Genomic DNA, 112,429 nt, shown 5'->3' on the forward strand with positions numbered 1-112,429 from the left:
TGATGGTCCCCCTGCCGGAGGGGTCGCACTCCCTGCCCGCGTACGCGATCCGGCGCGCCCCCGGGGAGACGGCCAGCTGCTCCGGGCCCTCCCCCATCCGCTGCCGCAGGTCGGCGCCGCGCAGCTCGGTCGGCGCCCCGCTCGGGCGGCCGTCCGCCCCGAGGACGAGCCGGTGGAAGCGGACGCGGCAGGCCCGCGGGTCGGCGGTGGTGAGGACGAACGTCCGGTGGTCCCCCGAGTCGGCGGAGTTGCGGAAACCGCCCGACCCGGCGGGGGCGGGGACCGTCGCGACCTGCCGGCCGGTGTCGGCCTTGCGCACCGTCACCGACGCCGCGCCCGGAGGCCACGCCCCTTCGAGGACGTAGTCGACGCCCGTGTAGGCCGCCAGGGAGAGGCCGGGATGCCGCGACCACGGCGCGGCGACCAGGAGGGCCACGACGGTCACGGCGACCGCCGCGGCCAGGCCGCCGAACGGCACCAGGCGCGGGCGGCGCGGCGGGGGCGCGGCGGGCAGCGGCCGCAGGTCCTCGTCGCGGACGGTGGCGGCGGCGTCGCGCAGGGCGGATCGCAGCAGTTCGTCGGAGAGCCCGGTCATCGCTCCTCCTCGTACCGGTCGCGGAGCGCGTCCAGGCCCCGGGAGATGGTGGACTTGACGGTGCCGGGCCGCACGCCCATGGCCGCGGCGATCTCGGCCTCGGAGAGGTCGAGGTAGTAGCGCAGGACGATCGCCTCCCGCTGCCGGGCGGGCAGCCGGGTCAGGGCCTGGAGCACCCGCCGGCGGTCGTCGGCGACCAGCGCGTCGTTCTCCGCCGACCACACCGGCTGCGGGGCCTGGAACAGCCGGTGCGCCAGGGACCGGCGGCGCGCCAGCGTCCGGCAGGCGTTCAGCACGGCGGCGCGGGTGTAGGCGAGCAGCTCCGGCGGCGTCGCGGGCAGGCCGCCCCCTCTGCCGCGTCCGCGGCGCTGCTGGAGGCGGGCGTACACGTCCTGGACGACGTCCTCCGCGGTGCCCTGGTCGCCCACCAGCAGCAGCGCGAGCCGCACCAGCGCCCCGTGGTGGGCCTGGAACAACCCCGCCAGCCCGCCGTCGCCCTTCTCGGGTTCCGGTGGTGTCTCCGCGTTCCCGCCGGGATCCTCCGTGCCGTCGCGGGCGGCGCCGCCCACGGCCGGTCCTTGATACGACCTCATGCTCTGAGAACCAACGAACGCGCGGAAGGTTGCTTCCTCCCTCCGTCCTACTCGTCCCGCTCGTCCCGCTCGTCGAGGCGCTCGGAGGCGTACCAGAGCATCTCGCGCATGTGGTCGGTGGTCCCGGGGTCGTTCCAGATGCGGTCCAGGGCCTCGCGGCAGCGGGCGTCCCGGTGCAGGGCCAGGCCCTGGACCGCCTCGTAGGCGGCGTGGAGGTACGGGTCGTCCAGATGGGCGGCCAGGACGTCGAGGAGCCGCGGGGCGTCCAGGTCGCTGTGGACGAGCGTCGCCAGGGCGGCCCGGCGGACGTCGCCGTCGGGGTCGTCGGCCAGGGCGGTCACGGCGCGCTGGACGTGCGGGCGGGGTTCGTTCCGGAGGGTGACCGAGGCGGCCACGTGGCAGCGGACCCCGGGGTCGGGGTGGCCGGCGTGGCGCAGGATCTCGGTGTTCGCCCCGGCGCCGTCCGAGAACTCGGCGAACGCCGCGACCAGCGAGCCGAGCGCGCGAGGGTCGCGTTCCGCGCGGCAGCGCCGCCGGGCCAGTTCGCGGGCTTCCTCGACATGCGGCCACCCGTCCTCGGCGTAGATCTGGAGGCTCAGCATGCGCAGGGTGTCGGCGGCGAAGCGGCGGCGGTCCACCGACGGGTCCTCGGCCAGCGCGGCGAGGCGGCGCAGCGTGTGGTGGTCGCGGCGCGAGCTGAGCGTGGCGGTCGACTCGTACCAGTCGCTGGATCCGGGGCGGGCGTGGAACAGGGCGCGGTCCACCAGTTCGTCGAACGGCACCGGCACGCCGAGCAGCCGTTCGAGGAAGGTAACGATGCCCCGGTGCCCGGTGCACGCCTCGGCGCCGCGGCCGTCGGCGGTGGTCACGCGGACGCGGACGGACGTCGCCTGGCCGAACTCGTCGAGGACGTCGGAGCGTTCGACGGTGGCCGTGCCATCGTCGCCGAGACGGCGGCGCAGTTCGGTCTCGACGTCGACGGTGAACCAGCGGCGGGCGACGGGCAGGACGCGGCGTTCCCAGCCGGGCGCGCTCGCCGGGGTGAGCAGCGCCCGGAACATCTCCCCGTCGCCGCGGTCGACCGCCCAGGTCAGCGCGTCGGTGCCGTCCGCCCAGGGGCGGGAGGGGTCGGCTCCCAGCTCGACCAGGGCCTCGGCCGTGGCCCCGTCCCCGGCGAGCAGGGCGGCGCGCAGCAGCGCGGCGCCCTCGTCGCCGGAGAGGTCCTCGGCGGGCAGCCGCCACAGGGCCGCGACGTCCCCGGTGCGCGCCGCCGTCGTGAACGCCTCGTCCATGACCCCATTGTGGGGGTCAGGAATAATGTGATCATGATGTTCGTGACCGACCCGGAACGGCTCGGGACGACGCGGCTCCCGGACGGGCGGGCCCTCGCCTGGGCCGAGTGGGGGCCGCGTGACGGGTTCCCGGTGGTGTTCTGTCCGGGGGCCGGGTGGAGCCGGTGGCTGGGGTTCGGGCCGGACGCGGTCCACGCGCTGGGCGTCCGGCTGGTCTCGGTGGACCGGCCGGGGCTGGGCGGGTCCGACCCGTCGCCGGGGCGGACGCTGCCGGACTGGGCCGAGGACGTGCGGGCGCTCGGGCTGGACCGGCCCGCGGTCGTGGGGTTCTCGCAGGGCGCGCCGTTCGCGCTGGCGTGCGCGGCGGCGGGGGTCGCGTCGGCGGTGGCGGTCGTGTCGGGCGGGGACGAGCTGGCGCATCCGGCGTTCGCGGACGCGCTCGTGCCCGACGTGCGGCGGCTGGTGGACCTCGTCGCGGCCGACCCGGCGGGCGCGGAGGCGGACTTCGCGGCGTTCGGGAACGCCGACTCGATGTTCCGGATGAGCGTCGACGGCGGCCCCGACGTGGACCGGGAGGTCTACCTGCGGCCCGAGTTCGAGAAGGCGTTCCGGCGGGCGCTGGAGGAGGGCTTCGCGCGGGGCGGGGCGGGCTACGCGCGCGACACCGTGCTGCACCTGGCGCGGTGGCCGTTCCGGGTGGAGGACGTCGCGGTGCCGGTGGACCTCTGGTACGGCGGGCGGGACGCGAACCCGACCCACTCCCCCGACCTCGGCGCGACGCTGGAGCGGCGGCTGCCCGACGCCCGCCGCCACCTGCTTCCGGAGGCGGGCGGCGGGCTGCTGTGGACGCGCGCCGGGGACGTCCTGCGGGAGCTCACCAGTCGCGCCAGGCGTCGGTGATCTCGGCGGCGTCGATGCCGCGCCGGGCGGCCAGCGCCTCGACGTCGATCCCCCACTCGACGAGCGTCTCCACGATGTACTCGCACAACTGCTCGCGTTCGATCGTCTCGAAGGCGCCGTGCCTGCCGTCGATCTCGTTGAGGTCGAGCACGACCTGCTCGACCTCGGCGAAGACCTCGGCGTCGGAGGGGCGGCGCAGCGCGTCCAGGCGCTTCTCGAACGCCGCCAGCGCCGCGTCGGTCTCGCCGATCAGCCGGTCGGGGTAGAGCTCGGCGGAGGTGGCGTCGGCGTGGTTCAGCGTTCCGGCGGCGACCTGGCGTGCCTCGTCGGCGATCCAGTCGCGCCACAGGGTCGGGGGGCGAACGGCCATGGCTCGGCACCGTAGCCCCCGGGTCCGACAGTTCTCAGGCACGGCCGGTGTGGGTGATCTGGTCGACGCGCCGGATCCGGCCGTCCTCGGCCAGCTCGCCGAACATCAGGACGTGGATCTCCAGCGTCCCGCCCTTCCGGGTCGTGGGCCGCGTCGTGTAGCGGGCGGCGAAGCGCGGGCCGTCCAGCAGCATCTCGTGGATCTCGGTCTCGACGTCGAGGGTGTTGCGGCGGGCGGGCCGGGCCTGGCCGAGCATCCGCCGCCGGTCCACCGGGACCCCGTAGTTGCGGAAGACGAAGTCCGGCGCGAGGTAGCGGTCCAGGATCGCCTCGGGGTCCTCGTCGGTGAGGCCCATCTCGCGCGGGTAGTCCCGGATGAACGCGGTGAGGAGGCGTTCGCCGGTCACTGGTTCGCCGGTCACTGTCATGTCGGCCCCTTTCCCGGAGGGGCGCCGCCGCGTTCGCCGCGCGGCCGGCGCCGGTGAGCGTTCACCCCGATCGTGTCCGGCGCGCGGGCCGTTCCTCCTCGGCTCGAAGGCCGCACTTCGGGTACCGCGCCCGGGGGAGGGGCCCGGGACGTACTTCGCGCGCAGTACGCGTGGTTCGTCCATCAAGCGGACTCGCCGGGCGATCAAGCCTGGTTAGGGTGCGTTCATGGGATCTGTCAGGGTCGTGCTCGTCGACTGGGTGCCGGCCGTCGGGACGGCGGCGATGCTGCTGGGGGCCGGGCTGGCGGCGGGGGGCGGCGCGTGGGGCGCGGTGCCGCTGGCGACGGCCGGGCTGGCGCTGGGGCTGCGGCGGCGGTGGCCGCTGGCCATGCTGCTCGCCGTCGCGGTGTCCACGCTGGCCTACCTCGCGGCCGGGGCGCAGGTCCCGCCGGCGGCGTTCCTGGTCGCGGTGTTCGCGGCGACGCGGGCGGGGCTGCGGGTCGCGGCGGCCGTGGTGACGCCGTCGCTGCTGGTGGGGGTGCTGCTCGCCTGGACGCCGCTGTCCGTGCCCGAGGTCGCCAACGCGCTGCTCGCGCTGGGCTGGGTCGTGGCGGCCGGGGTGGCGGGCGAGGCGCTGCGGCAGGCCGAGGGGCGGGCGCGCGAGGCCGAGCGCACCCGCGAGGAGGCCGCGCTGCGCCGCGCCAGCGAGGAGCGCCTGCACATCGCGCGGGAGCTGCACGACTCCCTCACCCACCAGATCTCCGTCATCAAGGTGCAGGCCGGGGTCGCCGTCCACCTGGCGCGCAAGCGCGGGGAGGAGCCGCCCGAGGCGCTGCTGGCCATCGAGAACGCCGGGCGCGAGGCCGCCCGCGAGCTGCGCGCGACGCTGGCGGCGCTGCGCGGGGCCGAGGAGCCCGCGCACGGCCTGGACGCCCTTCCCGGCCTGCTGGAAAGCGCCCGCGCGGCGGGGGTCGGCGCGACGCTGACGGTGCCCGACCGGCTGCCGGACCTGCCCGACGCGGTGGGCCGGGCCGCCTACCGGATCGTTCAGGAGTCGCTCACCAACGTGGCCCGGCACGCCGGTCCCGCGACCGCCTCGGTCCGGATCGAGCACGGCCCCGGACGGCTCACCGTCCACGTGGAGGACGACGGCCGGCCCGGATCCGGCGGCCCGTCCGGGTCCGGCGTCGGGCTGGTCGGGATGCGGGAGCGCGTCACCGCCCTCGGCGGCACCCTGGACGCGGGCCCCCGCCACGGCGGCGGGTTCGCCGTGCGCGCCGAGCTGCCGGTGGAGCGCACCCCGTGATCCGGGTGCTGCTGGTGGACGACCAGGCGCTGATCCGGGGCGGGTTCCGGGCGCTGCTGGACGCCGAGGACGACATCGCGGTGGTGGGCGAGGCCGCCGACGGGCGGGAGGGCGTGGCGCTGGCGCGGGCGCACCTGCCCGACGTCGCGCTGGTGGACGTGCAGATGCCGGAGATGGACGGGATCGAGGCGACCCGGCGGATCGCCGCCGACCCCGGGCTGGCGGACGTCCACGTGGTGATCCTGACGAACTACGGCTTCGACGAGTACGTGTTCGACGCGCTGCGGGCGGGCGCGACGGGGTTCCTGGTGAAGGACGTCGAGCCCGCCGACCTGCTGCACGCGGTGCGGGTCGCGGCGCGCGGCGACGCGCTGCTGGCCCCGGCGATCACCCGGCGGCTGATCGCCTCGTTCATGACGCACCCGCCGCGCCCCGGGCCGGTCGCGGACGGGGCGGAGCTGACCGGCCGGGAACGCGAGGTCGTCGCGCTGGTCGCGCGGGGCCTGTCCAACAACGAGATCGCCGACCGGCTGGTGATCAGCCCGCTGACCGCCAAGACCCATGTCAGCCGGGCGCTGGCCAAGCTCGGGCTGCGCGACCGCGTCCAGCTCGTGGTGTTCGCCTACGAGACGGGGCTGGTCGCGCCGGGCGGCTGATCACATCCCGGCGGGGTCCACCGCGAACCGCCCGAACCCGATCGGCGCGAACGGCACCGGCCCCAGGCAGTCGGCGACGTCCGACCATCCCCACTGCCCGCCCGCGTAGCCGATCCGGTTGGCCGAGCCGTTGCCGACGACGGTGAACGCCACCCGCGGGTCCTTGGGCACCGTCCCGACCACCGCCCTGGTGATCCTCCCGGTGACGGTCGCGTGGTCGCCGGACGCCAGCAGGCAGGTGACGCGTCCGGTGAACTCCGCGCCGGTCCGGCCGTCCTTGGTGAAGTGCCAGACGTGGAAGGTGCCGGACGACTTCACGCCGTCGGGCTTGAAGACGTTGCGGGCGTCGAACCGGAACTGGATCCGGTCACCGGGGTAGCCGCTCTCCGGCGGAGAGACGTACCCGGCGGTGCCGCGCACCGACTGCCGGATCTGCGGCGCGTCCTGTCCCTGGTGCGCGGCCCGCGGGATGGCCGGTCCCGGGTCCCGCGCGAGGGCCGGGGCCAGCGCCATCAGCACCGCGAGCGCCGTCAGCGCCGCCGGGACCGTGGTGTGGGGTCGTGTGGGTGGTCAGGGGTGGGTGAAGGTCAGGGTTCTCGCGTGGGCGCGGAAGCCCAGGGACGCGTAGGTCGCGCGGGCGGACGGGTGGCCGTCGTCGCCTCGCGCGGTCACGCGGGCCGTCGTCGCGCCCAGGTCGCGGGCGGCGCGCAGCGCGGCCAGGATCGCGGCGCTCGCCAGGCCGCGCCGCCGGTGGGCGGGATCGGTGCCGACCGGTTCCAGGACGGCCGCGCCGCCGTCCAGCCAGACCAGGCAGAACGCGGCGGGCGTCCCGTCCGGGGCCTCCACCAGCCAGTCCAGCCCGGCGCGGTACGGCCACGCCCGCATCACCTGCCGGTAGCTCTCGGCGGTGACCCGCGAGGGCGGGTGGCCCGGCAGGGAGAACGCCGCCCGGTGCACCGCCGCCCGCGCCCCGGCGTCCTCCTCGCCCCGCACGGGACGGAGCGTGTAGCCGTCCGGCGCCTTCGGGGCGGCGAGGTCCGCCAGGTCGAGCCGCATGGACACGAAGAACGGGCCGTCCCGGCGTTCCCGGTAGCCGTGCCGCCGCAGCGCCTCGATCAGCGGCGTCTCGGTGTCCAGCGCGGTCACCTCGCGTTCCCCGCCGGGCATGACCTGGTCGGACCAGCGCAGGACCGCGTCGGCCAGCTCCGGGCGCGCGGGGTCGTACTGGAGGTCCAGTTGGCCGGGCCGCGCCCAGCCCCACGCGACCACCCGGCCGTCCTCCTCCCAGAGGGCGGTGCGCCATTCGGGTTCGCGGCCGAGGTGCTGGAAGCGGGACCAGGCGAGTTCGCCGGGATGGAGCCGGGGGTCGGGGAGGCGGCGCGCGAGTTCCTGCATGGCCCGCAGGTCGGCGGGGCCCGTGTACGGCCTCACCGTCGCGTCCGGCGGACCGGCCGGCCCTGCTCGTCGGAGGTCACCCAGGAGCCGTCCCCCGGGAGTTCGAGGTCGTAGGGCGTGCGCGCGTGCGTTTCGAGGCGTTCGACGACCCCGCCCGTACGCAGGTCGACCAGGTAGTGGTGGTGCCGCCCCTCCTCGTCCTCGCTGATGGTGACGATCGCGGTGCCGGCGTCGAGGAAGCCGCCGCTCCACTCCACGGACGCCTCGTCCGGGTCGTGCCCGAAGACCTCGACGGCCAGCTCCAGCGTCTGCTTCCCATCGGGGCCGTCGTGGAAGGCGGCGTCGGCCCGGCCGTGGTCGACCGTCATGAAGCGCCGCCCGTCCGGGGACAGGTCGATGAGGCTGCGGTGGTCCCACGGGTAGGCGGTCGTCTCCAGCCGGCCGTCGACGAGGGACCCCCGGTAGACGCGCACCCCGTCCTGCCCCTCCCCGACGTCGAGCAGCACGTGGACGCCGTCGGGATGCCGGAGCTGGACACCGCCGTGCCCGGCGCAGTCCAGCTCGACCCCGTCGATCTCCGCGCCGGTGGCGGCGTCGAGCACGACCCAGCGGTCGGGGCCGCCGCGCCCCGCGTAGGCGTCGGGCCGGTACAGCCACACCACCGCGCCGTCGCGGGAGAACGCGCAGTCCGGGCTGTGCCCGTACCGCTCGGTCGAGCGGGGCAGCAGGTCGTACCGCCACCGCTCGGTTCCGTCGCGGCCGACGCAGACGACCTCGTGCCGCGTCGCGTAGACGGCGTGCTCCAGGTCGGGGGCGGCGTCGTGCCCGCACGGCTCCGCGCCCGGCGCCACCGGGAAGACCGCCACCGGCTCCAGCGGCCCCTCACCCTCGGGGAGGTAGGCGCATACTCGGCCGTCCAGGAAGCGAGTGAGGATCCGGGTCATAGCGGGAGGTTAGCGGTTGCCTACCGCTCCAGGGGCGCGAAACGGATGTCGTGCTCGTCGTCGGGCGCGGTGAACGCCAGCAGCCGCGCCCCCTCCGCCTCGGCCTCCGAGGTGTCGCGGAGGGGTTCGAAGAGCTCGACGCGCAGGGTGGACCGGGCGGCCTTCCGGTCGCGCTCGACCCGCCAGACGCCGCGCACCCGCCCGTCCACCAGCATCGTCGCCTTCACCCACGCCCCGACGCAGATGACCTTGCGCTGCTCGACGGTCATCACGCGGGTGCGGTCGTGGTAGGCCAGCAGCAGGTTGTCCAGGTCGGGCAGGAACCGCACCGGCGCCGGGACGCCGGGGTCGGGCAGCTCGGCGTCCGGCAGGTCGAACAGCTCGACGCCGTTCCCGTCCCGGTAGGTCCGCAGCTCGCCGCGCATCCGGTCGAAGTCGCCGTCCATCCGGCGCATGCCCGACCACGCCTGGAAGTCCTTCACCGAGCCCGGCCCGAACGCCGCCAGGTAGCGCCGGATCAGCTCGTCGGGCCGCGGACCGGAGGCCAGGGGGCGGCCCGTCCACTCCTCGACCAGGGCGAACGGCGTCGCGCCCCGGGTGTTCCACGTCCCGCTGGGCGGCGGGTGGACGACCGGGACGAGGGCCTGCACCGACCAGCCGAGGGCCTGGAGGTCGCGGTCGGGCCAGCGTTCGGCGAGCGCGCGGGCGACCTGGGGGCGGGTCAGCGTCCGTCCGGTCAGCGCCTCGCGCGCGGCGGCGGCCAGCTCGTCCAGGTCCCAGTCGGCGGTGACCCGCCCGAACGCCGCCTGCCGACCGCGCAGGACGGCGGGCTGCACGAGCGGCCGCATCCGCAGGAAGTCGTCGGTGGTGGCGATGTGCTGGGTGGCGCGCAGGAACGAGGACCGCACGATGGACCGGTCGTAGAGCAGCGCGGTCAGGTCCTCCTGCCGGAAACCCGCCAGCCGGGTCCAGAGGCAGTGGTAGGGGACGTTCGGGTCCTGGGCCTGGACGCCGACGAGGCGCGCGACGGCGTCCAGGGCGGGCATGTCCGAACGCGTGAGCAGCAGCTGCCGGTCGAGGGCGGCCCGGTTGAGCGTCCGCCGGTCGAGCACGTCCATCCCGCCTCCAATGCAGAACAAATCGTTCCGTTCCAGGTTAGCAGAACGGAACGCTTCATTCCACGAATGTTCAGGGCTTGCGGGCCACCCCGCAGAACGAGTCGACCTCGCGGGGCCGCTCGCCCGGGGAGGGGTCGGGCCGCCACAGCGTCGTGGACACCACGCCCGGCTCGACCAGCTCCAGGCCCTCGAAGTGACGGGCGATGAACTCGGGGCTGCGCGGGACGTAGGGCACCGCCCCCGACTGCGCGTACAGCCGCAGCGCCGCGGCCCGGGCGGTCTCGTCGGCCGAGGCCGCCGGCCGCGCGCCGAGGACGTTGGTGCCGTCGTTGACCACCAGGAAGCTGCCGGGGGCCAGCGCCGCGACCAGCTCCCGCACGATGCCCTGCGGATCCTCCTCGTCGGCGACGTGCCCGATGACGCCGAGCAGCATCAACGCCACGGGCTCGGCGAGGTCCAGGGTCCGGGCGGCCGACTCCAGGATGGACGCGGGGTCGCGGACGTCGGCGTCGATGTGCTCGGTGGCCCCCTCGGGGGTGCTGGTCAGCAGGGCGCGGGCGTGGGCCAGCACCATCGGGTCGTTGTCCACGTAGACGACGCGGGTCTCGGGGGCGATGCGCTGGGCGACCTGGTGGGTGTTGTCGGCGGTGGGGAGCCCGGTGCCGATGTCGAGGATCTGCCGGATGCCCCGCTCGCCGACCAGGTGGCGGGTCGCCCGGCCGAGGAAGGCCCGGGCCGCGCGGGCGATGTCGGCCATCTCCGGGAAGAGGGCGAGCATCTGGCCGCCGACGGTCCGGTCGACGGGGTAGTTGTCCCGGCCTCCCAGCCAGTAGTTCCAGATACGCGCCGAATGCGGGTGCTGGATGTCGAAATCGACGCTGTGCGGCATTTCCACGACAGCCTCTCTACACAGAACACGACCGGATGCCGCCAACCGTAACCAGCCAGGGGTTCCGGTCAACACTCATGTAACAGAACTGAATGCCCCGATATCAACCCAGGTCAGCGGAGTGTCCCCCCTCGGTCACCGACCGCCACGGCCCGGCGTCAGGCGGGCAGGGACCGGGCCACCAGTTCCATGCCCCGCCGCATCGCGTCCCGCACCTCGGCGGGGCCGTCGCCGCGTTCCAGCGCTGCCGTGGCGGCGGCGCCGACCGCGCCCACCATCGCGCCGACCAGGGCCGACGCGGTGACCTCGTCGAGCTCGTCCGGGAACGCCTCGCGCAGCGCCCGCGCCAGCTCGGCCCGCGCGCCGAGGTAGCGCTGGAGCAGCCGCGCCTGGAGCGCCGGCACCGAGGCCGCCAGCCGCACCCGCAGCGCCGCGAGCCCGCCGGACAGGTCGCCGCCGTCCCAGGCTTCGAGGATCATCCGTTCGGTCGCGCGCAGCAGGACGTCGGCCGGGCGCTCCCCGGGGCCGCGTTCGGCGATCGCCGCCACCGCCAGGTCGACGCGCACGTCCGCGTGGGCGAACAGCACGTCCTCCTTCGCCTGGAAGTGGAGGAAGAAGGTGCGGGTGGACACCTCGGCGGCCGCGGCGATCTCGGCCACGGTGACGCCCTCGTACCCCTTGCGCTCGAACAGGCGCACGGCCGCCTCGACCAGCGCCTGCCGGGTGCGCCGCTTCTTGAGCTCCCGCAAACCGGGGGTCTCCGCCATGCCCGGCATCCTATTGCCCTCCGCACTCACTTCATGCAATGTATTAATACATCAAGTGAAGCGAGTGGGAGGGTGTGATCGGTATGGGCAGCCTGGACGGGCGCGTCGTCCTCGTCACCGGGGCGGGGCGCGGCATCGGCCGGGAGGAGGCGCTGTTCTTCGCCGCCGAGGGCGCGCGGGTCGTCGTCAACGACCCCGGCGTGGCCATCGACGGCAGCGGCGGCGACACCGGGATCGCGGCCTCGGTCGTGGCGGAGATCGTCGCGCGGGGCGGGCAGGCCGTCGCCAACACCGACAGCGTCACCGACTGGGACGGGGCCCGCGCCATGGTCGACACGGCCCTGGACGCCTTCGGGGACCTGCACGTCGTGGTCAACAACGCGGCCATCGAACGGAACCGGGGCCTGGCCGACCTGTCGGAACGCGACTTCGACGACGTGCTCGCCGTCAAGCTCAAGGGGACGTTCGCGGTGACGCGCTGGGCGGCCCGCCACTGGCGCGACCGCCACCGCGAGGGCGTGCGCGCCGACCGGGCCGTCGTCACCACCTCCTCGGGCTCCGGCCTGCTCAACCCGCTGCCCACGCAGGCCTCCTACGCGGCGGGCAACGCGGGCGTCGCGGCGCTGACGACCGTGGCGGCCCTGGAACTCGGCCGGTACGGCGTGCGGGTCAACTGCCTCTCGCCCTCCATGGCCCGCACCCGCCTCACCGTCGGCGTCCCCGGGATGGAGCGGAAGCCCGCGGCGGGGTTCGACCCCCTGGCCCCGGCCGCCTGCGCGCCCGTGGCCGCCTACCTGGCGAGCGCGGAGTGCCCGCTCACCGGCCAGGTGCTGTCGGTGCGGGGCGGCTCGGTCGTCCTCAACCACGGGTGGTCGCGAGGGCCCGGCGTCCACAAGGACGGGCTGTGGGAGGTGGGGGAACTCGCGGAGAAGCTGGCGGAGATCGCGGTGGAGGACCCGTTCGACAGGCTCGCCGAGGCGCTGGGCGGGGCGCTCGGCACGATGGGCCGCGCCCGCCTCCAGGAGATGATCGACACCCTGCTCGACCGGGGAACGCCGCCGGAGCCGGACGGGGCGCGCCCCTGACCCGGAACGCCGCCTACCGCCCCGCCGCGCCCCGGTAGGCGTGCACGGCGAACCGCAACCGGGCCTCGACCAGCATCTCCTCGTCGGCCGGACAGTCCAGCATCCGCCGCGCCGTCTCGATGATCTGCTCGTCGCTCAGCGCGGGCCCCGCCTCACCGATCCGCCGCGCCAGCTCGACGAGGTCGTCCCGCCGGTAGAACGCGATCGACTGCCCCCGCCGCACGAACCCCTCCCCCGCGGCCCCCGGCCCAGAACGTGCGGGCGCAGCGCCTTCGGGCGCAGCGCCTTCGGGCGCCGCACGTTCCGACACCGCACGTTCCGGACCGGAATGCCTCGGCCGGGAAGAACCCGACGCGGCACGCTCCGGCGTCGCACGCTCCGGAGAACTACGTCCCGGGGCAGCGTTTTCCGGCACGCCACGCTCCGGCGTCGCACGCTCAGGCACGCCACGCTCAGGGGCGGCGCGTTCCGGGGCGGCGCGTTCCGGGGCGGCGTGTCGTGGGTTGGGGGGAGCTGGTGGGTTGCGTTCGGGGTCGGGGGTGGGCTGCTCTGGTGGGAGGCGGCGGGGTGCGGCGTGTTTTCGGGGGGAACGTTCGGGTTCCGTGTCGGGGTGGTCGCGCGTGGCGTGACGTGGTGCGGGGTGTTCGACGCGGCCGGGGAAGGCGTGCTCCCGGGCGGGGCGCTCCGCTTCCGCGTGGCGGGGGACGGTGGGTTCCGGCGCGGCGCGTTGTTGTGGCACGTTCACCGGTTCGACGTTCGCGGGGGCGGGCCGGTCCGGCGGGGTGAAGCGGGCGTTCAGGAGGGTGAACAGGGAGGTCGTCGGGGTGACCACCCCGCGCAGGTCCTCGGGCAGAGCGTCCGCCGGGACCGGGGTGTCGGGGGCCGGGAGGTCGGTGGACTCCGGGCCCACCAGGATCAGGCGGGGGGCCAGCCACAGCAGGAACAGCGCCTCGGCCCCGGTGTCCTCGTCACCGTCCACGATCACCACGTCGAACGTCTCCCCCGGCGCCACCGTCCCCGGCACCCGCCACAGCGGGACCAGGCGGGCGGGGGACGCGGCCTTCTCCAGGTGCGCGTTCCACGCCCGGGCCGCGACCAGGTCGCGGTGCCGGGACTCCGCCTCCGCCAGCGCCCGGCGCAGGTGCGCCTCGGTGGGGGAACGCGACATCGCCGCCAGCCTGCCCGCCGCGTGCGCCCACGCCCACGCCTCGTCCCAGTGCTCCGCCCGGGACGGCCACTCCGGCGACGGCACCGCCAGCGCGTCGGCCAGCTCGGGGTGGACGGCGGCCAGCCGTTCCAGGTGGTCCGCCCGGCGCAGCTGGGCGGCGCGCGTGCGGCGGGCCTCCGCCAGGTCGATGAGCGCGTCGCCGTAGGCCTCCGCGTCGCGGGCCTCGACGGCCGCCAGCGCGCGGTGCAGCTCGGGCGGGTCGTCGGGGGTCGCGCCGATGGAGTCCCGCAGGGCCGCCAGGTCGGCCGCCGCCCGGCTCACGCCCTGGGCCAGCAGCACGTTCTCCAGCGCCGCCGTGTAGGCGTGCCACTGCAACGGGTGCGTCAGCGCGATGTTCAGGCCCGCCTCGCGCAGCAGCTCGGTCGACTCCTCGATCGCGGGCAGCACGTCGCGGACGCGCGCCAGCCTCGCGTGCGCCCGCGCGAACCGCGTCACCCGGTCCGGCAGCGGCACGTCCGCCGGGAACGACACCCCCGCCGCCTCCCACACGTACTGCAACTCCTGGCAGGCCATCCGCACCAACAGGTGCGTGCGGACCGCCTCCAGGCGTTCGGGGGTGGTCGGCGGTTCGCCGTTCACGGTGACCGAGGTGAGCAGGGTCTCCGCGTTCCGCTGCACGGTGGGCCGCAGCGGGCCGCGTTTCAGGGTGCCGCCTCCCAGCAGGTAGGCGCGCAGTTCCTGGGCGGAGGCCACCAGGTGCCGCAGGTGCGTTTCGTCCGGGGGGATCTCGACGTGACGGTCGCCGAGGGAGGCCATGGCGCGTTCGGCCCACTCCGCCTGGGGGGCCAGCTCGGCGACGCGCGCCCACACGGCGGGGCGGCGGTGGGCCAGGGCGTCGGTGAACGCGCGGGCGGCGTGGTCCGCGTCGTCCCATCCGCCCGGATGGCCCGCCAGCCCCAGGTCGCGCAGCGCGCTGCGCACGGTCGTCGCCCGCACGTCCAGGCGCGCCAGCAGCGCCACGTCGCAGCGGCGCAGCCGCCGCGACAGGTCGGTCTCGTTGCGTTCCGCCTCGGCGGCGGCGGCCGCCTCCGCCTCGATCAGCGTCCGCACGTAGGGCGCGCCGGGCAGCGCGCGCGGGTCCACGTCGCGGTGGCGGGTGCGGTCCTCGCCGGTGTCGGCCATCAGGCGCACGAGCTCGGCGGCCTCGGCGGCGGTCAGCGGCGGCGTGGTCGGCAGGTCGGGGCGGGGCGGCAGCCAGTCGAAGCGGTCGGCCTCGGCGGCGATGCGGCGGGCCAGCGCGGCCCGGTCGCCCCGGTAGCCGGGGCCGAGGTCGCAGTCGCCGGTGTCCTCGGTGAGGCGCAGCCGCTCCTTCAGCTCGGCGACGACCTGCGCGGCCTCCCCCTCCCGGCGGACCAGCGCGTCCACCGGCTCCGGCTCGCCCCGCAGCGGGAACGCCCCCGGATCGCACAGCACCGCCACCCGGGGGTGCAGCGCGTCCCCCAGGTCGGCGTCGGTCGCCACCAGCACCCGCAGTCCCCGTGCCAGCAGGCCCGCCAGCAGGTCCGCGACGACCTGCGGGGTCCGTTCGGGAACGTGCAGCACCGGCGGGCGCGCCCCCGGCTCCAGGAACGCCGCGACCCCCGGCGGCGTCTCCCGCTCCGCCGCCAGGCCCGCGTAGTGGTCGGCCAGCGTCCCCGGCCGCACCACCAGGGCGGGCGCCAGCCGGAGCAGCGGCGCGGACGGCGGCGGGCCCACCGGGGCCGTCCAGTCCTCCCGGAACGCCACCGTCTGGTCCCGGAACGCCACCGCGCACCACTTGCGCAGCACGTCCGACGCCGACGCGCGCAGCCCGAACCCCTGCCCGTCGCGCACCGCGTCCCACACCCAGTCGGTGCGCGCGGGCCGGAACCCGGGCAGGCCCGCCAGCAGTTCGCGGTCGCGCAGCCGGGTGGGGCCGTCCAGGACGACGTCGAGGCGTCCGGACCGCGCGTCGGCGACGACCCGGACGGGCGTGGTCAGCAGGTGCCCGCGCACCGCGGGCCCCTCGTCGGGCCGCCACGCCAGCAGCCCGGTCGCCAGTTCCGCCGCGCCGCCCCGGGCGGCCAGTTCCGACAGCGGGCCGCGCCAGGGGCCCGCCGGGACGGCGAACAGCGTCTCGCCCGGCCCGGCGTCGTCGTTCACGCGCACGTCGCCGGGCAGGTCGGCCAGCCAGTACACCTGCGGCTCGGTTCCCGGCCCGGCACGGTCGCGCCGGGCCCGGGCCAGGTCGCGCAGGAATCGGAGCAGCCGGGAGTCGGCGGGGTCGGGCACGTCCGCTCCTTCCCTGCGATAGAGACTGCCTCGCCCGATCTAAGTACCTATGGGGAAGCCTGTCACCTGATCATCCAGAGAACAGTCAAACCGGAACATCCGTCGAGGCGTCGCCCGATCCCGCCGCCCCCCGCGCGCACCCTCCCGTTGGTGCGAACCGCGGCCCGCCCGACGCCAGGCCGCGATCATCGATCGCAGAGCCTCGAACCTCGTCGAGCGCGAAGCGCCCCTGCCCCGCCTCTTCAGTTGGATCCACCGACGCCGCAAAGCGTCAACGCACGACCGTGCCCCCGTGTCCGGCCCGTCGGGCCGGACCCGGGGGCCACCCGGAGGGAGCCCCCGGTTCGCCGCGGTGTCGCGTCGGTCAGTGCGTGCGGGCGTGGTGGCGGTCCTGGCTCGGGAGCATGACCCACAGGACCGCGTAGACGATGAACTGGGGGCCGGGCAGCAGGCAGGACAGCAGGAACAGGATGCGGACCACGGTGGCCGACATGCCGAACCGGCGGGCCAGGCCGGCGCACACCCCTGCGATCATGCGTCCGTCGCGCGGGCGGTAGAGGCCGTTCATGTTCACTCCGATTCGTGTCGGGTCGATGTCTCTTCGGTGTCTCGTCGACGTCTTCCACGCTACGGAGCACCTACCCGCCACGAATCGGCCTAACGGCTGGTTCGCCCCCACTACCTGGGAATTAAGGGATGTCCCCTAGTGGTCGGTCCGGGGAGTTGTAGGCGGCGACCAGGTCCGGGAGACCGGTCAGGTCGTCCAGGACGAACGTCGCCTCCGCCAGCGCCCCGGGGTCCTCCTGGATGTGGCCCCACGGGCCGCGCCGCAGGAACGCCGCGTGCATCCCGAACCGCAGCGCCGGGCGCAGGTCGTTGTCGATGCGGTCGCCGACGTACAGGACGTGGTCGGGCAGCACGTCGGCGAGCTGGGCGCAGCGTTCGAAGAACTCCGGGGACGGCTTCTCCACGCCCCACACGTCGGAGATGCCGAGCACGTCGTAGGGCAGGCCGAGCGCGGCGAACTGCGCCTCGGCCCCGACGGGCTGGTTGCCCGCCACGCCCACGAACAGGCCCTGCCCGCGGAGCCCGGCCAGGCAGTCGTGGGCGTCGGGGTACAGGTCGGCGGGGCCGAACCCGTTGGGCACCCCGGCGGCGGCGCGCTTGGCCTCCTCCTCGGCCAGGTCGAAGCCCGGCTTGAAGTACTCGAACAGGTCCAGGTGGGTGCCGCCGGTCGCCAGCAGCGCGCCGAGCTTGGTCAGGAACGTGTGCCGGGGCACGCCCAGCCAGTCCGCCCACCGGCCGTAGATCTCGCCCTCGTTGACGAGGGTCTCGCCGATGTCGAAGAAGACGGCCTGGATGGGGCGGTTCGCCGTGGCGGGGAACCCGTCGGGGAAGGTCTCGGTCACGCGGCGCCCAGCTCCACCGACTCGCCGGGGGCCAGCCGCCGGAACTCCCGGCCGATGCGCTCGCCCGCCGCGCCGACGTGGGTGTTCATGACGTTCAGGCCGATGTCGTTGAGCAGGCCGTCGTGGATGACGAACGCGCGCTCGGGGTTCACCTCGGCGCTGTAGTCGTACAGTTCGGGGATCTTCATCCAGGGGGCGTTGCCGGGCAGGCACAGGGTGCGGACCGGCTCGTCGGGGACGGTCAGCGCGTCGCCGGGGTGGAAGACCTCGCCGTCGACCAGGAAGCCGGTGTTGGGGATCGGCGGGACGTCGGGGCGCAGGATCTCGTGCTCGCGGCCGTAGACGTGGATCTCGAAGCCCGCGACGGTGACGGCGTCGCCGTGCCCGACCTGGTGGACGCGTCCGCCGAGGTCGGCGAGGTTCTCGGCGACGACGCGGGAGGTCCACACCTCCAGCGCGGGGTCCTCGGCCATGGCCTTGCGGAGCGCGTCGGCGTCGAAGTGGTCGAAGTGCTCGTGCGTGATCAGGACGGCGTCGGCGGCGGCGAGGGCCTCGGCCGCCCCGCTGAACGCGCCGGGGTCGATGACCAGGGTCCGGTCGTCCTTCTGGAGCCGCACGCAGGCGTGTCCGAGCTTGGTGAGACGCATACGCGGAATCTTCGCACGCCGGCGTCGCGGCGCAGGTCACGGCCCACCGCCGAATCATGCCGAAACGGTCGGCGGGCGCCGGGTCCGTTATAGGCGCAGCTCGGGCGGGCGGCGGCCGGATCGGGCCGTTGACCGGGCCCCCGCCCGTTGATAGAACACGTTCTACTTTCAGGTGTGGTGGCGAGGAGGCCGCGCATGCCCGTTCCCGACCAACGCGATCCCGAGGTCACCCGCGCGATCCTGACCCGGTGGCTGGACCGGCACCTGCCGGGGGTGTCCATCCCCATGATCGAGACGCCGCAGACCAGCGGCTTCTCCAGCGAGACGCTGATGTTCGACGCGGCCTGGACCGATCCGGACGGCACCGGGCGCCACGAGCCGTTCGTGGCGCGGGTCGCCCCGGCCCGGTACCAGATCTTCCCCGAGCCGCGCTTCGCCGACGAGTACCGGCTGATGCGGATCCTGGACGAGCGCACCGACGTGCCCGTCCCGCCGATCCGCTGGTACGAGCCGTCCCCCGAGCCGCTGGGCGCGCCGTTCTTCGTGATGGGGCGGCTGGAGGGGCGGGTCCCCACCGACATGCCGCCCTACCACTCCGGTGGTTGGGTCACCGAGGTCCCGCCGGAGGAGCGGGCCGCGATGTGGTGGTCCACCCTGGAGATCGTCGCGCGGATCCACCGGCTCGACGTCGGGGCGCTCGGCCTGCGCTTCCTCGACCGGCCGGAGTGGGGCGCGACCGGGCTGGAGCAGCGCCTCAACTACTACGAGCACTACCTGCGCTGGGCCTACGGCGGCCCGCAGGAGGTCGCGGCGCGCGCGCTGGAGTGGCTGCGCGCGCACCGGCCGGGCGAGCCCGACCCGCCGGTCCTGCTGTGGAACGACGCCCGCATCGGCAACGTGATCTTCCAGAAGGGCGTGCCGGTCGCCGTCCTGGACTGGGAGACGGCCGTGCTGGGCGCGCCGGAGGAGGACCTGGCCTGGTTCCTGTTCCTGGACCGGCACCACTCCGAGGGCATCGGCTTCCCCCGGCTGGAGGGCTTCCCCTCGCACGCCGAGACCGTCGAGCGCTACGAGGCGCTGCTCGGCCGCCCGGTGCGGGACCTCGGCTACTACGAGGTCCTGTCGGGCTTCAAGTTCTCCTGCATCATGGCGCGGATCGGCCAGGCGATGATCGACTTCGGGTGGATCGAGCCGGGCGACGCGTTCCCGCACGACAACAACTGCACCCGGCTGCTGGCCCGCATCCTGGAGGACGCCCCGTGACGCTGTCCCCGCTCGACGACTACCCGATCCACCAGGCCCCCGAGGTGATGCGGCACGTCGCCACCTCCGACCGCAACTTCTACGACCGCTACTACTTCAACGTCCACCCCTGCTCCGACGACCTCATGCTGATCATCGGGATGGGGCAGTACCCGAACCTCGGCGTCACCGACGCCTACGCCCTGCTGCGGCGCGGCCCGCTCCACCGGGTGGTGCGCGCCTCCCGCGAGCTGGGCCTCGACCGGATGGACACGACCGTGGGGCCGTTCCGGGTCGAGGTCCTGGAGGGCCTGCGGCGGCTGCGGGTCACGCTGGACGACGACGAGCACGGGCTGGCGTTCGACCTGACGTGGGAGGGCTCGATCCCCGCCCAGCTCGAACCGCCGCACTACGTGCGCTGGCAGGAGCGCGTCATGTTCGACTCGCGCCGCCTCGCCCAGACCGGCCGCTGGTCCGGCCACCTCACCGTCGACGGCGAGCGGATCGAGGTCACCCCCGACCGCTGGTGGGGCTCGCGCGACCGCTCCTGGGGCATCCGCCCGGTCGGCGAGCCGGAGCCGCCGGGCATCCAGGTCAGGAACGCCGGGACGTTCTACTGGCTCTACACGCCGATCCAGTTCGCCGACCACTCCGTCCTGGCGATCATCCAGGAGGACGAGAAGGGCCGCCGCGTGCTGGAGGAGGCGGTCCGGGTGTGGCCGCAGGAGGGCCGCGACCCCGAGTACCTGGGCCGCCCCGAGTACCACCCGGTCTACGCCGAGGGCACGCGCGACGTGGTGGAGGCGACGATCGCGTTCGGTCCCCCGGGCGGCAAGCCGTTCGAGATCCGCGCGACGCCGATCCTGCCGGTCCACATGATGCTCGGCACCGGCTACGGCCTGGAACCGGACTGGAAGCACGGCATGTACCAGGGGCCGGAGCCGAAGGTGCAGGGCGTCGCCTACGACGCCCGCAAGCCCGACGACGCGGCGCGGATGTGGGGAATGATCGACGCGGTGGCCCGGTACGAGTACGTCGACGGCGGCGGCCCCACGGCCGAGACGACGGGCTACGGCCTCTACGAGTACTGGGCGCTCGGCCCGCACCCGTCGTTCCCGGACTGAGCCGGGCCGGAACGCGCGGCGCCGGCGCGGACGCGCCGGCGCCGCGCTTCACGCCGTTCGGGCTTCCTGGTCGAACGGGGAACGGACCAGGGGCGCCGGAACGGCGCTACCGCGGGCGGTGCCGGCCCCCGTCAGACCGCGTCACCCCCGGCGATGGTGAACTCCACCTCGCCCTGCTGGTCGACCTGGGCGTCGAGGGTCTTGTCGTCGAGCAGCTGCGCCACCTCGGGTTCGAGGTAGACGCGCGCGCCCTCCTCCTCGACGATCTGGTCGCCCGCCTCCGGCGCGGCGGCCACCGACAGGCGCAGCGCGTCGGAGCCGTTGACGCCGGGTTCGATGCGGATGCCGGTCTCGGGGGGAAGCTCGGGGTTGGCGGTCACGGTGCGGATCACCTGGACGGCACCGTCGGTCAACGTGAGCATGGTCTGCTCCCTCATGTCTTCCGTCGTTCGGGGTCGGACGCGCGCTGCCCTGCCCCGCCCGTCCCACCCCTAAACCTCGGCCTCAGGAGGGGCCGGGGAGGCGTTGTGCCAGCCAGGCGTACGCGCGGGGCAACATGTCCCGCCATACCCGGACGTTGTGACCGCCGGTCGGGACGATGTACGTGAACGCCCGTGTGGGCGGCCTCACACGCGGCAGCAGCGCGTCGATGGCGGTGACCGTGCCGGGGTCCTCGCGGCTGCCCGCCAGCAGCAGGTCCACGGCGGGACGGGAGGCCAGCAGCTCGACGGGGCTGTTGGCGCGGGCCAGCGCCGGGGATCGCCGCAGGTCCGGGGAGGTGGGCCGGAAGTAGCCCGCCAGGCTGACGGCCGCCCGGTACCGGTCCGGGTGCCGGGCGGCGAGCTTGGCCGCGCAGAACCCGCCGGTGGAGTAGCCCATCGCCGCCCACGCGGAGGCGTCGGGCAGGGCGCGGAAGTGCCCGGTGACGATGCGGTGGATGTCCTCGGTCAGCCAGGTGGCGACCTTGGGGCCGCCCGGGATGTCGCTGCACTCGGTGTCGCGGCCCGGCTGCACGGTGATCGTCGGGGCGACCAGGATCGCGGGCCGGGCCTGCCCGCGGCGCAGCGCCTCGGCGAGCCGGTCCGCCCCGCGCATCGCGCCGAACCACGTCCACGACGAGCCCGGGAAGCCGGGGAACAGCTCGATGACCGGGAACCGCCGGCCCGCGTGGGCGGGGTCGGAGTACTCCTTCGGCAGCCACACCCGCACCTCGGCGCGGACGCCCGACGCCGCCCCGACGGGGCGCGCGACATAGGTGCGGCTGCGCCGGTCGTACCGGAACGGCCCGAACCCGCGCCGCGTCCCGCCGCCCTGCGGCCCGACCGCCTGGATCTCGCCGCCGGCCGTCGCGCCGGAGCCGAGCAGGTCGTCCCAGGAGGCGTACAGGTGCAGGCCGCGGTTGATCAGCGTCCCGGCCAGCAGCAGCGCCGTGACCTGGCACGTCGCGATCAGCCCGAGCCGGGCGGCGGCGCGCGCGGCGCGCGGCCCGGGCAGCCGGTTCCACGCCAGCAGGCACCCGGCCGGGGCCGCGACCGCCAGCGCCACCAGCAGGACCAGCAGCGGCCAGCCCAGAAGCCCCATCCCCCGCCCCCAGTCGTCCCGTGCCGCCCGCGGGCGGTGGAACGACGGTAGGGATCCCCGGTGACCCTTCCGTGAACGCCGATTGAAGATCGTTTTGTCAGGAGGGGGCGGGAAGGCGCTCGGCCAGCCAGGAGTAGGCCTTGGGCAGCATGCGCTGCCAGACCTGGATGTTGTGGCCGCCGGTCGGGACGATGTAGGTGAACGCCCTGGTCGGCTGCTTCACCTTGGGCAGCAGCTCCTGGATGGCGGCGACCGTGCCGGGATCCTCGCGGCTGCCCGCCAGCAGCAGTTCCACGGCCGGGTGCCTGCCGACCAGCGTCAGGGGGCTGTTGGCGCGTTCGGTCTTCGGGTCGCGCAGCAGGTCGGGGGCGGTGGGCCGGAAGTAGCCCGCCATGCTGACCGCCGCGCGGTACCTGCCCGGGTGCTGGGTGGCGAGCTTGGCCGCGCAGAACCCGCCGGTGGAGTAGCCCATCGCCGCCCACGCGGGGCCGTCGGTCCGCACCCGGAAGTGCCGGGCGACGATCTCGCGGACGTCGTCGGTCAGCCAGGTGGCGACCTTGGGGCCCTTGGGAATGTCGCTGCACTCGGTGTCGCGGCCCGGCTGGACGGTCATCATCGGCGCGACCAGGACCGCCGGCCGGCCCCGGCCCCGCTTCACCGCCTCGGCGAGCTGGTCGCCGCCGCGCATGCCGATGAACCAGGTGGACGGCGTGCCGGGGAAGCCGGGGAACAGCTCCACCACCGGGAACCTCCGGTGCGCGTGGGCCGGGTCGGCGTACTCCTTGGGCAGCCACACGCGGATCTCGCCGGTGACGCCCGACTTCGGCCCCTTCACGATCGCCCGGTAGGTGCGGGTGCGGCGGTCCATGCGGAACGGCCCGGTCCCCTGCCTGCCGCCGCCGACGCTGCCGCCGTCGTGCGGGCCCCGGTCGGGCGGGCCCATGGCCTGGATCTCGCCGTCCCGGGCGCCGGTGCCGAGCAGGTCGTCCCAGGAGGCGTAGAGCTGGAGGTTGCGGTTGATGACCACGCCGACCAGCAGCAGCGCGGTGGTCTGGCAGACCGCGATCAGCCCGAGGCGCCCGAGCAGCCGCACGGCCCGGGGGCCCCGCAGCCGTCCCCACGCCAGCAGGCAGCCCGCGGGGGCCGCGACCGCCAGCACCACCAGCAGGACCAGCAGCGGCCAGCCGAGAAGAGTCATCATCCGCCCCCGTCGTTCGCGTCGCGCACCGGGACGCCGGGATCTGGTGATCACCGGCGTCCGGCAGATCAGACGCCACGGGAAGATCGAAAGTTGTCGGCAGCCGCCCTTTTTCTCCCTTTTGCGGGGTACCAATCGGCGGTCCGGCCGGTACCCCGCGGGAGCCGGAGGGTCAGTCCGCGTTCGGGGCCAGCGCGCGCACGGCCTCGGCCGGGGACAGGTTCCCGCCCGGGACGACCGCCAGCACCGGGGTGGTCAGGCCGCTGTCCACGTACTCGCGGACGCGGGCCCGGCACGCCTCCGGGGAGCCGTGCACGACCAGGTCGTCCACCACCTCGTCGGGGATGGCCTCCAGGGCCTTCCTGCGGTCCCCGGCGGCCCACGCCTCGTTCATCGGGCGCAGCGCCTCGCCCCGGCCCAGCCACTCGTGGAACGCCCGGTAGACCGGCACCGTCATGTAGGCGGCGATCATCCAGCGGCCGATCGCGCGGGCCTCCTCGGCGTCGTCGGTCGGGCACACGAACAGCCGGGCGATCAGCTCCTTGTCGTCGCCGAGCTCGCCGCGCACGGTGCGCACGTCCTTGGGCGCGAGCCAGTTGGTGATCGCGCCGTCGGCCTCGCGGGCGGCCAGCCGCAGCATGCCGGGGCGCAGCGCGGCCAGCACGATCGGCGGCGGGGAGGCGGGCGGGGTCTCCAGCTTGAAGCCCTTGACCGAGAAGGTGTCGTAGTCCTCCTTCACCTTCTCCCCCGCCAGCGCCCGGCGCAGGAAGCGCAGGGTGTCGCGGACGCGCCGGTACGGCTCGTCGAACGGGATGCCGTTCCAGCGCTGCACGATCGTGTCGGAGGAGGTGCCGATGCCCATCACGAACCGGCCGGGGGCCAGGTCGGCGAGGGTGGCGGCCTGCTGCGCCAGCAGCGCCGGGCCGCGCGTGTAGACCGGCACGATCGCCGGGCCGAGGCGCAGCTCGGGGGCCCACTGCGAGGCCAGGGCCAGCGGGGTGAACGCGTCGGTGCCGTTGGTCTCGGCCGACCAGGCGTCGGTGTAGCCGAGGCCGGGCAGGCTCTCGACGATCTCGCGGTGCCCGGCCAGCGGCAGGCCGGTCATCGGAACGGTCAGTCCCCAGCGTGACATGGCGGTCTCCTCGGTCTCAGGCGATCGACGGCCGGATGACGGACCCGCCGTCCACCACCATGGTCTGCCCGGTCATCCAGGACGAGGCGTCCCCGGCCAGGAAGACGGCGGCGTTGGCGATGTCCTCGGGCTCGCCGAGGCGGCCGAGCGGCATGTACCCGGCGATCTGCTCCTCGTTGGCCTCCCACAGCGCGCGGGCCAGGTCGGTCTTGACCAGGCCGGGCGCGATGCAGTTCACCCGCACCTTCGGGGCCAGCTCCATGGCGAACTGGCGGGTGATGTGGATGACGGCGGCCTTGGTGGCGTTGTAGTAGCCGATGCCGTGCTCGGTGACCATGCCGCCGACCGACGCGACGTTGATGACCGCGCCGCCGTTGTCCTTCATCGACCTGTTCCAGGCGAGCTGGGTCCACTGCACGACCGCGAACTGGTTGACCTCGACGGTCTTGGCGGCGGCGGCCGGGGTGATCTCGGTCATCGGGCCGAAGTGCGGGCTGGTGCCCGCGTTGTTGACCAGGACGTCGAGCGCCCCGAACTCGGCGACCGCGGCGTCCACGCACGCCTCGGCCTGCTCGGCGCTGCCCACGTGGGCGGCCTTCGCCAGCACGCCCGCGTCCGGGTGGGCGGCGCGGATCTCGGCGGCCACCTTGTCCAGGGCCTCCTGCTTGCGCGAGGACAGCACGACGTTGGCGCCCTCGGCGGCCAGCGCGAACGCCGTCGCCCTTCCGATGCCCCGGGACGCCCCGGTGATCAACGCGGTCTTCCCCTGCAGTCCGGTCCGCATGCGCACTCCTTAGAGATGTGGCGTCGCCACGACAGAATCGGGCTCGGTTGCACTGTACCGAAGTGACTTACGAGTCAGTTACCTGGCGGGGCAGGTTCGGCCCGGCGATGACGAAGCGGCGGAACCGCTCGGCCGCCGGGCGCAGGGTCCGCCCGTCCGCCCAGGTCAGGCCGATCTCACGGAACGCGTCCGGCTCGGCCAGCGCGAGGTGCCGCACGCCGTGCGCGTCGGGTTCGCCGGGCTCGCCGGGCTCGGGCGGCGGCAGGACCGCCAGGCCGAGACCGGCCGCGACCAGGCCCCGCATGGTCATGACCTCCTGCCCCTCGAAGGCGATGCGCGGCCGGAACCCGGCGTGCGCGCACATCCGTTCGAAGATCGGCCGCAGTCCCGCGTCGGACCGGAACGCCACGAACGGCTCGTCCGCGACCTCGCGCAGCCGCACCCGGGCGCGGCGGGCGAGCCGGTGGTCGGCGGGCACCGCGAGCAGGAGCGGCTCGGTGACCAGCGGGTGCCAGGCCAGCGCCGGGCCGTCCGGGCGGGGGCTGGTGATGCCGAGGTCGGCGGCGCCCCCGGCGACGGCGGCGGTGATCGGCCCGGCGCGGTCCTGGCTGAGCCGGAACGTCACGCCGGGGTGGTCGCGCCGGAACCGGCGGATCAGGTCGGGCACGAACGACGGCCCCTGCGTGTGCAGGAACGCCAGCGACACCTCGCCGCGCCCGGGGTCGGCGGCCTCGGCGAGGGCGCGGCGGGCGGCCTCCTCCTCGGCGACCAGGCGGCGCGCGTGCCCGGCGAACACCCTGCCGTAGGGGCTGAGCGCGACGCCGCGGCCCACCCGGTCGAACAGCGGGTACCCGAGCTCCCGTTCCAGGCGGGCGAGGGCGCGCGACAGGCCGGGCTGGGAGACGCGCAGCTCGGCGGCGGCGTTCGTCACGTGCCCCAGCTCGGCGACCGCCAGGAACCAGCGCACGGTCTGCAGGTCCATACCGTCATGCATATCGCGCATCGGTTTCCGAGGAAAGAATCATTGGACGCATCAGGGCAGGCGGGCGGAGGCTGGCTGCCATGTCCGTCGCCTCCCCCGTCCCCGCCGTCGGCGTCCCTCGCTCCTCCGCCGATCCGCGGCGGATCGACCTCGCGCTGTTCGCGGCGGGGCTGACCACGTTCATGTCGCTGTACTGCACCCAGGCGCTGCTGCCGGAGCTGTCGGGCGCGTTCGCGGTGTCGCCCGCGCGGGCCAGCCTGCTGGTGTCGCTGGCGACCGGTGCGGTCGCGCTCGCGGTGATCCCGGTCAGCTCGCTGTCGGAGCGGTACGGGCGCACCCGCGTGATGCTGTGGTCGTCGGCGGCGTCGGTGCTGGTCGGGCTGCTGATCCCGCTGTGCTCGACGTTCGGGGCGCTGGCGGCGGCGCGGGCCGCGCAGGGGGTCGCGCTGGCCGGGGTGCCCGCCGTGGCGATGGCGTACCTGGCCGACGAGGTGCCCCGGGAGCGGCTCGGCGGCGCGATGGGGCGGTACGTGGCGGGCACCGGGATCGGCGGGGTGCTGGGGCGGCTCGTGCCGGGCGTGACGACCGACTTCGCGGGCTGGCGGTGGGCGCTGGCGGTGACGGCGCTGGTCGCGCTGGCGTTCACGGTGGCGTTCTGGGTGCTGCTGCCGCCGTCGCGGGGCTTCCGGCCCTCGCGCGTGGACTACCGGCCGCTGCTGGCGCACCTGCGGGACCCGGGGCTGCGGCGGCTGTACGTGGTCGCGCTGATGGCGATGGCGGGCTTCGTGACCGTCTACAACTTCCTGTCCTACCGGCTGCTGGAGGCCCCGTTCCACCTGCCGCAGGCGGTGGTCGGCCTGATCGCGGTGACGAACCTGGCGGGCTCGGTGGCCTCGGCGCGGGCGGGCGTGCTGGCCGACCGGGCCGGGCGGCGGCCGGTGCTGCTGGGCGCGGTCGGGCTGGCGGCGGCGGGCCTGCTGCTGACGCTGCCGCCGTGGCTGCCGGCGGTGGCGCTCGGGCTGCTGCTGTTCACCTGCGGGTTCTTCGCGACGCACGCGGTGGCCAGCGGCTGGGTCGGGCTGCGGGCGCGCACGGCGCGGGCCCAGGCGTCGGCGCTGTACCTGTTCGCGTACTACCTGGGCAGCAGCGTCGGCGGGTCGGCGGGCGGCGTGGCGTTCGAGGGCGGGGCCTGGACCGGGACGGGCCTGTACGTCCTGGCGACGCTGGCGGTCGCGGCGGTGGCCGCCGCCGGGGTGCGCCCGCGGGTCCGCCGGTCACCCGGACCGGGGGAGCCCGGGTGACCGGCGGAGTCCGAGGGCGCTCAGGAACGCTGCGGGCCGGGCCGCTCGCCGTCGCCGCGCCAGTGCCCGTGGCCGCGCCGGTCGCCCTTCTTGCGGTCGCCGTCGGCGGGCGGCTTGCCGACGAACGCGGCGGTGCGGGTCTCGCCGCTGCGGGTGCCGGCGACCCGGACGGTGTCGCCCGCCTTGAGCGAGGTGATCTTCTCGTTGCGGGCGACGCGGGTGTCGCCGTTGACGGTCCACGTCCAGGTGGTGCCGTCCTCGCTCCTGACCGTCAGCGAGGTCTCCGACACCGCGGTGACCTGGCCGCGCTGCACGTCGCGCAGGACGTACCTGCCGTCCTTGTCCTTGACGGTGAACTCGCCGTGCAGCGCGCCGAACGCGCCCCGGCCCGGCCGTTCGGCGTGCGGGCGTTCGGTGTGCGGGCGTTCGGCCGATCGCGTCGGGGACGGGGCGGGGTCGGCGGCCAGCGCCGGGACCCCGGCGATGATCCCTCCGGCGATCCCGGCGGCCGTCGCGCCGACGGCGACCCCGGTGATGAACTTCCTGCCCATGGTCTCTCCCTCGGGTTCGCGGTGTCCCCATGGCAGGGATCCCAGATGAGAAATCCATGAGAGAGCGGTGAGAGGCGGTTGAGAAGACCCGCACTGGACTTGAGCGTACGCTTGGTTGGTAAGCTGCGCCGGTAGGCCCCCTCCCTCCCCCTGGAGGCTGCGTGAGCACCACTCCCCCGACAGACGTCCCGGCAGGCGGGCGGCGGCGCCCGGCCGTCGACGGCTGGTTCACCACCGCCGACGGCGAGGTGCGGCTGCTGGGCACCCGCTGCGCCGCCTGCGGCACCCCCTACTTCCCCCGCAACGAGCTGGCCTGCCGCAACCCCGGCTGCACCGGCCCCAGGGACGGCTCCGAGCTGGGGGAACACGCCCTCTCCCCCCGGGGCCGGATCTGGTCCTACGCCGACTCCCGGTACAAGCCGCCGCCCCCGTACGTGTCGCCCGAGCCGTTCCGGCCGTACACGGTCGCGGCCGTGGAGCTGGAGGCCGAACGGATGGTCGTGCTCGGGCAGGTCGTCCCGGGCGTCGGGGTGGAGGACCTGGAGGTCGGCATGGAGATGGAGCTGACCGAGGGCGTGCTCTACGCCGACGACGAGGCCGAGTACACGGTGTGGATGTGGAGGCCGGCCCGTGGTGGGAGGAACAGTGGGTGAGGTCGCCGTCCTCGGCGCGGGCATGCACCCGTGGGGCAAGTGGGGCCGCAACTTCGTGGAGTACGGGCTCGTGGCGGCGCGGGCGGCGCTCGCCGACGCCGGGCTGGACTGGACCGACGTGCAGTACGTCGCGGGCGCGGACACCATCCGCAACGGCTACCCGGGGTTCGTGGCGGGCGCGACGTTCGCGCAGGCGCTCGGCTGGTCGGGCGCGCGGGTGTCGAGCTGCTACGCGGCGTGCGCCTCCGGCGCGCAGGCGATCGACCACGCGCGGGCGCGGATCCTGGCGGGCCTGTGCGACGTGGCGCTGGTCGTCGGCGCGGACGCGGTCCCCAAGGGGTTCTTCAAGCCGGTCGGCGGGGACCGGCCCGACGACCCCGACTGGCTGCGGTTCCGGCTGCTGGGCGCGACGAACCCGATCTACTTCGCGCTGTACGCGCGGCGGCGCATGGCCGTGCACGGCGCGACGCCCGACGACTTCGCGGCCGTGAAGGTGAAGAACGCCCGGCACGGCCTGGCCAACCCCAACGCCCGCTACCGCAAGGAGGTGACGCCGGAGGACGTGCGGGAGTCGGCGGTGGTCGCCGACCCGCTGCGGCTGCTGGACATCTGCGCGACCAGCGACGGCGGCGCGGCTCTGGTGCTGGCGTCGGTGGAGTTCGCGCGGCGGCACGGCGCCGCCGACCCGGTGCGGATCCCGGCGCTGTCCACGGTCACGCCGACGTTCCCCAAGACGGTGCTGGACCTGCCGGACTTCGCGACCGACTCGGCGGCGGCGGTCGCGCCGCCGGAGCGGCCGTTCCGCGCGTCCCTCGCGCACGCCGCCTACGAGGAGGCCGGGCTCGGGCCGGAGGACCTGTCGCTGGCCGAGGTGTACGACCTGTCCACCGCCCTCGAACTCGACTGGTACGAGGACATCGGCCTGTGCGAGCCCGGCGGCGCGGAGGAGCTGCTGCGCTCCGGCGCGACGGCGCTCGGCGGGCGCGTCCCGGTGAACCCCTCGGGCGGGCTGGCCTCGTTCGGGGAGGCGATCCCGGCGCAGGCCATCGCGCAGGTGTGCGAGCTGACCTGGCAGCTGCGCGGTCGGGCCGAGGGCCGCCAGGTCGAGGGCGCGCGCGCCGGCATCGCCGTCAACCAGGGCCTGTTCGGCCACGGCTCGGCGATCATCGCGGTGCGTTAGCGGGCGTCGCGCGCGACCTTCAGGGCCCAGGCGACCAGCGGGGCCTGCAGCGGCAGCCGCCCGTAGGCGACGGCCTTCAGCGGCAGCGGGCGGCGCCGCCAGTCGTAGGCCATCTTCACGTTCGCCGGGAACACCGCGGCGAACAGGCCGGCCGCCGCCAGCGCGCCCTTCTTCCGCGTGCGCGGGTGCGCGACGGCGGCGGCCACCGCCAGCTCGGCGACGCCGCTCAGGTACGTCCAGGTCCGTGCCCTGCCGGGCAGCCGCGCGGGGACGATCGTGTCGAACGGGCGGGGCGCGAGGAAGTGCGCGGTCCCCATGGTGGCCAGGAGCGCGGACAGGCCGCGGGCCGGGCGGGACGGGTCGCTCATGCCGGAGATTCTGGCAGAGCGGGTCATTCCAGGACGAGGCCGTCCCCGATCTCGGCGCGCAGCGCGGGGCGCTCCCCGGCGCGCAGGTCGGCGGCGACGCCCAGCGCGCCGAGCGGGGCGCGGACGCGTGCGGGCTCCGGGTCGACGATCCGGAACGTCCGCAGCGGCACCACCGGCAGCGCCGCCGCCGGGTGCTCGGTCCGGCCCCAGTCGATGAGGAACGGCACGGCCCCGGTGCGCACCGGCGTCAGCCGCCACTCCAGCAGCACGCCGTCGGGCCGCCGCCGCGCCATCGGGACCGCGTCGCCGGGGTCGAACCCGGCCGCGCGGGCGCGGGCGACGCGTCCGTCGATGTCCTCGACCGCCACGGCCCAGGCGACCAGCGCGGGCGCGGCCAGGTCGTCGATCCCGAACGGCCGGGGCCGCTCGGGCGCGGGCTGCCCGGGGTCGGGTCCGACGATCTCCAGGTAGGCCCGGCCGCCGAGCCCCAGCAGGTGGTTGCGGGTGCCGAGCCCGACGTGCGGCCCGCCCTCGACGGGCGCGACACCGGTCCGTCCGGCGATCTCCGCCACGCTCGCCGCGAGGTCGGGCGTCGCGTAGACGAGATGGTCCAGCCCCGGATCGATCACCATGCCCCTCCCAAGATCACCACCAGGCTACCCGGGGCCCCTCCGGCGCGGCGCGTACCGCTCGCGCAGCTCCTCCAGTCGGGCCAGCTCGCGTTCGGCCGCCGCCAGATGCCCCGCGTCCAGCGCCATCGAGACGCGGCCGTAGAGGTAGAAGACGTCCTCCCGGACCTGGCGTGGCAGGTCCGCCCCGGCCAGGGCGCGGAGACCGACGTTCATGAACAGGGTGATCCGACCGACCCGGTCGCGCTGCCTGACGGAGAGCCGCTCGGGATAGGCGTCCTTGGCGTAGTCGCGGATCTGGCGGTCGGCCTCGTCGGGGCGGGGCTCGGCCGGGCGGTGCGGGTGGTCCGCCCACCGGTCGGCCCAGTCGACCAGATCGTCCAGCCCTGCCCGGGCGGTGTCGAGGTCGTTCTCGGTGAGCGCCCAGCGCGCGACGGCCACGACGCGGTCCAGTTCCCGGCGCTCCTCGGTGCCCGGGGCCCAGCGTGAGGCCAGGAATCCCGCCAGGACGTCGAGGCGCTTGGCGATCGCGGATCGCTCCCAGATGTCGTACAGGTCTCCTCCTCTTTCAACGGAGGCGTGACGGTACCGCGCACGGGGTGACGGAGCTTACGTGGGGGACGTCACGCGGTCGCGAGGGTGTGGCGGGGGCCGTCCGGGGCTAAATTTGTACTGACCGGTCAGTTTAAAGAGTGTGCGAGGGGACCGTGATGAATCCGGAACCGGCCGACACCACGCCACCGGTCACCACGACACCGGCGGCGGACGGGACGATCGGGGGGATCGCGCCGTCCGCCGCCGGGCCGGCCGCCGGTCCCGGAGCGGATGGGGGCCGCTCCGGGACCGGCGCCGACGAGCACGCCTCCCCCGCCCTGCGCGTCGCCGCCGAGGGGCTGACGCTGCGCGGGGCGCGCGGCCCGGTGTTCCAGGACGTGTCGTTCTCCGTCCCGGCCGGGGAGCTCGCCGTGATCAGCGGGGTCGCCGGCACCGGCCGCACCTCCCTCCTCCTCACCCTCGGCGGCCGCATGAAACCCACGTCGGGCACCGCGACCGTGGGCGACCTCGAACTTCCGGGGCGGCTGCGCGCCGTGCAGCGCGTCACCTCGCTCGGCGTCGTCGCGAACGTCACCGACCTGGACCCCACGCTGACCGTCCGGGAGCACCTCAGCGAGGCCCTCGACCTGCGGGAGGGGCTGTTCGGCCGGTGGCGCGGGCGCGGCGACCGCATCCGCCGCGCGCTGGAGCGCGTCGGCCTCGACGTCGCCCCCGGGACCTTCGCCCAGGACCTGCTGCCCGACGAGACCCAGCTGCTCGGCGCGGCGATCGGCCTGACCGGCGCGCCCGGCGTGCTGCTGCTCGACGACGTGGACGAGGGCCTTCCCCCGGCCCGCCAGCGCGCGCTGTGGGAGCGGCTGCGCGCCGTCGCCGACTCCGGCGCCACCGTGCTGGCCACCTGCCACGATCCGGAGCCCGCCGAGGGCCTGGCCCGGCACGTCCTCATCCTCCCCGACCCCCGTGACGCCCTTCTGGAGGAGACCTCCCGATGAGACTTCCCGCACTGTCGACGGGCGGGCTGGAGCTGCGCCGCTTCCGGCGGAACCGGCTGACGGCGATCGGCCTGGTCGGGCTGGTCATGCTGCCGCTGCTGTACGCGGGGCTGTACCTGTGGTCGTTCTGGGACCCCTACGGCCGCCTGTCGCACCTCCCGGTCGCGCTGGTCGTGGAGGACAGGCCCGCCAAGGCGGACGGCAAGCAGGTGCACGCGGGCGCGGACCTGGCCGAGGAGCTGGAGAAGCGCCGCATCTTCGCGTGGAAGAGGGTGGACGCCGCCACCGCCGACCGGGGCGTGCGCAAGGGCGACTACTACATGTCGCTGACGATCCCGCCGGACTTCAGCACCCGCCTGGCCTCCCCGTCCGGCGACGGGACCCCGGCCCCGGCCGGGCTGCGGCTCCAGCTCAACGACTCCAACAACTACGTCGTCGGGACCGTCGCGCAGGCCGCGTTCAAGGAGGTCAGCGCCGCCGCGCGGGAGAAGGCGATCCGGGGCTACTTCGACCAGATCCTCGTGTCGTTCGGCACCCTGCACGGCGAGCTGGACAAGGCCGCCAAGGGCGCCGACAAGCTCGCCGACGGCTCGGGCAAGGCCCACGAGGGCGCGGGCAAGCTGAGCAAGGGGCTGGGCGACGCGCGCACCGGCGCGGGGAAGCTGCACGCGAGCTCGGGGAGGCTCACCAACGGCCTCGGCGCGCTCCGCGACGGCGCCCAGCAGGTCGCCGCCGGAAACCAGCGCCTGGCCGCGATGGTCAACCAGGCGAGCGACGCCGTGCTGCCGTTGCTGCGCGAGAACGCCCCTGAGATCCGCGACGCGGCCCTGCTCGTCGCGCGGGGCGCCGACGCGCTCGCCGACGGCGCGAACCGGCTGCCCGCCCAGACCCGGCAGGCCGTCCGCGACGCCGAGGCCGCGCGCGCGGAGCTGCGGACCTACCTCGCCGCCCATCCCGAGATCCCCGACCGGATCCGGCAGGACCTGCTCCGGGTCTCCGGCCGGGTCGTGCAGGTCGCCCGCCAGGTGGACGGCTACGTCCGCGCGCACACCGCCGAGCTGCGCAAGATCGCCGCCGACGCCCGCCAGGTCCAGCGGCTCGCGAACGAGGTCGCGAAGAACGCCCCGACGCTGGCCGCCAGGGTGGAGAGGGCCCGGCGCGACGTCAACCGCCTCAGCTCCGGCGCCCGGCAGGTCAGCGCGGGCGCCGGCAAGCTGATGAACGGGTCGGCGCGGCTCACCACCGGCCTCGGCACGTTGCAGAACGGGCTCGGCAGGCTCGCCGACGGGTCGGTGACCCTCTCGACCGCGCTGCTCCAGATCTCCGACGGCAGCGGCAAGCTCGCCACCGGCCTGCACCAGGGCACCGACAAGGTCCCCGACTACGGCGAGGACGAGCGCGCCGGCCGCGCCGACATGATGAGCGACCCGGTCCGGCTGGCCAGCGACACCGACAACAAGGTGCCCAACTACGGCACGGGGTTCGCGCCGTTCTTCGTCCCGCTGGCGCTGTGGGTCGGCGCGATGCTGATCTACATGATGCTGCGGCCGGTCAACCAGCGGGCGCAGGCCAGCAACGCGCCCGGCTGGCGGGTCGCCCTCGCCGGGTGGCTGCCCGCCGTGGCGATCGGGATCGGGCAGGTGCTGATCGTCCTGGCCGTGCTGCGGTTCGCGCTCGGCCTGGAGGCGGCGAACTGGCCGGGGCTGATCGCGCTGCTGGCGCTGGCGTCGGCGTCGTTCCTGGCCGTGGTGCAGTGGGTGAACGTCAAGTTCGGGCCGATCGGCCGGGTGGTCGCGCTGGCGCTGCTGATGCTCCAGCTCACCTCCGCCGCCGGGACGTACCCGATCGAGACCTCGCCGGGCTTCTTCCAGGCGATCCGGCCGTTCCTGCCGATGCCGTGGACGGTGGACGCGGCCCGCCGCCTGATCAGCGGCGGCGACCTGACGCCGGTGTGGCAGGGTGGTGCCGTGCTGGTCGCGTTCCTGGTCGGCGGGCTGCTGCTGTCCGCCCTGGCCGTCCGGCGCAACCGGGTGTGGACGATGAAGCGTCTGCACCCCGTGCTGAAACTCTAGAGGGGCCAGACGTGAGCCGGACTGCGGCGACCCGCGAGCGGTTGTTCACCGCGGCGATCGAGCTGATCGCCGAACGCGGGTTCGCCACCACCACGGTCGACCAGATCGCCGAGCGCGCCGGGGTCGCCAAGGGCACGGTGTACTACAACTTCGGCAGCAAGGCCGCGCTGTTCTCGGCGCTGCTGGAGTACGGCATCGAGCGCTTCGCGCAGACCCTCCGCGAGGCCGCCGACGGCCGGGAGCCCATGGCCGCCCTGGAGGCGGTGGTGGGGGCGGAGCTGCGCTTCATCGGCGAGCACGAGTCGTTCGCCCGCCTGCTGATCGCCGAGGCGTGGCGGTCGCGCGGCGACTGGCAGTACGCGGCCCAGCTCATCCGCGAACGCGCGATCGGCGTGATCGGCGACGTGCTGCGCGCCGCCGTGGCCGGCGGCCGCCTCCGCCCCGACCTGGACGTGGACATGGCGGCCTCGGCGGTCTTCGGCATGGTCCTGACGGTGGCCCTGGACTGGCGCACGCTCCAGCCGGACCGCGACGTGACCGAGGTCCACGCGACGCTGATGGACCTGCTACGCGGCCGCCTGGTGACCTGAGCACCCCTGCCCCTGCCCCTGCCTTCGCGACTCTCCGTCGGCGTGGAGGAACGCCTGTCGTCCCGGACCCCGTGGCCTAGTCTTACGGACAGGACGACCGAAGGGCGGCCACGGTGACACATGCGTTCGACTGGTCTTCGCCGATCACCTACACCCAGGAGATCGACCTCGACACCTATCTGGAGATGCCGGAAGACGTGTCGCGCAGGGTGGAGATCAAGGATGGGTTCGTGGTCGTCTGCGAATCACCGTCCCCGAACCACAACGCGATCGCCGACAACATCAAGACGGCCCTTCGGGAGGCGTTGCCCGACCGCTCCACCGGAGCGCCGTGTCTGCGGATCAACGGTGACATCGACCTCCTGGTGTCGGAGGTGCCTTTCCATTACAAACGACCCGACGCCATCGTCTACCGGTGCATCACCGAGGACCGCCCTCGCTGGAAGCGCAAGCCGACCATCGCCGACACCCTGATCGTGGTGGAGATCGTCTCACCCGGAACGGTCACCGCCGACCTGATCGACAAGCGCGCCGAGTACGCCCGCTTCGGCGTTCCGCAGTACTGGATCGTGCGCATGGCCAACGACGACGGCCCCGCGGTCATGATCGAAATGCTCCGGCTGGCATCCGACGGGGCCTACACCACTCACCGCGTCGCGCACCGTGCCGACTCCTTCGACACGGCGATCGAGATGATCGACCCCTTCAAGGTGACGATCACCTGGGATCGGCTCGACGAAGGAGTCGACTGAGCACTACCGCTCCCGGGCCGACTCCGCCGCGATCTTCTTGGCCCAGCGGTAGTCGGCCTTGCCCGCCGGGGAGCGTTTCATCTCCTTCACGAACGCGTAGGCGCGCGGCACCTTGTAGCCCGACAGTTCCTTGCGGCAGTGGGCGTCCAGGTCCTCCGGGGACGGTGGGGCCCCCACCGGCTGGACCACCGCCGCCACCCGGTTCCCCCAGCGTTCGTCGGGGATGCCGGTGACCACCGCGTCGTAGACGTCCGGGTGGCCCTTCAGGACCGCCTCCACCTCCTCGGGGAAGACCTTCTCGCCGCCGGTGTTGATGGCCTGGGAGCCCCGGCCGTAGACCGCGATCGAGCCGTCCTGCTCGACCGTCGCGATGTCGCCGGTGAGCAGCCAGCGACGGCCGTCCACCTCGGGGAACGTGCGGGCCGTCTTCTCCGGGTCGTTGTAGTAGCCGCGCGCGATGTGGCCGCTGCGCGCCACCTGGCCGATCACGCCCGAGCCCGGCCGGACCGGACGGAGGGCGTCGTCCAGGACCGTCACGTCCGCCACGTCGGGGGCGAAGCGCAGGCCCTTCTCGGGGGTCGAGCCCGCCACCGCCTCGGCGGTCGAGCCCGACTCGGTGGAGCCGAAGCGGTCCATGATGATCGTGTTGGGCAGGAGTTCCTGGACGCGGTCGCGGACCGTGCCGGTCAGGATCGCCCCCGTGGACACGAACGCCAGCAGGGACGAGGTGTCGTAGTCGCCGCGGGCCAGTTCCTCGGCCATGGGGATCGCCATCGCGTCGCCCGTGATCGTCAGGGAGTTGACCTTCTCGCGCCCGATCGTGCGCCAGACCTCGGCGGCGTCGAACCGGCGCGTGTAGACGACCGTCGCGCCCATCCACCAGCTGATGAACGTCGCCATCTGCGCCGCCCCGTGCATCAGCGGCGCGACCGGCATCATCACCATCGGGCCCGAGTTCCGCGCCATCTCCACGACGTCCTCGGGGGTCTTCGGGCGGGGGAACGTCGGGTTCCAGAACGCGAACAGCAGTTGCTCGACGTCCCACATCACCCCCTTGGGCATCCCCGTGGTGCCGCCCGTGTAGATGATGTAGGTGTCGCCGCCGGACCGGGGCGGGAAGTCCCGGGTGTCCGGGGAGTTCGCGAGGGCCTCCGCGTAGGGCACCGCGTCCGGGATCGCCGGGTCGCCGCCCACCGCGACCAGGTGGCGCAGCGTGGAGGCCCGGGGAAGCGTGTTCGCGACGCGCTCCTCGAACTCCACGTCGTACAGCAGCGCCACGCTGTCGGAGTCGTCGTAGACGTACAGCAGCTCGTTCTCGACGTACCGGTAGTTGACGTTGATCGGCACGGCGCGGAGTTTCAGGGCGGCCAGCATCGCGGCGGCGTACTCGACGCCGTTGTAGAGCTGGACCGCCACGTGGTCGCCCGGACCCACGCCCGCCGCGGCCAGATGGTGGGCCAGGCGGTTGGCGTGGGCGTCGAGCCCGGCGTAGGTGAGGCGCTGGTCACCGCAGACGAGCGCGACGCGGTCCCCGATCGCGTCGGCGACGCCCTCGAACAGATCGGCGTGGTTGAACTCCATCGGGGGCCTCCCGGAGGGGGTTATGGTTTCTCGCTGCCGACGATCCACATCGCGAAGAACTGGGCCCCGCCGCCGTAGGCGTGGCCGAGGGCGCGGCGGGCGCCGTCCACCTGGTGCTCGCCCGCCAGGCCGCGGACCTGGAGCGCCGCCTCGGCGAAGCGGATCATCCCGGACGCGCCGATCGGGTTGGACGACAGCACGCCGCCGGAGGCGTTCCACGGGATGTCGCCGTCCAGCGCGGTCGCGCCGGACTCGGTGAGCTTCCAGCCCTCGCCCTCGCCGCAAAACCCGAGGTTCTCCAGCCACATCGGCTCGTACCAGGAGAACGGCACGTACACCTCGGCGACGTCGATCTCGCGGCGCGGGTCGCTGATCCCGGCCTGGCGGTAGACGTCGGCGGCGCAGTCCCGGCCCCCCTGCGGGTCCACGGTGTCGCGGCCCGCGAAGAAGATCGGTTCCGAGCGCATCGCGGTGCCGTGCACCCAGGCCGGCGGGTGGGGGGCCTCGCGGGCGGCGTCCTCGGAGGCCAGCACCATCGCGCAGGCCCCGTCGGAGGACGGGCAGGTCTCCAGGTAGCGGATCGGCTCCCACAGCATCGGCGTGGACTCGACCATCTCGCGCGTGATGCCGGGGATCCTCAGGTGGGCGTAGGGGTTCTTGAGGGCGTTCCGCCGGTCCTTGACCGCGACGAGCGTGCCGATGTGCGGGGGCGCGCCGGAACGCCGCATGTACGCGCGGATGTGCGGGGCGAAGTAGCCTCCCGCGCCGACGACCAGGGACGTCGAGTACGGCGTGTTCACCGTGAGCGCCCAGGTCGCGTTCGACTCCGACTGCTTCTCCCACGCGACGGTCAGGACGCGCCGGTGCACGCCGCTCTGGATTAGGCTCGCCGCGACGATCGCCGTGGACCCGCCGACCGACCCGGCGGTGTGCACCCGCATGATCGGCTTCCCGGCGGCCCCGAGGGCGTCGGCCAGGTACGCTTCCGGCGCCATCACGCCCTCGAACAGGTCGGGGGCCTTGCCGATGACGACCGCGTCGATGTCCTTCCAGGTCAGCCCGGCGTCGTCGAGCGCGCGCCGGGCGGCCTCGCGCAGCAGGCCCGCGACCGACACGTCCAGGCGCTTGGTCTTGTAGGCCGTTTGCCCCACGCCGATGACGGCGCACGCGTTACCCATTGGTGGCTCCCGAGAGGACGCAGACGAGGTTCTGCTGGAGGCACGGCCCGGACGCGGCGTGGCCCAGCGCGCGGGCGGCGGTGCCGTCGTGGATCCGGGCGGCGGCCTCGCCGATGCGGATCAGGCCGGTCGCCATGATCGGGTCGGCCGACAGCGGGCCGCCGGACGGGTTGACGGTGACCTCCTCGCCCAGGCCGAGGGCCTCGCGCAGGATGAGCTCCTCGTGGCTGTAGCGGGTGTGGAGTTCGGCGACCTCGACGCCGGCCGCGCCCGCGCGTTCGCCCGCCAGCCGCGCCGACTCCGACCGCGACAGGTCGCGCACGCCCGGCAGGTGCGGTTCGGCGCGGTGGTCGATCCCGGTGATCCAGGCGGGGCGTTCGCACAACTCGCGGGCCCGGTCCCCGGCGGCCAGCACGACCGCGGCGGCCCCGTCGGTGACCGGCGCGACGTCGTGGGCGCGCAGCGGCGCGACGGTGTGGTCGCCGTCCTCGGGGTCGGGCAGGTGCAGCGCGAACGGGTTGTCGCGCCCGGCCGCGCGGGACCGCGCCACGACCGCCCGCAGGTCGTCCTCCTTCGCGCCGGAGCGTTCGAGGTGCGCGCGGGCCTGGAGGGCGGCCATCGAGTCGGCGTCCACGCCGAGCGGCGTCAGGTAGTAGGGGTCGTAGCCCACGGTGGCGATCTCCGCCCAGTCCCCCTGCGACGCCTTGCCGAACCCGTAGACCAGCGCCGTGTCGATCTCGCCGTGCCGGAGCTTCACCCACGCCTCGTACAGCGCCCACGCGGCGTCCATCTCCACGTGGCTCTCGGAGATCGGCGGCCACGCCCCGACCGCGTCCAGCGCCGCGACGAACGAGAACGGCGCGCCGGCCAGGTAGTCGTTGGACCCCGAGCAGGTGAACCCGAACCTCGTGATCCCGGTCCGCTGCTTGATCTCGGTGATGACGGGGGCGAGCAGCTCGGTCTCGGAGAGCCCGGTGTCCTCGCCCGTGTGGTGCGTCTGAACGAACGCGACAACGGCGATGTCTCTCACAGGTAGTCCTTGATCGCGTCGAAGGGGACGTCGGGCTCGTCGAGCGGCTCGAACCACCGGATGTTGGCCATGGTCTTGCCCCACTCCTCGCGCGGCCTCCACTTCGCCTTCACCCGCATGCCCATGCGGACCTGGTCGGCGGGGATGCCCGCGACCAGCGAGAGCATCGTCAGGCCCGCGCCGTCCAGCAGGATGTAGGCCGACACGAACGGCACCTCGGGGGCGCGCGGGTCGGGCAGGTTGTTGACGGCGAACGTGGTGACGGTGCCGGTGTCGGGGAGCTCGACCTCCTGCGCGGTGGGCACGCCGTCCTTGGGGCACAGGCCCTTCATCGGGACGATGACCTGCCCGCACACGTCGCAGCGGTGGCCGATGATCTTCCCCTGGGAGACGCCCTCCAGGAAGCGGTCCAGGGCCCGGCCGCTGCGCAGGCGGTACTCCAGCCGCGTGGGGGCGGTGATCATGGTGACCTCGGGCTGGAAGCACTCGATGTCGCCGATCGCGCCGGAGCGTTCGACGCGCCAGCGGGGCCGCACCCGCATCCCGGTCTTCAGGAACTTCGGCGGCGCGGCGCCCTCGTCGAACACGCCCAGGTCGAGCGCGTGCAGCAGGGCGGTGTCGGCGCCGTCCATCCGGACCAGCGCCCACGCGAACGGCCGGTCCAGCGGGTGGTCCTTGCGGGGGCGCGCCACCCACGACCAGGTCGTCACCGTGCCGACCGGCCCGACCGGGACGAACTCGTCGGTCACGTCCTCGCCGGTGTCGGGGTCGTACTCGGTCGGGGGGACCAGCACCCGCCCGTCCCGCGTCCGCACGCCGACCAGCCGCCCGTCGCGCAGCTCGCTGAGGAACCGTCCGATGACCGGGCCGACCGACCGCGTGTACCCGCCGGGGAACTCCAGGATGTGGTTCGGGTCAGATGGCACTGTCGCGGTCCTTCCAGTAAGGGTCCCGCAGCTTGCGCTTGAGGAGCTTGCCGTTGGGCTCGCGCGGCATGGTCGCGATGAAGTCGATGGTCTTCGGCCACTTCATCTTCGCCAGCCGGCCCTCCAGGGACGCCAGGATCTCGGCGGCCAGTTCCGGCCCCGGGTCCACGCCGGCGGCGGGTTCGACCACGGCCTTGATCTGCTCGCCCCACTCGTCGTCGGGGATGCCGAACACGGCCACGTCGGCGACCTTGGGATGCAGGACGATCTCGTTCTCGATCTCGGCCGGGTAGATGTTGGCCCCGCCCGAGATGATCATGTCGGCCTTGCGGTCGGACAGGAACAGGAACCCGTCCTCGGTGAGGTAGCCGATGTCGCCGACCGTGAAGTGGTCCTTGAGCCGGTTCTTCTCGGTCTTCTCCCGGTCGCCCTTGTACTCGAACTCGGTCCCGGCCATCTTCATGTAGATCGTGCCGGGGCTGCCGGCGGGGACCTCGTCGCCCTCGTCGTCGACGATCAGCAGCTCGCTGATCGGCCAGGCCTTGCCGACCGTTCCGGGGTGGGCGCGCCAGTCCTGCGGGGAGGCGATCGTCCCACCGCCCTCGGTGGCCGCGTAGTACTCCCAGACGCAGTCGCCCCACCAGTCGAGCATCCGCTGCTTGATCGGGACGGGGCACGGCGCGGCGGCGTGGATCGCCCATCGCATCGAGGACACGTCGTAGCGCTTCCGCACCTCGTCGGGCAGTGACAGCAGCCGTTTGAAGTGGGTCGGCACCATGTGCGTGTTGGTGATCCGGTAGTCCTGGATGAGCCGCAGGCACTCCTCGGCGTCCCACCGGTCGACGTAGACGAGGGTGTGGCCCATCTGGAGCGCGGTCCCGCCGAACTGGGTGACGGCCGTGTGGTAGTTCGGCGAGGTGACCAGGTGCGCCTGGGGCTCGTTGCCCGCGGGCCGTCCCGGCGGGATGCCGAACATCGCCAGCAGGAACGTCATCAGCTCCGCGCTGTCGTCGGGGTCGATCCCGGCGAGGCGGCGCCGGACGCCCTTGGGCCGTCCGGTCGTCCCGGACGTGTAGTGCATGGTCGCGCCGTTGCTGCGGTCGTCCGGGAGCGTGGCGGGCTGGTCGTCGACGAGCTCGCCGTAGGGCCGGAAGCCCTCGACCTCCCCGAACGCGAAGCAGCGGTGCCGCTCGATCCCGGACTCCCGCGCGGCCCGCGCGCCCTCGGCGCCGTGGCGTTCGTGGACGAAGAACGCCCTGGCCTCGCTGTCGGCGACGATGTAGCCGATCTCCGGGCCGGTGAGGTGCCAGTTGATCGGCGTGTAGTACCAGCCCGCCTGGAGCGCGGCCAGGTAGAGCACCAGGCCCTCGGATCCGTTCGGGACCAGCCCGCAGATCCCGTCGCCCTTGGTCAGGCCCAGCCCGCGCAGGCCGTGGACGAGGCGGTTCGCCCGGGCCAGCAGATCACCCGCGGTGTGCTCGGTCCCGTCCGGATCGACGGCGGCGACCCACTCCGGATCGGCCTGCGCCAGCCGCCAGAAGCCCAACGATCCCATCGGATCTCCTCCTCGGTGACCGCGTGGTCGGTGGGCGCCGTTCCAGGACGACGCCCGGCGCCCAAAGTAGATCACGTTCTCGTTTTTCCAATCAACCCCTGTTGGGTCGGGTTCGGCTTAACTAGAATCCGTTCCTGTTTTCACTTCCCGACTCCGGAGGGACCGATGGCGGAACGGCTGCCGATCAGCACCGAGCACTGCATCGTCGAGCAGGACGGCCCCGTCGTGACCGTCACGATGAACCGTCCCGAGGCCCGCAACGCGCTCAGCTCGGCCATGCTCGTCGGCCTCGCCGACGCCTGGCGGTACATGTCGGAGACGCCGGAGGTGCGGGTCGGCATCCTGACCGGGGCCGACGGCCAGTTCTGCGCGGGCGCGGACCTGAAGGCGATGGGCACGCCCCCGTCGGATCCGGAGGTCCAGGAGCGGATGCGGCGGATCCCTGACTTCCACTGGAAGGGGCTGCTGCGCGACGGCCGCCCGACCAAGCCGCTCATCTGCGCGATCGAGGGCTACGCGGTCGCGGGCGGAACGGAGCTGCTGGTCGGCACGGACCTGCGCGTGGTGGCCGAGGACGCGACGCTCGGCCTGTACGAGGCGAAGCGGGGCCTGTTCCCGATGGGCGGCTGCGCGATCCGCCTGCCCCGGCAGATCGGCTACGCGAACGCGATGGACATCCTGCTGACGGCCCGTTCGGTCACGCCGCGGGAGGCCCTGGCGATGGGCCTGGTCAACCAGGTGGTGCCGGCCGGGACGGCGCTGGCGGCGGCCCGCGAGCTGGCCGACCGGATCGCCGCCAACGGGCCGCTGGCCGTCCAGGCGATCCTGCGCGTCTACCGGGAGACCGAGCACCTGCCGGAGGAGGACGCCCTGAAGATCTCCGACGAGATCGGCTGGCCGGTGATCGGCTCGCAGGACGCGAAGGAGGGGTCCCGGGCGTTCAAGGAGAAGCGCCCGCCGGTCTTCGAGGGGAAGTAGCCCGGCGGGGGCGGCCCCGGACGCGCCGGGGCCGCCCGGGGCGGTCAGCCCATGGCGTTGAGCAGCGGGACCAGCTGCTCCTCCTCGTAGTCGAGGTGGGCCTCCAGTTCGGCCGCCAGGCGGTCGAACTCCGGCAGCAGGGCCGCCGGGTCCGTGTCCTCCGACGCGACCAGGGCCTGGATCTCCGTCACGAGGTCCCGGACCCTCTCGTGCTCGCGGCCGAGCCGGGCCAGGGTGCCGGCCAGTTCCGGGTGCCGGGCGGCGACGCCCGGGAACAGCATCGCGTCCTCGCCCATGTGGTGGTCGCCGAGGCCCGCGCACATCGTCAGGCAGTTGACGCGCAACTGCGCGCCGAGGCGCGGACCCGCCTGCGCGAGCTCGGTGCGGATGATCCCCAGTTCGTGGCGGAAGCCGTCGTGAACGGCCTTGAGGCCGTCGCCCATGCCGCGGGCGCCGAGGTTCGGCGGTCCGGGGACGGGGACGAGCGCCACCACCGGGATCGTCCGGGCCGTCTTCTCCTGGTAGGCGGCCCAGCCGGGATCGCTCTCCACGGCGCGGGCCCAGGCGGCGTCGCGTTCCGCGCCGTCCAGGACGACCGCGTCGGCCTCGTAGGTGAACGCCCCGGCCTCGACGGTGACGCGGGGGTGGGCGCGCAGGTTGTGGAACCAGGCGGGGTGCCGGGGCGCTCCCCCGGCCGAGGCGATGACCAGGACGCGTTCGCCGTCCGGCAGGTAGCCGACCGGAGCGGTGTGGCGCCTGCCGGTGCGGGCTCCGGTGGTGGTGAGCAGGAGCAGGCGGCCGCCTTCGAACATGCCGCCGACCACGCCGTTGTTGGCGCGGAACTCCTCGATGACCTGCTGGTTGAAGTCGTTGGGCATTCTCTTCCCGTGGATGTGTGAATCCGCGCAGGGCGCGGTGAGGTGGAAAGACGGACGGGGGTGGGCGCGGTGGGCCCACGGCGCGTCACGCCCTGCGCGGGGGAAGGGTCTCGGGAGGCGCGTCGACGACGGGCCGGTGGGGAGACGAGAGCGACGCGAACGCGTCGCGGGTGCGCGGGGATGACGCGCGGGACGCGATGCGTCAGGCGATACCGATGGTCGACATGGACATCATCCCCTGCGAGTACGGTGTCGGCCACTTCTCCGCCGTACGCTTCAGCGTGAGAGCGCTTCACGACACGCCCGCAATTAGATCCCGGCCCGCGCGGCAGGGTCAACCCCCAAGATCTTCTTATTTTCGGACGAACTGAAACACGCCACTCAAGCGTCCGGAAAACGGCGGGCGTTTGCGGCCGGCTCCTCGCGGCATATCCGCCCGCGACCGCAGGAGGAGTGACAGACCATGGCCGTACATCTCAGGCGCAGGCACCGCGACCCCGCCGACACCAGGGTCGCGCCCGTCGCGGGAGCCGACCGCGCGCCTGCCGAACGCACCGTCGTCGCACCCGCCCGCCCGGCCCGCCGCTGGCGCCACCGCCCCAACCCCGTCAGCCGGCTGCTGCTGGGACTGGGCTGGGCCGCCGCGCTGATCCTGCTGCTCGGGATGCTGCTCACGCTGAGCGGGGCCAACCCCGGCAACGCGCTCGTGGACGCGACCCTCGACGCGGGCGCCTGGCTGGCGACGCCGTTCCACGACCTGTTCACCCGCCCGAACCCCGACCACCAGCTCTACCTCAACTGGGGCATCGCCGCCGCCGTCTACTACCTGCTCGGCCGCGCCCTGTCCTGGCTGACCCGGTTCTGACCCGGTTCTGACCAGGGCCCGGACCCCGCCCCGGCACGCGGCCGGGGCGGGCCGGGTCACTCGGCCTCGGTGAGGGAGCTCAGCCGCTCGACGGCCTCGACGTACTCCTCGATGAGGTCGTAGACCACCTGGGCGGCGGGCTTGACCTGGTTCATCGACCCGACGATCTGCCCGACCGGGAACGTCACCAGCTCGCCGTCGCCGGACCGGGCGATGCGCGGCAGCGCGTCGGCCACCAGCATGAACTGCATCGGCATCGGCAGCGTGCCCGGCGACTTCTCGCCCTCCCACGCGTCGGTCCACGCCGTCTTGAGGAACCGGGCGGGCTTGCCCGTCCAGGCGCGGGACCGGACGGTGTCGCGCGAGGTGGCCTTCAGCAGCTTGGGCATGGCGCGTTCGGGGGTGTCGGCCTCGTCGACCGTCAGCCAGATCGAGCCGGTCCACACGCCCTCCGCGCCGAGCGCGAGGCCCGCCGCGACCTGGCGGCCCCGGCCGATGCCGCCGGCCGCCAGCACGACGGTGTCGGCGCCGACGGCGTCCACGACCTCGGGGATCAGGACCATCGTGGAGACCTCGCCGGTGTGGCCGCCCGCCTCGGTGCCCTGCGCGACGATGATGTCCACCCCGGCCGTGACCTGCTTCTGCGCGTGCCGCGCGGTGGAGGCCAGGCCCGCGACCTTCACGCCGTGCCCGTGCGCCAGCTCCACCACGTCGGCGGGCGGCGGGCCGAGGGCGCTGGCCAGCAGCGCGATCGGATGCCGCAGCGCGACCTCGACCTGGGGCCGCGCGGTCTGGTCGGTCCAGCCCAGCAGCGCCCGGTTGGCCTGCTCCGACGGCGGCTCGACGCCGTGCTCGGCGAGCAGGTCCTCCAGGAACCTCCGGTGCCCCTCGGGGATCATCCCCTGGAGGCGGCCGAGCAGCTCCTCGGCGTCACCGGCGTCGGCGCCCTCGTACCTGGCGGGCATGACCACGTCCACGCCGTAGGGCTTGCCGCCGACGTGCTCGTCGATCCATTTGAGTTCGAGTTCGAGTTCCTCGGGGGTGAAGTACAGCGCGCCGAGCACGCCCATGCCGCCGGCGCGGCTCACCGCGGCGACGACGTCGCGGCAGTGACTGAACGCGAAGATCGGGTATTCGATCCCGAACATTTCGGTGACTCGTGTCCGCACGCCCTCGACCCTAGGCGCGCGGCCCGAAAACTGCAACATGTTCTACTTGCATTTCTTGCCCCATGCTGCGGGTTCGGACCCGGACGAGACTAGAACACGTAACACCTTGTCCCGGGATGGCCGATCATGGACGTTGACACCCCGTCAGGGACCGTGTTGGCCTGGACGCGCCTCCCGCCGCACCTGTCCCTCCGGTCACCGCCGGAACACCCTTTGGAGCGTCATGCGCATCATCCTGGGCACCGTCGTCGCCCTGGCCTCCTTCGCCGTCGTCCCGGTCGCCACGGCGACCTCCGCCGAGGCCGCCCCCGCCTGGAAGACCGGTAACAACCTCGGATGCGTCGCCGGGAAGGGCACCTACCGGCGCACCGCGCGCGGCCAGGTGGTCCTCGACGTGCGGATCAGCGACTCCTGCCGGGGCGGCGAGTACGCGGCCATCGTGTTCAAGGCCACCGGCGCGCGCGGCAAGGTCTCCTACTCCGGCTTCTACAGCCCGGTCGCGCGGCGGCACAACGTCAGGAACCTCAAGGTCCCCTTCGCCATGCCGGTCAGGCGCGACGGCCGTCTGGACAACTGGCGCGTCCAGCACCTGTACGTCAAGGAGTGCACGGTCGTGTTCAAGGACCGGGCCAAGAAGAAGATCAAGACCTTCCGGCACTGCGGCCCGGCGGGCTACAAGAAGATCTTCTAGTTCCCGGAGCGGCGGCCGGTCCCGCCCTCCGGCCGTTCCGGCACCGGCGTGTAGGTGAGCGGAACGGCGGGCGGGGCCTCCTCCGGCGCGACGCCGCCGAACTTGCCGTCCGTCCGGCGCGGCGCCGGCGGCGGAACGGTCCGGGCGGCGGCGGCCCTCCCCGGAACGGGCTCGGGCGCGGGCGCGGGGCCGGTGTCGCCGAACTTGCCGTCGGGGCGGCGCGGCGCGGGCGGCGCGGGCACGGCCTTCCCGCGCCTCCCCCGGTTCAGCAGGCCCGCGATCCCGCCGAGCAGCAGCAGCGCCAGTCCCGCGAGCACACCGCCGTAGGGGACGTAGGACCGCACCATCGCGATCTTGAAGGCGTTCTCGTCGGACAGTTTCACCAGGCTCGCCACGCTCGCCTCGGTCATCCTGAGGTCGGCGGAGGCGATGGTCATCCGGCCGCGCCCGTCCGGGGTGCGCACGAACTGGTCGACCTTCTGGTCCACCCGCACCGGGACGCCGGTGCGCGGGTCCACCCACTGCGTGATCGTCGCCGACGCGTAGCGGTCCACCTTCTGCGGCTTGACGTCCCTCCCCAGGCCGAGCAGGTCGCCGGGGACCTTCGCCTCCACGGCCCCGGTCCGGGTGACCGGCACCTGCTGCACGAACCGGTAGGCGTCGATCCCGCCGATCTCCTCCTCGCCCTGGAACCGCATCGGCACGGTCTGCCTGGTGATCAGGTCGAAGAACGGGTAGTCGCGCTTGCCGACGTTCGCCAGCGGATACAGCAGCCCGTACCCCGACATCCTCACCTTGGGGTCGCCGCCGACGTGCGAGCCGCAGCATTCGGTCAGCTCCGAGGTGCGCCGGTCGAACGCGATCCGGAACGACTGGATGTCCACCTGCCGGTCGGGGAACGCCTTGTCGTAGATGATGCTGGAGGAGTCCCAGACGGCGAGGGAGTCGTTGCCGCCGTTGGCGCGGGTGTCGCCGCGCACGGTGTTCTCGGCGACCAGCGTGACGCCCTTGCGCATCCTGAACGTCGCCATGTCGAAGTACTGCGCGTTGGTGGCGACGAGCTGGCTGCGCTGGTAGCGGTTGAGCGGCGCGAGCACGGTCCGCTCGGCGACGTAGAACTTCACCAGGGGGGCGAGGGTCAGGCAGAAGGCGCCGAGTGCGATCAGGATCAGGCTGAGCGGTCGCCGCATGTCCAACTCCCCAGGCTGCCGTCGTGACCCGCGTGCGGTACATATCCCACTTACTGACGGGTTCGGTTACCCTACAGGACCCCCTCCGCACCAAAAGTCCCCGCAGCCCCCCTGTTCGGAGGACCATTCGATGGGCGTGCCCGCATGAGGCCCGGCCGGCGCTGGCCGGCGCTGGCGGCGGCGCTGCTGGCCACGTTCATGGACCTGGTGGACGTCACGATCGTGAACGTGGCGCTGCCCAGCATCCAGCGGGACCTCGGCGCGGACGCGGCGGCCGGGCAGTGGGCGGCGTCGGTGTACGCGCTGGGCTACGGCCTGTTCCTGATCACCGGGGGGCGGCTGGGCGACGTGTGGGGCCGCCGCCGGGTGCTGCTGGCCGGGATCGTCGGGTTCGTCGCGGCGTCGGTCGCCGCCGGGGCGGCCGGGTCGGCGGAGGCGCTGGTCGCGGCGCGGGCGGCGCAGGGCGCGTGCGCGGGCCTGATGGTGCCGCAGGCCCTGTCGGTGATCACGGTGCAGTTCCCGCCGGGGCGGCAGCGGACGCTGGCGTTCACCCTGTACGGGCTGGTGCTGGGGGTCGCGCAGGTCGGCGGGCCGGTGCTGGGCGGGCTGCTCACCCAGTACGGGTGGGCGGGCCTCGGCTGGCGGACGATCTTCTATGTGAACGTGCCGGTCGGCCTGGTCGCGCTGCTGGGCGCGTGGCGCTGGATGGACGACTCGCGGGCGCGCCCGGCGCCCCGGCTCGATCCGGCCGGGATGCTGCTGGCGGGCGCGGCGACGCTGCTGGTGACGTTCCCGCTGGTGGAGGGCCGCGAGCGCGGCTGGCCGCTGTGGAGCCTGGCGATGCTGGCGGGCGCGCCGGTCGTGGCGGGGGTGTTCTGGCGGCACCAGCGCGGCCGGGAGCGGCGCGGCGCGAGCCCGCTGGTCCCGCCGGAGCTGTTGCGGCGCCGGTCGTTCGGCGCGGGGCTGGTGCTGACGCTGGCGCTGTTCGCGGGGGTGTCGGCGTGCTTCATCGCGCTGACGTGGGGGCTCCAGTTCGCGCTGGGCTGGTCGCCGATGCGGGTGGCGCTGGCCGGGCTGGCGTGGCCCGCCGGGGTCGCCTGCACCGCGCAGCTCACCCACCGGTACGGGCATCTGCGGGCGCGGCTGCTGGTGCGGACCGGGTCGGCGGTGATGGCGGCGGGCATGACCGCCGTGGCGGCCACGACGGCGCTGGAGGGGCGCGGGCTGACGCCGTGGGCGCTGGCACCGGGCCTGGCGGTGTGCGGGATCGGGATGGGCCTGGTGCTGCCGGTCCTGGCCAACGCGGTGATCAGCGAGGTCCCGGCGGGCGGGTCGGGCGCGGCGTCGGGGGTGTTCAACTCGGTGACGCAGCTCGCCGGGGTGCTCGGCGTCGCGGCGGCGGGCGTGCTGTTCTTCGGGCGCGGCGCCGATCCGGGCGCGGCGGACCCGGCGGGGACGGCGCGGGCCCTGGCGTTCGCGGCCGTCGCGTTCGCCGTGGCCGCCGCGCTGGCCGGGCTGCTGCCGCGCCGCCTCCCGTACGGCGAGGCGCGGGAGGGGACGGGCGTCTCTCCCGTCCCGGTGTGATCCCGGCTAATCTGCTTCGACCCCTCACCCTGGAGGCCACGCTGACGACGACGCCGGTGACCGTCGTGGTCCCGACCCGGAACTCGGCCCGCACCCTGGAACGGTGCCTGGCCTCGGTCCGCGCGCAGACCCACCCGGTCGAGCTGGTCGTCGTGGACAACGCCTCCACCGACGCCACCCGGAGGATCGCCGCCGGGTTCGCCGACCTGGTGCTGGAGCGCGGCCCCGAACGCAGCGCCCAGCGCAACCACGGCTGGCGGGCCGGGTCCGGCGAGGTGGTGGCGTTCGTGGACTCGGACATGGTGCTGGAGCCGCGGGTGGTCGAGCAGGCCGTGGCGGCGCTGGCGGCCGACGCCGCGCTGGGCGGGCTGGTGATCCCGGAGCTGTCGTTCGGGGAGGGGTTCTGGTCGCGCTGCCGCGCCGTGGAGAAACGCTCCTACCTGGGTGATCCGGCGGTGGAGGCGGCGCGGGTCTTCCGGCGTCCCGCGCTGGCGGAGGCCGGCGGGTACGACGAGGCGCTGAGCGCGTTCGAGGACTGGGACCTGGCCGACCGGGTGGCCGCCGCCGGGTACCGGATCGGGCGGGTGGCGGCGACGGTCTGGCACGACGAGGGGCGGATCACGCTGCGGTCGGCGTTCCGCAAGCGCCGCTACTACGGGCGCTGGCTGCCGGTGTACCGGGCGAAGGCGTCGGCGCGGTCGTTCGGGCGCCCCCGGTCGCTGCGGCGGCTGGCGCGGCTGGGCCCGCCGCCGCGGACGGCGGGCGTGGCGCTGCTGAAGGCGGTGGAGGCGGCGGGCCTGTTCGCCGGGGCGCGCGACGCGGGCCGGGAGGGACGGCGTTGACCATCGCTCCGGAACGGGCCGGGCGGCTCCCGCGGGTCGCCGGTCACCACGACGCGCTGGACGGCGTGCGCGCGGTCGCCGCGCTCGCCGTGCTGGTGTTCCACGTCGCCGCCACGGTCGGGTGGTTCAGCCCGCAGGAGGGGGCGGTGTCGTGGCTGCTGTCGCGGGGGGAGATCGGCGTCACGCTGTTCTTCGTGCTGTCGGGGTTCCTGCTCTACCGGCCGTGGGCCGCCGCCTCCCTGGACGGCCGCCCGCGCCCCCGCGTCCTGCCCTACCTGCGTAAACGCGCCTTCCGGGTGCTGCCCGCGTACTGGCTGCTGGTGCTGGTCGTGGTGCCGGTGCTGCTGTCCTCGCACCTCGGGGACGCCTGGACGTGGACGTCGCTGCTGACGCTGACGTTCGTCTACGATCCCGGGCCCTGGTGGAACAGGCACCTCGGGCCGGACGGGCTCGGGCAGATCTGGAGCCTGTGCGTCGAGGTCGCGTTCTACCTGACGCTGCCGCTGGTCGCCGGGGTGCTGGACCGGTACGCGCGGCGGCGGGGCGACCGTGACGGGCGGGCGCGGGCGCTGCTGCGCGGCCTGGCGGTCTACGCGGCGCTGTCGGCCGTCTACACCGTCGGGATGTTCGCGAGCGGTGACCAGGCGTTCTTCGGGACCTGGCTGCCGCGCTACTGCGCGTGGTTCGCGGCGGGCATGGCGTTGACGGTGCTGGCGACGTGGGCGCGCGGGTCGGGGACGGCGGCGCGGCTGTGCCGGACGGTCACCGTGTCGTGGGGCTCCTGCTGGCTGGCGGCGGCGCTGCTGTACTGCGCCGCCGCGACCCCGCTGACCGGGATCTCCCGGCTGTACGTGGGCGATGTGTGGGTGTCGCTGTTCAACCTCGTGCTGTACGGGGCGGCGGCGGTCCTGTTCGTCGCGCCGGTCGCGCTCGCGCCCGGCGCCCACCCGGTGTTCGACGCGGTGCTGGGCAACCGGGTGATGCGCTACCTGGGCCGGATCTCCTACGGGATCTTCCTGTGGCAGTTCGTGGCGATCCACTTCTGGTTCGGCTGGACCGGCCGCCGGGCCTCCGAGGGCGGCCTGCCGGTCGACCTACCGGGGTGCCTGCTGCTGACGGTCGTCGCCGCCGCGCTCACCCACCACCTGGTCGAGGAGCCCGTCCGGCGGCTGGGGGCCCGGCTGGGGCGGTGACGCCGGGACGGGCGTCCAGCGCAGCTCCCCGCCGCCCGCCAGCCAGGTGTCGGGCTCGCGCGGGGCCGCCAGCAGCGCCGTCAGCAGGCCGACGACCACCAGGCCCGCGATCTGCGGGACGGTGTCGCGCAGCGGTTCGGTCCACGCCTCGGCGACGCCCCGCCGCGCCAGCCACGCCCCGGTCGCCGCCGCCAGGCCGCCGAGCAGCAGCGCCGCGCCCACCGGCCACGCCGACCGCGCCTCCCGCGCCGGCCGCGAGGCCCGCCGCCGCGCCCAGCACGGCACCGCCGCCGCCAGCGGCGTGACCGCCAGCCCCACGAACCCCGCCAGCCAGAAGCCCAGCACGGCCGCCAGGACCAGGACCGGCGGCGTCGGCCAGCGCCCCCGCGGCGCCTCCGCCGGAGGGGCGGGCGCGGCGCGGGCCGGGCGCGCCGCCACGGTCAGCAGCCCCAGCAGCAGGACCAGCCCGGCCAGCAGCGACAGCCGGTAGACCAGGTCGGGCCCGTAGCCGATCGTGATGAGGCCGGTCGTTCCGGCGGGGACCTCCCACGCCTGCCGCCAGCCGTCCAGGCGCACCGGGCGCAGCTCGCGGCCGGTGGCGGTGCGGGCGCGCCAGCCCGCGTTGAAGTTCTCGTTGACGACCAGGTAGGACCGGCGGTCGGCGGTCACCTCGACCTTCCGCGAGCCCCTGCCCCACGACTCGATCCGCACGGCCTCGGCGGACCTGGCGGGGGCCCCGCCGAGCCGCCCGCCGGGGTCCACCAGCAGCGAGTCCACCTGGTGGCGGTCGCCGCCCGCCGAGATCCGGTTGTCGCCCGCCACCACCGGCACCGGCCCGCAGGACCGGAACGGCATCGCGCGCCCCTGCACCAGGTCGTCGACGGTGACGGTCATCCTCGTGCGGATCCGCGCGCCGTTGACCTCCAGGACCGGCCCGTCCCCGCAGCGCGTGACGGCCTTCTCGAACCCCGATCCCGTCAGGGCCGGGACGCCGGGGATCCGCACCTCGCCGACCTGGACGGGCGTCCGCTGCGCGTCGAACCGCAACGTCAGCCGGTCGGTCCGCAGGGGCTCGAACCGCAGCCTGCCGCTCTTGTCCACCAGGCCCTCGCGGGCCTCGCCGCGCGCGCCGGTGACGGTGAGCCGCAGCCCCTCGCCCGCGCCCGGCGGGCGGACCACGGTGACCTCGCCGACCGGCAGCTCGCTCCCCCAGGCGACGCGGAGCGTCGGCGCGCGGTCGTCGCCGTCGGCGACCCAGGCCGTGGCCTCGTCGCCGTCGAACGCCGAACGCGGCATCCCCGGCGGTTCCCGCGTCCACACCGAGCTGGCCGTCACCGTCGTCCGGGAGCCGCCGCGGGTGAGCCGGTCGATCAGCGCGGGATCCCGGAGCACGGCCCGGCCGGTGACGACCGTGTCGGCGGCGGCGCCCGCGGTGAACACGCGGTTCAGCGTCGCGCCGTCCTCGTCCCCGCGGCCGAGCTCCGGGGAGCACACCACGCGGGCGGCGCCCCGCATGCACTCCGGGCGCGGCGGCACCGAACGCGTCATCACCTGCGCCGTGCCGCCCCGGGGAAGCCGCAGGTGGCGGGTGGCGCGGACGCCGGGGATCGCCAGCTCGGCGACCGCGACGCGCGCCGCCGCGAGGGACTCGGGGCGCCGGGCCAGGCCGGTGACCCGGAGGCGCAGCCAGTCGGTCCGCCCCGGGGGGACGGTGAGCCGCTGCGGCCTCCCGTCGGCGGTGACCGGCTGTTCGAGGACGCCGTTGCGGGTCTCGACGGCGACGCGGGCGGGCGGCGGCCCGAGGAACTCGTTGCGGACGAACGTCACCTCGATCGTTCCGGGGTCGCGGGGCTCGGCGAGGTCCACGCGCAGCCACTGCCCGACCGGGCCGCTCCACCCGCCGGTGATCCACCGGGTGCCGGGGTCGCGGTCCAGCGCGGCGTACGGGAGCGCGCCGGGGTCGTCCAGACCGGTGATCGAGCCGGGGTCGGAGGCCGAGGCGGAGGCGGTGACGTCGCGGACGCCGGTGTACTCGGCGACGGTGCGGTCCCGCCGCCAGGCGGCCTCCTCGGGGTCGGCCCCGCGCCCCCGGGTGTCGGCGCGGGGGCGGTCCGCCGTCATCGTCGGGCCGATCAGGGTGCGGATCTCGCCGAGCCCGCGTTCCCGCCAGCGCAGCGCGTCGGAGGAGACGGTGTCGGCGGGGGCGTGCGGATCGTCGTCGCCGACCAGGACGGGGCGGCCCCTGAGCGCGCCGTTGTCGGCCAGCCCGAGCAGGGCCTCGGGCGCGCCGCGCACCCGGAGCGGGCGTTCGGCGTCGAGCAGGCCCACCACGTCGTCGGCGTCGGCGACCTCGTAGATCTCGACGGGCGGGTACCGCTGGTCGAAGGCCCCCACCGCGTCGTCGGCCCCCCAGCCGACGGCCTGCTCGGTCCCGAACGCCGCCACCCGCGTGATCCCCGGCGAGGTCAGCAGCGCCTGCTGCACCCGCGCGGGCCACGCGCCGCGCAGGTCCCAGCGGGACAGGTCGTTGCGGACCAGCAGGTAGCGCACGCCCATCCGGGCCAGCGTCGCGGTCAGCCCCGGCGAGCCCCGCCCGGCGGCGATCCGCTGGTCGAGCGCGTCCACGATCCGCGCGTAGCCGGGCGAGCCCTGCGGGACGAGCTGCCGCGCGCCCCAGCGGGTCCGCAGCAGGGGCTGGACGACGTCGTCCATCGGCCGCCCCCACGTGTAGTCGCCGAACCGCGCGCCGGGGACCGCGAGCACCGCCTGCTGCCCGGCGCGGCCGTTCAGCCAGTTCGCGGCGTCGCGCCAGTAGCGGGGGACGTCGGGGAAGTCGCCGGGCCCGGCCAGCCCGTTGGTGAGGCCGGGCGAGGCGACCGCCGCCAGCGTCGCCGCCGCCAGCGCGAACGCCGTCAGCCGCACCCGGGGGCGGCGCAGCGTGCCCGGCAGGTGGGCCAGGCCGAGCGCGAGCGGCAGCCGGACCAGGCCGTCGAACTTGTAGAGGTTCCGGAGGGGCGCGAGGGGTCCGTCCAGCAGGTCCCGCACGACCGGGGCGAGGGGGCCCTCGACCGCGCTGGCGTGCCCGGCGGTGACGACCGCCAGCCCGGCCAGCAGGGTGAGCAGCAGGAACGTGCGTTCGGGCAGGTCGCGGCGGGCCAGCCCGACCAGGCCGAGCGCCGCCAGCAGCACGGTCGCGACGATCAGCGCGGGGCGGCTCGCCAGCAGATGGCCGACCGGCAGGGACTCGCCGCCGAGGTAGTTGATCCAGCGCTCGGCGCCGCGCAGCACGTCGAGCAGGCCGGTGGAGGCGGTGGTGGTGTCGGCCTTCTCGGTGTAGCCGAGCCAGGAGAACGCGTACCTCCCGGTCAGCACCAGCGGCACCAGCCACCACGCGACGGCGCAGAGCACCGCGGGGAGCCACCAGGCCAGCAGCCGGGGGCGGCGCCGGGTCACCAGGTACAGGGCGGGGACGGCGAGGACCGCGACGGTCGCGGTGCCGTTGATGCCGCCGCACAGCGCGATCGCGACCCCGGAGCGGGCCGCCGCCCGCGCCCGTCCGCCGTCGTTGCGCACGGCCGTGACCAGCGGGATCACGGTCCAGGGCAGCAGCGCCAGCGGCAGGTACTCCCAGGAGTTCTGGCCGAGCGCCGACAGGCCGTGCGGGCCGAGCGCGTACGCCATGCCGCCGAACAGGCGGCTCACCGGGCCGCCGAGGCCGAGGCGGTCGGCGAGCCTGCGCGCGCCCAGGAACGCCGCGCACATCAGCAGCGCCATCCACATCCGCTGCGTGATCCACGCGGGCAGCCCGGCCAGGTCGCCCAGCAGGTGGAACGGGCCCCAGGGGAAGAAGTACCCGGCGGCCTGGTTCTGGAGCTGCCCGAACTGCGCGGTGTCCCACAGGTGCAGGGCGCGGCCCAGGAACGCCGCCGGGGACACCGCCATGTCGATCTTGGTGTCGGCCAGGACGCGTCCCGGCCGGGTCGTGACGGCCAGCACGGTCAGCGCCAGGCAGCAGACCAGGACGCGCAGGCGGTCCCGCCAGACCGGATCGGCCCCCTCGGGATCGGGGGCGGCGTCGCGGGACGCGGCGGGCGCGCGGTCGGCGGCGGACACGCGGCGGGCCAGCCGGTCGGCCCATGCCCCGATCGCCATGCCGTTCGTGTCCCCTCTCCCGAAACCCCGCCGGAACCCCTGCCGGACCGCGCCGCTCAGCCGTCCGCGCGGCCGAGCAGCCGCTCCAGCGGGGTGGCGGTCCGCACCGCGCGCACGCCCTCGGGCGCGCGGAGCATCTCGTCGCGGAGCGGCCCCTCCACGACCCGGGGGTGGTCGTCACCGTACCGGTGGACCACGTGCGCCCCGGCATCGGCGGTGGAGCTGCCGCCCGCGCGGACGGCGGCGGCCAGCAGGTCGCCCATGCGGTCGGCGGTGCGCTCCCAGTCGAACTCGGCGGCCCAGGCCCGGCACGCCGCGGTGACCTCGGCGCGGCGGACGGGGTCGTCCAGCTCCTTCAGGGCGCGCTCGACGGTGGCGGCCAGGTCCTCGCCGCCGGGGACGAGCCAGCCGGTCACGCCGTCGCGGACGGCGTCGCGCAGCCCGTCCACGTCGTAGGCGACGGTCGGCACGCCCAGCGCGGCGGCCTCGGCGACGCACAGGCCCCAGCCCTCGCCCTGGGAGGCGCTGAGGTGCAGGTCGGCGCGGGCGACCAGGGCGGCCTTGTCCTCCTCGGAGACGAAGCCGCGCAGCGTGACCACGCCGGTCAGGCCGCGGTCGGCGATCGCGGCGGCGAGGCGGTCGTGCTCGGGGCCGCGGCCGATGACGTTGATCCGCAGGCCGGGCCGGTGGGGGCGGAGGCGTTCGGCGAGGTCGAGGAGGTGGTCGACGCGTTTGTGCGGGACGAGGCGGGTCACGCAGACCAGCTCGGGGTCGCCCTCCGGCTCGCGGGGGGCGGGGTCGTCCGCGGGGATCGTGACGCCGACCGGGACCAGGTAGACGGGGCCGGTCCAGCCGAGGCGCTCGCGCAGCGCGGTGAGCGTCGTCAGCGAGATCGCCGTGCAGGCGTGGCGGCGGTAGGTCCAGCGGGCGACGGGGCCCTCCAGCGTCCGCCCGACCCAGGCCAGCCACGCCGGGAAGTACAGGCCGAACTGCGCGTCGTGCACATGGAAGATCGCCTGGAAGACGGGGACGCGGCGCGGCAGCGCCCAGGGGGTGAAGAACGGGATGCCGTTCTGGCAGTCGACGACCGCGTCGAAGCGGCCGCGGCGCGCCAGCAGCCACGCCAGGACCAGCGGGTACACGGTGAACCGGCCGCCGAGCCGCACGAACTCCACGCCCTCGACGCGGTCGCGGCGGCGCTGGCCGGGGGCGCGGCAGGTGAGGTAGGTGACGCGGGCGCCGCGCGCGGCGAACCGGCGGGCGATCTCCCAGGCGTAGCGTTCGGCCCCGCCCGCCGCCGGGTGCCAGGGGTCGCGCCAGTTGACGACGGCCACCCGCAGGCCGTTGAGCTGGCCGGTCATCCGGATCCGGCCCCGGTGGGCTCGGTGATCGGCCGGGGGGCGGGGGCGCGCGCGGCGGCGCGTCCGGCGCGCAGCCGGATCGCCGTCAGGTCGCGCAGGCACGTCACCGAGTGGCGCCCCACCGAGAACGTCGAGCCGGGCACGTCCCGCCACTCCACCGGGACGGTCGTGACGGCCGCGCCGCGCCGCACGCACGCCGCCAGCAGCTCCACGTCGAACGCGAACCCGTCGGTCCGCAGCTCGGCGGCGGCGGCCCGCGCCAGCTCCCCGTCGAAGAACTTGAACCCGCACTGGGTGTCGGTGACCCCGCCCACCAGGTCGCGGATCAGCAGGTTGAACACGATCGCGCCGACCCGGCGCAGCGGGTGGCTGTAGTCCTCCACCCGCGAGGCGGGGTGCCGCCGGGACCCGACCACGACGGGATGCCCGGCGCGCAGCAGCCCCAGGACGCCGTCCAGCGCGTCCAGGCCGGTCGCCATGTCGGCGTCGCAGAACCCCACCCGGGGCGCGCGGGTGGCCAGCAGCCCGGCGCGCACGGCCGCGCCCTTGCCCCGCGTCGGGCAGCGCACCAGCCGGACCGGGACCGGTCCCGACCACCGTTCGGCGATCCGGGCGGTGGCGTCGGTGCTGCCGTTGTCCACGACGACCACCGCGGCCGGGAACGGCAGCCCGGCCAGCTTGGCGCCGAGCTCGGCCAGGCCGCGCGGCAGCCGCACGGCCTCGTTGTAGGCCGGGACCACGATCTCCAGGACCGGGGCCGCGCCGTTGGCGTCCATCGCGCGGAGCGGCCGGGGCCTACCGGGAGCCGTAGTTGTAGAGCGGCTTGATGACGGGGTCCTTCTGGTCGGCGTTCGCCAGCTGCACCACACCGACCGAGGTCAGCGCTGCCAGCAGGACACCGGTCACCGCCGCGATCGCAACACGCATCAGGGGGTCCTTGTTCGTCGGGGGATGCGGGGAGTGTGAGGGATCAGAGTAATGGGTGAGGTACTGAATGACCAGATGATCCCGGTCAGGAAGAAGGCCCAGGCCGCGACGGCGATCCCGGTCGGCGCCCCGCCGTCGCGGTGGCCGCGCGCGGGCCGGTCGATCCGGAACAGCACCAGGTCGGCGCCGTCCACGACGGCCTCGGCCCCGGCGAGACGCCGCCGGGCCGGGCCGCCGGTCTCGGCGTCCAGCGCGACGTACCGGACCCCGGCGGCCCGCAGCCCGTCCACTACCGGCCCGCTCCCCCGCACGATCCGGTCCAGCTCCCGGGCGCGCGGATCCTCGGCCGGGACGGTGACGTCCCCGATGACCACCGAGTCGCTGACGACGACCCGCCGCGTCAGGTAGCGGGGCAGCGCGTCGAGGCTGGTGCGCCCGCCGTTCCAGGGATAGGAGCGGTAGGTGGCCCAGGGCAGCACGAGCACGTCCCCGTCCACGGGATCGGCCTGAACGATCCGCCGCGCGGCGGCCCAGTCGTCCGGGTACTCCACGGCGTCAAGCCGCCCCACGGCCCCCCAGGCCAGCCCCGGCAACAACACCACAGGCGCGACAACCGCGAAAACCCCAAGCACGACCCCCGCCGAATCCCCACCCTCCACACCACCGAAGCGCCCGCTCTCCGCGTCGGCGGCGTTCCCGGCTGTGGCGTGGTTGCCGGGACTGGGTTTTGGGGCGTTGGTGCCTGCCTTCTTCGTGCGTGCGGCGTGGCTGGTCGTTCGGGTGGCTCGGTCGATCAGGGTGCCGAAGCCGACGGCCACCAGTACCGCCAGCGGTGCGACGTACTGTTGGCCGTCGCGGAAGACGGCGAAGCCGGGCCACAGGTCGATGGCGGCGCGCAGTGAGGCCGGGGCGACCGCGCCCCACGCGGCCAGCGCGTAGCCGACGGCCGACGCCACGGCCAGGCCCCTCGCCCACGGGGCCCGGCACCAGCGGGCGAACGCGAGGACCGCCACGACCACGACCAGCGCCCACGCCAGTGCGAGGGGCGGCGTCCCGTAGGCGGGGGGCACGGTCTCGCGGTTCCAGGCCCCGCCCAGGAGCAGCAGGCTGCCCAGGGCGCCGAACGGCGTGTCCGCCCGCGCCGCGAACGCCTCCACCGCGCCGGTGTCGCCCGGCATCCCCGACGGGCGCAGCCACCCCGTGACCAGCCACGGCAGGCTCAGCAGGGCGAGCACGCCGACCGCCGCCGCCAGCGCGCGGGCCCGGCGCGCGGCGGTGAACGCCGCGATCGGCAGCGCCGCCAGGCCGGAGACGGCCATCGCCGCGAAGCCTCCGGCGGCCGCGGGGAGCAGGGCCCGCGCCAGGCGCCGGCCGCCGCCGCCCTCGTTGAGCCGGGCCGCCGCGCCGACCGCCCACGGCAGCGCGGCGTAGCCGAGGAGGAAGGCCCAGTGGCCGAGGAGGAGGCGTTCGGCGACGAACGGGTTCCAGGCGTAGCAGACCCCCGCCGCCAGTCGCGGGAGCGTCCGCCGCGACGGCACCAGGGACGCCGCAGAGACGCACGCCATCACGAAGATCGAGAGCAGCAGCAGCTTCTGGGCCGCCGCGCCGGGCAGCACCGCACCCAGCGCCGCGACCAGCGCGTCGCTCGGCACGTGCCGGGGCACCGTCCCGGTCAGCCCGAACGTCATCCGGGTGAACGCCGGGTCCGGCACGAACACCATGTCGAACGACAGCACGAAGCCCGGCCCGAGCCCCGGCCCGATCGCCAGCAGCCCCAGCACCAGGCCGGTGAGTGCGGCCACCGCGTGCCGCCTGCGCCCCTCCATCGCGCCTGGACGCTACCGGATCCGCGCGTTCGGGGTGGTCGGGGAGGGCGGCCGCGGGCGCCCCCTGGCCCGCGGCCGCCCGGTCGTCAGGGGCGCCTGGCGCCCGTGAGGGACATCAGCAGGTCGGTCGCGCGCGGGGCCAGCCACGCCTGGGCGGCGACGGCGCGCAGGGTCGGCGGGAGCATCACGCGGCGGCGGTCGCGGGCGACCCCGGCGACCAGGGCGCGGGCGACCCGGTCGGGCGTGACGGTGGGGACGACCGCCGAGATGCCGGGGACGCGCTCCTCCGAGCCGGGGTTGTTGGCGAAGTACTCGCTGGAGACCTTGCCGGGGACGACCTCGGTGACGCCGACGCCGGTGCCGCGCAGGTCCAGGCGCAGCGCCGCGACCAGACCGCGCAGGCCCCAGCGGGCGGCGGCGTAGCCGAACGCGCCCGGCCACACCGCGCGCGAGACCGGCGAGTTCACGACGACGATCCGGCCGCTGCCGCGCTCCACCATGTCGGCGGCGAACGCCGTGGTGACGTACCCGGCGGCCAGGTAGGGAACGGCCGTCATCGCGTGGAAGTCGCGGGGCGTGGTCTCGTCGACGAACAGCCAGCGGCCCGCGCCCGCGTTGTTGACGATCACGTCGGGGACGCCGAGGGAGTCCCTGACCTCGGCGGCCATCGCCTCGACGGCCTCCGGCGCGGACAGGTCGGCGGGGAAGGCGTGCGCCGCGCCGCCCGAGCGGCCGAGTTCGCCGGCCAGGGCGCGCAGGCGGCCCGCGTCGCGCGCCACCAGCGCGACGGTCGCCCCGGCGCGGGCGAACGCGCGCGCCGAGGCCGCGCCGATGCCCGAGGACGCCCCGGTGATCAGGACGACCGCGCCCCGCAGATCCATGCCCGCTCCCCGCCGTAGATGTGAAGGATTCTCATGTTACGGGATCGCGCGGCAGACCGAGAATCCGCTCCCCGATCACGTTGAGGTTGACCTCGGTGGTGCCGCCGCCGATCGTCATCGCGCGCGAGGCGAGCAGGTACCGGGTCCACCGGCGGCGCGGCTCGGACTTCCAGCCGCCGGTCAGCGCGCCCTCGGCTCCCAGCAGCGTGAAGCCGTACTCGGTGACCCGCTGGCCGTGCTCCATCGCGACGAGCTTGCGGACGTTGGCGGTGGCGCCCGGATCGGTCCCCGACAGCTGCTTGAGCGTGGCGCGCAGGCCGAGCAGGTGGAACGCGTGCTCGTCGCAGGCCAGCCGCCCGATCTCGTCGCGGACCACCGGGTCGTCGGCCAAGCCCAGCCCGGTCGCCAGCCGCACGAGCTTGGGCAGGTCCCCGCCGAGCTGGAACGCGCTGGTCAGCCCGACGCGCTCGTTGGCGAGGGTGTTGCGGGCGACGCGCCAGCCCTCGTTCACCGGGCCGACCACCCGGTCGTCGGGGACGAACACGCCGTCGAGGAACACCTCGTTGAAGACCGCGTCGCCGGTCGCCTCCCGCAGCGGCCGGATCTCGATGCCCGGCGCCGTCATGTCGACGAGGAAGTAGGTGATGCCGTCGTGCTTGGGCCGGCCGGGGTCGGTGCGGGCGATGCAGATGCCCCACCGCGCCTCGCGGGCCAGGGACGTCCAGATCTTCTGCCCGGTGATCTTCCAGCCGCCCTCGACGCGGTCGGCGCGGGTGGTCAGCCCGGCCAGGTCCGAGCCCGCGCCCGGCTCGGAGAACAGCTGGCACCAGACGATCTCACCGCGCAGCGTCGGCGGCAGGAAGCGTTCCCGCTGCTCGGGCGTGCCGTACTGGACCAGCGACGGGACGACCCAGGCGGCGATCATCAGCGGCACCGGCCGGACGTCGGCCGCTTTCAGCTCCTGCTGGATGACGACCTGCTCCAGCGGCCCGGCGTCCCGGCCCCACGGCCGCGGCAGGTGCGGGGTGACCCAGCCGCCCGCGGCCATCGCGGCGCGCTGCGCGGCAGGGTCCATGGCCGCCATCGCGGCGATCTCCGCGCGGATGCGCTCCCGCAGCGGCCCGGCGTCGGCGGGCAGCTCGACCGACATCGGGCGGCGGACGCCGCCGAACGCCAGCTCGGCCACCCTCCGCCGGGCGGAGGCGGCGCGGCCGAGCAGCGCGCGCAGCGTGAGGGCGCGCCGGTAGACCAGGTGGGCGTCGTGCTCGTAGGTGTAGCCGATGCCGCCGTGGACCTGGATGTTGCCCTCGGCGCAGAACACGGCGGCGTCCCCGGCCAGCGCGTTGGCGACGCCGACGGCGTAGGCGCACTGCTCGCCGTCCGGGTCCTCGGCGAACGCGCGGGCGGCGTCCCAGACGGCGGCGCGGGCGCGCTCGACGGCGATCAGCATCCGCGCGCACCGGTGCTTGACGCCCTGGAACTGCCCGATCGGCCGCCCGAACTGCTCGCGCAGCTTCGCGTACGCGACGGCGTCCGCCAGCGCCCGGCCCGCGACGCCGCACGCCTCCGCGCCGAGCAGGATCGTCGCCGGCGCGTCCGCCCGCCCGCGGAACGTCCCCGGCGCGGGGACGCCGTCCACCGTCACCGCGCCGACGGGACGGGTCAGGTCGAGCGATTCCAGGGGCTCGACGGTGACGTCGGCGGCGTCGAGGGCGACCCAGCTCCCGTCCTCGACCGGCAGGACCAGCACGTCGGCGAGCTGCGCGCCCAGCACCGGCCGGACGGTGCCGGACAGCCGCCCGTCCGCCAGCGCGAGCGCCGGGCCGCCGGTCGCCATGGCGGCGGTGCGGGAACCGTCGGCGAGGCCGGCCGGCGGTTCGCCCGCGCCGGCGAGGAACGCCGAGGCCAGCACGGTCGGCAGGTAGGGGCCGGGCGCGAGCGCGCGTCCCAGCTCCTCCAGCGCAACGGCCTGCTCCAGCAGGCCGTACCCCTGGCCGCCGTGCCTCTCGGGCAGGTGCAGGCCCGGCAGTCCCTGCCCGGCCAGCGCGTCCCAGAACCCCGGGGTCCGCTCCCCGGATCCCAGCGCCGCCCGCACCACCTCCGGGGTGATGCGCCGTTCGGCGAACCCGCGTACCGACGCCGCCAGCGCCTCGTGTTCCTCGGTCAGTCCGATCGCCATGACCGCGCCTCTCGCTCGGGGGTGCCCCCACCCTATTAGAACGAGATTCGGTAACGGGAGGCCCCGGAGCCGGTCACCGCCACAGGAACGCCACCAGCGCGCCCAGCAGCAGCACCGCGAACGCCCCGAGCACGGCGGCGGCCATCACGTCCTGCCGCCGCAGCGCCTCCTCGGTGACCTCCACGACCGGCGGCGCGGGCTCGGAACGCTCCGCGTCGGCGGGCGGCGGGAGGCGCTGCCGCGCGACGCTCGGCACGGGGCCGGGCGGGGGCGGCGGCATCATCCCCGGCTGCGGGCCCTCCTCCGCCCGCGACGCGCCCCTCCCCTCCGGCGGGAAGTCCGGGCCGTCGGGACGGATGATCGGCAGCGGGCCGGTCGGCGCGTCGTCGGCGTGATCGTCGTTGTGCCCCACGCCGGGCAGCGTAGGCGAAACGTCACTTAACGCGCACGCACCGCCCCGGCCCGCGTTTCCGGTCGAACCTCCCGGACGGGGGCCTCAGGAGGCGGGCTTGAGCCGGGTGACGAACTGCGTGAGGTCCGGCAGCATCCTCGCATGCGTGTTCGGCAGCGAGGCGAACACCACGGCGGGTGCCGGCCGACCGGTGTCGATCACCGCCGTCAGGACGACCTCGCCGGTCGCGCGCACCCCCGCCCGCTGGTAGGCGAGCCGGGACGCGATCAGCCAGCCCTTGCGGCCGCCGACGGTGAGCGCCTGCGAGGCGAGCGGCTGCGTCCGGTGCGGGAAGGCGTAGTAGTTGGTCTCCAGGCTCTGGGCGGTGAGCGCGGTGACGGCCTTGAGGCTCTCCGGCCCCTTCCACGCGGGCTGGAGCGTCGGCGGCAACTGGCCGGTGAGCAGCTGGCCGTACCAGAGCCGGCCGCCCCGGCGTTCGGTCACCAGGATCTGCTGCCCGGACCAGCCGGCCACGCCCAGCTTGTTCTTCTTGGTGGGCACCTGCCACGGCTTGCCGAGCAGCGGGTACACCAGGCCCGAACGGCTGTCGACGACGCGTCCGGTCACCTTGCCGGCCTTGCCGGGGAACTTGCGCAGCGGCCGGTCCGGCGGGAGCTGCGGCGCGGGCAGCTGCGGCTTGCGGGCCGCGTTCGCCGCCGGGCGTCCCTTGTCCTCGACCCGGGGAGCGGGCTCGCCGCCGCCGCTGTTCTTCATGTAGTAGACGCCGCCCGCCACCGCGAGGGCCACCACCAGCAGCCCCACGCCGCCGAACAGCACCAGCCGCGACCGGCCGCGACCGTCCTCGCCGGGCAGGCCGCTCGCGCCGCCGAGCTTGGCGTCGGCCGCCGTCTCGTCGGCCATCCAGTCGGGCATCTGCCAGTTGCCGCTGCTGGGCTTGCCCGGCTTGGCCGGGACGCCCGCGCCGGTCGGGGTGACCGCCGCGTACCGCGGGTCGCCCTCACCGTCGCCGTCGAACAGCGAGCCCTCCCAGCCCGGCCCCTGCTCCGGCTTCGGCTCGGCCGGGGCCCGCTCCTCCCCGCGCGGCCCGGGGGGAACGGGCGCGACCTTGATGTCGTCGGGGGCGAGGGCCGGGGCGGGCTCGTCGCCGACCACGGGCTGCGGGCCGGCGTCGGCCACGGCCTGCGGGGCGCTCGGCGCGACCGGACGCGGCGCGGGCCGCTCCTCGTCCTCCCAGGAGACGCCCCGCCGCGGCCCGGTGTCCTCGCGGACCGCGTCCGCGGGCGCCTCGATCCGGACGTAGGGCTCCACGGCCTCGGCCGGAACGGTCGGAACGGCGGCCTGCGGGCCGGTCCCGGCGTCCGCCCCGGCGTACGGCTCCTCCGCGGTCGCCGCGTACGGCTCCTCGGGAACGGCCGGCTGCGGGCCCGTCTCCGCGTACGGCGCCTCAGCCGGGGCGGGCCCGGTGGCGACGGGCTCGGCGGTGAACGGCTCGGTGAGGGCGGGCTCGGCGGTGACAGGCCCGGTGGGGGCGGGCTCAGTGGTGACAGGCTCGGTGGTGACGGGCTGGGTGAGGGTGGGGTCGGCGGGGGCGGGCTCTGCGGAGGGTTCCTCGGCCGGGGCCTCCCGCCGGGTGCCGTTCGCCGGCTCGGGCTCGTCCGCCGGGGCGGGCGCGGGGCGTCGCGCGTCGGGCCGCTCGACCTTGCCCCACACGTCGTGCGGAACGGGCTCCCCGCCGTTCCCCGCGTCCCCCCGGACCGCGCCCGGCGCGTCGGCCCGTTCCCGGTCGAAGGCGTCGTTCTCGCTCATCTCGGTCCAGCGCACACCGCGCTCCCCCTGATCGGACATGCGGCACACGTTACGCGAAGATCGGTATTTAGGTTCGGGCCGGTAATTACACTCAGGACACAGCTTCCTATCGCCTTAGCGATATTCGGGAGCGTCGCGACCACCCTCGGTGAGCAGCGGATTGATCGCCAGCCGCTCCCTGGCCAGCAGAGTGGCGCCCGCCACAGCGCCCGGCATGGCCAGAACCGCTCCCAGGGGAATGAGGAAGACCACAAATGTGGCCACCCCGAAACCCACCACCAACGGTCGCTGCCGCTTCATCAGCCCGAGACGCTCCCGGCGGTGGACACCGCGCCTTTCCAGGGCCACCGAGGCGAGTTCGCCCGCCAGGAAGTAGCCCGACACGCACGCCGCGAGCACCGGCACCACGGTCTGCCCGATCACCGGGATGAACCCGCACACGAAGAACACCAGCGCGAACGCGACCGCGATCACGCCCAGCAGCGCCGCGTCCTTGACCGCGCGGGCGATCTGGGTCAGCAGCGGCTCGTCCGGCTCCGGCGGCGCGCCCCCCTGCGAGTCCTCGACCCGCACCGCGATGCTCTCGTAGAACGGGTCGCCGACCAGCAGCGTCAGCGCCGTGAACGTCAGCACCGCCACGAACGCCGACGCCCCGAACACCGCGAGCCCGGCGACCACCCGGGTGGCGGTGCGCAGCCCCTCCGACCAGCCGTCGGCGAACGGCGTCACCCACGCGGCGACGGTGTCGAGGTTGAACGCCAGCAGCCCCAGCACGACCGCGTACACGGCCAGCACGATCACGGCGGGGATCAGCCCGAACAGCCACTGCCGGGGGTGCCGCGCCACCCAGCCGAGCCCGCGCAGCAGGTACTTCGCCCCGGTGAACACGTCCGTCAGCCGCCCCTTGGGCGGCGCGTAACGCGGCCGCGAGGCCTCCGCCCGCGAGCCGGCTCGCGCCCCCGGGTGCGGGTTGGGCTGCGAGCCAGGGTGCGGGCCGGGATGCTGCGGTCCCGCCTGCGGGGCGGGGGGCGAGCCCGGGTGTCCCGGTCCCGGCCGCGGGCCGGGCGGAGGGCCCGGCGGCGGGCCCGGGTGCTGCGGGCCGGGGGCGGGCGGCGGGACCCGGCCGTGTCCGGGTCCCTGGTGCGGCGGGTACGGGTCATGCGGATGGCTCACGTACCTAAAGCTAGCGGCATGACCGGGCCGGATCACCTCACCGGCAGTCCGACAAGCCTGACCGAGCGTTCCCACACCGCGCGCCGCAGCTCGGGATCCTTCAGCTCGGGGGTGGTCGGCAGCAGGCCCGCGCCGGGCGTGGAGGAGTAGAAGCCACCGGTGCGGCCCTCGAACTCCGGGTCGGTGGCCAGCCGCACCGCCATCCGCGCGCCCTGCTCGGGGGTGCGCACCAGCGGCGTCCGCGACAGCAGCGCGCCCATCCGCCGCGCGCCGGGGACCTCGTCGGCCAGCCCGGTCGCGACGAACCCCGGGCACACGGCGTTGACGGTGACGCCGGTGCCCGCCAGGCGCTCGGCGAGTTCCTGGGTGAACAGGATGTTCAGCAGCTTGGACCGGCCGTAGACGCGCAGCGACCCGCCCCGGCCGTAGTGGCCGGGCTCGGCGAACCGCTCCACGTCGACGCGGTCGGCGTGGCGGTGGGCCTCGGAGGCGACGTTGACCACGCGCGACGGCGCGGACTTCTCCAGCAGCTCGCGCAGCAGGTTGGTGAGCAGGAACGGCCCGAGGTGGTTGGTGGCGACCATCCGGTCGAAGCCGTCGGGGCTGACCTTGGGGCGCAGCAGATGGACCCCGGCGTTGTTGACCAGCACGTCGAGCCGGGGGTAGCGGGCCCGGATCTCCCCGGCGGCGCGGCGCACGTCGGCCAGCGTCGACAGGTCGGCCAGGAACGTGTCGATCATCGCGTCCGGGACGTCGGCCCGCAGCTCCTCCACCGCCGTTCCGCAGCGCACCGGATGCCGGGCCACGATGCCGACCCGGTGGCCGCTCCGGGCGAGCGCCCGCGCGATCTCCTTCCCTATCCCCGATGTCGCTCCGGTGACGACCGCGATCCGTTCATGCATGGCCACAGCCAAGCGGAGAGCTGCGTCACATCGGAAGACCCAACGCCCAACTTTGTGATCATGACTTCCAGTCGGGGTCCCGGCCGGACTCGGCGAGGGCCCGTGCGAACGGGCCGCTCCCCTCCGGCGCCTCCTTCGGCTCGGCGAACCCGTCGTACCGCCGGTACAGCTCGGCGTTCTCCGTCACCGTCCTGAGGACCTGCCCGGCGGCCCCGTCCGACAGCCGGAACTCCTGGCCGGTGGCGCGGGCGACGTCCCACCCGTGCACGGCCATCTCCTTGAGGATCAGCGCGGCGACCTCCGCGGCGGGCACGGCCATGCCGCCGAGTTCGATCTCGCCCTCCCAGGCGGCCGGGTCCGACCAGGCGGCCAGGGCCCGGTCGAGCCGGGCGGCGTAGGCGTCGGCCCAGCCGGGCTCGGCGGTGAAGTCCCGTTCGAGGAGCTCCTCGGGGATGGGCTCGCGGCGGGCCCGGTGCTCCAGCCCGTGGGAGGTGTAGAGGACCCAGTGGTTGACGAGCGCCCGCACGTCGAACTCCGCGCAGGGCGTCGGCCCGTCCAGTCGCCCGGCCCGCACCCCGCGGGCGACGCGGGCGGCTTCGGCGGCGGCTTCGGTCAGGTGTGCGTGCAGGTTCCCGTTCATGCCTCGAACCTATGAGCGAACCGTCCCCGCGTTCTTGAAGAAACGCGCCACTAACCTGGCCCCATGGCCGACATGCCGCGCGGCGTGCTGTACCCCAGGCAGCACGCCCCCATCGTTGACACCCGGACGCACCCGCCGGGCCCGCGCGCCGCGCCGTTCGTCGAGTACTACTGGCATGTCCGCTGGCGGGTCGCCGAGCCGTACGAGACCAGGGTCCTGGCGCACCCGAACGTCCACCTGGTCTTCGAACGCCCCGCCCCGCTCGTCTACGGCGTCGACCGGAACCTGTTCGCCCGCCGACTCGAAGGCCGGGGGCAGGTGCTCGGCGTGCGGTTCCGGCCGGGCGGCTTCCGGCCGTTCGTCTCCGGGCCCGTCGCGGAGCTGGCCGACCGCCGCGTCCCCGCCGCCGAGATCTTCGGCCCGGAGATCGAGGAGGCCGGCGACCGGATCCTCGCCGCCCCGGACTCCGCCGCGATGGCCGCGCTCGCCGAGGCGTTCCTGCTGCCCCGGCTGCCCGCGACGGCCGACCCGCAGGCCGGCCAGGCCGCCGCGATCGTCGAACGGATCATGGCCTCGCCGTCGCTGCTGCGCGTCGACCAGGTCGCCGCGTCGGCGGGGCTGTCGACGCGCACGCTGCAACGCGTGTTCGCCGAGTACGTCGGGGCCTCCCCCAAGTGGGTGCTGCGCCGCGCCCGCCTGCACGAGGCCGCCGCCCGCGCCGACGCGGGCACCCCCGTGGACTGGGCGGCCCTGGCCGTCGATCTGGGCTACGCCGACCAGGCGCACCTGATCCGCGACTTCACCGCCACCGTCGGCACGACGCCGTCCCGCTACGCGCGGTCCTGAGGGCGACCGGAGATCCACACGGCGATCTGGGTGCGGGAGGTGAAGCCCAGCTTCGCCAGGATGTGCTCGACGTGGGAGTCGGCGGTGCGGCGGGAGATCACGAGGCGTTCGGCGATCTCCCGGTTGGTCAGGCCGCGGGCGACGAGCCGGGCGACCCGCTGCTCGCGGCGGGTCAGCGGGGAGCCCGCGCCACGCCCGGCCGGCCGGTCCGCGCCCAGCGCGTGGGCGACGGCCTCGTCGGTCGTGGCCCGGCCGCCCTGGCGGAACGCCGACTCGTATCCCTCGTCGCCGACCAGCGCGCGGGCCCCGTCCGCGCAGGCGGTGCGGGCGGCGCGCAGGGCCGGGCCGTGGTCGCGGAGGGTCCCGGCGGCGCTCCACAGCCGCTGGGACACGCCGAGCAGCCGGGCCGCGCGGACCCCGTCCCCGGCCGCCAGGGCGGCGTTCGCCAGCGCGTCCATGATCGCGCCATGGTGGCCTGGCCGCCGGTCCGGTGCTTGGTCTCCAGCGCCGCCCGGGAGTAGGCGACCGAGGCGGCGGCGTCGCCGCGCGCCAGCTCGGTGATGCCCCGGACGAAGTCGCCGTAGGAACGCGCCCACACCTCGCCGTGCGCGTCGCTGGTCGCGCGGGACCGGGTGAGCAGCTCCAGGACGTCGGTGTCGGGCCGCGCCGACTGGTTCTGCACCGACAACGCCCGGCACAGGCGGTCGGGCAGCAGCGGCGGGTCGGTCACCGACGACAGCTCCACCAGCCGCGCCCCGTCGGGAAAGTCCTCGGCGAGCAGGCCCGCAGCGCCAGCCGCGTCTTGCCGACGCCGCCCGTCCCGGCCAGCGTCACCAGCCGCGCCCGTCCCAGCGTCTCCCCGATCGCGGCCAGCTCGTCCGCCCGCCCGACGAACGTCGTCAGCTCGGCGGGCAGGTTCCCCGAACGCTGTCGCACCCCGGGAGAAGACACGGCGGCTCCGGTCGTTCGGTCCACGCCGGTCCGTGACCGGCCCGCTTCCGCGCGCTCATGGTAACCCCGCCTCCCTGTCCGAAACCGGGATTCGCGCCCGCCGGACGCCGCGCCCACGCGAAACGGCCCCATCCCCCTCGACCTGGAGGGCGGGGCCGCCTCATGGCACCACATCGGTCCCTGCGGACCGGTTACGACGATCAGCCGTCGTAAACGGTCTTGGACTTGCTGCACTTCTCCCGCGACCAGGCGTTGTCCACGCACTCCCAGAGGTTGACCTTGTCCAGGCCCCACTCGCGGATCGTAACGGTCTTCCACTTCTTGCCGCCGCACGCCGAGAAGGACCTGTTGCCGACGGGCTTGTAGTACTTGATGCCCTTCGCGCAGGCGTTCTTGCTGTTCTTCAGGTTGGTGTCGCGGACGCTGACCTGGATCTCGGCCTGCTTCGCGCCGTTCTGCTTCCGCCAGCGGCTCTTGCCCTTGACCTCGACCCCGCCGACACCCGGCTGGAGCGACCAGTGCTTCCACTTCGACCAGGGGCCGGGCTTGGCGGCCGCCTGGGCGGTGTCCGCGGTGGGGGCGGCCGGGGCCGTCGGCGCGGCGGCGTTGGCCGGCGTGGCGAGGGCGAGCGAGGCGGCGGCAGCGGCGCCGAGCGAGAGAGTCGTCAGAGTACGACGCAAGGCTTCTCCATGAGGAATTCCGAAGATGCGTGGCGGTTTCCCCGATCCGTCACGCAGGTCGCCCACTCGGGCTGGAAGCCGAGTCCTCCCGCGACCGGACCACTGGGGCAGAAGCCCTGGCACTGCTTGAGGAGACCACCGCTAGTACCAGCGCACTAAGCCGCAACGCCGGAATCGGGCACGGGAGAAGCCCGCAGAGCGGGCGTCGAAGCAGGTCCGCGACGACATCGCTCGCGCGTCCATCACCCGAACGCAGAAGACCGCCGACCCGTGCAGGTCGGCGGCCTTCTGTTGGGGTGGAGGTGGCGGGAATCGAACCCGCGTCCTTCGGTGCGGCAGACACGGAGGGCTTCTCCGGGCGCAGCCCGCCCCCGGAACGCAGAAGACCGCCGACCCGTGCAGGTCGGCGGCCTTCCGTTGGGGTGGAGGTGGCGGGAATCGAACCCGCGTCCTTCGGTGATGAGTCAGGGCTTCTCCGGGTGCAGCCTGCTCAGCGTTTTCTCAGCCCCGGCGCTCACGCAGGCAAGTCGCCGACGGGCTCATCCGCTGTTTGGTGTTCCCACAGACACCGCGGCCGTGCTTGTGGGTGGAGTCTCCTGATGATGCCGGATCCCGGGCCGGAGACATTCCCGGGCCGGCAGAGTCGCTACTCGCCTCAGGCGGCGAGAGCGAACTCGGACTGCTTCTTGTTGGCAGTTATTGGTTTGCTGTCACAGGATTTACGAGGTCACGACAGCAACCCTCGACCCGCTTCCCCTGGCTCGACCTACCGAAGTCGAAACCGGTCACCCCCATGTTGAGTTGTCAAAGCGGACGCCCCGAGGGACGTCCACGTGCAGACACTACAAGGGTAACGCCGGTGACGCCAAGATGATTCCCGTCGGGGTCCGGACGCAGTGAAGCCCCGGTGAGCGGCGAAAGGGCGCGCCCACCGGGGCCGACCGGCAGGGTCGGGCCGGTCCGGACGGCAGAGCCTCCCCCGAGACGAGGCTCTGGTCTCATCACGGCGACTGAGTCCGCAACCCCCCAAGCGGCATCTCAGTCACCTGTAAAGACGCCGGGAGGGCCCGGCGGGGTTGCGCCTCCCAGGCAAAGAGATAACAAAGCGGCAACGATCCCCGGAAACCCCGGCGGCGGCCGGGGTTCCCTGCTTCTACCTGGGCTGCGTGGACGGCGTCCCGGTCGGGGTGCCCGTGGGGGTGCCGTTCGGGGGGCGGGCCGGGTTGGTGGGCTGGGTGCCCGGGGTCGGGGTGGTGGCCGTCCGGGGGGGCGTGCCGCCACGCAGGAAGTTGGCGGCCACCTTGGCGGCGTCCGTCCTGCCCTCGATCGCGATCGCGAACGCCGTGCCGTCGCGCGCCCCCACGAACCACGAGACGGTCTTGTTCTGACCCTTCTCCTGGTAGTCCACGGTGGCGACCACGCCATAGACGGCGCTGCTCGTCGACACCCTCGCGTTCTTGGCGGTGCCGCTGAACACCGAACGGCGCATCAGCTTCGTCAGGCCGTCCACCACCGCCCTGTCGATCACCTGCGACTGCGGGACCTCGCGGTTGGGCGGGTCGGCGACCAGGTACGGCGGACGCCACAAGCCCGAGTCCACGGCCGCGGCCACCGCCGCCATCGCCAGCGGGCTCATCCGCACCCCGCCCTGGCCGGTCATGACGGCGGCCTTCTGAGCGTCGTTGGCGGGCGCCGGAACCGATCCGGTGAACGCCGGCAGCCCCAGCCCCCAGTCCTTGCCGAACCCGAACCGCTCGGCCGACTGCGCCAGCGAGGCGGCGCTGACACGGGTGCTCAGCCCCGCCAGGGTCGTCGCGCACGAGTTGGCGAAGTTGTGCTGGAACGACTGCGGCTTACGCGGCGGGCCCGGGTTCTGGAACGTCTGCCCGCCCACGTTCACCGTCGCCGGGCACTCGGTCTTCGCGGTGTCGGTCATGCCGTTGCGCAGCAGCGCCTCGGCCGACACGATCCCGAACGCCAGCCCCGGCGGGTACTGCGCCTCGAACGCGGCGTTGCGGCCGTCGGTGCCGCGGCTGGACACCGCCAGCACCGCGCCGGTGTTGGTCTGGATCGCCACCAGCGACGCCGGGGAGCGCAGGTTCGCCAGCGTCTGGTCGGCGTTGCGCTGCAGCCTGGTGTTGAGGGTGGTGCGGATCGACTGTGGCTCCACGCCCGGCCAGGAGGCCAGCGGTACGACGTCGCGGCCCGCCGGGTCCTGCGCGACCACCTGGACGGTCGGGGTGCCCGCCAGCCTCCGCTGCTGGGACAGTTGCAGGCCGTTGACGCCGATCGTGTCGCCCGGCTGGTAGGGCGCGCCGACCTGCTGGAGCCGGTCGGCGGTGGCCGGGCCGAGGGTGCCGATCACCTCGGGCGCCGCGACCGAGCCGATCGGCAGCCTGGCCTCCCTGACCTGCAGGCCGGGGACGTCGCTCCGCAGCCGCTGGATCAGTGCCTGGTTCTGCTGCTGCTGGAGCGTCAGCAGCGACAGGAACTTCTCCGGCGGCGCGGACCGGACCCGGCCGAGCAGCCGTTCCACGTCCAGCCGCTGCCCGCCGTCCTGGCGGGTCACGCGGGCGAGCCGGTCCAGGGTCTTCTTGGGGTCGGCGAGCTGCCCGGGGTAGACGCCCGCCACGACCGCCGGGACCTGGCTCAGCAGCGACTGGTTGCCCGCGTGGTAGACCTGCCCGCGCGGCTCGACCTTGCTGACCACCGCCAGCCGGTACCCCTTCTTGAGCTGGCGGTGGATGATCGAGGCGTCCCAGACGACCTTCCACCTGCCGCCGATGCGCTTGAGCGGCATCGTGCTCGAGTAGGTCCAGGGCTGGCCGTTCTCACCGAGGTCGAACTTCACCGAGAACTTCGCCTCGGCGGTGTCGCCCTTCTTGGTGATCGCCTTGGTGGTCTTCTCGCCGGAGCGCACCGGGGTGCCGAGTTCCAGCCGCATCGAGGCCGCGTCGAGCTGGGCGCGGACCTGGCCGAGCGCCTGTTCCACCTGGCGCCGGTCGGCGCCGGTGGTGAGGTTGGCCGCCGCCCGGTAGTTGCCGACCTGCCAGGCGATCAGGAAGTCGCGCACGGTCGGCATCGCCGACGGCTCGGCGAAACAGGCGCTGGCCGTCGAGGCGACCAGCGCCGCTCCGCTCGCCGCCGCGATGGCCCTGCGGGCCCGACTGTTGATCGACACCTTCACCGTCTCCTGAACCGGGCCGCGGCCGCCCTCCGCATCTCGCGGTCGGCCTCGCGCTTGGCGATGGCCTGGCGTTTGTCGTAGGTCTTCTTACCACGGGCCAGGCCGATCTCGATTTTGGCCTTCCCGTCCTTGAAGTACAGCGCCAGCGGCACCAGGGTCCAGCCCGGCTCCGACGTCTTCGCGATGATCTTCTGGATCTCGCGGCGGTGCAGCAGCAGCTTGCGCCGCCGCCGGGGGGCGTGGTTGGTCCAGGTGCCCTGCACGTACTCGGGGATGTGCACGTGCTCCAGCCACACCTCGCCGTCCATGACGTGGGCGTAGCCGTCGGCGAGCGAGGCACGGCCGGCGCGCAGCGCCTTCACCTCCGTGCCCATCAGCACCATGCCCGCCTCCCACGTGTCGTCGATGTGGTAGTCGTAGCGGGCACGCTTGTTCTGGGCGATGAGCTTGCGCCCTGTCTCACGTGGCACGTAATCAGCCTCGGTCTCTTTCTGTTACGCCGCCCGAGCGCGCCTCCGGCAGCGTGGCGAGCAGGCCCCTCAGCACCGCCCGGGCGCGCTGCTCTGCCGCGCCGGGCGGTCGGTCGGCGGAGACCGCCACGTCGGGAGCGATCCCCACCCCGTCGAGGTTACGGCCGCCGGGGGTGCGGTAGCGACCGGCGGTCACGCTGACCGCCGCGCCGTCCGGCAGCCGGACGGGTTCCTGCACCGTCGCCTTCCCATAGGTACGCGATCCTACGATCACCGCGCGCCCGCGGTCCCGCAGGGCGGCGGCGACCACCTCGGCGGCGCTGGCCGTGCCCTCGTCCACCAGCACCACCAGCGGGATCGCGGCGTCGCCGGGCGCGGTGACGTCGAGGCGCTGCGGGGGACGCCCGGTGCGTTCGTAGGTCACCACGGGCCCGCCCGCCAGGAACGCCGAGGACGTCTCCACCGCCTCCGACAGCAGCCCGCCGGGGTTGCCGCGCAGGTCGAGCAGGATGCCGTCGCGGCGGTGCGGGTCCCGCGCCGCCTCCCGCCGCACCAGCCGCCCGGCGCCGCGCGTGAAACCCGTCACACGGATGCTGCGGACGCGGTCCGGCAGGTCGCGGGCGGTGACGGCCGGGTCGGCGATCTCGGCGCGGTACAGCAGGAGGCGGCGTTCGCGGCGCTCCCCGCCGGTCCGGTGCCCCACGGTGAGCGCCACGCGCGTCCCGGGGGCGCCGCGCAGCGCCCGCGCGACCCTCGTCACGTCCCAGCCCGCCACGGACGCGCCGTCCACCCGCAGCACCACGTCGCCGCCGTGCACCCCGGCCCGCGCGGCGGACGAGCCCGGCCGCACCCCGGCGACCCGGACCCGTGCGCCGCCGTCGCGCCCGTCGTGGCCGCCGGGGGCCAGCCACAGGCCGACGCCGCCGTGACGGCCGTTCAGGCGCCGCTGGTGGTCGGCGTAGTCCTCGGCCGAGTAGTAGCGCGCCCAGCGGTCGCCCAGCCGGCGCAGCATCGCCTCCACGGCCCGGCGGTCCATCCCGCCGCGCGCGGCGGCGGCGATCCGTTGGGCGGGGTCCTCGGGGGCGTCCCCGGCGGCCACGGCCCCGGGCACGGCGCCGCCGTGGTCGCCGCGGCCCCCGCCGAGCATCCCGTAGCCGTAGGCGAGCAGCACGACGACGGCGACGGCCGCCCCGCGCAGCACACGACCGGTGGCCCGGAACATACGGGCCAGTTTAGGTCGCGGCGCGCGAGGCGGCCGGGGAAGCGCGAGGACGGTCCGTCCGAACCGCGGCGATCCAGACGTTCGCGGTCAGACCTTCAGGTACCGCCGCAGCGTCAGGAACGAGGCCCCGGCGCACAGCAGCACGCCGACGCACATCGAGAAGATGATGATCCCGATCACCGAGCCCCAGCCCAGCTCCAGCGCGAACTGCAGCGACTCCTGGAGCCGGTCGATCAGGAAGATCTTCGAGCCGACCAGCAGGAACGCCGCGAACACGCCGCCGATCAGGCCGGCGATCGCGCCCTCCAGGATGAACGGCATCTGGATGTAGAGGTTGGACGCGCCGACCAGCCGCATGATGCCGGTCTCCCGGCGGCGGTTGAACGCCGACAGCCGCACCGTGTTGCCGACCAGCAGCACCGCGGCGACCACCTGGATCAGGGCGACCACCAGCGCGGCCCACTGCAGGCCGTCCAGGATCCGGAAGAACTTCTTCAGGATGTCCTGCTCGTTGATCACCTGGTCGACACCGGGCCGGCCGCGCACGCTCTTGGCGACCTCCTCGAAGCGCTGCGGGTCCTTCAGCTGGACCCGGAACGAGTCGGGGATGTCACCGGGCTTGGTGGAGTTGACGAAGCTCGGGCTGTTGGAGAAGCGCTGCTGGAACCGCTTGTAGGCCGCGTCGCGGTTCTCGTACTCGACCTTGGCGACCTGCGGGTTCTTCTCCAGCTGGCCCTTCAGCTCGTCGCGCTGCTGCTGGGTGACGTCGCTCTTGCCGCACGCCGTGTTGGAGCTGGTCTTGGCGCACAGGAAGATCGAGACCTCGATGCGGTCGTTCCAGTAGCTCTGCGACTTGTCGACCTGCGCCTTGATCAGCAGACCGGTGCCGAAGAGTGCCATGGCGATGGCGACGGTGATGACGAGGGAGATCGTCATCGTGAGGTTCCGGCGGAGACCGATCCAGATCTCCTGGAGTACGAACTGTGCGCGCATGCCTCGCTGTCCTTGATCGCCTGTGCCCGCGGGGAGCCGGTTCCGGTGCAGGTCCTGCCATCCGTCCGGATCGCAACCGCTGTACCGAATCCAAATGGATTACACGGTATATGCCGTACGTCCCGGTCGGCGCCGATGGTTCGGCGGCGGCCGGGACGCGAGCGTCTAGTACGCCTGGCCGTACACGCCGCGGGACTGGTCGCGGACGACCCGCCCGTCCTCCAGCTCGACGACGCGCTTGCGGAACGCGTCGACGATCGCGGCGTCGTGCGTGGCCATGACGACGGTGGTCCCGGTCCGGTTGATCCGGTCCAGGACCTTCATGATGCCGATCGAGGTGGCCGGGTCGATGTTCCCGGTGGGCTCGTCGGCCAGCAGGATCATCGGACGGTTGACGAACGCGCGCGCGATCGCCACGCGCTGCTGCTCGCCACCGGACAGCTCGTGCGGCATCCGGTGCGCCTTGCCCTCCAGGCCCACCAGGTCGACGACCTCGGGCACCACCTTCTGGATGAACCGGCGGGGCTTGCCGATCACCTCCAGGGCGAAGGCGACGTTCTCGAAGACGTTCTTGTTGGGAAGCAGCCGGAAGTCCTGGAACACGCAGCCGATGCGGCGGCGCAGGTGCGGCACCTTCCAGTTGCTCAGCCGGGAGAGGTCCTTGCCCGCCACGTGCACGTGACCCTGGCTCGGACGCTCCTCCTTGAGGATCAGTCGCAGGAAGGTCGACTTACCGGACCCGGAGGGCCCCACCAGGAACAGGAACTCGCCCTTCTCGATGGCGACGTTCACGTGCTGGAGGGCCGGACGGTTCTGGTTCTTGTAGACCTTGGTGACGTTGTCGAAATGGATCACGGCTGCATCACGGCGGTTCAGTCTAGGGGTTTCGTGGCGCGACGTCGCGGGCGTCCACGGACGGGTCCGCGGTCCCGAGCCGCCGCCGAGGCTCCTCGGCCCTTGGGACCAACAGGCCTTTGGAGCACTATAGAGGGGGTGGTCGAATGCCTCGGCCAGGCGTGACCGGAGCCCGGGGCCGCGCACCACCCATGACGGCGGCGCGTTCGCCCGGATCCGTCCACGCTGTCGCCTGCCATCCTCCGCCTCCCGGCGTCCGGCCGGTTCGTACCGTCGTGCGCCCGGCCTTGCGGGAACGACCATACAGTCCGGCTACGCTGGATGATGGCGAAAGATGCCCAATAGGCCGCCCGTCACCATAGGTAGGCACACCGTCACCCAGGCCGTCCACACCGTCACCGGAGATCGGAGCACCTGAGGAATGAGCTGCGACCACCTGATCTGCGCCCGGTGCTCCCATCCGGTCTCCGAGGGCCGCTGCCCCACCTGCCGCGCCGCCCACGCCGAACTCCACGGCCACCGCTCGATCCCGCCCGCGCTGGTGCTGGCGGGCCTGGTCGCGCTGCTGTTCACGCTGCTGGTGCTGCGCCAGCTCGCCCTCTAGACCGGATCCGCCGCCCCGGCCGCCGTCCGCTCAGTTCTTGAGCGGCGGCGTCGTGGCGCGGGCGAAGGTGCCGGAGCGGGCCAGGACGCGGGCCTTGCGCTGCTCCTCGCCCTTCTTGACCTTCAGCGGGTCCAGGGCCGCGAACTGCAACGTCTCGGACGTGTGGAGCTCGTTGCCCTTGACCGTGCCGTCCAGCAGGTGCTCCACCTCGGACGGGATGGGCGGCTTGGCCGTCCGGTCCCGGGGGTTGCGGACCGTGTAGGAGCTGTTGCGGGACAGGGAGTACAGCACCAGGGAGTCGCCGTGCTCGGCCCGCAGCGAGAAGATCGGGAACGGCGTCGCCACCATCACCGTCTGGAGCCTCAGCTCCTTCGACCGGGCCTTCCGCTCGGCCTTCCGCGCCCGCTGGTGGTATTCGGTGGTCGACCAGCCGGTCTCCATCACGAGGGCGGCGATGCTCCCGGGGCCCTCGGTGGCCAGCGTCGCCTGGATGCCGGGCACCTCGCGGGGACGGATCAGCACCGAGGTGTCGGTGGTGAACATCGCGGCGGCGTAGCCCTCGGCGTCCACCGGCACCTTGGGCAGCTTCGTCCGGGGCTTCGGCTCGGTGACCAGGCTGAGCTTCCACCGGTCGCTCACCGAACGCTTGGTGAACGCCATGTAGACGGTCCCGCCGCCGTCCTTGCCGCGCTCCCTGCGGGTGGTCTCCGCCACGAACCACTGCGGGTACTTCTCCACGCCGATCCGCGGCACGTACAGCTTCGGCCGGTCGTACTCGTAACGCTTGACGGGGTCGCCGTCGAACGCCGCCCGGCGGTACTCGGCCGCCGTCAGCTGCGCCTGCCCGTCGGTGGCCCAGGCCAGGGCGAGACGCTCGTCCCCGGCGGCGCGGGCGACGTCGTCGTTGGCGACGTGGGCGCGGAACTCGCGCTCGGCGACCTTCGGGGTCAGCGGCTCGGGCGCGGGTGTGAAGGTCGGCAGCGGGGAGGGCCTGGCCTCGGGCTTGCGGTCGGCGCACGCCGCCGTGACCGTCCCCAGCGGGACGAGCGCCACCAGCACGGCGGCCGCCAGCGTTCTCCTGTGCACGTCGTCCCCGTCCCGTTCCCTCCGGCATGGCCCTGGCGATGTCGGCCCCGTCGATGCGCGGCCGTTCGATGTTCGGCCATGTCGCCCCGTGATTGTGCCATCCCCAGGGTATTGACGGTCGCTCGGGCACTGCCCCTTCGGCGATAAGCTCTGATACGTGGCAGGTATCGAGGCAGAAGAACAGCTCAAGGAGCTCGGCTCGACCCTGTCCGGCATCGAGCAGGTGCTGGACCTGGACGCGATGCGGAGCGAGATCGCCGAGCTTCGCGAGCAGTCGGCCGACCCGGATCTGTGGAGCGACCAGGAGCGCGCCCAGAAGGTGACGCGCCGCCTGTCGTACCTGGAGGCCGAGCTGGGTCGCGTCGAGGGGCTGCGCAAGCAGCTGGACGACGTGTCCACGCTGTACGAGATGGCCGCCGAGATGGACGACGAGGAGACCCGCACCGAGGCCGACGAGGAGCTGGAGACGCTGCGCAAGGCGGTCCAGCAGCTCGAGGTCCGCACGCTGATGTCGGGCGAGTACGACTCGCGCGAGGCGCTGGTCACCATCAACGCGCAGGCGGGCGGCATCGACGCGGCCGACTGGGCGCAGCAGCTCCAGCGGATGTACCTGCGCTGGGCCGAGCGTCACGGTTACCCGACGGAGGTCTACGAGACCTCCTACGCCGAAGAGGCCGGGATCAAGTCGACCACCTTCACGGTGAAGGCCCCCTACGCCTACGGCACGCTGCGCGGCGAGCACGGCACGCACCGGCTGGTGCGCATCTCGCCGTTCGACAACCAGAACCGCCGGCAGACCTCGTTCGCGGGCGTGGACGTGGTGCCGGTGGTGGAGCAGAGCGACCACGTCGACATCGACGAGTCGGAGCTGCGCATCGACGTGTACCGGTCGTCCGGCCCGGGCGGCCAGGGCGTCAACACCACCGACTCGGCGGTGCGGATCACCCACATCCCGACCGGCATCGTGGTCTCCTGCCAGAACGAGCGCAGCCAGCTCCAGAACAAGGCCACCGCGATGGGCGTGCTCCAGGCCAAGCTGCTGGAGCGCAAGCGGCAGGAGGAGGCCGAGAAGATCTCCTCGCTGCGCGGCGAGTCCACCACCAGCTGGGGCACCCAGATCCGCAACTACGTCCTCCAGCCGTACCAGATGGTCAAGGACCAGCGGACCGGCGTCGAGGTCGGCAACCCCAGCGCGGTGCTGGACGGCGACATCGACGAGTTCGTCGAGGCCGAGATCCGCTGGATGCGGCAGCAGGAGCACCAGGACGCCTGAGCCCACCCGGAGAGGGCATAGCGGTCATTCCGGATTCGCAGGGTGACCATTCGGTCACCCTGCGATGATGAGGGGGAAACCGCCGTACCGCCTCTCCACCCGGGGGCTCACATGTCCGCACGTCCCGTCCCGGCCGCGCGACGGCCGCTCCCCACCCGCGCGCCGCTCGCCGCGGGGCTGGCCGTGGGCCTGGTCGCGGTGGCGGCGGCCTGCGGCGGCTCCGGATCCGCCGAGCCCCCCGCCCTGACCCGGGACGAGGCCCGCGCGGTGCTTGCGCGTTACGAGGCCGCCGCCGGGCAGGCGGGGCAACGGCTGGACGCCACCGCCCTGTCCGCCGTGGAGACCGACCCGCAGCTCACCATGGACACCGCGGCGGTGCGGCTGCGCCGCGCGGTCGGGCAGCGGCCCGGCCCGCTGAAGTTCACCTCCACGGCGTTCTACATCCCCCGGGTCGCGGGCCACCCGCGCTGGTTCGCCGTGGACGCGGTGACGGGCTCGGGACGGCAGGCGCTCCGGCACGCGCTGCTGTTCACGCAGGCCAGTGCGGGCGGCCCCTGGCTGCTGGCGGCCGACCCCTACCCCGGCGACGCCGTCCTGCGGAACGTCGAACTCGACGACGACGCCTACGCCGTGGCCGTCCCGCCGGACGCGCCCGGCCTCGCCGTCGCCCCCGGCCGGATCGCCGCCGCGCACGCCGCGCTGCTGACCGGCGGCCCGCAGGCCCCCGGCGCCACCGCGCTGGCCCCCGGCCCCCGGACCGACCAGGCCCACACCGCCCTCCGGCAGGGCGTCGCCGCGCTCGGCAAGCGCGGCATCACGTTCACCTCGACGTTCGCCCCCGCCGCCATCCCGGTCCACGCGCTGCGCACCAGGGACGGCGGCGCGGTGGTCTGGTACGCCCTCCGTCAGAACGAGGCCTACTCCAGCGCGAAGAAGGGCAGACTGACGGTGTCGGGCGACCTCACCGGTCTCATCCCGGCCAGATCCGTGAAGAACCGCATGACCACCACCGTCCTGATCCAGTACCTGGCCGTGATCCCTCCGAAGGGCAAGGCGCACGTGACCGGCATGTACCGCAAGGCCGTCTCCGCCAGCCCCTCCTGACCCCCGCCGGGCGGCGGTGCGGTCCCGCTACTTCCTGACCGCTGCAGCGGGACCGCACCGCCGCTCGGTGGGCTGTATTTAACGGCCTTTCGGCCCGAACCCCTCGCCCGGGGGGCTCGGGAACCGACCGCTGTGTTCATTTGCTTCACGGCCCAGCCCCTCCGCGCGGAGCGCTCCGGGGCTGACCGCTACGCGGGCGAGCGCTGCATCGCTTCGCGATCTTCGGCAGGGGGCCTCGCCTTCGGCTTCCGCCCCCTGCCTCAGCCTCCGGACGCGCTCGCGTGCGTGGCCGGGGTCGTCCCACCAGGAGAACCCGCCCAACCTCGCCACGGCGCGATCACCGTCGTTGACACCTCTCGCGTGCCCGGTCGGGGTCAGCCCGTTAAGAGAACGCCCACAGACCCACCCCGACACGGCCACCGTCAGCCGGCGCTCCTCGCATGGCCGAGGGCATCCCGCCAGGAGAACGCCCACGGCGTGGTCGTCACCAGTCGGCGAGTCTTTTGCTCAGGTAGGCCAGAGAGCCGCCGGCGAGCAGGAGCAGCGCTTCCCGTTCGTCCTCTCGGACCGCCGTGATGGCGAAGCCCACGAGGCGTGCCGACCCGAGCGCGAGGGGCGCGCAGCCGATGTCCCCTCCCGAGGTTGGTTACGGCCGCCGTTCAGGGGGTGTGGGCCAGTACTTCGGAGATCGGGCGGTCGGCTCCTCGGCGGATGGGGGTCGCGGTCAGGGCCGCCACCACCAGGAGGGTCGCGGGGACCACGGCCAGCAGCCAGGGGACGGGGACGCCCGCTCCCTCCCGGTCGCCGCCCAGGGCCAGGGCCGCCGTGTGGACCAGCAGGCCCAGGGGGACGCCCGCGAGGGCCGCGGCGGTGGCGGGGAGGAGCTGGGCCGCCGCCAGGCCCGAGGTCACCTGGCGGGGCGTGGCGCCCAGGGCGCGGGTGAGGGCGGCGGTGCGGGTCGAGTCCAGGGCCGTCGCCCACGCGGTGAGGATCGCGTTCACCGCCGCCAGGAGCAGGAGCGCCACGCACAGCGCGAGGACGACCTGGCTGACGCGTTCGGTGACGGGGTTGCCCGCGCCGGGGACGAAGTCGGGGCCGACCGCGCCGGCGTCCTTGCGGGCCACGTCGCGGTTGAGGGCCAGGGCCGCCACGACCATCGCGACCGTGACCGCCGTGCTCGCCGCGGCCAGGACCGTGCGGCGGGGGCGGCGGGCGGCGGTGCGCACGCCCAGCAGCAGCGGGACGGGGAGGCGGGCCGAGGCCCTCATCGCCCAGGCGGCCAGGAACGAGCGCCGGGGCGCGCGGACCCGGTCGCCGAGGGCTCGGGCGGTGGGCGTCCGGGCCCCGCGCAGGGCGGGGAACGCGGTCGCGGCGGCGGTCACGCCCAGCGCCGCGAGCAGCACGGCCGCGACGACGCCCGGGGACGGCACGGCGGTGCCGGAGGCCAGCAGGCCGGGGGCCGGTTCGGTCAGGGCGGGCGACGCCGCCCAGCCCGCCAGCAGCCCGGCGGTCCCGGCCAGCAGCGCCAGGGCCAGGTGCTCGGCGAGCAGCACGGCCGCGACCATGGCGGGGGTCGCCCCGGCGGCCTTGAGCAGGCCGACCCGGCGGCCCTGCTCGGCGAGGCGGCCGCCGACGGCCAGCGCCACGCACAGGCCCGCCAGCGCGGCCATCGCCCAGGTGCCGCCGAGCAGGGCGCCGTTGGCCAGCCGCAGGTCGCTGGTGGCGTAGGCGCCCATGTCCTGCCAGGGCCGGACGCCCTTGCGCGCGGCGGCGAAGGCGGGCGCGGACGCCGGGTCGGTGAGGGCGAGGGGCATGGTCAGGCGGCGTTCGCCGGGGAGGCGGGCGGTGTCGGCGCGGGTCGTCCACACCAGGCCCGGCGTGGCCGACGGGTAGGGCACGCGCCCCGCCGACACCGCGATCCCCGCGACCTGGAACGGCCGTCCGCCCAGCGTGATCCGGTCGCCGGGCCGCACGTCCAGGGCCGCCGCGAACGCCTGCTCCACCACGACCGTGCCGGGCGCGCCGCTCCAGCGTCCGTCCGTGACCAGCGGGCGGTCGACGGCGGAGGCGGCGGGGCGGCCCTGGGCGACGGCGCGGACGGCGGTGCCGCCGGCGCGCAGCTCGGTGGAGACGGTCGGGAACGGCCCGGCCGTCGCCTTCACGCCCGGCGCGCCGGCCAGGGCGCGCAGGGCGCGCGGGTCGGTGGCGGTGGCGACCGCGTCGGGGCCGGCGGTGGCGGCGCGGGTGCGTTCCCAGGGGGCGTCGGCCATGCCGCGCACCAGCAGGCCGAGGGTGAGGGTGGCGGAGGTCGCCGCGATGGCGAGGACCAGCAGCGCCGCCTGGCCGCGGCGGCGGCGCAGGTCGGCGGCGGCGAGGCGGGCGACGAGCAGCAGCGGGCCCATGGTCACACCAGGACCGTCTCGTCGACGAGCGCGCCGTCCCGCATGGTGACGACCCGGTCGGCGGCGCCGGCGATGCGCGGGTCGTGGGTGACCACGACCAGGGCGCGGCCCTCGCGGCGCAGTTCGGCGAGCAGCCGCAGCACCTCGGTGGCGGCGGCGCTGTCGAGGTTGCCGGTGGGTTCGTCGGCCAGCAGCAGCGGCGGGTCGTTGACCAGGGCGCGGGCGACCGCGACGCGCTGCCGCTGGCCGCCGGAGAGCATGCCGGGCAGGTGCCCGGCGCGGTCGGCGAGCCCGACGCGGCCCAGCAGGTGCTCGGCGCGGCGGCGGGCCTCCCGCGGCGACGCCCCGGCCAGCAGCGCGGGCAGTTCGACGTTCTCGCGGGCGGTCAGCTCGCCCACCAGGTGGAACGCCTGGAACACGAACCCGATCGCGGTGCGCCGCACGCGCGCGGCGGCGGTCTCCGACAGGCCGTCCAGCCGCCGCCCGTGCAGCAGGACGCGTCCGCCGTCGGGCCGGTCGAGGCCGCCCAGCAGGTGCAGCAGCGTGGACTTGCCGCAGCCGGACGGCCCGATGATCCCGACGGTCTCCCCCGGCGCGACGGCCAGATCGACGTCGTCCACGGCGCGGACCAGCGACGGCCCGGATCCGAAGTGCCTGCGCAGACCCTCGGCCCGCAGAACGTGTTCCACCCGCTGTCACTCCTCGTCGGTTCGGTTGTTCCAGTGGGCCGCGCACGACTCCAGCCAGCGCAGGTCGGCCTCCAGGCGCAGGGACGCGCCCTCCAGCAGCAGGGCCGCGGCCGAGCCGGGAGGCTGGTCGAACGCGGCGCGCCGCACCTCGGCCAGGCGGCGCAGCAGCGCGCGGCGCTGGGCGTCCACCAGGGCCACCGGGTCGGTCATGCCGGACGCGGCGGCGGCCGTCAGCTTCAGGTGGAACTCGGTGGGGGCCGTCCGCTCCCAGGCCAGGTCGGTCAGCCACGCGGCGGCGCGGTCGCGCCCGGCGGGCGTCAGGTCGTAGACCTTGCGGTCGGGCCGGTCGGACTGCCCGACGACCCGCACGTCCACCAGCCCGGCCTTCTCCAGGCGCCGCAGCGTGACGTAGACCTGCCCGGCGTTCAGCTCGTCGCCGAGCGGGCCCAGCGCGGTCTGGAGCCGGGCACGCAGCTCGTACCCGTGGGAGGGCTCCTTGGCCAGCAGTGCCAGCAGGACGTCCTGCATCCCACTCCCCCTCCCTAACGGATAGCCATATAGATAACGGTTATCCACGGTGGGCGTCAAGCGGCGGCTGCCCCTACACTGACGCGGCAGTCGTCGACGAGCATCCGCCGAGGTGAGGAAATGCGCCGGGTTCTGGCCGGGGTGACGGCCGGGGTCCTCGTCCTCGCCGCGGGCTGTTCCGGCGGGGACGAGGACCCCGGAACGGACGGGAACGTCGCCGGTGAGCCCGCCGTGACCGCCGAGGAGTCGGCCCGCGTCCTGGCCGACTGGACCAGGCGGTACAACGAGGCCGTCGGCTCCGGCGACGCGAGGGTGTGGCGGGAGGCCGTGACGGGCCCGCTGGCCGCGCCGGTCGAGGCGCGCGTGCGCACCTACGGCAGGCTGCCGGGGTCGGCGCGGGTCGAGCCGCGCAACCCGGTGTTCTACGTGCCCCGGCAGAAGGGCTGGCCGCGCTGGTTCGCGGTGGCCGCGCTGGACGGCGGGCGGCAGGTGCTGGCGGTGTTCGCCAGGGCGGGCGCGAAGGACCGGTGGCGGGCCGCGCACTGGCTGCCGTTCAAGGGGCGCCCGCCGGAGCTGGCCTACGACTCGGAGGGGTACGCGGTGCCCGCGCCGGACCGGGGCGTCGCCGCCGCCCACGCGGCCTACCTGGGCGGCGACGACACCGCGCCGCTGACGCCGGACGCGTTCTCGTCCGACGCGCGGGCGCGGCGGGACCGGTTCGCGCCGGGTCCGGGCCCGTCGTACGCGTTGCAGACCAAGGACGGCGGCTCGCTGGTCTGGTACGGGCTGACGCAGGAGCAGGCCGGCGGCGGGACGCCCCGTGCCGAGCTGCGCGACTACCTGACCCGGACCGGCCGGACCGGCGGCGGCGTCCGGGCGACCTGGCAGTGGCTGGCGATCGGCTACGCGCCGGTGTCGGGCCGCGCCAACGTGCTGGGCGAGTCGGTCTCCCTCGCCGCCGTCCGCTGACCGCGCCTCACCCGCCGGTGAACGCCCTCCACCAGGCGGCCGCCGCCCCGACGTCGGGGCCGGTCTCCCACAGGTCCGCCGGGGCGTCGGGCAGCAGGCGTTCGCGGAACAGGTCCACCTGCGGGTAGGCCAGGCCGTGGCCGGTGCCCTCGGGGGCGGCGAGCAGCTCCGCGACCCCCGGCGGGGCGGTCTCGGCGGACAGCCGTCCCTCGCGGTTACCGAACAGCAGCCGGGCGGCGGACGGCAGCCCCATGCCGGTGCGTCCGGCCAGGTCGTGGGCCCAGGCGGGGTCGGCGACGACCGGGCCGCGCGCGGCGAGCAGCCCCTCCAGCGCGGCGAGGCGCTCCGGGGTGATCCGGCTCTGCGGGATCGGCTCGCCGGGCATCTCCCAGCCCGGCGGGACGAACCCGCAGAAGCGGCCGTCGGGGGCATGTTCCACGGCGATGGTCCGGCGGTCGTCGTGCATGTACAGCATCAGCAGCGCCCCGGCCGGGGTGCGCCACAGCTCGCCCACGTAGTCGCGCCGCCGCCGTTCCGGGGAGCGGAGTTCCAGGGCCCGCCAGCGGCCGCTGCCGTCGCCCCAGTCCGAGGCGGTCCAGGGACGCGTCCCGGCGAGCGCGCCGGCGCGGCCGGTGAACACGGCCGGGTAGACGTACCCGGCGAGCCTCCCGAAGATCTGGCCCAGCATGTACTGGCCCGGGGCCAGCTCGACCTTGCGCAGCAGGAACGCCTCCGGCGGGTCCGGCACCTCCGCGACCGCGGCCGTGAGTTCACCGGCCATCACCCGCAACGACACCAGGCGTCCCAGCCCGCCGCCGACCGGACGGCCGGGGGGCTGGGCGAGCAGCGGGTGCAACGGCGAGGGCGGCGCGGGGACCGGGGCGGGGCCGCACCCCATCCGTTCCCGCCACGGCTCCAGCGTCAGCAGGCAGTCCGCCGCCGTCCGGGCGAGGTCGGCGACGCCCTTGGCGAGCGCGGGCTCGGTGATCTCGGGCAGCAGGCGCGGCACGGCCGCGGCCGCCGTCTCCGGGCCGCGCAGCGCCGCCGCGACCAGCGCCTCGGCGGTCTCCCGCCCGATCACGCGCAGCGCCGCCGAGCCCTCGGGGTCGACGGGCGTGCGGCGCCCCCACCAGCCGGGCGGCGGGACCAGGCCGTCCTGGGCGCTCTGGCGCGGGGAGAACGCCAGGCGCGCGCCCGCCGTCCCGTCCGGCCCGGTCACGGTGATCACGCCCCGGTGCAGCACGACCCGGCTGGGACCGGGCGCTCCGGGGAACGTCACCTCGCCCTCGGCGGGGGCCTGCGGCCGGGCGGCGGCGCGTTCGGGCTCGTAGGTGAGCGCGGAGGACTCGCCGTCGGTGCCGGGCGTCGGGACCGTGCCCTCCACGACGAACGTCTGCCAGCGCCCGTCCGCGACCCGCGAGACCAGGACGCGCGTCCCGTCGAACCAGGGGTCCAGGCCCTCGGGCAGGTGCCGCAGCGTCTCGTTCCGCACCACGCCGCCGGCGGCGTCCCAGGCGGTCAGGCCGCCCTGCCATCCGCCGGCGCCGATGGCCAGGTGGTCGCCGTGCTGGTACACGGCCCGGTGGGACGCCTTCGGGGTCCACATCGTCTCGCCCCGGGGCGGCAGGCCGAGTTCGGCCGGGACGCCCGCCCGCAGCGCCGCCACCAGCAGGTCCACCGGGTCGGGCAGGTCGGTCTCGCGGAGGCGGGCGGCGACCCGGCCGGCCTGCTCGGCGTGCACCGGGTGGCCGAGCCGGTCCAGCGCCTCGGCGACGCCGGTCAGGTGTCCGGCGGTGATCTCGGTGACGAACCCGTCGTCGGTCTCGGCGAGCAGCGTCGCCGACGACTTCAGCGCGCCGATCGTCGGCGACCGGCGCGGCTCCAGCCTCAGCGCGGCGTCGCACGGCACCGCCGGGTCGGAGCCGGGGTCGGGCGCGCCGGACGGGGCGGGCGGCCGGAGCCGTTCCCCCGCCTGGTCGACGAGCGCGACCAGCGTCCCGGCCGCGCACCGCCGTCCCACCGTGGCGAACCACTCGCCGCCCAGCCGCGCCCCCGCCCCCGCCTCGGCGAGGGTCGCCAGCCACGACTGGCGGATCTCCTCGGCGATCTGGGGGCCGCTCTCGTCCTCGTGGAACGCCCGGTCGGGCTCGGCGGCGACCAGCAGGTCCAGCGGCGTCCCGCCGCGCCCGCCCAGCGCCGCCAGAGGTTCACGCAGGCCCGCCCACACCTGGTGGGAGGCGACCGGGACGACCCCGGCGCGCAGCATCCGTTCGGCCAGGTCCCTCTCGGCGGCCTTCCTCCCCACCTTCGCGGCCTTGGCGAGCTTCCGCACGTCGGGGAACAGCCGCGCGTACGGGATCACCCCCGCCGCGAACGCGGCGTCCAGCACCTCCAGGAACCGCTCGTACGCCTCGTCGGCCGCGCGCCTCTCCTCCAGGAACGCCGCGTACCCCCGCAGCGCGGCCGGGGCGACGCCCCCGGCGGGCACCAGTTCGAGGAAGACGCCGTGGACGCGGTCCGGGTCGGCGGTCCCCGGATGGTCGCCGTCGACCTTGCGGGCCTGACCGAACGCCCACTGCGCGAGGTCGCCCTCCCCCGCCGCCAGCAGCGCCCGGCAGGCGTCCTCGAAGAACGGCGCCAGCTCGGCGGCGGGCAGCGGCTTGGCGGCCCTGGTCAGCGCGCTCTTGACCGGGCGCGGGCCGTCGGCGGCCAGCGCCGCCACGTCGGGAAGGGAGGGATGCATCGTTCTCTTCTGTCGCAGGCGTCACGGGGGCACCCCCTACGACGCCGCCCCGCCGGGCCGGGTTCCGTCCCGGACCACGGCGATCAGCCGCCCGGAACGGCGACGCGGCGCCCGTCCCGGGGGACGGACGCCGCGTGGCGCCGGGGCTACGCCTCCGTGGACGGCAGCGCGCTGGCCGTCACCAGGGTGCGGATCGCGCCCAGCGCCACCGACAGGGTCGCCAGGTCGAAGCTGTCGCTCTCCCAGATCTCGCTCAGCGTCTGCTGGAAGCGGGACACCGCCGTGTGGTTCTTCTCCGCCCAGCGCAGCAGCCGCTCCTCCGGCTTGGCGCCCGGCAGGCTGGTGATCAGCACGTCGCGGGTGAGCGCGGCGTGCGCGGCGTACAGGTCGTCGCGCAGCGCCGAGCGGGCCATGGAGCGCCAGCGGTCGTCGCGCGGCAGGCCGATGATGCGCTCGCGCAGCCGGGCCAGCTGGAGCCGGTCGCCCAGGTCGAAGTAGACCTCGGCGACCTCGTCCACCGGGCGCCCGGTGTCGTGGGCGATGCTGACCAGGTCGAACGTCGAGTACGCCGCGACCAGCATCGCGCACTGCTCGGCCAGCTCGTCGGGCACGCCCCGCTCGGCGAACCCGTCGCGGCGCTGCTCGAACGCCGCCAGGTCCAGCCCCGCCAGCAGCTTGGGCAGCTGCGGCGCGAGCGTGAGGGCGCCCTCGGCGAAGAACTCGATGGTCTCCCGGATGTCGAACGGGGGCCGCCGGTTGTGCAGCAGCCACCGCGCGCCGCGCTCGGTGAGCTTGCGGGCCTCCAGCAGCATCGAGACCTGCGTGGCCTCCGAGACCTGGTGGGACAGGCCCTCCACCTGCCGCCAGAACCGCGGCATGTCGAACACCTCGCGGGTCACCAGGTACGCCTGCGCGATGTCGGAGGCGGACGCGCCGGTCTCCTCGTTCATCCGGAACGCGAACGTGATCCCGGAGTTGTTGACCATGTCGTTCACCACGGCGGTGGTGATGATCTCGCGGCGCAGCGGGTGCCGGTCCATGTAGGAGCGGAACCGCTCGCGCAGCGGGGTCGGGAAGTAGCCGACCAGCCACGACTCCAGGTACGGGTCGTCGGGCAGCCGGGACCCGACCAGGTCCTTGTCCAGGGTGAGCTTGGCGTAGGCCAGCAGCACCGAGAACTCCGGCCCGGTGAGGCCCAGCCCGCCCTGGCGGCGTTCGGCCAGCGCCTTGTCGTCGGGCAGGAACTCCAGCCGCCGCTTCAGCCCGCCGTCGCGCTCCATCTTGCGCATCAGGCGGGCGTGGACGTGCAGCATCGAGGGCGCCTGGGCGCGGGCGGCGGCCAGCACGACGTTCTGCGCGTAGTTGTCGCGCAGCACGAGCTGGGCGACCTCGTCGGTCATCTCGTACAGCAGGTGGTCGCGCTGCTTGCCGGTCAGCTCGCCGTCGCGCACCGCCTGGTCCAGGAGGATCTTGATGTTGACCTCGTGGTCGGAGGTGTCCACCCCGGCGGAGTTGTCGATGAAGTCGGTGTTGACCAGGCCGCCGCCGCGGGCGAACTCGATCCGGCCGAGCTGGGTGACGCCCAGGTTGCCGCCCTCGCCGATCACCTTGCAGCGCAGCTCGTTGCCGTTCACGCGGACCGCGTCGTTGGCCTTGTCGCCGACGTCGGCGTTGTTCTCGATCGAGGCCTTGACGTAGGTGCCGATGCCGCCGTTCCACAGCAGGTCCACCGGGGCCCTGAGGGCCGCGTTGATCAGCTCGAACGGCGTCATCGCCAGCACGTCGCCCTCGATCCCGAGGGCGCGCCGCGTCTCCGGCGTCAGCTTGATCGACTTGGCGGTGCGCGGGAACACGCCGCCGCCCTTGGAGATCAGCTTCTCGTCGTAGTCGGCCCACGAGGAGCGCGGCAGCTCGAACAGCCGCCGGCGCTCCCGGAACGACGTCGCCGCGTCCGGGTCGGGGTCGATGAAGATGTGCCGGTGGTCCCAGGCGGCGACCAGGCGGATGTGCTCCGACAGCAGCATGCCGTTGCCGAACACGTCGCCGGACATGTCGCCGATGCCGACGACGGTGAAGTCCTCGTTCTGGATGTCCTTGCCGAGGGACCGGAAGTGGTACTTCACCGACTCCCACGCGCCGCGCGCGGTGATGCCCATCGCCTTGTGGTCGTAGCCGACCGAGCCGCCGGAGGCGAACGCGTCGCCGAGCCAGAACCCGTAGGAGCGGGCGACCTCGTTGGCGATGTCGGAGAACGTCGCGGTGCCCTTGTCGGCGGCGACGACCAGGTAGGTGTCGTCGCCGTCGTGGCGGACCACGTCCGACGGCGGCACGACCTTGCCGTCCACCAGGTTGTCGGTGATGTCGAGCAGACCGGAGATGAACTCCTTGTAGCAGGCGATCCCGGCGTTCATGAACGTCTCGCGGTCGGCGGCCGGGTCGGGCAGCTGCTTGCCGACGAACCCGCCCTTGGCCCCGGCCGGGACGATCACGGTGTTCTTGACCGCCTGCGCCTTGACCAGGCCGAGGATCTCGGTGCGGAAGTCCTCGCGCCGGTCCGACCAGCGCAGGCCGCCGCGCGCCACCGACCCGAACCGCAGGTGCACGCCCTCCACCCGCGGCGAGTACACGAAGATCTCGAACTTGGGGCGGGGCAGCGGCAGGTCCGGGATGCGCTCGGGGTCGAACTTCAGCGACAGGTAGGCCCTGCGCTGGTAGTGGTTGGTGCGCAGGGTCGCCTGGATCATCGCCAGGTAGGCGCGCAGGATGCGGTCCTCGTCCAGCGAGGCGACCTCGTCGAGCTTGCCGGTGATCTCCTCGGTGATGCCCGCCGACCGCTCGGACTCGCCGCCGGCCAGCGACGGGTCCATCCGCGACTCCCACAGCCGCACCAGCAGCCGCGTGATCTGCGCGTTGCGCAGCAGCACCTGCTCGATGTACCGCTTGGAGAACGAGGTGCCGGTCTGCCGCAGGTACAGCGCGTAGGCGCGCAGCACCATCGCCTGCCGCCAGTTCAGGCCGACGTGCAGGACCAGGGCGTTGAAGCCGTCGTTCTCGATCTCGCCGCGCCACAGCGCCGCGAACGCCTCCTGGAAGAGCTCCTTGACGGCCTCCTCCGGGACGTCGGCGGGCGGGTTGTAGCGCAGGCCCAGGTCGTAGATCCACGCGCGCGGCCGGTCGGCGGCCCGGATCTCGTAGGGGCGCTCGTCGACGACCTCGACGCCCATGTTCTGCAGCAGCGGCAGCACCGTGGACAGCGAGATCGGCTCGCCCAGCTTGTAGATCTTCAGGCGGCGCTCGCCGGGCTCGGCCCCGTACGGCTCGTACAGGTTGATCGAGGTGTGCTGCTCCTCCGACAGGCCGTCCAGGCGGCGCAGGTCGGACACGGCGGTGCGGGCCGGGAAGTCGGCCTTGTAGCCCTCGGGGAACGCGTCGCCGTAGCGCCGCGACAGCTCCCCGGCGCGCTCCTCGCCGCACTGCTCGGTGATCGCGTCGGTGAGGTCGTCGGCCCACGAGCGGGTCGCGGCCGCCAGCCGCTCCTCCAGCTCGTCCACGTCCACGTCGGGCAGCGGGCGGCCGCGCTCGCCGCGCACCACCACGTGCAGGCGGGCGAGGACGGACTCGGTGACGTTGGCGCTGTAGTCGACGCTGACGCCGTCGAACGCGCCGCGCAGGATCTCCTGGATCCGCAGCCGGATCTTGGTGGTGTAGCGGTCGCGCGGCAGGTACACCATGCACGACATGAACCGGCCGTAGGGGTCCTTGCGCAGGAACAGCTTGAGCTGGCGGCGCTCGCGCAGCCGCAGCACGCCGAGCGCGATCGGCAGCAGGTCGTCCACCGAGAGCTGGAACAGCTCGTCGCGGGGGTAGGTCTCCAGGATCTCGACCATGTCCTGGCCGTCGTAGGAGTCGGCGGCGAACCCGGCCTGCTCCAGCACCTCGTCCAGCTTGCGCTTGAGCACCGGGATGTGGGCGATCGACTCGCTGTAGGCGACGTGCGTGAACAGGCCCAGGAACCGGCGCTCGCCGACGACCTCGCCGGTCTCGTCGAACTTCTTGACGCCGATGTAGTCCAGGTAGTGCGGCCGGTGCACGGTGGACCGGGAGTTGGCCTTGGTCAGCACCAGCAGGTGCTTCTCGGTGGCCTTCTCGCGGACCTCCGGCGGCAGCGCGGCGAAGCTGCCGGACTCGGACTTGTCGGTGCGCAGGATGCCCAGGCCGGTGCCGGGGACGGGGCGCAGCGCCGTGCCGTCCCCGGTCAGCGTGTAGTCCCGGTACCCCAGGAACGTGAAGTGGCCGTCGGCCAGCCAGTCCAGCAGCTCGACGCCCTCGGCGAGCTCCTTCTCCTGGATCGGCGGCGGGTTCTCGCCGATCTCCATGGCGATCTCACCGGCGCGGGCCCGCATCTTGGGCTCGTCCTCGACGGCGACGCGCACGTCGTTCAGGACGCGCAGCAGGTCCCTCTCCAGCGCCGCGAGCTTCTCCCGGTCGCTGGTGCGGTCCACCTCGATGTGGATCCACGACTCGTCGGTGTCGGTGGCGCTGTCGAGCTTGCCGCGGAAGGCGCGGAGCTTGCCCGCCACGTCGCGGTCCACGCCCAGCAGCGGGTGGACGATCAGGTGGATGGAGAGCTGGTGCCGGTTCAGCTCCATCGTCACCGAGTCGACCAGGAAGGGCATGTCGTCGGTGACCACCTGCACGACGGTGTGCCCGGGGTCCCAGCCGTACTCCTCCAGGGTCGGGGTGAACACCCGCACCTTGGCGCGGCCCTGGGGGCGTTCCTCACCCAGCAGCCGGTGCGCCATCGCGGGGCCGCAGATGTCGGACGGGTCCCGTGTCAGCAGGTCCTCCGGCGCGACGTGCCGGTAGTAGAGCCGGAGGTACTCGACAGCCTCCTCCAGGTCCAGCCCGCGCGCTCCCGGCCGTTGCGCGCACGTCTCCGCCGCGCGCCGGAGCCGGTCGTCCTTGGCCTGATCGAGCTTGCCGCCCATCAAAATACTCCCCTAAAGCCATCCGCCACCTCGTTGTGGCGCCGCTCACTGCGTCAGCGTAGCCATGAATCGCCGCAAATCCGACCTGGTGGCCGGGGGGAGACCATGGCCAGCCTCACTCCGCGCCCCTGCGGCCCCGACCTCGACGGACGGGGCTCACCCTGCCACCTTTCCCCCCACGACTCGCCAGAATCGGCCAGTCTTGACCGGACGTCAGGCGTCCTGCTCGCGGGCGCCGCCGGACTTGGCGGGCCCGCTGGGCTCGCCGACCGGGCCGGTCGGCTCGCCGGTCGGCTCAGTGGGCTTGTCGGTGGGCTTGTCGGTCGGCTTGTCCGTCGGCGTCGGGTCCGTGGGCTTGTCCGTCGGCGTCGGCCCGGGGTCGGTGGGCGTCGGCTGGGTCGGTCCCGGGTTCGTCGGCGTCGGCGTGAACGAGGGCGTCGTCGACGGCGTGGTCGAGGGCTTCTGCTGCTGCGGGACCTGGGCGGGGCGCTGGGTGCGCGGCTGCTCCACCGGGGTCTGCGTGGTCTGCTGCTGTTGCCGGGGGTCGCTGACGCGCTGGGTCGGCTTGTCCGAGCCGCCGAACGCCATCGCCGCCGACACGACCACCGCGACGATCAGCGCCGCCGCCGCGCCCGCCAGGGCCACGCCCCGGCGGCCGGAGGCGACCAGGGGGTTGCGGCCGTCGCGCCGCTGCTGGTCCAGGGTCTCGGGGGTGATGGTGTTCTGGGCGGCCCACTCGGCGGGGGTGGGCAGCCGGTCGGGCTCGCCGGCGACCCCCTGGACGGCCTGCGTGGTCTCGGTGTCGCCGGGGCCCTCGGCGTGGGCGGCGACGGCGGCGCGGGGCCCGGGACGCGCCTCCTCCTCGTCGGAGACGGTCGCGGAGGCCCGGGCCGGCGGCCGGTCGTCCTCGTCGATCCGCTCGGCGGCGGCCGCGCTGCCCACCACCAGGATCGCGGTGGCGTCGTCGGGCTCGTCGTCCGGCAGCGCCGCCACCACGCGGGTCGGGGCGCTCTGCTCCTGGAGCCCGAGCAGCCGCATCAGCAGCTCGCGGGCGGAGGGCCGCCGGTCCGCGTCCTTGTCCAGGCAGTCGACGACCAGGTCGCGCAGCGGGCCGGTCAGCCCGCCGAGCTTCGGCTCCTCGTGCAGGATCCGGTTGATCACCGCGGGGATGGAGTCCTGCCCGAACGGCGGCTCCCCCGTCGCGGCGAACGTCAGCGTCGCCGCCCAGCAGAACACGTCGGCGGGCGGCCCGGCCTTCTCGCCGCGGATCTGCTCGGGCGCCATGTACGACGGCGTTCCGATGACCTTGCTGGTCAGCGTGGTGGAGCCGCTGACCGCCCGGGCCACCCCGAAGTCGATCACGCGGGGCCCGTCCGGGCCGAGCAGCACGTTGTGCGGCTTGAAGTCGCGGTGGATGATGTCGCCCTGGTGGATGGCGGCCAGCGCCGTGGCGGTGCCGACGGCGAGCCGTTCCAGCGCCGCGCCGCTCAGCGGCCCCTCCTGCTGGACGTGCTGGTTCAGCGACGGTCCGGCGACGTACTCGCTGGCGATGAACGGCCGCTCGCCGTCCAGGTCCGCGTCGATCACCTGGGCGGTGCAGAACGGCGCGACCCGCTTGGCGACCTCCAGCTCGCGCAGGAACCGCGCGCGGGCCTTGTCGTCGGAGGTGAGCTCGGCGTGCAGCAGTTTGATCGCGACACGCCGCCCGTCCTCGTCCGTGCCGAGGAAGACCGCGCCCTGGCCGCCCTCCCCGAGGCGGCCGACGACGGCATAGGAGCCGAGTCGTTCCGGATCACCGGGACGCAGCGCCCCAACCTCCATGCGAGAAACCGTCCCTCTCGTCGAGATGAGTTGATCGGGCAACGCGCGACACGAATCGACGCAGACCGGTCCTGTGTTTGTGTGACGTCCCGAACCCGGGGGAAGTTCACCCGATCCGGCGACCAACCGTCGCGTTCCGCCACACGGTCGTCCAGGTCGGCTCCTATGACCAGGAACCACCCTAGTACCGCCGCGCGTCCCGCGTTGGCACACACTCCCGGCATCCGACCACATACGTACCACCACTCGCTGGGTTTACGCAGAATTTCCGCGTGTGGTCCGGCGCGCCCGGGTAGATCATCTCGCGGATGATCTTGTAAGGAGGTACGACAGGCATGTCCAACCCCTTAAGAGCCGCCGCGTGCGGCGCGACCACCCTGATCGCGGGCGGCGCGCTGGCACTGACGACCCCGGGGATCGCCGAGGCACGGAGCCTGGCCGAGACCATGGAGGGATCCCAGCTCCACCGTCCGGGAGCCCTCGCGGGACCACAGCAACGCGTCCACACCTCGCGCGTCGCGCTGCGCAACAAGAGCTCACTCCGCAACAGGAACTCACGAGGCGAGCGGCACGCCAGGATGCTGGCCGCGTTGCAGCGCACCATCCGCAAGCAGCGGGCGCAGATGATCGCCCAGTGGGACCGCAAGGCGCAGCGCGCCATCCAGCACGCGCTCCGGCAACTGGGCCGCCCCTACGTGTGGGGAGGCACGGGTGAGAGCGGCTACGACTGCTCGGGCCTCGTCCAGGCGGCGTGGCGCAAGGCGGGGGTGCGGCTGCCGCGCGTCAGCCACGACCAGTACCGCCGCACGGAGCCGAAGATCGCCCGCGAGGAGCTGCGCCCCGGCGACCTGGTCTTCTTCAACAGCCTGGGGCACGTGGGGATGTACCTGGGCGACCAGCGCTTCGTCCACGCGCCGCGCACGGGCCGCAACGTGTCCATCGACCGGCTGAAGGGCTGGTACCAGTCCCGTTACGTCGGCGCGGTCCGTCCGGGCTGGAGGCCGCTGCCGGAGATCCCGACCAAGCTCTGGTGATCACGGGGGCCGCGCCGTCCCGGGGCGGCGCGCCCCCCGATCGGCGAGACTGGTGCCCATGACGACCCTCGACGGCCGCCGCGTGATGACCCGCACCGACCTGATGGCCGCCTACGGGCTGGGCCGGAGCACGCTGGAGAAGTGGTTCCGGGAACGCGGGGCCAACGGCCACCCGGAGCCGGTGGGGACGGTCGGGGGTCAGCACACCTGGGACGCGGAGGAGTGGGCCGCCTGGTACGCGGCCCGGCGCTCCGCGCCGAAGGTGCCGCCGGGACTGCTGTCACGAGAGGAGCTGGCGACCCGCTTCAACCTGACCAAGCACCGGCTGAAGCAACTGTGGGCGGACCGGGAGGCCAACGGCCACCCGGCCCCCGCCCACCAGTCGGGCAAGGCGCTGTACTGGGACGCGGAGGAGTGGCGGACCTGGCACGAGACCCTGCCCGAGCCGAAGCCCGACGAGGGCGACCCGGACGATCTGGTGACGCTGGCGGAGGCGGCGCGGATCCTGGGCTTGGCGCAGACGAGCGTGACCGTATACCCAAAGCGCCCGCCGGCGGGCTGGCCGGAGCCGGTGAAGGTGGAGCCACTGGGCGGGGGCCGGGTGCGGCGCTTTTACCGGCGGGGAGACATCCAGGCGTACGCGGCGCGGTCACGTTCCTGAGTTCGACCAGGGGCTCGGGACGTTCTTAACGTCGCTTTTTCCAACGCCAAAGACCCCATACGACGGCAAACGGCGCACGATGGGCGTCGATTCGCGTCCAGCGCGTCATCCGGAACGGTGAACGCGCAGGTCAGGGGCCTGGATCCGGCGCATCACAATGACTTTGCCCCGGCCTGACCCGCCGGGTATATTGCTTGGCCGCTTGGGGCGGTGCTCTGCATTCGCGCTCAGGGTCGAAACGAACCGGACGTCTTTCCGGGGCGGGACCGCGTCCGCCCCGTCATGTCCTGCGCAATCGTTTCCGAAAGCCGAGGCTCGCCCATGGCCACGCCTGTGCCCGACCACGCCCCCGTTTCCGAGATAGAGGCCGAACGCGCCTATCTCGATACCGCCCGGGACGCCCTTCGCCGCATGCACGACGACGTCGTCACCACCGAGACCCAGGTGACCGTCGCCGAGGACAACGACAACATCTACGAACGCATCATGTTCGACTACCACCGGCGGCTCCGCGCCGACGCGCTGGTGGACCTGCCGAACGTCCCGCTGTTCTTCGGCCGCCTGGACTTCGACGCCGAGCACGGCGGCGAACGCTTCTACGTCGGGCGGCGGCACGTCCACGACGGTGTGGGGACCCCGCTGGTCATCGACTGGCGGGCGCCGGTGTCCACCGCGTTCTACCGGGCCTCGCGGGCCGATCCGCAGGGGGTGCGGCTGCGGCGGCGGTACGGGTTCTCCGAGTCGGCCGCGCTGACCGCCTACGAGGACGAGCCGCTGACCGGGGGCCGTGCCGTCGAGGACGCGGGCGAGGCGCTGCTTGCGGCCGAGATCGAGCGGCCGCGGTCGGGGCCCATGCGCGACATCGTCGCCACCATCCAGCCCGAGCAGGACGAGCTGGTGCGCGCGCCGCTCGGCACGACGCTGTGCGTGCAGGGCGCGCCGGGCACCGGGAAGACCGCCGTCGGGCTGCACCGGGTCGCGTACCTGCTGTACACGGCGCGGGAGACGCTGGGGCGGCACGGCGTCGCGGTCGTGGGGCCCAACCGGTCGTTCCTGTCCTACATCCGGCACGTCCTGCCGACGCTCGGCGAGGTCAACGTCGTGCAGACCACCGTCGCCGACATGATCGGCCGTCCCGTGACGGGGACGGATCCGGGGCCGGTGGCGCGGATCAAGGGCGACGGGCGGATGGCCAGGGTGCTGCACAGGGCCCTGTGGGCTCATGTGACGCGGCCCGCCGAGGGGCTCGTCTACACGAAGGGGACCTACCGGCATCGGGTCGCCGACCACGAGGTCAGCGAGATCGTCGCCTCGTTGCGGGGGACCACGCGGTACAACGCCGGGCGCGCGATGGTCGCGCAGCGTCTCGCGCACGCGGTGCTGGTCCAGATGGAGCGGCGCGGCGAGTCGCCCGACGACCGCACGCAGGCCGCGGTGGCGCGGTCGCGGCCGGTCAAGCAGCTCCTCGACTCCGTGTGGCCGAAGGTGACGCCGGAGCAGGTGCTGTTCCGGCTGCTGGGCGACGCCGAGTTCCTGGCGAAGGCCGCGAGGAGGGACCTCACGGAGGAGGAGCGGGCGCTGCTGCGGTGGGAGAGGCCCGCGCGGTCGTGGCGTTCGGCGAAGTGGTCGGAGGCGGACGCGGCGCTGCTGGACGAGCTGGCCGACCTGGTCGAACGTCCCGAGGTCCGCGACCACATCGTGGTGGACGAGGCCCAGGACCTCAGCCCGATGCAGTGCCGGGCGATCGCGCGGCGGTGCCCGCACGGGTCGTTCACGGTGCTGGGCGACATCGCGCAGGCGACCAGCCCGTGGGCGGTGCGGGACTGGCCCGCGCTGCTGGAGCACCTGGGGCGGCCGGACGCGCGGCTGGAGGTGCTGGACCGGGGGTTCCGCGTCCCGGCCCAGATCATCGACTACGCGGCGCGGCTGCTCCCGCGCATCGCCCCGGACCTCGGCGCCCCCGTCTCGGCCCGCCGGGCGCCCGGGGCGCTGCGCGTCACGCGGGTGGACGACCTGCTCGGCGCGGTGGTGGAGGTCTGCCGCGAGCAGGCGAAGGTCGAGGGCTCGGTGGGGGTCATCGCGGCCGACGCCGACCTGCCCGGGATCCACCGGAGGCTGGCCGACGAGGGGCTGGCCCCGTCGCTGCTGGGCGAGGACGAGACGGCGATGGAGGCGTCGCGGCTGGTGTGCGTTCCGGCGACGCTCGCCAAGGGCCTGGAGTTCGACGCGGTGGTGGCGGTGGAGCCGTCCCGGATCGTGGCGGCCGAGCCGCGGGGCCTGCACCGGCTGTACGTGGTGCTGACGCGGGCGGTGAGCGCGTTGCACGTGCTGCACGCCGAGCCGCTGCCCGAGCCGCTGGCCGGTCCGCCGGCCGCGGGGTAGCACGGGTCACGACGGCGGCGGACCCATCGGCACGGCGGCCAGGGCGGCGGCCACCGCGTGCAGGTTCGCCGCCATCGCGCGCCCGGTCCTGACCGACCACTCGTGGCCCTCGTCGGTCTCGCCGAAGCTCGGTCCCGGCCCGGGGCCCCGGTTCCAGTACGTCCACGCCTGGCCGGGGATGGTGTAGCCGATGTCGCCGAGGCCCCCGGCGATCTCGGAGATGACGTGGTGCGCGCCGTCCTCGTTGCCGGTCACCACGACCCCGGCGACCCGGTTGAACGCGACCGGGCGTCCCGCGTCGTCGGTCTCGCTGAGCATGGCGTCCATCCGCTCCAGCATCCGCTGGGCGATGGAGGACGGGTGGCCCACCCAGGTCGGGGTCGCCACCACCAGGATCCGCGCGCCGAGCAGCAGCCGGTGGATCTCCGGCCACTGGTCGCCGTCGCCGAGGTCGGTCTCCACGCCCGGCGGGATGTTCATGTCGACCAGCCGCCGCGCGGTCACCTCGACGTCGCGTTCCCGCAGCGCCTGGGCCACGACGTCGGCCAGCTTCTCGGTGTTGGACGGTTCCGGCGACTTCTTCAACGTGCAGTTCAGTATCAGTGCGCGCATGCTTCACGGTGTTCCCGCCCGTTCCTCGATCATGCTCGGCCGCGCCGGCGCGGCGCGGCGGCCGGGGGCCCACCAGATCCGCTCCCCCAGCAGCGCGAACGTCGCCGGGACCAGCAGCCCCCGCACCAGGGTCAGGTCCACCAGGATCGCCAGCACCACCCCGACGCCGATCATCTTCATCACGGTGATCTCCGACAGGACGAACCCGCCGACCACCACCGCCAGCAGCAGCCCCGCGCCGGTGACGACCCCGGCGGTGCGCTGGATCCCGACGGCCACCGCCTCGCGCAGGTCGCCGGTGCGGCGGTGCTCCTCGCGGATCCGGGCGACCAGGAACACCTCGTAGTCCATCGCCACCCCGAACGCGATCACCACGACGAGCAGCGGGAAGTTGACGTCGACCGCGCCGATCGGCACGAAGCCCAGCACCCCCGAGAACCAGCCGTCCTGGAACACCAGCCGGATCGCGCCGAGCGCCGCCGACAGCGACAGCAGGTTCAGCGCGACGGCCTGGAGCGGCAGCACCACCGACCCGAACGCCAGGAACATCACCGCGAACGACACCGCGGCCGCCAGCAGCACCATCCACGGCAGCCGCTCGAACACCATGTCCACGATGTCCACGCGCGAGGCGGGCATGCCGGTGAACAGCGCCCGCGCGCCCGCCGGGGGCGGCTCGGCGCGCAGCCGTTCCACCATGGTCCTGGCCTCGGGCGACATCGGGTCGATCGCGTAGCCGAGGGTGACGCGGGCCTGGGAGCCGTGCACGCCGGTGACGCGGGCGCCGGTGACGTGCGGGACGGCGTCCAGGCGCCGCGCGTACTCCCCCAGGGCGTCCCGGCCTGGCGGCGCGTCCGCCTCGACGACGGCGGTGACGATCTTCGCGGGGTCGCGGGGGAACCCGGCGGCCAGCACGCGGGTGACCGACCGCGCCTCCCCGTCGGCCGGCTGCACCCAGTCGCCGGGGCGCGCCCAGTTGGCGGTCGCGAACGGCGCGCCGAGCGCCAGCAGCAGCGCCACGACGCCGAGCGTGACGGCGAGCGGGCGGCGCATGACCGCGTGCGCCAGCCGGTACCAGTGGCGGCCGTCCCCGGCGGCGCGGCGCCGGCCGAGCGGCACGCGCAGGCTGTTGACGCGGTGCCCGGCGAACCCCAGCAGCGCGAGCAGCAGCGTCAGCGACCCCGCGACCGCCATCAGCGCGACCGTGACGCCCGCCCAGCCCATCGAGTGCATGAACCGCGAGGGGAACACCAGCGTGCACGCCAGCGCCGCCGCGGCGGTCAGCCCGGAGAACGTCACCGTCCGCCCGGCCGTCGCCATCGTGCGTGCCACGGCGGTCTCGACGTCCGGGGCGCGCGTCAGCTCGTCCCGGAAGCGCCCCACCACCAGCAGCGCGTAGTCGATGGCGAGGGCGAGGGCGAGGATGGTGACGACGTTGACGGCCATCGTGGAGATGTCCTCGACGAGCGCGACCACCCGCAGCAGCACCAGTCCCCCGAGCGCCACCGAGACCCCCACGGCGAGCGTCAGGCCCGCCGCCACCGCGCCGCGGAACACCAGGACCAGCAGCACCGCCAGCACGGGCAGCGAGATCATCTCGGCTCGCGCGACGTCGCCGAGGGACTCCCGGTTCACCTGCTCGGTCATGGGGACCAGCCCGCCGAACCGCACCTCCACGCCCGGGACGCTCAGCGTCGGCCGGAGCTGCTCGTACCGCTCGACGTGCCGCCGGTCGTCGTCCCGTGACGCCAGTTGGAGGACGACGTAGGTGGAGTGCCGGTCGCGCGACACGAACGCCGGGTCGCGCGTCGACCAGTAGCTCTCCGCGCGGGCGACCGATCCCGGCGGGAGGGCGCCCACCGCCCGCTGGACGGCCCCGGCGTACGCGGGGTCGTCCACGGTCCGCGCCGGGTCCCGGTACAGCACGACGACGTCGTTGCCGTACCGGCCGAGCGGCCCGTCGAGGATCCGGTCGGCCCGCACCGACTCGCTCCCCGGGTCGTCGAACCCGGACCCGCCGGTCAGCGACCCGAACACCCCCGTCCCCCACACCCCGGCGAACACCAGGAACGCGAGGGTCCCGGCCACGACCCACCGCCTCCGCCGCACCATCACCCGGCCGAGGCGTCCGAACACGCCGTCCTCCCTCATGCGGTCGGTCCCGCCGGGGCGGACGCGTTCCGGATCCGGTGCAGCCGGCCGGTGTCGGACGCGTCCGCGCAGGTCACCTGGACGCGGCGGTGGCGTCCGGGGACCTCGGCCACCCAGAACGCGTCCGCGACCACCGCGACCGGGGCGCGCACCGCCGCCCGCCGCGACCCGAACGTCACCGCCGGGGCGGCGGGGCCGAGCAGGTGACCCCACGCCAGCGACCATCCGTCGCGCGCGCCGCCGCCGCGGACCGCCGCGCGCAGCGGCCGGGCCCCGAACACGTCGGCCAGCACGACGTCGAACAGCCCGCCGGGCCCCACGTAGATCTCCAGCGCGGCGCGCCGCCGCGATCCGGTGCCCAGCCGCACCAGGCACCCGCTGAGCGGCAGCGGGACCGCCCGTTCCCGTGCGCAGTCCATCGGTCCTCCCGAAGGTCCGGTTCCTTGCGTCCCCGACTCTCCCGGCGGGCGGGCGCGCGGCTCTTCCGCCCGCGGGCCCCTCCGGCGGCCACCCGGACGACCCCGCCTCCTCCCACGGGAGGAAGCCGCGTCACGGCCCCGCTCTTACGATCGGACCGTGCTGTCCCGCCCCCTCGAACGCCTCGTCGACGACCCCCGGGCGCCCGCCCGGTGGATCCTGCTGCTGGTGCTGGCGGCCGGGGACCTCGCGCTGCTGCACCGGCCGCGGGAGACCGGCGACTGGATGTTGTTGCTGGTCGCGGTGCCGGTGTGCCTGGCGGGCGGCGCCGTCCCGGCGGTGTCGGCGACGGTGCTGGCGGCGCTGCTGGTCGCCGCCGACACCGCCGGCCTGAGCGTGACCATGACGGTCAAGGCGATGATCGCGATCGCGCTGTTCGAGCTGGCGCTGCGCGCCCCGAGACGCCGGGTGCTGGCCGGGAGCGCCCTCACGGGGGTGCTGCTGGTCGCGCACGCGCTGCTGCCCTCGGCGCGGGACCTCGCGCCGACGCTCTACCGGCTCTCGGTGCTGGCCGGGGTACCGCTGCTGTTCGGCGCGCTGATCCGCGCGTACCGGGAGAACGCCCGGCAGGCCCGCGCGCACGCCGCCGCCGAGGAGCGCCGCCGCCGGCTGGAGGCGGTCGCCGCCCGCGCCGAGGAGCGCACCGCCATCGCCCGCGAGCTGCACGACCTGGTCGCGCACCACGTGTCCTCGATGGTGCTGCGGGTGGGGGTGGCGCGGCACGTGCTGGACCGCACCGAGGACCCGCGCGTCCTGGAGGTGCTGGACGACCTGCACGCGTCCGGGCGGACCGCGCTGGAGGACCTGCGCCGGCTGGTGGCGGTGCTGCGGGACCCGGCCGGGGGCGGGGACGGCACGGCGTTCGTGGATCCGGCGCGGCTGCCCGAGGCGCTGCGCGACACGGTGGACCACAACCGGCGGACCGGCGTCCCGACCGAGGCGGCCATCGACCCGGCGCTGGCCACGCTGGACGCGGCGCGGGGCCTGACCGTGCTGCGCCTGGCCCAGGAGGGCCTGGCCAACGTCGCCCGGCACGCCGGCCCCCGGGCCACCGCGCGACTGTCGGTGGGCCTGGACGGCGACACCGTCCGGCTGGAGATCACCGACGACGGCGGCCCGTCCCCCGCCGCCGCGCCGGGCCACGGGCTGACCGGCATGTCCGAGCGCGTCGCCCTGCTGGGCGGCCGGCTGGAGTCGGGCCCGGCCGGCGGCGGCTGGCGCCTGTTCGCCGAACTGCCCGCCCGCTCCCGGAAGGCCGCCCCGGCATGAGCGCCGACATGATCCGGCTGGTCCTGGCCGACGACCAGCACCTGGTCCGCCTGGGACTGCGCATGCTGTGCGACTCGGCCGACGACGTCGAGGTGGTGGGCGAGGCGTCCGACGGGCACGAGGCGACCCGCCTGGTGGCCGAGCACCGGCCCGACGTGGTGCTGATGGACCTGCGCATGCCCCGGGTGGACGGCATCACCGCGACCCGGCGCATCGCCGCGTCCCATCCGGCCACCCGGGTCGTCGCGCTGACGACGTTCGACGACGACGACCACCTGTACCCGGCGCTGGCGGCCGGGGCGGCGGGGTTCCTGACCAAGGACGCGCCGCCGCCGGACATCCTGGACGCGATCCGGCGGGCGGCCAACGACGAGACGCCGTTCACGCGGGAGATCCTGGCGCGGCTGGTCACGCGGGCGCTGCACGCGCACCTGCCGCCGGAGCCGCGCGGGCCGTCGCTGCCGCCGCTGACGTCGCGGGAGCGCGACGTGCTGGCGATGGTCGGCGCGGGCCTGTCCAACCGGGAGATCGCCGAGGCGCTGCACGTGGGGGTGACGACGGTCAAGACGCACGTGACGAACCTGATGCGCAAGACCGGCTGCCCCAACCGCATCCGCCTGGCGCTGCTCGCCGCGACGACCGGGGCGGCCCCGGAGTGAGTGGCCAATTGTGGTAACGATTTTCATTGTCCTCACGACCGGATCCGTCTAGAGTCGTCCGCATCCGGCGAGAGGGGTGCGATCGTGGTGGAGCCGAACGCCGACGAGGCCCTGCGGGCGCGCGGCACGATGGTCGGGCTGGTCTTCGGGTCCATGGCCGCGCAGGTCGTGGCCGCCGCCGCCCGGCTCGGCCTGGCGGACCTGATCGGCGACGGGGAACGGACGTCCGCCGCGCTCGCGCGCGAGCTCGACGCCCACGAGCAGGCGACGCTGCGCCTCCTGCGGGCCATGGCCGCGCTGGGCCTGCTCACCGAGAGGGAGCCGGGCGCCTTCGCGCTCACCCCCGCCGGCGCGCTGCTGCGGACCGACCGTCCCGACTCGGTGGACTCCTTCGTCCGGATGTTCACCGACCCCGCCATGCTCCGGGCCTGGGAGCGCCTGGACCACAGCGTCCGCACCGGGCGCACCGCGTTCGACGAGGTGTTCGGCAAGGACTTCTTCGCCCACCTCAAGGACGACCCCGAGCTGTCCGCCCGGTTCAACGCGTCGATGAGCCAGGGCACGCGCCTGACCGCCGCCGCGCTGCCCGGGCACTACGACTTCGGCCGGTTCCGGACGGTCGTGGACGTGGGCGGCGGCGACGGCACGCTGCTCGCCGCGATCCTGGACGCGCACCCGTCGCTGCGCGGCGTCCTCTTCGACAGCCCCGAGGGGCTCGCCCAGGCCGAGAAGACGCTGCGGGACCGGGGGGTCGCCGAACGCTGCGCCCTGGAGACCGGCGACTTCTTCACCGCCGTCCCCCCGGGCGGGGACCTCTACCTGCTCAAGAGCGTCCTCCACGACTGGGACGACGAGCGCGCGGCCACCATCCTGCGGCACTGCCGGGAGGTGATCCCCGACGAGGGGCGGCTGCTGATCGTCGAGCCGGTGATGCCTCCCGTGGTGGACCCGTCGGTCCCCGGGCTCATGTACCTGAGCGACCTGAACATGCTGGTGAACGTCGGCGGACGGGAACGCACCCGCTCGGACTTCGCCACCCTGTGCGAACGCGCGGGCTTCACCCTCACCGAAACCACCCCCCTACCACCCCAGAACGCCTTCCACCTGATCGAAGCCACCCCCGCCTGACCCGCCGGAACGCCGAGCGATCAGCGGAACGCGCCCACCGGTTCGCCCCGCATCCGGAGCTGAAGAGGAGGGGTGGGGCGAGGACAACTGGGGGGATCCGGCTGATCCTTCCTGCGAGTTCGGCGGCGGTCGCCGGTCGGGGAAACGACGGTGGCGGATGGTTGGGTGTCGGGTATGGAAGAGCGGCCCGCGGAAGACGCGTTCGACCGGATCGATCCCATGTGCATGATCCAGGCGGCATGCGTCACGCTGGTGGAGGACGACGACATCGAGCGCGTCGCCACCGGGTTCGGCGGACGCATGGATCACGCGCTGCACGTCGAGGGACCACGGCCACTCGCCGAGGCGCTGGCCGTCGTCGCCGAGCGGATCCCCGGCGTCGGGTCCCGCGACGGCTTGCCGGTGATCCTGCTGGCCCGGCTGGGCGGCTGGACGGTCGCGTTCGAGGACAACGGCGGTGAGGGCGTCCGCCCGGAGGTCCTGGAACGGGTGTCGCACGGCCGCCGGGCCGTCGGCCTGTTCTGGAACGTCATCAAGTCCCCCTCTTTCGCGTTCGCTGAGAACGGGCGGGTGCTGGCGGCGCTCCCCGAGGGATTGCCGGAATGGGCGTACGGCGCCGACCCCGGCCGTATCGACGCGGCACTGGAGGGACTGGACTGGCGGAACAGGCTGAGCGCGCTGTTCGCGCTGGCGGCCCGGCTCACCGGGCAGGCGCTCGGGCCCGAATGGCTGGTCGGCGGGTTCCCCGGGGAGTTCCTGGCGGTCCCGGTGGTGCCGTGGCCGCGGTCGGACGCCGACGGGCGGATGCTCCTGCCCGCCCTCGACGCGGCGCTGGGCGAGGCGCTGCGCTCGGCCGGTGAGGGACCGCTGCGGCGGGCCGCGCTCGCCGCGGCGGAACACGCCGTCACCGCGGCGGGGATCTCCGATCATCCGGTGGTCGCCGAAGCGCTGGCGGCCTGGCCCGAGCGGCCCGCGCTCCTGGAGCGGATGGCGCGGTCGCTGGGGTCGCGGCCGGCCCGCGCCAATCCCTATCTCGCGCAGGCTCGCCGTTCGGCGGGTGGGACCGTCCCCGCGGCGTGGCCTGACGATCCCGCGACGACGCACCGCCTGCTCGGGTATCCCCCGGGGGTGTCCCACTCGGAGCCGGGGCACGCCATGGCCGTCCAGGCGCTGATCCAGGCGACGGAGACGGACGCGCCGATGATCACGGCCTATCGGGCGATCAGGTGCGCCGACGAGGCGCGCTGGGACCTGGAGCAGGACGTGACGGGACTGCGCGAGGCCGTGATGCGGGCGTTCGCGACCGCATAGCCCGTCGTTCCGTCGCTGGTCAACGTGCCCGGCCTGCCGTCGGTCCGGTTCCCGTGTCGTGGGCTGCCGGCGGTTGCGCGGTCACCTCGTCCAGGCGGCGTGCGCGGTCGGGAAGACCGCCGACGCGCTGCCGCGGGCCCTGGTCGGATGGCCGGGCCGGGGTTCACCGGGGAACGGCCTCGATGAGGGAGAACGGTTCGGCTCCGGCGAGCGGGGTGACCGAGGTGATCGACAGTCCGGCGCGGTGGCACACGTCCTCGAAGTCGGCGCGGGTGCGCTCCCTGCCGCCGATGTTCACCATCATGTTGAGGTCGCTCAGGTAGGTGACGCCGCCGTCGGCGACGGCGGATCCGGCGTCGACGACCTCGGGGAGCACGGGCTCCACGATCAGGACGGTCCCGCCGGGCGGCAGCGCCCGGCGGCAGTGGCCCAGGATCGTGACCACCTGGTCGTCGGTCCAGTCGTGCAGGACGCTCTTGACCAGGTAGAGGTCCGAGCCCTCGGGGACGGAACGGAAGAAGTCCCCGGCGTGCACGGTGCAGCGCCCGGCGAGCCCGTGCCGCTCCAGCGTCTCCGGCGTCCGGGCCAGGCCCTCGGCCGTGTCGAAGACGACGCCGGTGAGGTCCGGGTGCGCGGTGAGCACGGCGGCCAGGAGCGTGCCGTCGCCGCCGCCGACGTCGGTGACCGCGCGGAACCGGCCGAAGTCGTAGGCGTGCGGCAGCGCGGCGGCGGTCTCCGCGACGGCCTGGCTCATCGCCGCGTTGAACTCCGCGGACAGCTCGGGGTCCTGGGCCAGGTGGCCGAAGAAGTCGGTGCCGAAGACGGTGTCGAACACGACCTCTCCGGTGCGGACGCCTTCGTCCAGGTGCTCCCAGGCGCGCACGACCGCGGGCTCGGTGAACATCCGCACGAACGACCGGAGCGAGTCGGGGTGGCCGGGATCGAGGAGCGCGCCCGCGGGGGTGACCGAGAAGGTCCCGGGGGTGTGCTCCCGCAGCAGGCCCAGCGCGGCGAGGGCGCGCAGCAGCCGGGTCATGGGCTGGGGCCGGGCTCCGGCGGCGGCGGCCACCTCGGCGGCGCCGCGCGGCGTGGCTCCGACCAGCTCGACCACCCTCAGCCGGACCGCGGCGCGCAGGGTCTGCGCGGCCATGCTCCCGAACGCGAGCCGGGCGATCAGGTCGCGGTCGGCCGTGTCCGCCGTCGGGGCATCGGTATACCTCACGGATGTCTTCCTTCGCATGGTGAACTCGCGTGGTGAACGCGTGTGGTGAACTCGTGCGCCGAACGCCTGCGTGAACCGGCGCGGGTCAGCCCGCCGCCAGGGAGCCGGGCGTGCATCCGGCGAGGGCCAGCGCGTCGCGGTGCAGATGGGACTGGTCGACGTATCCGCACGCCAGGGCGACGTCGCTGGGGTTACCGCCCGCGCGCAGCGCCCGGGCGGCGTGGTCGAAGCGGACCAGCATGGCGGCGCGTTTGGGGGTCAGCCCGATCTGGGCGCCGAACCTGGACCACAGCCTCTTGCGGCTCCATCCGCAGGACGCGGCGAGGTCCCCGATCCGCACCCGGCCCCGGCGGGCCACGATCGTGTCCCAGGCGGCGGCGACCTCGGGGGACATCGACGGCGCCCCCGCGGCCCGCCGGGCGAGGAACCCCTCCGTCAGCGTGAGGCGTTCCCGCCATGACACGGCCTCGGCCAGCCGCTCGTGGAGGCGCCGCCCGTGCCGCCCCCACAGGCTCTCCAGGTCGACGATGGGCCCGTCCAGCTCGCGCGGGGAGACGCCCAGCAGCGCGTAGGCGGCCCGAGGTGACAGGTGGACCTCCACGCACTCGACGTGTTCGCCGCGGATGCGGGCCGGACCGGGTGACAGCGCGGCCACGAGGCTCCTCATGAGCCGGTGACCGGCGGCGTTCTCCACCGCGAACGGCTCGGCGCCGAAGCCGATGACGACGGTCACGGCGGGTTGGGGAAGCACCCGCATGTCCAGCCCGGCGGCGGCGCGGTCGCGGAACCCGGCCATCGCGACGCCGTCGAGGGACGTGCCGCCGGGCGGGCGGACGACCTCCCAGCCGTCCCGGGTGTCGCGGTCCGTGGGGACGGTCCCCACCTCGTGGCTGCGCATGCCCCCAGCGTCGCCGACTTCGGCGCTCCCGTCTTGGACGAAAGTTCCCCGCCCGGCCGGGGCTCACTTGTTCAGGGCGCTGCCCTTGCGCCATTCCCGCCAGGGCATCTGCCAGTAGGACCAGCCGTTGTTCCACGGGAGGCGGCGGGCGGTGCCGACGACGTCCACGACGTCGCCGCGCCGGGCGAAGCCGTAGAACCAGCGGGCCCCCTCGGCGGAGGCGCGGACGCAGCCGTGGCTGTGGTTGCCCCGGCCGAGGGTGCTCATGCCCTCGGGGGTGGCCTGGTGGACGTACTCGCCGGTGGCGTTGATGCGGACGGCCCAGTTGACCGTCACGTCGTAGCCCTTGCCGCTCCTGGGATCCACGCCCTCCCACTCGGAGGTCATCTTCTCGGTGCGCCTCTTGTCCATGACCAGGTGGACCCCGCTGGCGGTGAGGTAGATGTCCTCGCCCCTGGCCGGGTCGAACTTCCCGCCGCTGCCCGCGCTGATCCGCAGTTCCTTGACCACGCGGCCGTCGCGGCGGACGGTCATCACGTGGCGGCGGGTGTCCACGGTGCTGATCTGCCGCGCGCCGATCGTGAGCGTGCGGGACACGTCGGCGGTGCCGTAGACGCCCCTGGCGGCGGCGACGCCGGTCAGCCGGGCGGTGAACCGGACCTTCTGGTGGGCGGGCCAGTACTTCCTGGTGCGGTAGACGACCCGGGTGGGGCCGGTCCAGCGCCACGCGCCCTCGGCGGGCTTCTCCGCCGTCACCTCCAGGGCGCGTTCGACGGCCGCCCGGTCGGTGACGGCGCGGTCGAACGTCACGATGATCGGCGCGCCGACGCCGACCGTCTCGCCCGGGACGCCGGGGGTGACGTCGGTGATCCGGAACGTTCCGGCGGGCTTGAGCGTGCGGAAGCGGCTGGTCAGCGTCGTCGCCCTGCCGTCGCGGCCGGTGGCGGTCGCGATGACCTCGTAGGCCGCGCCGGGCTTCAGGCCGCCCCGGGAACGCCAGGACGCGCGGTCGGCGGCGAATGCCCCGGCCACCACGGCGCCGGAGGCGCGGACCCGCACGTCGGTGAGGGTCCCCCCGCCCGCGGTCACCGTGACCGGGCTGTCGGGGCGGACTCCGCCGGAGCCGTCGCGGGGGGTGACGGTGACCTCGGGCGCGCCCGCCTCCCCGGCGGTGGCGCGGGCGCCGTCGCCGGTCCCGCCGGAGCATCCGGTCAGGGCGGCCAGGGCGGCCAGGGCCGTGAGGGCGGCGGCGAGGGAGAGTCTGGGGTTCACGCGGAGCTCCGTGGTCGATGGGGGGTCGCCGTTGCCCGGCCGTACGGCCGGTCCCGGTTCCCGTGCGGCGGCCGGGCGGGGTCAGCAGGGGATGCGGTCCTGGTCGGCCAGCGCGGCGCGCAGCCGGGCGCGGGCGCGCGACAGGCGGGACCGGACCGTTCCGGGGTCGAGGTCGAGGACGACGGCGATCTCGGCGGCGGTCATGCCCTCCCAGGCGGTGAGGGCGATGACCTCGCGGTCGCGTTCGGGGAGCGTGGCGAGCGCGGCGCGGACGTGGTCGGCCTCGTCGTGGCGGGCGTCGTCGTGGTGGACGCGCGGCGAACGCGACAGGTGCTCGCGCAGCCGGTCGGCCAGCCGGTGACGGCGGATGCGGCTGCGGCGGTGGTTGGACAGCACGTTGCGGGCGACGCCGTACAGCCACAGCCGCGCCTCGTCGCCGGGCGGCATGTCGGCCACGCGCCGCCACGCGACGGTGAACACCTCGGCCATCAGGTCGGCGGCGTCCTCCGGCGGCTCGGCGCGGCGGACCAGGTAGCCGAGGACGGCGGCGCTGTGCGCGCGGTAGGCGTGCTCGAACCGGTGCGCGAGGGGATCGGGGCTCATCGCACCGCCCCCGCCAGATGCCAGCTCTCGACGCAGTTCATCGTCAGGAACATCCTGATCTCGTACGGCCCGTACGGCTTCCCCATGAGGCCGTAGAGGATGACGTCGCCGTCCCGGTCGCTGCGGGGATCGGGGCCCTCGAAGACGCGGGGCGCGATCCGCAGGATGGCCCGCTGGGCGTGGGAGGCGGCCCGGGTGTCGTTCTTCCGACGGGCGCCGTTCCACACCGCGCCCCACTCGCACAGCGCGTAGCGCACGACGTTGATCCGGACGAAGGTCCGCTGCATCCGCTTGCCGGGCAGCGTCAGTTGCCTGCGGATGGGTTCCCAGGTCACGCCGGGCGGCAGGCTCAGCGGTCGCTGGATGCCGTCCAGGTGGGCGGGCATTCCCGGGTCGCCGAGGAACAGCCATTCGCTGGCGTCGGCGGCCTCGCCGGGACCGAGCTTTCCTGCGTGGGGCGCGCCGTACAGCCCGGTGTTGAACGAGTGGCGCTCCCCGTTGGGCGGAGCCGTGGACGGAGCGGTGGACGAGGTGGCGGGCGTGCCGTGGTCGGTGCGGGGCTGCCGCAGCGCGAGTCCGCCGCCCAGGATCAGCGTCATGGTGAGCACCGCGGCGAGGGCGGGCACGAGGCGGCGCGGTGTCGGGAGGCGGAACGCGGGGCGGCGGCGGGGCCGTGCGGCGGCCATGACGCCGTCGCGCAGGTCGTCGAGCAGCGCGCGCAGCTCGGGGTCGGCGGCCAGGTCGCGGTCGGCGACGCGGGCCGCGCCGGACAGCCGCCGCAGGTCGGCGTCCTGTCCGGGGTCGTTTCGGTCCAAGGCGGGTCCCCCGTTCCTCCCTGTCATCGACCAGCACATGTCCGGCAGGGCGGGGAACGCGTCAGCCGGAGGTCACGATCGGATAACGGCGGAGCCGCCCCGCCGGTCCGGCCCGGAGGCTGGGGGCCGTGGTGAAGCTACCGGGGCGGGCGGCGGCCCTCGTCCTGCTCGCGTCGATCGCGGCGGCCTGTGACGGCCCGCCGCCGTCACCCTCCCCTTCGACGTCCTCGGCGTCCTCGGTGTTGGCGTCCCGGCCGCTCCGGTTCCCCGCCGTCGTGGCGGGGGCCGCGTGTCCCACGACCGTCCCGCGCCCGTGGTCCGGGCCCGGCGTGGCGTCGGCGGTGCTCGGTGACGGACCGGTGCATCCGGTCGCCGACTACTTCGGCCGGGGCACCGTGCTGGAGCTCCGCGCCCAGGACCGCCGCTCCGACGGCTCCTACGCCAAGAAGGTCCGCTGGATCGGCGCGGGATACCGCGGGCCGGTCCTCGTCCGGGCCGCCCGGATCGACGCCAAGGGGACCGCGACCAGCAGATTCGCCTACACGGGCGAGGAGCGTGACGGCGGCTACCACGCCGAGCTTTCCTCCCCGACGAGCGACCTGCCGGGAACGACGACGGTCGGCGGGCCCGGCTGCTACGCCGTCCAGGTCGACGGCACGACGTTCACCACGGTCGTCGTGTTCCGCGCGGCCCGAACGCCGTCACGGCCGCAGGACGGCGGTGAGCTGCTCGGCCGTCAGGGCGGGGACGGGAACGGGCCGGGCGGCGTCCGCGCGCAGGCCGTCCAGGAAGAAGGCCAGGCAGCGCCGCCACAGGTCGGGGGCGGTGTCCATGGTCTGGCGGATCACCTGGGACATCGCCCAGACGAGGGTGGCCAGGTCGGTGGGCTCGAAGTCGGCGCGCAGCGCCCCGCCCTCCTTGGCCCGCTCGATGATCCGGCCCGTGTGCCGGAAGCCGCTGTGGCAGGCGGCGACCACCTCGGGTGACAGCGGCGCGCGCTGGGCCAGGGCGTCGTTGAGGCCGCGGTCCTGGGCCTGGAGTTCGAAGA

At 74.4% G+C, this 112,429-nt stretch carries 101 protein-coding genes and 1 other RNA gene (2 of these 102 running past the window's edge); 31 read left to right on the forward strand and 71 right to left on the reverse strand.

The features are described from left to right. The 3 genes from HNR61_RS15315 to HNR61_RS15325 form a co-directional block, all read right to left on the reverse strand. Window positions 1-595 carry the 5' portion of an NHL repeat-containing protein gene (locus HNR61_RS15315; protein WP_182843782.1) on the reverse strand. Its footprint begins 458 nt before the window's first position, so only the first 595 of its 1,053 coding nucleotides appear in the window; the start codon lies at window positions 593-595; its stop codon lies beyond the left edge, outside the window. Next, window positions 592-1,164, reverse strand: a complete 573-nt coding sequence (locus tag HNR61_RS15320; RefSeq protein WP_312897917.1) for a sigma-70 family RNA polymerase sigma factor — start codon at window positions 1,162-1,164, stop codon at window positions 592-594. Before HNR61_RS15320 ends, HNR61_RS15315 begins: the two co-directional genes overlap by 4 nt. A gap of 71 nt (window positions 1,165-1,235) precedes the next feature. Next, window positions 1,236-2,480 (reverse strand): HEAT repeat domain-containing protein, encoded by a 1,245-nt coding sequence (locus tag HNR61_RS15325; RefSeq protein ID WP_182843784.1) that lies wholly within the window; start codon window positions 2,478-2,480, stop codon window positions 1,236-1,238. A 33-nt stretch (window positions 2,481-2,513) separates the two neighbouring features. On the opposite strand from HNR61_RS15325, the gene HNR61_RS15330 reads away from it, so the two are divergent. Continuing rightward, complete coding sequence (locus HNR61_RS15330) at window positions 2,514-3,380, forward strand: alpha/beta fold hydrolase (protein ID WP_220509328.1); 867 nt, start codon at window positions 2,514-2,516, stop codon at window positions 3,378-3,380. Here HNR61_RS15330 and HNR61_RS15335 read toward each other — a convergent pair. Beyond that, window positions 3,355-3,750: a hypothetical protein gene (locus tag HNR61_RS15335; protein WP_182843785.1), complete on the reverse strand. Its 396-nt coding sequence runs from the start codon at window positions 3,748-3,750 to the stop codon at window positions 3,355-3,357. The genes HNR61_RS15330 and HNR61_RS15335 overlap by 26 nt on opposite strands. A 34-nt stretch (window positions 3,751-3,784) precedes the next feature. After that, window positions 3,785-4,177, reverse strand: coding sequence for a nuclear transport factor 2 family protein (locus tag HNR61_RS15340; RefSeq protein WP_182843786.1), 393 nt, complete (start codon window positions 4,175-4,177; stop codon window positions 3,785-3,787). A 226-nt stretch (window positions 4,178-4,403) separates the two neighbouring features. Between HNR61_RS15340 and HNR61_RS15345 the strand changes: the two genes are divergently transcribed. Together HNR61_RS15345 and HNR61_RS15350 are read left to right on the forward strand one after the other, a co-directional pair. Further along, window positions 4,404-5,483, forward strand: a complete 1,080-nt coding sequence (locus HNR61_RS15345; protein ID WP_182843787.1) for a sensor histidine kinase — start codon at window positions 4,404-4,406, stop codon at window positions 5,481-5,483. Next, window positions 5,480-6,139 carry a response regulator gene (locus tag HNR61_RS15350; protein WP_182843788.1) on the forward strand — a complete coding sequence of 220 codons (660 nt, stop codon included), beginning with the start codon at window positions 5,480-5,482 and terminating at the stop codon, window positions 6,137-6,139. Before HNR61_RS15345 ends, HNR61_RS15350 begins: the two co-directional genes overlap by 4 nt. Here HNR61_RS15350 and HNR61_RS15355 read toward each other — a convergent pair whose 3' ends face one another. From HNR61_RS15355 to HNR61_RS15380, 6 genes are all read right to left on the reverse strand, one after another. Next, window positions 6,140-6,658 carry a hypothetical protein gene (locus HNR61_RS15355; RefSeq protein ID WP_182843789.1) on the reverse strand — a complete coding sequence of 173 codons (519 nt, stop codon included), beginning with the start codon at window positions 6,656-6,658 and terminating at the stop codon, window positions 6,140-6,142. It lies immediately after the preceding gene. 51 nt (window positions 6,659-6,709) lie between these two features. Continuing rightward, window positions 6,710-7,570 carry a GNAT family N-acetyltransferase gene (locus HNR61_RS49920; RefSeq protein WP_220509329.1) on the reverse strand — a complete coding sequence of 287 codons (861 nt, stop codon included), beginning with the start codon at window positions 7,568-7,570 and terminating at the stop codon, window positions 6,710-6,712. Next, entirely contained in the window at window positions 7,567-8,478 is a 912-nt protein-coding gene (locus HNR61_RS15365; RefSeq protein WP_182843790.1) for a WD40 repeat domain-containing protein, read from the reverse strand. Before HNR61_RS15365 ends, HNR61_RS49920 begins: the two co-directional genes overlap by 4 nt. A gap of 20 nt (window positions 8,479-8,498) precedes the next feature. Next, window positions 8,499-9,596, reverse strand: coding sequence for a winged helix DNA-binding domain-containing protein (locus HNR61_RS15370; RefSeq protein ID WP_182843791.1), 1,098 nt, complete (start codon window positions 9,594-9,596; stop codon window positions 8,499-8,501). Between the two features lie 70 nt (window positions 9,597-9,666). Further along, window positions 9,667-10,485: an SAM-dependent methyltransferase gene (locus HNR61_RS15375; protein ID WP_182843972.1), complete on the reverse strand. Its 819-nt coding sequence runs from the start codon at window positions 10,483-10,485 to the stop codon at window positions 9,667-9,669. Window positions 10,486-10,643: 158 nt separating this feature from the next. After that, a complete protein-coding gene (locus tag HNR61_RS15380; RefSeq protein WP_182843792.1) occupies window positions 10,644-11,252 on the reverse strand; it encodes a TetR/AcrR family transcriptional regulator in 609 nt (202 codons plus the stop codon). Between the two features lie 83 nt (window positions 11,253-11,335). Between HNR61_RS15380 and HNR61_RS15385 the strand changes: the two genes are divergently transcribed. Next, on the forward strand, window positions 11,336-12,337 hold the full coding sequence (locus HNR61_RS15385) for an SDR family NAD(P)-dependent oxidoreductase (RefSeq protein WP_182843793.1): 1,002 nt from the start codon (window positions 11,336-11,338) through the stop codon (window positions 12,335-12,337). A gap of 13 nt (window positions 12,338-12,350) precedes the next feature. Here the strand turns inward: HNR61_RS15385 and HNR61_RS15390 are convergent, their stop codons facing one another. The 4 genes from HNR61_RS15390 to HNR61_RS15405 form a co-directional block, all read right to left on the reverse strand. Beyond that, entirely contained in the window at window positions 12,351-15,815 is a 3,465-nt protein-coding gene (locus HNR61_RS15390; protein ID WP_182843794.1) for a hypothetical protein, read from the reverse strand. A 364-nt stretch (window positions 15,816-16,179) separates the two neighbouring features. After that, complete coding sequence (locus HNR61_RS15395; RefSeq protein WP_067813713.1) at window positions 16,180-16,383, reverse strand: PspC domain-containing protein; 204 nt, start codon at window positions 16,381-16,383, stop codon at window positions 16,180-16,182. Between the two features lie 121 nt (window positions 16,384-16,504). After that, entirely contained in the window at window positions 16,505-17,224 is a 720-nt protein-coding gene (locus HNR61_RS15400; protein ID WP_182843795.1) for an HAD family hydrolase, read from the reverse strand. Then, window positions 17,221-17,871 (reverse strand): MBL fold metallo-hydrolase, encoded by a 651-nt coding sequence (locus HNR61_RS15405; RefSeq protein WP_067813719.1) that lies wholly within the window; start codon window positions 17,869-17,871, stop codon window positions 17,221-17,223. The genes HNR61_RS15400 and HNR61_RS15405 overlap by 4 nt, the downstream gene beginning before the upstream one ends. Before the next feature lie 195 nt (window positions 17,872-18,066). Between HNR61_RS15405 and HNR61_RS15410 the strand changes: the two genes are divergently transcribed. Both HNR61_RS15410 and HNR61_RS15415 read left to right on the forward strand, forming a co-directional pair. After that, window positions 18,067-19,134, forward strand: coding sequence for a phosphotransferase family protein (locus HNR61_RS15410; protein WP_182843796.1), 1,068 nt, complete (start codon window positions 18,067-18,069; stop codon window positions 19,132-19,134). Then, window positions 19,131-20,237 (forward strand): Rv3169 family protein, encoded by a 1,107-nt coding sequence (locus HNR61_RS15415; protein WP_182843797.1) that lies wholly within the window; start codon window positions 19,131-19,133, stop codon window positions 20,235-20,237. Before HNR61_RS15410 ends, HNR61_RS15415 begins: the two co-directional genes overlap by 4 nt. A gap of 131 nt (window positions 20,238-20,368) precedes the next feature. Here HNR61_RS15415 and HNR61_RS15420 read toward each other — a convergent pair whose 3' ends face one another. The 6 genes from HNR61_RS15420 to HNR61_RS15445 all read right to left on the reverse strand — a co-directional run bounded on the left by HNR61_RS15420 (window position 20,369) and on the right by HNR61_RS15445 (window position 25,914). After that, window positions 20,369-20,659 carry a Fe-S cluster assembly protein HesB gene (locus HNR61_RS15420; RefSeq protein ID WP_182843798.1) on the reverse strand — a complete coding sequence of 97 codons (291 nt, stop codon included), beginning with the start codon at window positions 20,657-20,659 and terminating at the stop codon, window positions 20,369-20,371. Window positions 20,660-20,741: 82 nt separating this feature from the next. Further along, on the reverse strand, window positions 20,742-21,818 hold the full coding sequence (locus tag HNR61_RS15425) for an alpha/beta hydrolase (protein WP_182843799.1): 1,077 nt from the start codon (window positions 21,816-21,818) through the stop codon (window positions 20,742-20,744). A gap of 97 nt (window positions 21,819-21,915) precedes the next feature. Next, window positions 21,916-23,019, reverse strand: coding sequence for an alpha/beta hydrolase (locus HNR61_RS15430; protein WP_182843800.1), 1,104 nt, complete (start codon window positions 23,017-23,019; stop codon window positions 21,916-21,918). A 169-nt stretch (window positions 23,020-23,188) separates the two neighbouring features. Continuing rightward, on the reverse strand, window positions 23,189-24,148 hold the full coding sequence (locus HNR61_RS15435; protein ID WP_182843801.1) for an LLM class F420-dependent oxidoreductase: 960 nt from the start codon (window positions 24,146-24,148) through the stop codon (window positions 23,189-23,191). A gap of 16 nt (window positions 24,149-24,164) precedes the next feature. Then, on the reverse strand, window positions 24,165-24,932 hold the full coding sequence (locus HNR61_RS15440) for an SDR family oxidoreductase (RefSeq protein WP_182843802.1): 768 nt from the start codon (window positions 24,930-24,932) through the stop codon (window positions 24,165-24,167). A gap of 67 nt (window positions 24,933-24,999) precedes the next feature. Continuing rightward, a complete protein-coding gene (locus HNR61_RS15445) occupies window positions 25,000-25,914 on the reverse strand; it encodes a LysR family transcriptional regulator (protein WP_182843803.1) in 915 nt (304 codons plus the stop codon). An 80-nt stretch (window positions 25,915-25,994) separates the two neighbouring features. Here HNR61_RS15445 and HNR61_RS15450 point away from each other — a divergent pair, with 80 nt between their 5' ends. Continuing rightward, window positions 25,995-27,215: an MFS transporter gene (locus HNR61_RS15450; RefSeq protein WP_182843804.1), complete on the forward strand. Its 1,221-nt coding sequence runs from the start codon at window positions 25,995-25,997 to the stop codon at window positions 27,213-27,215. A 20-nt stretch (window positions 27,216-27,235) separates the two neighbouring features. On the opposite strand, the gene HNR61_RS15455 is transcribed toward HNR61_RS15450, so the two are convergent. After that, window positions 27,236-27,766, reverse strand: coding sequence for a DUF5666 domain-containing protein (locus HNR61_RS15455; RefSeq protein ID WP_182843805.1), 531 nt, complete (start codon window positions 27,764-27,766; stop codon window positions 27,236-27,238). A 161-nt stretch (window positions 27,767-27,927) separates the two neighbouring features. Between HNR61_RS15455 and HNR61_RS15460 the strand changes: the two genes are divergently transcribed. Together HNR61_RS15460 and HNR61_RS15465 are read left to right on the forward strand one after the other, a co-directional pair. After that, the gene (locus HNR61_RS15460; RefSeq protein WP_182843806.1) at window positions 27,928-28,419 is read left to right on the forward strand and encodes a Zn-ribbon domain-containing OB-fold protein; all 492 of its coding nucleotides are present in this window, start codon (window positions 27,928-27,930) and stop codon (window positions 28,417-28,419) included. A 22-nt stretch (window positions 28,420-28,441) separates the two neighbouring features. After that, the gene (locus HNR61_RS15465; RefSeq protein WP_220509419.1) at window positions 28,442-29,599 is read left to right on the forward strand and encodes a lipid-transfer protein; all 1,158 of its coding nucleotides are present in this window, start codon (window positions 28,442-28,444) and stop codon (window positions 29,597-29,599) included. Here HNR61_RS15465 and HNR61_RS15470 read toward each other — a convergent pair. The 3 genes from HNR61_RS15470 to HNR61_RS15480 are packed head-to-tail and all read right to left on the reverse strand — an operon-like array spanning window position 29,596 to window position 31,037. Then, on the reverse strand, window positions 29,596-29,967 hold the full coding sequence (locus HNR61_RS15470; RefSeq protein WP_182843808.1) for a DoxX family protein: 372 nt from the start codon (window positions 29,965-29,967) through the stop codon (window positions 29,596-29,598). The genes HNR61_RS15465 and HNR61_RS15470 overlap by 4 nt on opposite strands. Before the next feature lie 23 nt (window positions 29,968-29,990). Next, window positions 29,991-30,599, reverse strand: a complete 609-nt coding sequence (locus HNR61_RS15475; RefSeq protein ID WP_182843809.1) for a VOC family protein — start codon at window positions 30,597-30,599, stop codon at window positions 29,991-29,993. 24 nt (window positions 30,600-30,623) lie between these two features. Continuing rightward, on the reverse strand, window positions 30,624-31,037 hold the full coding sequence (locus tag HNR61_RS15480) for a hypothetical protein (protein ID WP_182843810.1): 414 nt from the start codon (window positions 31,035-31,037) through the stop codon (window positions 30,624-30,626). Between the two features lie 269 nt (window positions 31,038-31,306). Here HNR61_RS15480 and HNR61_RS15485 point away from each other — a divergent pair, with 269 nt between their 5' ends. The 4 genes from HNR61_RS15485 (at window position 31,307) to HNR61_RS15500 (ending at window position 35,557) form a co-directional block, all read left to right on the forward strand. Beyond that, window positions 31,307-32,143, forward strand: coding sequence for an ATP-binding cassette domain-containing protein (locus HNR61_RS15485; RefSeq protein ID WP_182843811.1), 837 nt, complete (start codon window positions 31,307-31,309; stop codon window positions 32,141-32,143). Then, on the forward strand, window positions 32,140-34,215 hold the full coding sequence (locus tag HNR61_RS15490; protein ID WP_182843812.1) for a YhgE/Pip domain-containing protein: 2,076 nt from the start codon (window positions 32,140-32,142) through the stop codon (window positions 34,213-34,215). Before HNR61_RS15485 ends, HNR61_RS15490 begins: the two co-directional genes overlap by 4 nt. Before the next feature lie 11 nt (window positions 34,216-34,226). Continuing rightward, window positions 34,227-34,805, forward strand: a complete 579-nt coding sequence (locus HNR61_RS15495) for a TetR/AcrR family transcriptional regulator (RefSeq protein WP_067813747.1) — start codon at window positions 34,227-34,229, stop codon at window positions 34,803-34,805. A 113-nt stretch (window positions 34,806-34,918) separates the two neighbouring features. Next, the gene (locus tag HNR61_RS15500; protein WP_312897918.1) at window positions 34,919-35,557 is read left to right on the forward strand and encodes a Uma2 family endonuclease; all 639 of its coding nucleotides are present in this window, start codon (window positions 34,919-34,921) and stop codon (window positions 35,555-35,557) included. Between the two features lie 3 nt (window positions 35,558-35,560). Here HNR61_RS15500 and HNR61_RS15505 read toward each other — a convergent pair whose 3' ends face one another. From HNR61_RS15505 to HNR61_RS15525, 5 genes are read right to left on the reverse strand one after another with little or no spacing between them, the layout of a single operon-like run. Then, complete coding sequence (locus tag HNR61_RS15505) at window positions 35,561-37,138, reverse strand: acyl-CoA synthetase (protein WP_182843814.1); 1,578 nt, start codon at window positions 37,136-37,138, stop codon at window positions 35,561-35,563. A gap of 20 nt (window positions 37,139-37,158) precedes the next feature. Then, window positions 37,159-38,316, reverse strand: coding sequence for a thiolase family protein (locus HNR61_RS15510; RefSeq protein WP_182843815.1), 1,158 nt, complete (start codon window positions 38,314-38,316; stop codon window positions 37,159-37,161). After that, the gene (locus HNR61_RS15515; RefSeq protein ID WP_182843816.1) at window positions 38,309-39,346 is read right to left on the reverse strand and encodes a thiolase family protein; all 1,038 of its coding nucleotides are present in this window, start codon (window positions 39,344-39,346) and stop codon (window positions 38,309-38,311) included. Before HNR61_RS15515 ends, HNR61_RS15510 begins: the two co-directional genes overlap by 8 nt. Beyond that, a complete protein-coding gene (locus HNR61_RS15520) occupies window positions 39,343-40,272 on the reverse strand; it encodes a Zn-ribbon domain-containing OB-fold protein (RefSeq protein ID WP_182843817.1) in 930 nt (309 codons plus the stop codon). The genes HNR61_RS15515 and HNR61_RS15520 overlap by 4 nt, the downstream gene beginning before the upstream one ends. Then, a complete protein-coding gene (locus HNR61_RS15525; protein WP_182843818.1) occupies window positions 40,262-41,827 on the reverse strand; it encodes an acyl-CoA synthetase in 1,566 nt (521 codons plus the stop codon). Before HNR61_RS15525 ends, HNR61_RS15520 begins: the two co-directional genes overlap by 11 nt. Window positions 41,828-41,992: 165 nt before the next feature. Here HNR61_RS15525 and HNR61_RS15530 point away from each other — a divergent pair, with 165 nt between their 5' ends. Continuing rightward, window positions 41,993-42,805, forward strand: coding sequence for a crotonase/enoyl-CoA hydratase family protein (locus tag HNR61_RS15530; RefSeq protein WP_182843819.1), 813 nt, complete (start codon window positions 41,993-41,995; stop codon window positions 42,803-42,805). A gap of 44 nt (window positions 42,806-42,849) precedes the next feature. Here HNR61_RS15530 and HNR61_RS15535 read toward each other — a convergent pair whose 3' ends face one another. Next, a complete protein-coding gene (locus HNR61_RS15535; RefSeq protein ID WP_182843820.1) occupies window positions 42,850-43,683 on the reverse strand; it encodes a nitroreductase/quinone reductase family protein in 834 nt (277 codons plus the stop codon). Window positions 43,684-44,146: 463 nt separating this feature from the next. Here HNR61_RS15535 and HNR61_RS15540 point away from each other — a divergent pair, with 463 nt between their 5' ends. Beyond that, on the forward strand, window positions 44,147-44,548 hold the full coding sequence (locus HNR61_RS15540) for a hypothetical protein (RefSeq protein ID WP_182843821.1): 402 nt from the start codon (window positions 44,147-44,149) through the stop codon (window positions 44,546-44,548). A 56-nt stretch (window positions 44,549-44,604) separates the two neighbouring features. On the opposite strand, the gene HNR61_RS15545 is transcribed toward HNR61_RS15540, so the two are convergent. Continuing rightward, window positions 44,605-45,717, reverse strand: coding sequence for an NAD(P)H-dependent flavin oxidoreductase (locus HNR61_RS15545; protein WP_182843822.1), 1,113 nt, complete (start codon window positions 45,715-45,717; stop codon window positions 44,605-44,607). A gap of 223 nt (window positions 45,718-45,940) precedes the next feature. On the opposite strand from HNR61_RS15545, the gene HNR61_RS15550 reads away from it, so the two are divergent. Then, complete coding sequence (locus HNR61_RS15550) at window positions 45,941-46,408, forward strand: hypothetical protein (protein ID WP_182843823.1); 468 nt, start codon at window positions 45,941-45,943, stop codon at window positions 46,406-46,408. Here HNR61_RS15550 and pgfA read toward each other — a convergent pair. Next, window positions 46,405-47,598 (reverse strand): cell envelope lipid trafficking protein PgfA, encoded by a 1,194-nt coding sequence (pgfA, locus tag HNR61_RS15555; protein WP_182843824.1) that lies wholly within the window; start codon window positions 47,596-47,598, stop codon window positions 46,405-46,407. The genes HNR61_RS15550 and pgfA overlap by 4 nt on opposite strands. A gap of 144 nt (window positions 47,599-47,742) precedes the next feature. Between pgfA and HNR61_RS15560 the strand changes: the two genes are divergently transcribed. The 3 genes from HNR61_RS15560 to HNR61_RS15570 are packed head-to-tail and all read left to right on the forward strand — an operon-like array spanning window position 47,743 to window position 51,217. Then, on the forward strand, window positions 47,743-49,182 hold the full coding sequence (locus HNR61_RS15560) for an MFS transporter (RefSeq protein WP_182843825.1): 1,440 nt from the start codon (window positions 47,743-47,745) through the stop codon (window positions 49,180-49,182). After that, window positions 49,179-50,024, forward strand: a complete 846-nt coding sequence (locus HNR61_RS15565) for a glycosyltransferase family 2 protein (RefSeq protein WP_312897919.1) — start codon at window positions 49,179-49,181, stop codon at window positions 50,022-50,024. The genes HNR61_RS15560 and HNR61_RS15565 overlap by 4 nt, the downstream gene beginning before the upstream one ends. Beyond that, on the forward strand, window positions 50,021-51,217 hold the full coding sequence (locus HNR61_RS15570; protein WP_182843826.1) for an acyltransferase family protein: 1,197 nt from the start codon (window positions 50,021-50,023) through the stop codon (window positions 51,215-51,217). The genes HNR61_RS15565 and HNR61_RS15570 overlap by 4 nt, the downstream gene beginning before the upstream one ends. On the opposite strand, the gene HNR61_RS15575 is transcribed toward HNR61_RS15570, so the two are convergent. The 12 genes from HNR61_RS15575 to HNR61_RS15625 all read right to left on the reverse strand — a co-directional run bounded on the left by HNR61_RS15575 (window position 51,119) and on the right by HNR61_RS15625 (window position 67,476). After that, entirely contained in the window at window positions 51,119-55,369 is a 4,251-nt protein-coding gene (locus HNR61_RS15575; RefSeq protein ID WP_182843827.1) for an alpha-(1->3)-arabinofuranosyltransferase domain-containing protein, read from the reverse strand. The two genes, HNR61_RS15570 and HNR61_RS15575, sit on opposite strands and share 99 nt — an antisense overlap. A gap of 56 nt (window positions 55,370-55,425) precedes the next feature. Further along, window positions 55,426-56,730, reverse strand: a complete 1,305-nt coding sequence (locus HNR61_RS15580; RefSeq protein WP_182843828.1) for a glycosyltransferase family 4 protein — start codon at window positions 56,728-56,730, stop codon at window positions 55,426-55,428. After that, on the reverse strand, window positions 56,727-57,506 hold the full coding sequence (locus HNR61_RS15585) for a glycosyltransferase (RefSeq protein ID WP_182843829.1): 780 nt from the start codon (window positions 57,504-57,506) through the stop codon (window positions 56,727-56,729). The genes HNR61_RS15580 and HNR61_RS15585 overlap by 4 nt, the downstream gene beginning before the upstream one ends. 19 nt (window positions 57,507-57,525) lie before the next feature. Further along, window positions 57,526-57,657: a hypothetical protein gene (locus tag HNR61_RS49165; protein WP_281186221.1), complete on the reverse strand. Its 132-nt coding sequence runs from the start codon at window positions 57,655-57,657 to the stop codon at window positions 57,526-57,528. Beyond that, window positions 57,657-59,483 carry an MmpA family trehalose lipid delivery protein gene (locus HNR61_RS15590; protein ID WP_182843830.1) on the reverse strand — a complete coding sequence of 609 codons (1,827 nt, stop codon included), beginning with the start codon at window positions 59,481-59,483 and terminating at the stop codon, window positions 57,657-57,659. The genes HNR61_RS49165 and HNR61_RS15590 overlap by 1 nt, the downstream gene beginning before the upstream one ends. Window positions 59,484-59,569: 86 nt before the next feature. Beyond that, a complete protein-coding gene (locus HNR61_RS15595) occupies window positions 59,570-60,364 on the reverse strand; it encodes an SDR family NAD(P)-dependent oxidoreductase (protein WP_182843831.1) in 795 nt (264 codons plus the stop codon). A 31-nt stretch (window positions 60,365-60,395) separates the two neighbouring features. Beyond that, window positions 60,396-62,543, reverse strand: a complete 2,148-nt coding sequence (locus tag HNR61_RS15600) for an acyl-CoA dehydrogenase family protein (protein ID WP_182843832.1) — start codon at window positions 62,541-62,543, stop codon at window positions 60,396-60,398. 73 nt (window positions 62,544-62,616) lie between these two features. Next, window positions 62,617-62,955, reverse strand: a complete 339-nt coding sequence (locus HNR61_RS15605; RefSeq protein WP_182843833.1) for a hypothetical protein — start codon at window positions 62,953-62,955, stop codon at window positions 62,617-62,619. Window positions 62,956-63,039: 84 nt separating this feature from the next. Then, window positions 63,040-64,800: a hypothetical protein gene (locus HNR61_RS15610; protein WP_182843834.1), complete on the reverse strand. Its 1,761-nt coding sequence runs from the start codon at window positions 64,798-64,800 to the stop codon at window positions 63,040-63,042. Between the two features lie 75 nt (window positions 64,801-64,875). Further along, window positions 64,876-65,649, reverse strand: coding sequence for an EI24 domain-containing protein (locus tag HNR61_RS15615; protein WP_312897920.1), 774 nt, complete (start codon window positions 65,647-65,649; stop codon window positions 64,876-64,878). Between the two features lie 317 nt (window positions 65,650-65,966). Then, complete coding sequence (locus tag HNR61_RS15620; protein ID WP_182843835.1) at window positions 65,967-66,836, reverse strand: SDR family NAD(P)-dependent oxidoreductase; 870 nt, start codon at window positions 66,834-66,836, stop codon at window positions 65,967-65,969. A gap of 58 nt (window positions 66,837-66,894) precedes the next feature. Further along, window positions 66,895-67,476 (reverse strand): TIGR03086 family metal-binding protein, encoded by a 582-nt coding sequence (locus HNR61_RS15625; RefSeq protein ID WP_182843836.1) that lies wholly within the window; start codon window positions 67,474-67,476, stop codon window positions 66,895-66,897. 63 nt (window positions 67,477-67,539) lie between these two features. Between HNR61_RS15625 and HNR61_RS15630 the strand changes: the two genes are divergently transcribed. Continuing rightward, complete coding sequence (locus HNR61_RS15630; RefSeq protein ID WP_182843837.1) at window positions 67,540-68,322, forward strand: helix-turn-helix domain-containing protein; 783 nt, start codon at window positions 67,540-67,542, stop codon at window positions 68,320-68,322. Here the strand turns inward: HNR61_RS15630 and HNR61_RS46830 are convergent. The 9 genes from HNR61_RS46830 to ftsE all read right to left on the reverse strand — a co-directional run bounded on the left by HNR61_RS46830 (window position 68,307) and on the right by ftsE (window position 76,680). After that, window positions 68,307-68,780: a response regulator transcription factor gene (locus HNR61_RS46830; RefSeq protein WP_220509331.1), complete on the reverse strand. Its 474-nt coding sequence runs from the start codon at window positions 68,778-68,780 to the stop codon at window positions 68,307-68,309. The genes HNR61_RS15630 and HNR61_RS46830 overlap by 16 nt on opposite strands. A gap of 268 nt (window positions 68,781-69,048) precedes the next feature. Further along, window positions 69,049-69,258, reverse strand: a complete 210-nt coding sequence (locus HNR61_RS15640) for a hypothetical protein (protein WP_182843838.1) — start codon at window positions 69,256-69,258, stop codon at window positions 69,049-69,051. A 215-nt stretch (window positions 69,259-69,473) separates the two neighbouring features. Then, the gene (locus tag HNR61_RS15645) at window positions 69,474-69,953 is read right to left on the reverse strand and encodes a hypothetical protein (RefSeq protein WP_182843839.1); all 480 of its coding nucleotides are present in this window, start codon (window positions 69,951-69,953) and stop codon (window positions 69,474-69,476) included. A gap of 420 nt (window positions 69,954-70,373) precedes the next feature. Then, window positions 70,374-70,746, reverse strand: a transfer-messenger RNA (tmRNA) gene (gene ssrA, locus HNR61_RS15650). Window positions 70,747-71,106: 360 nt separating this feature from the next. Beyond that, the gene (locus HNR61_RS15655; protein WP_312897921.1) at window positions 71,107-73,134 is read right to left on the reverse strand and encodes a penicillin-binding transpeptidase domain-containing protein; all 2,028 of its coding nucleotides are present in this window, start codon (window positions 73,132-73,134) and stop codon (window positions 71,107-71,109) included. Window positions 73,135-73,136: 2 nt separating this feature from the next. After that, window positions 73,137-73,610, reverse strand: a complete 474-nt coding sequence (smpB, locus tag HNR61_RS15660; protein ID WP_067832074.1) for an SsrA-binding protein SmpB — start codon at window positions 73,608-73,610, stop codon at window positions 73,137-73,139. A 4-nt stretch (window positions 73,611-73,614) separates the two neighbouring features. Beyond that, window positions 73,615-74,832, reverse strand: a complete 1,218-nt coding sequence (locus tag HNR61_RS15665; RefSeq protein WP_182843840.1) for a S41 family peptidase — start codon at window positions 74,830-74,832, stop codon at window positions 73,615-73,617. An 87-nt stretch (window positions 74,833-74,919) separates the two neighbouring features. Beyond that, window positions 74,920-75,825: a permease-like cell division protein FtsX gene (gene ftsX, locus HNR61_RS15670; RefSeq protein ID WP_182843841.1), complete on the reverse strand. Its 906-nt coding sequence runs from the start codon at window positions 75,823-75,825 to the stop codon at window positions 74,920-74,922. A gap of 165 nt (window positions 75,826-75,990) precedes the next feature. After that, complete coding sequence (ftsE, locus tag HNR61_RS15675) at window positions 75,991-76,680, reverse strand: cell division ATP-binding protein FtsE (RefSeq protein ID WP_067833349.1); 690 nt, start codon at window positions 76,678-76,680, stop codon at window positions 75,991-75,993. A 421-nt stretch (window positions 76,681-77,101) separates the two neighbouring features. On the opposite strand from ftsE, the gene HNR61_RS15680 reads away from it, so the two are divergent. Next, on the forward strand, window positions 77,102-77,284 hold the full coding sequence (locus tag HNR61_RS15680; RefSeq protein ID WP_182843842.1) for a hypothetical protein: 183 nt from the start codon (window positions 77,102-77,104) through the stop codon (window positions 77,282-77,284). Between the two features lie 30 nt (window positions 77,285-77,314). On the opposite strand, the gene HNR61_RS15685 is transcribed toward HNR61_RS15680, so the two are convergent. Continuing rightward, the gene (locus HNR61_RS15685; RefSeq protein WP_182843843.1) at window positions 77,315-78,370 is read right to left on the reverse strand and encodes a DUF8094 domain-containing protein; all 1,056 of its coding nucleotides are present in this window, start codon (window positions 78,368-78,370) and stop codon (window positions 77,315-77,317) included. Window positions 78,371-78,527: 157 nt separating this feature from the next. On the opposite strand from HNR61_RS15685, the gene prfB reads away from it, so the two are divergent. Next, a complete protein-coding gene (gene prfB / locus HNR61_RS15690; protein ID WP_182843844.1) occupies window positions 78,528-79,643 on the forward strand; it encodes a peptide chain release factor 2 in 1,116 nt (371 codons plus the stop codon). 111 nt (window positions 79,644-79,754) lie between these two features. Then, window positions 79,755-80,747 carry a DUF8094 domain-containing protein gene (locus tag HNR61_RS15695; RefSeq protein ID WP_182843845.1) on the forward strand — a complete coding sequence of 331 codons (993 nt, stop codon included), beginning with the start codon at window positions 79,755-79,757 and terminating at the stop codon, window positions 80,745-80,747. Between the two features lie 659 nt (window positions 80,748-81,406). Here the strand turns inward: HNR61_RS15695 and HNR61_RS15700 are convergent. From HNR61_RS15700 to HNR61_RS15710, 3 genes are read right to left on the reverse strand one after another with little or no spacing between them, the layout of a single operon-like run. After that, window positions 81,407-83,149, reverse strand: a complete 1,743-nt coding sequence (locus HNR61_RS15700; RefSeq protein ID WP_182843975.1) for an FtsX-like permease family protein — start codon at window positions 83,147-83,149, stop codon at window positions 81,407-81,409. Between the two features lie 2 nt (window positions 83,150-83,151). Beyond that, complete coding sequence (locus HNR61_RS15705) at window positions 83,152-83,838, reverse strand: ABC transporter ATP-binding protein (protein WP_182843846.1); 687 nt, start codon at window positions 83,836-83,838, stop codon at window positions 83,152-83,154. Between the two features lie 6 nt (window positions 83,839-83,844). Next, entirely contained in the window at window positions 83,845-84,366 is a 522-nt protein-coding gene (locus HNR61_RS15710) for a PadR family transcriptional regulator (RefSeq protein ID WP_182843847.1), read from the reverse strand. A gap of 120 nt (window positions 84,367-84,486) precedes the next feature. On the opposite strand from HNR61_RS15710, the gene HNR61_RS15715 reads away from it, so the two are divergent. Further along, on the forward strand, window positions 84,487-85,335 hold the full coding sequence (locus HNR61_RS15715; RefSeq protein WP_182843848.1) for a DUF8094 domain-containing protein: 849 nt from the start codon (window positions 84,487-84,489) through the stop codon (window positions 85,333-85,335). Between the two features lie 7 nt (window positions 85,336-85,342). Here HNR61_RS15715 and HNR61_RS15720 read toward each other — a convergent pair whose 3' ends face one another. From HNR61_RS15720 to HNR61_RS15730, 3 genes are all read right to left on the reverse strand, one after another. Further along, window positions 85,343-88,078, reverse strand: coding sequence for a hypothetical protein (locus tag HNR61_RS15720; protein WP_182843849.1), 2,736 nt, complete (start codon window positions 88,076-88,078; stop codon window positions 85,343-85,345). A gap of 146 nt (window positions 88,079-88,224) precedes the next feature. Then, complete coding sequence (locus HNR61_RS15725; RefSeq protein ID WP_182843850.1) at window positions 88,225-93,066, reverse strand: NAD-glutamate dehydrogenase; 4,842 nt, start codon at window positions 93,064-93,066, stop codon at window positions 88,225-88,227. Window positions 93,067-93,279: 213 nt separating this feature from the next. Continuing rightward, window positions 93,280-94,887, reverse strand: a complete 1,608-nt coding sequence (locus HNR61_RS15730; RefSeq protein WP_182843851.1) for a serine/threonine protein kinase — start codon at window positions 94,885-94,887, stop codon at window positions 93,280-93,282. A gap of 335 nt (window positions 94,888-95,222) precedes the next feature. Between HNR61_RS15730 and HNR61_RS15735 the strand changes: the two genes are divergently transcribed. From HNR61_RS15735 to HNR61_RS15745, 3 genes are all read left to right on the forward strand, one after another. Further along, window positions 95,223-95,921, forward strand: coding sequence for a C40 family peptidase (locus HNR61_RS15735; RefSeq protein ID WP_182843852.1), 699 nt, complete (start codon window positions 95,223-95,225; stop codon window positions 95,919-95,921). Window positions 95,922-95,979: 58 nt separating this feature from the next. Then, window positions 95,980-96,582: a hypothetical protein gene (locus HNR61_RS15740; RefSeq protein ID WP_182843853.1), complete on the forward strand. Its 603-nt coding sequence runs from the start codon at window positions 95,980-95,982 to the stop codon at window positions 96,580-96,582. Window positions 96,583-96,903: 321 nt separating this feature from the next. After that, window positions 96,904-98,964, forward strand: a complete 2,061-nt coding sequence (locus HNR61_RS15745; RefSeq protein WP_182843854.1) for a HelD family protein — start codon at window positions 96,904-96,906, stop codon at window positions 98,962-98,964. A gap of 6 nt (window positions 98,965-98,970) precedes the next feature. On the opposite strand, the gene HNR61_RS15750 is transcribed toward HNR61_RS15745, so the two are convergent. The 3 genes from HNR61_RS15750 to HNR61_RS15760 are packed head-to-tail and all read right to left on the reverse strand — an operon-like array spanning window position 98,971 to window position 102,146. Continuing rightward, window positions 98,971-99,576, reverse strand: a complete 606-nt coding sequence (locus HNR61_RS15750) for a flavodoxin family protein (protein WP_182843855.1) — start codon at window positions 99,574-99,576, stop codon at window positions 98,971-98,973. 3 nt (window positions 99,577-99,579) lie between these two features. Further along, window positions 99,580-101,712 carry an MMPL family transporter gene (locus tag HNR61_RS15755; protein WP_182843856.1) on the reverse strand — a complete coding sequence of 711 codons (2,133 nt, stop codon included), beginning with the start codon at window positions 101,710-101,712 and terminating at the stop codon, window positions 99,580-99,582. A gap of 11 nt (window positions 101,713-101,723) precedes the next feature. Then, complete coding sequence (locus HNR61_RS15760; protein ID WP_182843857.1) at window positions 101,724-102,146, reverse strand: hypothetical protein; 423 nt, start codon at window positions 102,144-102,146, stop codon at window positions 101,724-101,726. A 157-nt stretch (window positions 102,147-102,303) separates the two neighbouring features. Here HNR61_RS15760 and HNR61_RS15765 point away from each other — a divergent pair, with 157 nt between their 5' ends. The 4 genes from HNR61_RS15765 (at window position 102,304) to HNR61_RS15780 (ending at window position 106,571) form a co-directional block, all read left to right on the forward strand. Then, window positions 102,304-103,473 (forward strand): sensor histidine kinase, encoded by a 1,170-nt coding sequence (locus HNR61_RS15765; RefSeq protein ID WP_220509332.1) that lies wholly within the window; start codon window positions 102,304-102,306, stop codon window positions 103,471-103,473. Next, the gene (locus HNR61_RS15770; RefSeq protein ID WP_246442683.1) at window positions 103,470-104,132 is read left to right on the forward strand and encodes a response regulator transcription factor; all 663 of its coding nucleotides are present in this window, start codon (window positions 103,470-103,472) and stop codon (window positions 104,130-104,132) included. The genes HNR61_RS15765 and HNR61_RS15770 overlap by 4 nt, the downstream gene beginning before the upstream one ends. A gap of 84 nt (window positions 104,133-104,216) precedes the next feature. Continuing rightward, window positions 104,217-105,260, forward strand: coding sequence for a methyltransferase (locus HNR61_RS15775; RefSeq protein ID WP_312897922.1), 1,044 nt, complete (start codon window positions 104,217-104,219; stop codon window positions 105,258-105,260). Window positions 105,261-105,434: 174 nt separating this feature from the next. Then, the gene (locus tag HNR61_RS15780) at window positions 105,435-106,571 is read left to right on the forward strand and encodes a DUF6461 domain-containing protein (protein WP_182843858.1); all 1,137 of its coding nucleotides are present in this window, start codon (window positions 105,435-105,437) and stop codon (window positions 106,569-106,571) included. A gap of 163 nt (window positions 106,572-106,734) precedes the next feature. On the opposite strand, the gene HNR61_RS15785 is transcribed toward HNR61_RS15780, so the two are convergent. The 7 genes from HNR61_RS15785 to HNR61_RS49170 form a co-directional block, all read right to left on the reverse strand. Continuing rightward, window positions 106,735-107,793, reverse strand: coding sequence for a methyltransferase (locus HNR61_RS15785; RefSeq protein ID WP_220509333.1), 1,059 nt, complete (start codon window positions 107,791-107,793; stop codon window positions 106,735-106,737). Window positions 107,794-107,878: 85 nt separating this feature from the next. Then, window positions 107,879-108,691 carry a helix-turn-helix transcriptional regulator gene (locus HNR61_RS15790; RefSeq protein WP_182843860.1) on the reverse strand — a complete coding sequence of 271 codons (813 nt, stop codon included), beginning with the start codon at window positions 108,689-108,691 and terminating at the stop codon, window positions 107,879-107,881. 63 nt (window positions 108,692-108,754) lie between these two features. After that, on the reverse strand, window positions 108,755-109,963 hold the full coding sequence (locus HNR61_RS15795) for a L,D-transpeptidase (RefSeq protein ID WP_182843861.1): 1,209 nt from the start codon (window positions 109,961-109,963) through the stop codon (window positions 108,755-108,757). Window positions 109,964-110,044: 81 nt separating this feature from the next. After that, window positions 110,045-110,566 (reverse strand): RNA polymerase sigma factor, encoded by a 522-nt coding sequence (locus tag HNR61_RS15800; protein ID WP_246442684.1) that lies wholly within the window; start codon window positions 110,564-110,566, stop codon window positions 110,045-110,047. Next, window positions 110,563-111,381 (reverse strand): hypothetical protein, encoded by an 819-nt coding sequence (locus HNR61_RS15805; protein WP_182843862.1) that lies wholly within the window; start codon window positions 111,379-111,381, stop codon window positions 110,563-110,565. The genes HNR61_RS15800 and HNR61_RS15805 overlap by 4 nt, the downstream gene beginning before the upstream one ends. A gap of 61 nt (window positions 111,382-111,442) precedes the next feature. Further along, the gene (locus HNR61_RS15810) at window positions 111,443-111,679 is read right to left on the reverse strand and encodes a hypothetical protein (protein WP_182843863.1); all 237 of its coding nucleotides are present in this window, start codon (window positions 111,677-111,679) and stop codon (window positions 111,443-111,445) included. 403 nt (window positions 111,680-112,082) lie between these two features. After that, window positions 112,083-112,429, reverse strand: partial view of a TetR/AcrR family transcriptional regulator gene (locus HNR61_RS49170; protein WP_182843864.1) — the 3' portion only. The gene runs 286 nt beyond the window's last position; the window shows 347 of its 633 coding nt (coding positions 287-633); its start codon lies off the right edge, out of view; it ends in the stop codon at window positions 112,083-112,085.

It is taken from the genome of Actinomadura kijaniata (assembly GCF_014138665.1).
GTDB classification, from domain to species: domain Bacteria; phylum Actinomycetota; class Actinomycetes; order Streptosporangiales; family Streptosporangiaceae; genus Spirillospora; species Spirillospora kijaniata.

What these genes read in the sequence shown, in the direction of transcription:
- HNR61_RS15365 (WP_182843790.1), bottom strand. Translation starts at nt 8,478, where the DNA reads ATGACCCGGATCCTCACTCGCTTCCTGGACGGCCGAGTATGCGCCTAC.
- pgfA (WP_182843824.1), bottom strand. Translation starts at nt 47,598, where the DNA reads ATGCGGCGACCGCTCAGCCTGATCCTGATCGCACTCGGCGCCTTCTGC.
- HNR61_RS15525 (WP_182843818.1), bottom strand. Translation starts at nt 41,827, where the DNA reads ATGGGATCGTTGGGCTTCTGGCGGCTGGCGCAGGCCGATCCGGAGTGG.
- HNR61_RS15625 (WP_182843836.1), bottom strand. Translation starts at nt 67,476, where the DNA reads ATGAACGGGAACCTGCACGCACACCTGACCGAAGCCGCCGCCGAAGCC.
- HNR61_RS15455 (WP_182843805.1), bottom strand. Translation starts at nt 27,766, where the DNA reads ATGGGCAGGAAGTTCATCACCGGGGTCGCCGTCGGCGCGACGGCCGCC.
- HNR61_RS15330 (WP_220509328.1), top strand. Translation starts at nt 2,514, where the DNA reads ATGATGTTCGTGACCGACCCGGAACGGCTCGGGACGACGCGGCTCCCG.
- HNR61_RS15790 (WP_182843860.1), bottom strand. Translation starts at nt 108,691, where the DNA reads ATGCGCAGCCACGAGGTGGGGACCGTCCCCACGGACCGCGACACCCGG.
- HNR61_RS15325 (WP_182843784.1), bottom strand. Translation starts at nt 2,480, where the DNA reads ATGGACGAGGCGTTCACGACGGCGGCGCGCACCGGGGACGTCGCGGCC.
- HNR61_RS15665 (WP_182843840.1), bottom strand. Translation starts at nt 74,832, where the DNA reads ATGTTCCGGGCCACCGGTCGTGTGCTGCGCGGGGCGGCCGTCGCCGTC.
- HNR61_RS15770 (WP_246442683.1), top strand. Translation starts at nt 103,470, where the DNA reads ATGAGCGCCGACATGATCCGGCTGGTCCTGGCCGACGACCAGCACCTG.
- HNR61_RS15540 (WP_182843821.1), top strand. Translation starts at nt 44,147, where the DNA reads ATGGCCGTACATCTCAGGCGCAGGCACCGCGACCCCGCCGACACCAGG.
- HNR61_RS15630 (WP_182843837.1), top strand. Translation starts at nt 67,540, where the DNA reads ATGGCCGACATGCCGCGCGGCGTGCTGTACCCCAGGCAGCACGCCCCC.
- HNR61_RS15580 (WP_182843828.1), bottom strand. Translation starts at nt 56,730, where the DNA reads ATGACCGGCCAGCTCAACGGCCTGCGGGTGGCCGTCGTCAACTGGCGC.
- HNR61_RS15800 (WP_246442684.1), bottom strand. Translation starts at nt 110,566, where the DNA reads ATGAGCCCCGATCCCCTCGCGCACCGGTTCGAGCACGCCTACCGCGCG.
- HNR61_RS15720 (WP_182843849.1), bottom strand. Translation starts at nt 88,078, where the DNA reads ATGCATCCCTCCCTTCCCGACGTGGCGGCGCTGGCCGCCGACGGCCCG.
- HNR61_RS15590 (WP_182843830.1), bottom strand. Translation starts at nt 59,483, where the DNA reads ATGGAGGGGCGCAGGCGGCACGCGGTGGCCGCACTCACCGGCCTGGTG.
- HNR61_RS15425 (WP_182843799.1), bottom strand. Translation starts at nt 21,818, where the DNA reads ATGGGGCTTCTGGGCTGGCCGCTGCTGGTCCTGCTGGTGGCGCTGGCG.
- HNR61_RS15335 (WP_182843785.1), bottom strand. Translation starts at nt 3,750, where the DNA reads ATGGCCGTTCGCCCCCCGACCCTGTGGCGCGACTGGATCGCCGACGAG.
- HNR61_RS15490 (WP_182843812.1), top strand. Translation starts at nt 32,140, where the DNA reads ATGAGACTTCCCGCACTGTCGACGGGCGGGCTGGAGCTGCGCCGCTTC.
- HNR61_RS15730 (WP_182843851.1), bottom strand. Translation starts at nt 94,887, where the DNA reads ATGGAGGTTGGGGCGCTGCGTCCCGGTGATCCGGAACGACTCGGCTCC.
- HNR61_RS15680 (WP_182843842.1), top strand. Translation starts at nt 77,102, where the DNA reads ATGAGCTGCGACCACCTGATCTGCGCCCGGTGCTCCCATCCGGTCTCC.
- HNR61_RS15575 (WP_182843827.1), bottom strand. Translation starts at nt 55,369, where the DNA reads ATGGCGATCGGGGCATGGGCCGACCGGCTGGCCCGCCGCGTGTCCGCC.
- HNR61_RS15550 (WP_182843823.1), top strand. Translation starts at nt 45,941, where the DNA reads ATGCGCATCATCCTGGGCACCGTCGTCGCCCTGGCCTCCTTCGCCGTC.
- HNR61_RS15585 (WP_182843829.1), bottom strand. Translation starts at nt 57,506, where the DNA reads ATGGACGCCAACGGCGCGGCCCCGGTCCTGGAGATCGTGGTCCCGGCC.
- HNR61_RS15385 (WP_182843793.1), top strand. Translation starts at nt 11,336, where the DNA reads ATGGGCAGCCTGGACGGGCGCGTCGTCCTCGTCACCGGGGCGGGGCGC.
- HNR61_RS15340 (WP_182843786.1), bottom strand. Translation starts at nt 4,177, where the DNA reads ATGACAGTGACCGGCGAACCAGTGACCGGCGAACGCCTCCTCACCGCG.
- HNR61_RS15465 (WP_220509419.1), top strand. Translation starts at nt 28,442, where the DNA reads ATGCACCCGTGGGGCAAGTGGGGCCGCAACTTCGTGGAGTACGGGCTC.
- HNR61_RS15695 (WP_182843845.1), top strand. Translation starts at nt 79,755, where the DNA reads ATGTCCGCACGTCCCGTCCCGGCCGCGCGACGGCCGCTCCCCACCCGC.
- HNR61_RS49165 (WP_281186221.1), bottom strand. Translation starts at nt 57,657, where the DNA reads ATGCGTGTTGCGATCGCGGCGGTGACCGGTGTCCTGCTGGCAGCGCTG.
- HNR61_RS15380 (WP_182843792.1), bottom strand. Translation starts at nt 11,252, where the DNA reads ATGGCGGAGACCCCCGGTTTGCGGGAGCTCAAGAAGCGGCGCACCCGG.
- HNR61_RS15435 (WP_182843801.1), bottom strand. Translation starts at nt 24,148, where the DNA reads ATGTCACGCTGGGGACTGACCGTTCCGATGACCGGCCTGCCGCTGGCC.
- HNR61_RS15470 (WP_182843808.1), bottom strand. Translation starts at nt 29,967, where the DNA reads ATGAGCGACCCGTCCCGCCCGGCCCGCGGCCTGTCCGCGCTCCTGGCC.
- HNR61_RS15710 (WP_182843847.1), bottom strand. Translation starts at nt 84,366, where the DNA reads ATGCAGGACGTCCTGCTGGCACTGCTGGCCAAGGAGCCCTCCCACGGG.
- HNR61_RS15750 (WP_182843855.1), bottom strand. Translation starts at nt 99,576, where the DNA reads ATGCGCGCACTGATACTGAACTGCACGTTGAAGAAGTCGCCGGAACCG.
- HNR61_RS15430 (WP_182843800.1), bottom strand. Translation starts at nt 23,019, where the DNA reads ATGATGACTCTTCTCGGCTGGCCGCTGCTGGTCCTGCTGGTGGTGCTG.
- HNR61_RS15760 (WP_182843857.1), bottom strand. Translation starts at nt 102,146, where the DNA reads ATGGACTGCGCACGGGAACGGGCGGTCCCGCTGCCGCTCAGCGGGTGC.
- HNR61_RS15620 (WP_182843835.1), bottom strand. Translation starts at nt 66,836, where the DNA reads ATGCATGAACGGATCGCGGTCGTCACCGGAGCGACATCGGGGATAGGG.
- HNR61_RS15780 (WP_182843858.1), top strand. Translation starts at nt 105,435, where the DNA reads ATGGAAGAGCGGCCCGCGGAAGACGCGTTCGACCGGATCGATCCCATG.
- HNR61_RS15510 (WP_182843815.1), bottom strand. Translation starts at nt 38,316, where the DNA reads ATGGGTAACGCGTGCGCCGTCATCGGCGTGGGGCAAACGGCCTACAAG.
- HNR61_RS15700 (WP_182843975.1), bottom strand. Translation starts at nt 83,149, where the DNA reads ATGGGCCCGCTGCTGCTCGTCGCCCGCCTCGCCGCCGCCGACCTGCGC.
- HNR61_RS15475 (WP_182843809.1), bottom strand. Translation starts at nt 30,599, where the DNA reads ATGGTGATCGATCCGGGGCTGGACCATCTCGTCTACGCGACGCCCGAC.
- HNR61_RS15535 (WP_182843820.1), bottom strand. Translation starts at nt 43,683, where the DNA reads ATGCCCAACGACTTCAACCAGCAGGTCATCGAGGAGTTCCGCGCCAAC.
- HNR61_RS15395 (WP_067813713.1), bottom strand. Translation starts at nt 16,383, where the DNA reads ATGAACGGCCTCTACCGCCCGCGCGACGGACGCATGATCGCAGGGGTG.
- HNR61_RS15745 (WP_182843854.1), top strand. Translation starts at nt 96,904, where the DNA reads ATGGCCACGCCTGTGCCCGACCACGCCCCCGTTTCCGAGATAGAGGCC.
- HNR61_RS46830 (WP_220509331.1), bottom strand. Translation starts at nt 68,780, where the DNA reads ATGGACGCGCTGGCGAACGCCGCCCTGGCGGCCGGGGACGGGGTCCGC.
- HNR61_RS15725 (WP_182843850.1), bottom strand. Translation starts at nt 93,066, where the DNA reads ATGGGCGGCAAGCTCGATCAGGCCAAGGACGACCGGCTCCGGCGCGCG.
- HNR61_RS15740 (WP_182843853.1), top strand. Translation starts at nt 95,980, where the DNA reads ATGACGACCCTCGACGGCCGCCGCGTGATGACCCGCACCGACCTGATG.
- HNR61_RS15445 (WP_182843803.1), bottom strand. Translation starts at nt 25,914, where the DNA reads ATGGACCTGCAGACCGTGCGCTGGTTCCTGGCGGTCGCCGAGCTGGGG.
- ftsX (WP_182843841.1), bottom strand. Translation starts at nt 75,825, where the DNA reads ATGCGCGCACAGTTCGTACTCCAGGAGATCTGGATCGGTCTCCGCCGG.
- HNR61_RS15375 (WP_182843972.1), bottom strand. Translation starts at nt 10,485, where the DNA reads ATGCCGCACAGCGTCGATTTCGACATCCAGCACCCGCATTCGGCGCGT.
- HNR61_RS15610 (WP_182843834.1), bottom strand. Translation starts at nt 64,800, where the DNA reads ATGTCCGATCAGGGGGAGCGCGGTGTGCGCTGGACCGAGATGAGCGAG.
- HNR61_RS15370 (WP_182843791.1), bottom strand. Translation starts at nt 9,596, where the DNA reads ATGGACGTGCTCGACCGGCGGACGCTCAACCGGGCCGCCCTCGACCGG.
- HNR61_RS15410 (WP_182843796.1), top strand. Translation starts at nt 18,067, where the DNA reads ATGCCCGTTCCCGACCAACGCGATCCCGAGGTCACCCGCGCGATCCTG.
- HNR61_RS15345 (WP_182843787.1), top strand. Translation starts at nt 4,404, where the DNA reads ATGGGATCTGTCAGGGTCGTGCTCGTCGACTGGGTGCCGGCCGTCGGG.
- HNR61_RS15485 (WP_182843811.1), top strand. Translation starts at nt 31,307, where the DNA reads ATGAATCCGGAACCGGCCGACACCACGCCACCGGTCACCACGACACCG.
- HNR61_RS15505 (WP_182843814.1), bottom strand. Translation starts at nt 37,138, where the DNA reads ATGGAGTTCAACCACGCCGATCTGTTCGAGGGCGTCGCCGACGCGATC.
- HNR61_RS15405 (WP_067813719.1), bottom strand. Translation starts at nt 17,871, where the DNA reads ATGCGTCTCACCAAGCTCGGACACGCCTGCGTGCGGCTCCAGAAGGAC.
- HNR61_RS15420 (WP_182843798.1), bottom strand. Translation starts at nt 20,659, where the DNA reads ATGCTCACGTTGACCGACGGTGCCGTCCAGGTGATCCGCACCGTGACC.
- HNR61_RS15440 (WP_182843802.1), bottom strand. Translation starts at nt 24,932, where the DNA reads ATGCGGACCGGACTGCAGGGGAAGACCGCGTTGATCACCGGGGCGTCC.
- HNR61_RS15595 (WP_182843831.1), bottom strand. Translation starts at nt 60,364, where the DNA reads ATGGATCTGCGGGGCGCGGTCGTCCTGATCACCGGGGCGTCCTCGGGC.
- HNR61_RS15735 (WP_182843852.1), top strand. Translation starts at nt 95,223, where the DNA reads ATGTCCAACCCCTTAAGAGCCGCCGCGTGCGGCGCGACCACCCTGATC.
- HNR61_RS15530 (WP_182843819.1), top strand. Translation starts at nt 41,993, where the DNA reads ATGGCGGAACGGCTGCCGATCAGCACCGAGCACTGCATCGTCGAGCAG.
- HNR61_RS15560 (WP_182843825.1), top strand. Translation starts at nt 47,743, where the DNA reads ATGAGGCCCGGCCGGCGCTGGCCGGCGCTGGCGGCGGCGCTGCTGGCC.
- HNR61_RS15600 (WP_182843832.1), bottom strand. Translation starts at nt 62,543, where the DNA reads ATGGCGATCGGACTGACCGAGGAACACGAGGCGCTGGCGGCGTCGGTA.
- HNR61_RS15450 (WP_182843804.1), top strand. Translation starts at nt 25,995, where the DNA reads ATGTCCGTCGCCTCCCCCGTCCCCGCCGTCGGCGTCCCTCGCTCCTCC.
- HNR61_RS15715 (WP_182843848.1), top strand. Translation starts at nt 84,487, where the DNA reads ATGCGCCGGGTTCTGGCCGGGGTGACGGCCGGGGTCCTCGTCCTCGCC.